This is a genomic window from Leifsonia sp. EB41 (assembly GCF_041262565.1).
Lineage (GTDB): Bacteria > Actinomycetota > Actinomycetes > Actinomycetales > Microbacteriaceae > Leifsonia.
Window position 1 is genome coordinate 224,050 of the sequence record NZ_JBGCCJ010000001.1, and the last position, 111,778, is coordinate 335,827.

Sequence of the window (111,778 nt, forward strand, 5' to 3'; positions counted from 1 at the left end):
ACGCCTGGATCATCTTCACCTCCGGCTCGACCGGGACGCCGAAGGGCGTGGCGGTGCGGCACCGCTCGGCAGCGGCGTTCGTGGACGCCGAGTCGCGGCTGTTCCTGCGGGAGGAGCCGATCGGCCCGGGCGACCGCGTGCTCGCAGGGCTCTCGGTGGCGTTCGACGCCTCCTGCGAGGAGATGTGGCTGGCCTGGGGGCACGGCGCCTGCCTGGTGCCCGCCCCGCGGTCGCTGGTGCGCACGGGAATGGACCTCGGCCCGTGGCTGGCGGCGCGCCGCATCACCGTCGTCTCGACCGTGCCGACGCTCGCGGCGCTCTGGCCGACCGACGCGCTCGACACCGTGCGGCTGCTGATCTTCGGCGGCGAGGCCTGCCCTCCCGAGCTGGTCAACCGGCTCGCCGTGGAGGGCCGCGAGGTCTGGAACACCTACGGGCCGACCGAGGCGACGGTCGTCGCCTGCGCGAGCCTGCTGACCGCGGGCGAGCCGGTGCGGATCGGCCTCCCGCTCGACGGCTGGGACCTCGCGGTCGTCGGCCCCGACGGCTCGCCGGTCGCGGTCGGCGAGTCCGGCGAACTGATCATCGGCGGCGTCGGCCTCGCCCGCTACCTCGACCCCGGGAAGGACGCCGAGAAGTACGCGCCGCTCCCCTCGCTCGGCTGGCAGCGCGCCTACCGCAGCGGCGACCTGGTGCGCTTCGACCCGGCCGGCCTGTTCTACCTCGGCCGCGCCGACGACCAGGTCAAGGTCGGCGGCCGCCGCATCGAGCTCGGCGAGGTGGAGGCCGCCCTCCAGCAGCTCCCCGGCGTGTCGGGGGCCGCCGCCGCTGTGCGCAGGAGCGCGGCGGGGAACGACGTGCTGGTGGGCTACCTCGCCGTCCCGGAGCGCGCGGCCTTCGACCGGCGTGCCGCGCTGGCAGAGCTGCGCGCCGAGCTCCCCGCCGCGCTCGTGCCGCTGCTGGCGGTGGTGGACGACCTCCCGGTGCGCACCTCCGGCAAGGTCGACCGCGCTGCACTGCCCTGGCCGCTGGAGGAGGCGGACGAGGACGCGCCGGACCTCGACCCGGTCTCCGAGCTGCTGGCCGCGGACTGGCGCAGCGTGCTCGGCCTGCCGGTGGGCGGCCTCGATGACAACTTCTTCGACCTCGGCGGCGGCTCGCTCGCGGCCGCACAGCTCGTCTCGCTGGTGCGCAGGCGGCATCCCGACATCACGGTCGCCGACATCTACGCGCACCCGCGCTTCGGCTCGCTCGCCTCCGCGCTCGCGGAGAGCTCGCCGTCGGCCTCCGCCGCCTCGACGCACGTCGTCCCGCGGACGCCGCGCCGGATGCAGGTGCTCCAGACCGTGCTCGGCGTTCCGCTGTTCATCCTGAACGGCATCCGCTGGCTGCTCTACCTGCTGACGGCGGCGGCCATCCTGCGGCCGTTCGGCGGGTTCGGGTTCCTGCCGGAGGTGAACCTGGTCTGGCTGATCCTCGGGCTGATCGTGTTCGTCACGCCGTGGGGCCGGATGGCGATCGCCGTGGTCGCAGCGCGGCTGCTGCTGCTCGGGGTCAGAGCCGGCGACTATCCGCGCGGCGGCGGCGTGCACCTGCGACTCTGGCTCGCCGAGCAGGTCGCCCACCAGATCGGCGCGGCCAGCCTCGCCGGAGCCCCCTGGATCAGCTACTACGCCAGGGCGCTCGGCGCGACGATCGACCGCGGCGTCGACCTGCACGCGCTGCCGCCGGTGACGGGCATGCTGCGGATCGGCGCCGGCGCCTCCATCGAGCCGGAGGTCGACCTCGCCGGATACTGGATCGACGGCGACCTCGTGCGCATCGGCGAGATCCGCATCGGCGCCGGGAGCTCGGTCGGCGCCCGCAGCTCGCTGATGCCCGGAGCGAAGATCGGCCGCGACGCGACCGTGGCGCCGGGCTCGGCCGTGTTCGGCCGGGTGCCTGCCGGTCAGAACTGGGCGGGTTCCCCCGCCGTCCGGGTGGGCAAGGCGCGCGACTGGTGGCCGGGCGAGCGGCCGCTGCGCCGCACCAGGTGGGTCGCCGCGTACGCCGCGGCCTCCCTCGTCGTCTCGCTGGTCCCGGTTGTCGCCTTGGCCGTCGGTGGTCTGGTCGTCGCCGCCTTCACCCGCGGGGCGACCAGCCTGGCGGCGGCCATCCCGGGCGCCGCGGCGGCGCTCGTCCCCGCCACGCTCGCCTCCGGCGTCGTGCTGGCTGGCGTGGTCGTGGTCCTGGTGCGCCTCCTCGGCCTCCGCCTGAGAGAGGGCGTCTACCCGGTGCGCAGCCGTGTCGGCTGGCAGGTGTGGTCGACGGAGCGGCTGCTCGACATGGCGCGGACGCTGCTCTTCCCGCTCTACGCCAGCCTGTTCACCCCGGTCTGGCTGCGGATGCTCGGCGCGCGCGTCGGGCGCGACGTGGAGGCCTCGACCGTGCTCCTGCTGCCGGCGATGACCAAGATCCGCGACGGCGCGTTCCTGGCCGACGACACGCTGGTGGCCTCCTACGAGCTCGGCGGCGGCTACGTGCGCGTCGCGGAGGCGGAGATCGGCGCCCGCGCCTTCCTCGGCAACTCGGGGATGGCCGGTGGCGGAAACCGGGTGCCGCGCGACGGTCTGGTCGCCGTGCTGTCCGTCGCCCCGCGCAAGGCCAAGGCGGGCTCGTCCTGGCTGGGCTCGCCGCCGGTGAAGCTCCGGCGGAGACCCCAGGACGCCGACCTCTCCCGCACCTTCGAGCCGAAGGCCTCACTGCGCGTCGCCCGCACCGCGTGGGAGCTGCTGCGCATCGTCCCGGTGTTCGTGACCTGCGCCATCGGCCTCGCCGTGCTGCTGACGCTCGCGGCGCTCTCCGAGGCCTGGGGCGTCGGCTGGGCCATCGTGCTCAGCGGCCCGGTGCTCCTGGTCGCCGGAGCGGGCAGCGCGGCCGTCAGCACCGCGGCGAAGTGGGCGCTGCTCGGGAGGCTGAAACCGGGCGAGCATCCGCTCTGGTCGTCGTTCATCTGGCGCAGCGAGGTGTCGGACACCTTCACCGAGATGGTCGCGGCGCCCTGGTTCGCCTGGGCCGCCGCCGGCACGCCCGCGCTGGTCTGGTGGCTGCGCAGCCTCGGCGCACGCATCGGGCACGGCGTCTGGATCGACAGCTACTGGCTCCCGGAGGCCGACCTGGTCGAGCTGGGCGACGCATCCACCGTCAACCGGGGCTGCGTCGTGCAGACGCACCTGTTCCATGATCGAATCATGAGCATGGACCAGGTGATCATCGAGCGCGGCGGGACCCTCGGCCCGCACAGCGTCATCCTGCCCGCGGCCGCGATCGGCTCCAACGCCACGGTCGGACCGGCCTCCCTGGTGATGCGCGGCGAGACGGTGCCGGACCGCAGCAGGTGGAGCGGGAACCCGATCGGCCCATGGCGGGATGTCGTGGTACGCGAGTACCGTGCGGTGCGATGACCGAGGCCACCTTCGACGCTGACGCCGCCGTCCCCGCCGCGTCCCACCTCTATCTCCCGCGCTCCGGCACCCACGACTTCTCTGTGCTCTCGTACGACCTGGAGCTGTCGTACAAGGTCGCCACGAACCGCCTCGACGGCACGGCAGTGATCCGCGGGCGCGCGAACGTGACTCTCCCGGCGGTCTCGCTCGACCTGGTCCACCTGCGCGCCAAGCGGGTCAAGCTGGACGGCGACAAGCGCACCCGGTTCACGCAATCCCCGACCCACCTGCGGGTGAAGCCGGCGAAGCCGATCCCGGCAGGGGCGGAGTTCACTGTCGAGATCGTCTACGACGGCTCCCCCGTTCCACGCCGGACCCGCTGGGGCACCCTCGGCTGGGAGGAGCTCACCGACGGCGTCATCGTCGCCTCGCAGCCCTCCGGAGCGCCGACCTGGTTCCCGTGCAACGACCGGCCGTCCGACAAGGCCGCGTACCGGATCACGATCACGACCGAACAGCCGTATACCGTGCTCGCGACCGGCGAACTCGCCGGCCACAGCGTCAGCGGAGGCCGCGGCACCTGGACGTTCGAGCGCCCTGAGCCGACGGCGACCTACCTCGCCGCGGTGCAGATCGGCCGCTACGTGCTGGAGCCCCGGCGTACAGGCGGCGTGGAGTGGGTCATCGCCTATCCGCCCGCGCTCGCCGCCCGCGTGCTGGCCGACTTCGCGCCGGTCGGGCGGATGATCGAGTGCTTCCAGGAGCGCTTCGGCCCGTACCCGTTCCCGTCGTACACGGTCGTGGTGACCGAGGACCCGTTGGAGATCCCGCTCGAGTCGCAGGGCATGGCCACGTTCGGCTCGTCGCACGTCGACGGCCGCGGCGGCTCGGAGCGCCTGATCGCGCACGAGCTCGCCCACCAGTGGTTCGGCAACAGCGTCGGCGTGGCCGGCTGGTCGGACATCTGGCTGAACGAGGGCTTCGCCTGCTACGCCGAGTGGATCTGGTCGGAGTACTCCGGGAGCCACTCCGCGAACACGCTCGCGCGCACCCACCACGCCGTCCTCCGTGTGAAGCCGAAGGACCTGGTGCTCGCCGACCCGGGCGTCGACAGCATGTTCGACGACCGGGTCTACAAGCGCGGCGCGTGCCTCCTCCATGCGCTGCGCCGGAGGCTCGGCGACGACACGTTCTTCGACCTGGTGCGCGGCTGGTCGGCCGCGCACCAGTTCGGGACGGCGTCGACCGCGGACTTCGAGGCGTTCGCGGCCGGGTTCTCGGACGAGCCGCTCGACGAGTTCTTCGACGCGTGGCTGCGCGAGACGCGGTTGCCGTCGCTCAGCGACTGATGCCGCAGCGTCTCGCGGTTACGGTCGGTCCTCCGGGCGGCGCTCCTCGCCGGTGATCCCGTCGATGCGGGGCGCGTCGTGCGCGGGCGCCGCGGTGGCCGGCGCCGGAGTGGCGGTCTCGGCGGCGGGCCGAGGCGGCGGGACGTCGTCGCGGCGGGTGTCGTCCACCGCGCCGTCGGCCACCACGCGGTTGCCGTGGCGGTCGGTCTCGACGTCCGGGTCGACATCGTCGGCGCGGCTCAGCTTGTCCTGCTGCTCGTCGCGCGCGGCCGCGGCGGCGCGCTCGCGCTCGTCGGCCTCCCGACGCAGCCGCTCCGCGTCGACCTCGGCCTGCTTGGCGTCAGCGGCGGCCCTGGCGGACTTCGCCTCGCGTTCGCGCGCGGCCAGTTCGTCACGGGAGGCGGCCTCCCGCAGCTCGGCCGCCCGCTGCCGGTCGGCCTCCACCTTGCGCCGGCGTGCCATCATGGAGACGACGATCACGATCCCCACGACGATGACCACGATGACGACGATCAGCACGATCCATCCGATAGCGTTCATGCCGCGCCACGGTACGCGCGGCACGGGGTGCCGGAAGGGCCTTGCGCGCAGGGGCGGGAGGTGCAGGGGCGCCTAGCCGTCGCCCTCCGCCGAACGCAGCCCCGCGAGCAGCAGGCCCACCATCCGCTCCGCACGCCCGGAGGCCGCCCCATCCGGCCGGACGCCGTGGCAGAGGTCGGCGACCGCGCCGAGGAACTCCCCCGCGTCGACGTCCTGGGCGATGTCGCCGGACTCCCGCGCCGCGGCGAGCAGCCCCGCGAGCGTCGGCGTGAGGTGGGTCGAGAAGTAGGCCGCGAGTGGCTCGTAGGCCGGGTCTCCGGAGTGCAGGGCGCCCGCCAGCCCGCGCTTGGCGGCCACGAAGCGGGTGTAGCGCATGATCCAGCGGTCGAGGGCCTCCCCCGGCGGGTAGGCCGCCGCGAGCGGGGCGGCAGCCGCAACACAGGCGTCCAGCTCGCGCCGGAACACGGCCGAGATCAGGTCGGAACGGAGCGGGAAGTGCCGGTAGAGCGTACCGACGCCGACACCGGCGCGGACGGCGATCACCCGCGCGGGCACGTCGACCCCGGCCTCCGCGAACAGGGCGGTGGCCGCCTCCACCAGCGCGTCGGCGTTCTGCCGGGCGTCGGCGCGGCGGGGCCGGGTCGCGGGCTCCACTGTGCTGAGGCTGCTCGTGTTCGCGGGCATGCGGTTGTCCCGGTGTCCTTCCTCTGGTGATTCGCCGGCGATCGGTGTACCGTCGAAGGAGTAAACGGAACAGCGTTCCGCTTAGAGATCCACCGATCCGGAATCAGGTTCCGATTGCTCGATCTTAGGCCTGCCGTCATCCCGGCGCCAGACCACGAACCCACGACTCAGGAGAGAAGTCATGCAGTACCGCACTCTCGGCCGCACCGGCATTAAAGTCACCCCGTACGCGCTCGGCGCGATGATGCTCGGCTCGCTGGGCAACCCCGACCGCGCGGAGGGCGTGCGCATCATCCACCGCGCGCTCGACGCCGGCATCAACTTCGTGGACACCGCCGACCGTTACGGCGACTCGGAGGAGGTCGTCGGCGAGGCCCTCAAGGGCCGCCGCGACGACGTCGTCTTGGCGACCAAGTTCTGGGGGCCGGTGGACGACGACATCAGCCACCGCGGCGCGTCCCGCCGCTGGATCATGCAGGCGGTCGAGCGCTCACTCCGGCGCCTGCAGACCGACCACATCGACCTGTACCAGCTTCACCGTCCGGACCCGGACACCGACATCGACGAGACGCTCTCCGCGCTCACCGACCTGGTCCGGCAGGGCAAGGTGCGCGCGATCGGCTCCTCCTCGATGCGCGGCTCCGAGATCGTGGAGGCGCAGTGGATGTCCGAGCGCCGCGGCTTCGAGCGGTTCCGCACCGAGCAGCCCAACTACTCCCTCCTCGACCGGGAGATCGAGCGCGAGATCCTGCCCGTCGCGCAGCGGTACGGCATGGGGACGCTCGTCTACAGCCCGCTCGCCGGCGGCACGCTCACCGGCCGCTACCGGGCCGGCGGCGAGAACGACAACTTCCGTTCCACCCGCACCGGGATGCGCCACTTCCGCGACGAGCGCAGGCTCGCCGCCGTCGAGGAGCTGATCGCGCTGGCCGACGAGGTCGGCGTCCCGCTCACCCACCTGGCGATGGCCTTCGTGATCGCGCACCCCGGGGTCACCTCCGCGATCGCCGGCCCGCGCACGATGGAGCAGCTCGAGGACACCCTCGCCGGCGTGGACGTGTCGCTGTCCGACGAGGTCCTCGACCGCATCGACGCGATCGTCCCGCCCGGCGAGAGCATCGGGGCGATGGACATGGTGTACCGCGGGCCGGAGGTCGGCGACCCGGCGACGCGACGGCGTCCGGCGGCGCAGCGTTCGGCGGGCTGAGACGGTGCCGCCCCGCCTGATCCTGATCAACGGCGTCCCCGCGAGCGGCAAGACCACCCTCGCCCGCGCCTGGTGCGCGCGGCACGCGTCCGGCCTCCCGCTCGCCCTCGACATCGACGCTCTGCGCGCCATGCTGGGCGGCTGGCAGGACGACCTGCTCTCCGCAGGGCTCGCCGCCCGCGACCTGGCGATCGCAGCGATCGCGGTGCACCTCGGCAGCGGTCGCGACGTCGTGGTGCCGCAGTACCTGCGGCGGGTCGAGTTCATCGAGCGGCTGGAGGCGACGGCGGAGGCGTGCGGGGCGGTGTTCGTGGAGACGGCGCTGCGGGTCGACGCGGGCGTCGCGGCTGAGCGGTTCGAACGGCGGGCGACGGAGCTGGGCTCCGCGGACATCTACTCGACGTTGCCCGGGGAGATGGGGGCCGTGGTGGCCGAGTTCGAGGGGTTTCTGGTGTCGCGGCCGGAGGCCGTGAGGATTCCGGCTGGGGAGGGGGCGCTGGCGGCGCTGGAGGCCGTTGTCGCAGGGCGCTGACGCGCCTGCGTTCACAGGAAGACCCGCCCACATCTCCTGCGCATGGGCTTTCCACAGGACTTTCGACGCGTGTCGCGGCCGCGGCTCCTGCCGTGGCGCGTTTGGTAGGGCGGACGGGACTTGAACCCGTGACCGAACGATTATGAGTCGCTTGCTCTAACCAGCTGAGCTACCGCCCCGTGCGTCCTCCCCCGGGTCACTCCGAGGTGGGCACGCTGGGGGCCGCCGCCGTCACCGGGTCGGCCACCGGCTCTCCACGATACAGGCTCTCGAAGGTGCTGATCGTGGTCTGGATGTCGTGCGTCGCCACGATCCGCAGCGACGCGTTCTTCAGGACGTCGAGCTCCTCCTGCGGGAGGGTGAGCACGTTCTCCAGCTTGTCCGCCAGGTCCTGCGCGTCGCCGGGGCGGAACAGGTGACCGTTCTCGCCGTCGTGCACCAGGTGCGGGAGCGCCATCGCGTCGGCCGCCACCACCGGGAGCGCGGAGGCCATCGCCTCCATCGTCGCGATGGACTGCAGTTCGGCGATCGACGGCATCGCGAAGACCGTGGCGCGGGTGTACGCCTGGCGGAGTTCCTCGTCCGTTACGTAGCCGAGGAAGTTCACCCGGCCGGCGATGCCCAGGCTCTCGGCGAGGGACTGGAGGTTCTTGAACTGGTCGCCGCCGCCCACGATCTCCAGCTGGGCGTCCAGCGACTCCGGCAGCAGCTTGATCGCGTTCAGCAGCACGTCGATCTGCTTCTCGCCGGTGATCCGGCCGACGAAGAGGATGCGGTTGCCGGTGCGCGGAGTGAAGTCGGGCGTGTAGTTGTGGGCGTCGATGCCGCAGGAGATGGCGTGGACGCCGCGGAGGCCGGTGGCCTTCTCCAGGAACTCGGCCGCACGGCGGGTCGGGGTCGTGATCGCCTCTGCGCGGTCGAAGCTCTTGCGCGCGTCCCGCCAGGCCATGGTCACGAAGGTGTGGTGCAGGAACTTGGGCAGCCGGGTGAACTCGATGATGTTCTCGGGCATCACGTGGTTGGTCGCGATGATCCGGATGCCGCGCTTCTGGGCTTCGTAGGCGAGACCACGCCCGACGACGATGTGCGACTGGAAATGCACGACGTCGGGCTTCACCTCGTCGAGGACGCGCCGGGCGTTCGCCTTGCTCATCCATGGCAGCGCGAACCGCAGCCAGTCGTGCGGGTACCAGCGCCAGCTGCGCAGGCGGTGCGCGGTGAGCTTCTCGCCCTCGTGCTCCTCGATCCACGTTCCGTGGCGGCGGCCGGCGGCCGGCGCGACGACATGCATGTCGTGGCCGCGCTCGACCAGTCCGGCGGCGAGGCGCTCGGCGAAGCGGGCGGCGCCGTTCACGTCCGGCGGGAAGGTGTCGCAGCCCATGAGGATCGTCATCGGCCTGTGCTCGGCCGGGGCGGGCGGGAGGTCGTGCGTTCCGCTCGTATCAGGCACGTGGTGAGTCCCTCACGGTCTTCGGCCGGGGCGGTTCGCCCGGCGACGGTCTGAGCGCGCCGGACGGGTCGGACCGGCGATTCATCGATTCAGTCTAGGCCGGATTCCCGGACGGAGCTCGCAACCTTGTCGGTGAGTGGCGCCTCGCCGTTGGTCTGCGGGTGGTGCTTGGCGAGCTGGAACACGCCGTAGATCGCGACCGCTCCGGTGATCGCGAAGCCCAGCATCGCCCACCACGGCGCTCCGGCGGCCTCGTTCAGGACGACGATGCCGATGGTCACGGCGACGAGCGGGTCGATCACGGTCAGACCGGCGATGACCAGGTCGGGAGGCCCGGACGAGTAGGCGTTCTGGACGAAGTACGCGCCGAGGATCGCGGCAGCGAGCAGCGCCAGGATGCACAGCACCAGCAGCCAGTCCCACTCCTGGTTGGAGATGCGGTCGATGACCACCTTGGCGAGCGTGGCGACGAAACCGTAGAGGACGCCCGCCCCGACGATGTACATGATCGCCTTGAACCGGTGCCGCAGGAACGCGAACAGCAGCCCGAACACGATGAGGACGACGGCGAGGATGATCAGGATGACGACGAGCGCCTGCGTGGTCACCGGTTGGTCGCGCGCGAAGATCGCGGCGATGATCACGAACGCGCCGACGCCGCCGACGCACAGCGAGATGGCGACGATCGACTGCCGGTTGAGCTTCACACCGCTCACCCGCGCGTTCAACACGCTCGTGATGACGAGCCCGACGACGCCGAGGGGCTGGACCAGGATGATCGGCGAGAGCTTCAGGCTGACGAGCTGGAACACGATCGCGAGCCCGAGCAGCAGCGTCCCGATCACCCAGGAGGGCCGCGCGAGCAGCAGCCCGAGCTGGCGGACGCTGAGGCCGCCCTTCGCATCCTGGGTCTGGGCCTCCACCTTGGCGACGCCGTGGTGCTGCAGCTGGGCGCCGATCGACAGGAACACCGCGCCGACCAGCGCGACCGGGATGCCCAGGAGCTGACTGGGCTGATAAGCCAGCTCGAGCGCGTCCATCAGTTCCGTAGCCACGCCACGACCCTACCCAACATGATCCCGATAGTCTTGCCGAATGGCCGTCCTTCCCATCCGGATCACCGGAGACTCCGTCCTGCACACCCGCGCGGCGGAGGTGACGGAGTTCGACGACGACCTCCGCACGCTCGTCGCCGACATGTTCGAGACGATGGACCAAGCCCCGGGCGTCGGCCTCGCCGGCCCGCAGGTCGGCGTGCCGCTGCGCCTGTTCGTCTACGGCTGGACGGACGACGACGACGTGCTGCACCGCGGCGTCGCGATCAACCCGGTGCTGTGGCTCAGCCCGCTGGCGGTCGGCGAGCCGGACGAGGACACCGAGTCGGAGGGCTGCCTGTCGTTCCCCGGCGAGCGCTTCCCGCTGCGACGCGCCGAGTACGTCATCCTGGAGGCCACCGACCTGGACGGCGAGCGGTTCACCGTCCGCGCCGGCGGCTGGCTCGCGCGCATCTTCCAGCACGAGTACGACCACCTGGACGGTGTGCTCTACGTCGACCGGCTGGAGCACCCGTACGGCAAGGCGGCGCTGAAGGCGCAGCGGAAGAACTCGTGGGGCGTGCCCGGGCTGAGCTGGCTGCCGGGGCGGGATCACCTGGAGGACTGACCTCCCCGACGCTGCGCTGGGACGGAATCAGCGCAGCGGCACCCCGTGGACGCCGTTGTGGTGCCGCAGCGCCGGGAACACGACGGAGAGCGAGAACCCGACGCCCGGCACGGTCTTGGCCTCCAGCACTCCCCCGAACAGCGCAGCGCGCTCGCGCAGCTCGTTGAGGTCGGGCCCCTCCACGTATGCCGTCATGGCCCGCAGATCGTCGTCGGCGCTGTAGGCGGTCGCCTGGTCGACGCCCGCGCGGTCGAGGCCGCGGCGGCGTGCGGCGGCGCGGATTCCGTCGTCGTCGACCATGACGTGGAGGCCGTCCTGCGTCCACGCCATCGACACGGCGGCGGTGGTGCCCGGGCCGCCGTGGTCGAGCGCATTCCCGAGGCTGGTCTGCAGGATCCTGAAGACGACCAGCTCCGCGCCCTGGCGCAGCTCGTACGGCTCACCCGTCTCGGAGAACGTCACCTCCAAGCCCGCCTCGCGCATCACCCGGAACAGGTCGCGGGCGGAGTGGAGGCCGGGCGCGGGCAGCACGTCGCGACTGCCGTCCGCGACGGCGTTCTGCAGGCGGCGCAGGTCGGCGAGGGCGTCGCGCGCCGAGGTCTCCATCGCGGCGGCCGACCGGGAGGCGGCCTCCGGGTCTGCGCCGGCGGCGTAGCGCATCCCCTCGGCCTGGTTGACGAGCCGGGAGACGGCGGCGACCGCCACATCCCCGAGCTCGCCGATGATCCGGAACCGGCCGGACTGCTCGGCCAGCTCCAGCTCGCGGTCGATGCGGTCCCACTCGCGCTCCTCGCGCGCGTTCTGCGCGCGTCGCCGGAGGGTGCGCTCCTGGAGCCAGAGCACCGCGAACACGACGACGGCCGCCACTGCGGCGGCCGTGACGGCGAGGGAGAGGGGGGTCATGCTGGTCCTTCCGGCCGGGTGCGCGGCCCGGACGATCATATCCGGGCCGCGCAACGGGGAGGACCGGCTCGGTCAGGCGCTGTCGCCGCGGTTGGCGCGCAGCACCTCCAGGCGGGCGCGGTACTCCTTCTCGTCGATGTCGCCGTTGGCGTAGCGCTCGGCGAGGGTCTGCTCGGCAGCGCGGGTGGCGCCGTGCGGGCCGTTCGGGCCCCAGCCGTAGCCTCCGCGCGCGACGGCGGCGCGACGCCAGCGGCGGCCGAAGACGCCGAAGATGAGGAAGAAGATCCCGATCCAGAAGAGCGGGATCAGGAACCACCACCAGCCGAACCAGGGGCCGCCACCCCAGGCGACGACGGCGCAGGGGGCGGCGGCTGCGAGCGAACTGAACATGGTGCATCCAATCGGTGAGCGGTCCGCGGCTTTCGCGGAACCACACTCAGCCTCGCGGTGCGGGCCTCGCGGCGAATCCGCCGGCGGGAGACACTTCCCCTACTCCTCCGGGAGCAGCTCCCCCGCGAGCAGGGCGCTCACCGTTGGCCCGGCTGCACCAGCCCGGTCTCGTAGGCGACCACGACCAGGTGCACGCGGTCGCGCGCGGCCAGTTTGGTCATGATCCGCGAGACGTGCGTCTTCGCCGTCAGCGGGCTGAGGAACAGCCGCTCCCCGATCTCCGTGTTGGTCAGCCCGTGACCCACCAGTGCCAGCACCTCCCGCTCGCGCTCGGTCAGATCGCGCAACGCCTCTGCATCCGGCGCCGGCCGGAGCCCGCCCGCGACGCGCTCGATCAGCCGCCGCGTCGCGCCGGGCGACAGCAGCGCGTTACCCGCGGCCACGACGCGCACGGCGCGCAGCAGCTCCACGGGCTCGGTGTCCTTGACCAGGAACCCGCTCGCGCCGGCGAGAATGGCCTGCGCGACGTAGTCGTCCAGCTCGAACGTGGTCACCATCACGATCCGCGTGCCGGCGAGTGCGGGGTCGGCGGTGAGCTCCCCCGTCGCCCACAGGCCGTCGCCGTCCGGCATCCGGATGTCCATCAGGACGACATCGGGATGCGTCCGCCGCGCGAGGTCGACGGCCTCCCGCCCGGTCGCGGCCTCGCCGACCACGTCCAGGTCGTCCTCGGCCTCCAGCAGCGCACGGAAGCCCGCGCGGACGAGATGCTGATCGTCCGCCAGCAGCACCCTGATCCTGCCGTCCTCGGTCATGCGTCCTCCGCCTTCCGCAGCGGGATGCGGGCCTCCACCGTCAGACCGCCGCCCTCCGTCGCGCGCGTCTCGAACCGGCCGCCGAGCAGCTCGGCGCGCTCGTGCATCCCGATCATGCCCTTGCCGTCGGTCTCGCCCTCGGGGAGCCCGCGGCCGTCGTCGGCGACCGTGAGGACGTATTCGCCGGCGTCCTCGCCGAGCCGGATGGCGACCGTGCGCGCCTGCGCGTGCCGGCCGATGTTGGTCAGGGACTCCTGAACGATCCGGTAGAGCGCGAGCTGGGATGCGGCGGACGGCACCGAGGCCAGCGCGTCGTCGTAGCGCACGTCCAGCCCGGCACGCCGGTAGGTCTCGACCAGCACGGGGATGCGAGCCAGGTCCGGCTCCGGCGCCCGCGCCGCCGGGTACCCTTCGGCGCGCAGGAAGCCGAGCACGCCGCGCACCTCCTCCAGCGCCTGACTGCTCACCGACTTGATCGCCTCCAGACTCTCCCGCGCCTTGTCGGGCCGGCTCTCGAACAGGTGGAGGCCGACCCCGGCCTGCACGCTGATCTGCGACAGCGAGTGCGCGAGCACGTCGTGCAGCTCGCGCGCGATCCGCAGCCGCTCGGCCTCCGCGGCGGACTCCCGGCGCGCGGCGACCTGGCGGGAGACCTCCCGGTAGCGCTCGCGCCGCCCGCGGATCGCCTCACCGACACCCACCAGGAGGGTGAGCACGAGTGCGATGACGAGCGGCCGGATGACGGCCTCCGGCCTCCCCACCAGCAGGTACGCGCCGAGCGGCCCGACGACGGCGACGCCCGCCACCGTCCACCAGGCCCACACCCGCGCCGAGCGCACCACCGCGCCGACAACGGCGAACGCCAGCGGGACGGCCGCGAGCGGCGGTCCCATCGTGAGGGCGATGGCCGGGGTGCAGAGCACCGCTATCGCGACCAGCACCGGGCCCGGGTACGACCGGGCGAGCAGCAGCAGGAACGAAGCCGCGAACGCGACGAGGACCGCCGCCAGCGTCAGCGGATCGGCGGCCGCCGTGTGCGCGGCGATGAGGACGCCAGGGAGCTGCAGCAGGACGGAGAGGACCACCGGGAACCAGATCGTCCCGCGCGGCCGCCGCCCCGGCCAGCCCCGGCCATCTGCCCAGCCCGGCCCATGCGGACGGGAGTCGGCGGACGGGTTCCAGGGCATCTCCTCATGCTAACGAGCGCACGGGGGCGTGGCTTGGCCCGAGGGGAGTCTTCCGGCTACTCCCCCGGGAGTACGCAGCGTGCGATCACGGGTTGTGCTCAGCGTCGAAGACCTCGCCGTCGTCGTCGCCTTTCGGGAACAGCGGCCCGAAGGCAGGCCCGCCGAAGCTGGTCAGTCCGGCCTCGCGCTCCAGTGACGCGCGCCGTTCGTCCGCGTCATTCTCGTACTCCTCGACCGCGTCGTCCGGCTGCTCGGTGTCGCGCTCGTTCCGGTCCCTGTGTTTCATGGCCGCATCGTAGCGATTCGCGGGTGCGTTGGGGCGTATTCCGTTCGGAGCATGTCATCCACAACGACGAAGGCCCGGAGGTCTTCACCTCCGGGCCTTCGCCTGTGTTTCCGCTCCCCGACTTGGACTCGAACCAAGAACCTGCCGGTTAACAGCCGGCTGCTCTGCCAATTGAGCTATCGAGGAATGCTTGATCAGCGAAGCTACTCTAGCAAGACTTCGAGCGTCGAGTGAAATCCGCCCCGCATCCCGCGCGCGTCGCCGTCAGTACCCCGCCTCCGGGTCCACGCGGCCCACGAAATCGCCGTCGCCGAGGAAGGCGCGCACGTTCGCACGGACCCGCTCGGCGAGCAGCGGAGCGACCATCTCGGAGGTGTCGGCCTGGTGGGGCGTGATCAGGCAGGCGTCCTCCGACCACAGCGGGTGGCCATCCGGGAGCGGCTCCGGGTCGGTGACGTCGATACCCGCCCCGGCGATCTCCCCGGCGCGGAGGGCGCGTAGCAGCGCCTCGCTGTCGACGAGGCCGCCGCGGGCGATGTTCACCAGGTACGCAGTGCTCTTCATGGCCGCGAACTCCGCGTCGCCGAACAGGTGCCGAGTACCGCCGGTGAGCGCGGCGGCGACGATCACCACGTCGGCGTCCGGGAGGACCTCCCGCAGCCGGTCGGAGCCGACGGTGCGCTCGGCGCCGGCCACCGCGTCCGGCGAGCGGCGCACGATGGTCACACGGGCGTCGAACGGCGCGAGCAGCACCATCAGCTCCAGCGCGATCCCGCCGGCACCGATGATCACGACGTTCCTGCCGTAGAGCGAACGGCCCTCCTCGACGGTCGACCAGGAGGTCGCCCGCACGCGCTTCGGGAGGACGCGCAGCAGCGCGAGGGTGAGCGCCAGCGCGTGCTCGGCCACGGGCTGCGCGTACGCGCCCTTCGCGCTGGTCCAGATCAGGCCGGGGCGGTCCTCCGACTGGATGATGCCGGAGAAGGCGTCGACGCCCGCGAACGGGAGCTGCACCCAGCCGATGCCGGGATGCGCCTCCAGGACCGGCGGGAAGGCGGCGGCGTCCTTGTTGGAGAGCCATACGACGCCGCGGGTGCGGTCCGAGAGCGGCTCGACGGTGCCGCCCGCGGCCTCCACTGCGGCGACGAACGACGGCTCGGCGGTCGGGAGCACGGCGATGGGCCCCGGCTCCGGACGCTCACCCGGCGCGAGCGGGACTCCGCCCGGGGCGAGGACGGCGCGGTGCTGCGGTGTGGATTCGGTCACAATTCCTCCTGTCGGGACGATCGGCTACTTCGCCGCGATCTGCGGCCGGCGCTCCCGCCGGCGCTGCGGCGGCTTCAGCGCGTCCGCCAGCCCGCGCACGAACGGATGCGACGGGTCGGCCAGCACGTCCTCGATCGGCCCGTAGGCGATGGGACGGCCGCCCTGCAGCACCAGCGAGTTGTCCGTCGCGCGGCGCAGCACGGCCAGGTCGTGGCTGACGATAACGGCCGTGAAGCCCTCGTGCGTCCGGAGCTGGGCCAGGAGGTCGATCACCGCGTCACGCACCGTCGCGTCGATGCCGGCGGTCGGCTCGTCCACGACCAGCACCTGCGGGCCGAGCACCAGCGCCTTGGCGAGAGCGACGCGCTGCCGCTGTCCGGCGCTGAGCTGGTAGGGGTACTTGGTGAGCACGCTGAGCGGGAGGTGGACGGTGTCCAGCATTAGCGCGGCCCGCTCCCCCGCCGCCCGGCGGTCGTAGTGCTCGTCGCGCTCGAATATCGGCAGCGAGACGTTGTCCTGAACCGACAGCGACGGCTCCAGCGTTGCCGCGGCCTCCTGCGGCAGGTAGCCGACGTGGAAGGTCACCTCGGCCAGGTCCCGCTTGCGCGCGTGCCGCAGCGAGTGCCCGAGCACGGTCGCGTCGCCGCCGCTGATCCGCGGGCCGGGCTCGCCGGAGCGGAGGGGAAGCCCCCGCCCGGCGAGCACCGCGGCCAGCGTGCTCTTGCCCGAACCCGTCTCGCCCAGGACCCCCAGCGACTGTCCGGCCTCCAGACGGAAGCTCACCCCGCGGAGTGCGACGCACGAAGGGCTGACGCCCCTGGCGGGATATTCGACGGACAGGTCGCTGACGAGGATGGCAGGTTCGGAACTCACATATTCGACCCTAGGCGCTGTCGGCTTGGAGTGCGCGCAGCGCCTCCCGCCGGTCGGCCTGTTCCACCGGGTCCGGCACCGGCAGGGAGGCCAGCAGCCGCTGCGTGTACGGCTCGCGCGGGTTGCCGAGCACCTCGGCGCCCGTGCCCTCCTCCACCAGCTTGCCGCGGTGCAGCACCGCGATCCGGTCGGCCAGGAGGTCGACGACCGCGAGGTCGTGGCTGATGAACAGCGCCGCGAAGCCGAACTCGCGCTGGAGGTCGGCGAACAACTCCAGCACCCGCGCCTGCACCGAGACGTCGAGGGCCGAAGTCGGCTCGTCGGCGATCAGCAAGGTCGGCTCCAGGGCGAGGGCGCGCGCGAGGCTCGCCCGCTGCCGCTGGCCGCCGGAGAGCTCGTGCGGGAACCGGTCGCCGTAGCTGCGCGGCAGCTGCACGGCCTCCAGCAGCTCGTCCACCCGGGCACGCGCGGCAGCGGGCGAGGACGCCCTGCCGTGCACGACGAGCGGCTCCGCCACGCAGTCCGCGATCGTCAGCAGCGGGTTGAAGCTCGACGCCGGGTCCTGGAACACGAAGCCGATGTCGCTGCGCACCTTGCGGAACTGCCGCTCCTTCACGCCGTTCATCTCGATCCCGAGCACCTCCAGCGAGCCGTCGGTGACCTTGCCGAGACCGGCGATCGCGCGGCCGATCGTCGTCTTGCCGGAACCGGACTCGCCCACCAGGCCGAGCACCTCGCCGGGGCGGATGTCGAAGCTCACACCGTCGACCGCCACGAACCCGGGGCGGCCGAGCCGGCCGGGGTACTGGATGCGCAGATCGCGCGCCGCGACCACCGGAGCCGCCTGCGGACGCTCTGCGCGGGCGATCGCCCGGTCCTGCGTTGCGACGGCGCCTTGGCCGATGTGCGGCACGGAGGCCAGGAGCTTCCGCGTGTACTCGTCCTTGGGCGACGCGAACAGTGTGCGCGCGTCGGCCTCCTCGACGACCTTGCCCTGGTACATGACCGCGACCCGGTCGGCCAGGTCGGCGACCACGCCCATGTTGTGCGTGATCAGCACGATGGCCGCACCGAACTCGTCGCGGCAGCGCCGCAGCAGGTCGAGGATCTCCGCCTGCACGGTCACGTCGAGCGCGGTGGTCGGCTCGTCGGCGACGATCAGGCCCGGGTTCAGCACGAGCGCCATCGCGATCACGATGCGCTGCTTCTGGCCGCCGGAGAACTGGTGCGGGTAGTACTTGACCCGCTTCTCCGGCTCGGGGATGCCGACCAGGCGGAGGACGTCGACCGCCTGCTTCTGCGCTTCCTTCTTGGACAGCTTGCCGTGGGCGCGCAGGCCCTCGGCGATCTGCCAGCCCACCTGGAAGACGGGGTTCAGTGCGGTGGACGGCTCCTGGAAGACCATGGCTACGTCGGTGCCGCGCACCTCCCTGAGCTCCTTCTTGTTCAGCGAGATGACGTCCGCCTCGCTGGTGCCGTCCTTGCTGCGCAGCACCACGGCGCCCGAGGCGGTCGCGGTCTCCGGCAGCAGGCCGAGGATGGTCTTGGCGGTGACGGTCTTGCCCGAACCGGACTCCCCCACGATCGCCAGCACTTCGCCGGGCGACACGCGCAGGGTGACATCGTCGACGGCCTTGACGGCGCCGGCGTCGGTGGAGAAGGTCACCGACAGGTTGTCGATGGTGACGACGTCGCTCATGGCTTGACCTCGATTCCGTGCTCGTCGAACGACTCTCCGCCTTCAAGACCGTCGATTCCGCCGGGGCCCGCCTCCAGCGGACCGCCGGGGACGACGGAGGTCTCGGCCACCTGGCCGGACGCCACAGCGGCGCGGCGGCGGCCGCGCAGGCGCGGGTCGGCGAGGTCGTTCAGGCTCTCGCCGACGAGCGTGATGCCGAGCACCACGAGCACGATCGCGAGACCGGGGTAGATGGACGTCCACCAGATGCCGCTCGTGACATCCGACAGCGCCTTGTTGAGGTCGTAGCCCCACTCCGCAGCCGCGGTCGGCTCGATGCCGAAGCCCAGGAAGCCCAGAGCGGCGAGCGTCAGGATGGCGTCCGACGAGTTCAGCGTGAAGATCAGCGGCAGCGTGCGGGTGGAGTTGCGCAGCACGTGGCGGAACATGATCCGCCCGTTGCTCGCGCCGACGACCTTGGCCGACTCGACGTAGGCCTCCGCCTTGATCCGGACGACCTCCGAGCGGATGACCCGGAAGTACTGCGGGATGTAGACCACGGTGATCGAGATCGCCGCCGCGAGGATGCCGCCCCAGAGGCTGGACTGGCCGCCCGAGATGACGATCGCCATCACGATCGCCAGCAGCAGCGACGGGAACGCGTAGATCGCGTCGGCGATCACCACGAGCACTCGGTCGACCCAGCCGCCGAAGTAGCCGGAGACCAGGCCGAGGATGACCCCGGCGAAGATCGACAGGACGACGGCGACGACGATCACCAGGATCGCGGTCTGCGCTCCCCAGATCACGCGCGAGTAGACGTCGTAGCCGCCCACCGTCGTGCCCCAGATGTGCGCGGGGCTCGGCGGCTGCTGCGAGCCGAACTGCCCGTGCGCGTCCTTGAGCTGCGAGAAGCCGTACGGTGCGATGACGGGCGCGAAGATCGCGACCAGGATGAACAGGCCGGTGAGCACGAGTCCCGTGATCAGCATGCCGCGCTGCAGTCCGACGGACTGGCGCAGCTGGTGCACGACGGGGAGCCGGCTCCAGATGGTGCCCTTGCGCGAGGCCATGTCAGTACCTCACTCTCGGGTCGATGAACGCCGCGATGATGTCGACGATGAAGTTCGTGACCGCGACGATGACGGCGAGCAGGACGACCATGCCCTGCACCGCGACGAAGTCGCGCGCCTGAAGGTAGTGGGAGAGCTGGAAGCCCAGACCCTTCCACTCGAAGGTGGTCTCGGTCAGGATCGCGCCGCCGAGCAGCAGAGCGATCTGGAGGCCCATGACCGTGACGATCGGGATGAGCGCAGGGCGGTACGCGTGCTTGCGCACCAGCCGGCTCTCGCTGACGCCGCGCGAGCGGGCCGCGTCCACATAGTCGGTGGAGAGCGTGCCGATCACATTCGTGCGCACCAGCCGGAGGAAGATTCCCGCGGTCAGCAGGCCGAGCGTCACGGCGGGCAGGACGGCGTGCAGGAGGACGTCGCCGACCACCGCCGGGTCACCGGTCATGAACGCGTCGATCAGGTAGATGCCCGTCTTGTTCGGCAGGGTCTGCATCTCGATCTCGGAACTGGTCGAGGCGCGCCCCGCGACGGGGAGCACGTTCAGCCAGATCGAGAAGATGAGCTTGAGCACCATGCCGACGAAGAACACCGGCGTCGCGTAGCAGAGGATCGCGAAGATGCGCAGCGACGCGTCGCCCCACTTGTCGCGGAAGTAGGCCGCGAGCAGGCCGAGCGGGATGCCGACGATGAACGCGACGATGAGGGCGTAGAACGCCAGCTCGAGGGTCGCCGCGCCGTACGTGATCAGCACCTGGGTCACGGGCTGGTGGTCGGTGAAGGTAGTGCCGAAGTCGCCGCGGAGGATCTGTCCGAGGTACTCGAAGTACTGCACGAGGAGCGGCCGGTCGTAGCCGGCCTCGTGGATGCGCTGCTGAAGCTGCGCGGGAGGGAGCTTGCCGCCGAGTGCCGCCGTGATGGGGTCACCGGTGGACCGCATCAGGAAGAAGACGACGGTGACGAGGATGAAGATCGTCGGGATGATGAGAAGCGCGCGGATGACGATGTAGCGGCCCAGGCCGCCTCCCGTCTGTCGACGCGCCTTGATACGTTCTGGCCCGGCAGTGGGGGCTGCCGGGGTACTGACGGTCGCTGTCATGGAAGCCAATCGTGGGTGGTTCGTGGGTGAGGGCGGCTCGCGTCAGACGCGAGCCGCCCCCGGTTCGGCCCTGTGGCGCGGCCTAGCCCTTCGAGAGGGCGGCGTAGCGGAACTTGAACGACGGGTCGAGCGTCTTGTCGGTGCCGTTCACGTTCTTGCCGACGACCGCCACCTGCGAACCCTGGAGCAGGGGCAGGGTGGACAGGTCGGCGCCCACCTTCGCCTGGATCTCCTCGATCAGCTTGGTGCGGGCGGCCTTGTCGGTGGTGCCGAGCTGCTGGGTGATCAGCGACTGCACCTCGGGGTTGTCGTAGTGGTTCGCGAGGAAGTTGTCCTTGCTGAAGAACGGCGACAGGTAGTTGTCCGCGTCGGAGTAGTCCGGGAACCAGCCGAGCTGGTAGGCCGGGTAAAGGTCCTTTACACGGTCCTTGGAGTACTGGACCCACTCGGTCGACTGCAGGTTGACCTTGAACAGGCCGCCGTTCTCGAGCTGCTCCTTCACGAGCGCGTACTCGTCACCGGAGGACGGGCCGTAGTGGTCCGGGTTGTACTGCAGGTTGAGCGCGACCGGGGTGGTCACGCCGGCGGCCTGCAGCGCAGCCTTCGCCTTGTCGAGGCTCGGCCCGCCGTTGCCGTCGCCGTAGAGGTCCTTCAGCACCGTGGTGGCGCCGGTCAGGCCCTGCGGGACGTACGAGTACGCCGGGGTGTAGGTGTCCTTGTAGACCTGCTTGGCGATGGTGGCGCGGTCGACGAGGTCGGCAGCGGCCTGGCGCACGGCGAGGGCCTTCTTGGCGTCGGCCTGCGGCGTGGTGGCGCCGTAGGGCTGCGTGTTGAAGTTCCAGACGATGTAGCGGAGCTCACCACCCGGTCCCTTGACGACCTTGACGTTCTTGTCCGTGCCGAGGCTCTGGATGTCCGTCGCCGACAGGCTGCGGTACGCGACGTCGATCGCGCCCTTCTGGATGTCGAGCTTCATGTTCGACGACTCGGCGTAGTACTTGACGTTGATCTTGTCCGTCGCCGGCTTGCCGAGCAGACCCTGGTAGTTCGGGTTCGCCTTGTACGCGATCAGGTTGTTGAAGTCGTAGCTCGTGATGTCGTACTGACCGGCGAACGCGTGACCCTTGACGATGGTGTTGTCCGGGGTGACCTTGTCGGCCGAGAAGACCTGGTGGTCGACGATCGGGCCGGCGGGGCTGGAGAGCACCTGCGGGAAGGTCTGGTCGTTCGGGACCTTGAGCTTGAAGACCGCGGTCGTCTTGTCCGGCGTGCTGACGCTGTCGAGGTTGCCGAGCAGCGACGCGGGACCGTTGGGGTCGTTGATCTTGAGCTGGCGGTCGAAGGTGAACTTGACGTCCTCGGAGGTCAGCGGGTGACCGTTCGCGAACTTCAGGTTCGGCTTCAGCTTGACTGTGTACTCCGTCGGCGACGTGAACGTCGCGCTCGTGGCGATGTCCGGCTTGACGTCCGGGCTGCCGTACGGGGAGTTCAGCAGGAACGGGTACACCTGGTTCATCACGGCAAAGGAGCCGTTGTCGTACGAGCCGGCCGGGTCGATCGACGTGATCTTGTCGGTCGTGCCGATGGTCAGCGTGCCGCCGCTGCCACCAGAGCCGTTATTGGCCCCGGAGCAGCCCGCGAGCACCAGCGCCGCGGCCGCGAATGCGGCCGACACGGCGAGCAGGCGCCGTCCGCCGATTGTTACGGATCTCATATCCGATTACCTCTTCCTTGGTGGGGTCACCGATCGGCGGAGCGCACACGCGTGCCACATCGCCGAATCGTGTAGCCACAGTCCTAGCACGAATGCCGCGCCCGATGCGCATGTTGCCGCGGATCGCGGCGCAATCTTTACATCGGCGCAACAATTCCGCGCGCATTTGCGCACAGTGCTATGGATTCCGTCGTCGGGACGTGACGATGATCTATTGTGCCGCGCTACTCGCCGCGCAGCCGCATCCGCTCGTGATCGATCGACGCCAGCGCCACCTGGAGCGAGCGCCGCAGCTCGGCGTTCTGCGGGTCGGTGCGCGCCAGGCGGGAGGTCAGCTCGGCCTTCTCGCGCAGCAGATCGCGGTCGATCAGGCCGTCCAGGATGGAGCGTGCGTAGCGGCCGACATCGGTCCCGGTCTGCGGCAGGGCGCCGACGGCGAGGGCGTTCACGGTCGGCGCGTAAACCTGCGGCACCTCGGCGAGGATGCGGTCCACCCAGCCGGGGTCGGCGATGGACGGGAGCTGGATCGCGATGGCGTCGCGGACGACCGCGTGGGTCGGGTTCACGAACGGAACCTGCACGACGCGGGCGGCACGCTCGGCGCCGACCTCCGCGGGGAACTGGAGCAGCACCATGAGGCTCTCGCGCTCGGTGCGCTGGGTGAGGTCCGTGAGGTCCGCCTCCCTGACCGGCGCGGGAGCGTCCGGCGGTACGGGAGCGGTGACCGGGCCGGCGTCGGGGCGCCTTCCCCGCGCACGAACCACCTTCCAGACATCGCGCTGCTCGGCGCCCGTCAGTTTCGCGAACAGCCGCACATAGCCGTCCCTAGACGCGTCGTCGCGGATGCTCGCGAGGACCGGCGCTCCTGCGCGAACGGCGTTCGCCCTCCCCTCGATCGTCTCCAGGTCGTGCTCGGAAGCGATGCGACGAAGCATGAACTCGAAGAGCGGGCGCTTCTGCTCCACCATCGCTACGACGGCCGAGTCGCCTCCCTTGAGCCGGAGATCACAGGGGTCGAGCCCATCCGGTGCGATCGCGACGTACGTCTGTGCGACGAAGTTCTGCTCTTCGGCGAAGGCCTTCGCGGCCGCGTTGAGACCGGCCGAGTCTCCGTCGAACGTGAAGACCACCGAACGCTGCGTGCTGTCGTAGTCCTTGTCGCCCAGGACCCTCCGCAGGACCCGGATGTGCTCGCTTCCGAAGGCCGTTCCACAGGTGGCGATCGCGGTCGTCACCCCGGAGAGATGACACGCCATGACGTCGGTGTATCCCTCCACGATCGTCGCCGTCCCGTTGCGGGAGATGTCCCGCTTGGCGAGGTCGAGGCCGTAGAGCACCTGCGCCTTCTTGTAGACCGCGGTCTCCGGCGTGTTCAGGTATTTCGGGCCGTTGTCGTCCTCCAGCAGGCGGCGGGCGCCGAAGCCGATCGTCTGCCCGGTCACGTCGCGGATCGGCCACACCAGCCGGCCGCGGAACCGGTCGTAGACGCCGCGGTCGCGCTGCGACACGAGGCCGGCGGCCAGCAGCTCGTCCGGGCTGAAGCCCTTGCCGCGCAGGTGCGTGGTCAGCTCGTCCCAGCTCTTCGGGGCGAAGCCGACGCCGAAGTGCGCGGCGGCCGCGGCGTCGAAGCCGCGCTCGCCCAGGAAGCGGCGGCCGGGGTCCGCGTCAGGAGCCGCCAGCCGCTCGCGGAAGAACTCCTCCGCGGCGTTGTTCGCGGCCAGCAGTCTGGCACGGTTGCCGCTCGACTCGCTCGGGCCTCCCCCGCCCTCCTCGTAGTGGAGCTGGTAGCCGATCCGGCCCGCCAACCGCTCGACGGCCTCCGTGAAGGAGACGTGGTCGAGCTTCACCAGGAACGCGTAGACGTCGCCGCCCTCGCCGCAGCCGAAGCAGTGGTAGCGGCCGACGCCCGGCCGGACGTTGAAGCTCGGGCTCTTCTCGTCGTGGAACGGGCAGAGGCCCTTGAGCGAGCCGACGCCGCCCGGCTTCAGGCTCACATAGTCGCCGATGATGTCGGCGATGTTGGTACGGGCCTTGACCTCTTCGATGTCGCTCTGTCGTATCCGGCCCGCCATAGGACGAGTCTAGTGAGCGGGGCCGACCTCAGTCGCGCGGCGGGCGCCTGCGCCGGGTGTTCTGGGCGATCTCGATGATCGCGCAGAAGACCTCGATGGTCACCCGGAGCAGCAGCACGCTCAGGATGGCGGCCACGAGCGTCACCAGGACGCCCAGCAGAAACACGAATGCGCCCCCTCCCGGAGACCGGGTCGCGATCGCGATGCCGAGGCTGTTGGCGAAGCCCACCACGATCCCGAGGCCGATCAGGACGAGCCCGACGACATAGACCGGGCCGGCGAGCTTGCGCGTCACGTAGCTGGTGAAAGTGAAGTCGAACAGCGACGAGAAGAACCGCGAGTCGTCGAGGCGGTCGGCGAGGTCGTTCATGGTCCGACCGGGCCGCGGGGCGTGCGGGCCGGCTGCGGGAGGCGGCGGGGCGTCCTCGCCGACGGGGGCCCCGTTCGCGTGCGCGGCACCGCTCGTGTGCGCAGCGGCCGGAGCGGCGGCCTCAGCCGTGGTCTCCGCGGAGGCGGCCGCCGTGGTGTCTTCGGAGACCGCCCCGACCGGCACCGGCTCGGCGGCGGGAGACGCCGGCAGCAGCTCGGTCTCGGCCTCGGCCGACTCCTCGCTCGCCGTCGCGGGATTCAGGATCTCCGTCTCGGCGGTCGGGACCCGGTAGAAGTCGTCCGCGGTCGGGAGGACCGCGGTCGCAGCCTCCTCCTCGTGCGGCTCGGCGGTGTCCGCCGCGACGACGGGCTCGGCCGGTGAGGTCGAAGTGTCGGGCGCCGACGCCGCCTTGCTGCGCGACGCGGCCGGGCGACGGCGCGGCTTCGCGGGCGTCGTGGCCTCCACCGTGTCCTCCGTGGCGGCCTTGCCCAGCATGGCGTCGAGGATCTCCGGGGCCTCGCCGTTCGGCGAGATGGACTCCGTCTTCGGGATGCGCTTGCGCGGCGAAGGTGCGCGCTTCGCAGCCGCGGGCCGGGTAGCGGGCGCCGGCTGATCGGGGGCGGGCGCGTGCTCCGCCGCCGCGCCGGGCTCGGCCTCTGTGGGCCGGTCGCCGCCCGTGGGGGGCTGTGGGCTGCTCATGCGTCTCTCCTCCGTCGCCGTCCCTCAAGCATTCTGCACCTGGGCTGTCTATTCAAGCCCAGGCCCGGCGCGCCGGATCAGTGCTGCACGAGACGCTCGAACCAGCTCAGCGCCGACTGGTCGGTCAGGCTCGCGACCTGGTCGACCACCACGCGCTTGCGCTCCGCGTCGCTGCCGGCGAGTCGCCAGTCCTCCTGGAATCCCGGGTCCAGCTCCTTCGGCCCGCGCGAGAAGAGCACATCGGCCAGCGCCATCAGCACCTGCCGCTGCTGCGCGTAGATCGGCTGACGCGTGTTGCGCGACATCACGAACGTGGCGACGATCCCCTTCAGCACGGCGATCTCCGCCCGGATGGCGTCGGGCACAACCACATCCGCACCGAACCGGCGAAGCTCCACCCGGCCCGCGCGGTGCTTTGTCTCGTGGACGGCGGCATGCGCGAACCGGCCGATGAGCTGGCTGGTGAGGTTCTTCAGGTGCGCCTGCGCGCGCCTGCTGCCGTCCCACCGGTCGAGCCAGATGTCCAGGGTGTCGAGACGGTCGAACGCCGCGATCAGCTCGTCATGGCTGAACTCGCCGCCCACCCACTCGTACATCGAGCTGACCAGATCGTCGTGGTCGACCCGGCTGCCGAGCGCCGCCACGTCGATGTAGCCGTTGACGACGGCGTCCTCGAAGTCGTGCACGGAGTAGGCGATGTCGTCGGAGAGGTCCATCACCTGCGCCTCGATGCAGCGCTGGCGTTCGGGGGCATCGGCGCGCATCCACTCGAAGACGCCGTGGTCGTCGGCGTAGAAGCCGAACTTCGCGCGCCCGCTCGGGTCTGCGACCGAGTGGGTCTCCGGCCACGGGTACTTGCAGCTCGCGTCGAGGCTCGCACGGGTCAGGTTGAGCCCGTAGGGTCGGCCGTCGCGGCCGAACACCTTGGGCTCCAGACGGGTGAGCAGGCGCAGCGTCTGAGCGTTGCCCTCGAAGCCGCCGATGTCCTCCGCCCAGGCGTTGAGCGCGCGCTCGCCGTTGTGGCCGAAGGGCGGGTGGCCGATGTCGTGGGCCAGGCACGCGGTGTCGACGATGTCGGGGTCGAGCCCGAGGCTCGCCGCGAGTTCGCGACCGACCTGGGCGACCTCCAGCGAGTGCGTCAGCCGGTTGCGTGCGAAGTCGAGGCCGGCCGTCGGGCTGAGCACCTGGGTCTTGGCGGCGAGGCGGCGCAGGGCGCTGGAGTGCAGCAGGCGGGCCCGGTCGCGGGCGAAGTCGCTGCGGCGGCTGGAATGGTGCTCGGGGAGCCAGCGCTCCCGGTCGCGCTCGGTGTAGCCGTCGGCCGGGACGCTGTCGACGGTCGCCGTCGCGCTATCCACCACTGTTGTGCACCTCCGCTTCGGCGACCTCCGCGCGGGCGCTGCCCGCGAGCTCGCGGCTGTCGAGCCAGCCTTCGGGGAGGGCGGGACGCTTGGGCGAGCCGGCGCGGCCGCGCTGGCCCTCCGCGGCCTCGCCCGGGTACTCCTGGCTCCAGTCGAGCGTCGCCAGCAGATCGTCGAGGTGCGCGAGCGTGTCGACCGTCGCGAGGCTGGCACGCAGGTCGCCGCCGACCGGGTAGCCCTTGAAGTACCAGGCGACATGCTTGCGGATGTCGCGGCAGCCGCGCTCCTCGCTGTCGAAGAACTCGACCAGCAGCTCGGCGTGCCGGCGGAACGTCGCCGCCACCTGCCCCAGCGTCGGGTGGGCCTGCGCGAGCGCGGCCTCCTCCGCGGTGATCTCGCCCGCGCGGGCGCGGAACGCTGCCGCCAGGTCGCCGAACAGCCACGGCCTCCCGAGGCAGCCGCGGCCGACCACGACGCCGTCGCAGCCGGTCTCGTCCACCATGCGAAGCGCGTCGGCCGCCGACCAGATGTCGCCGTTGCCGAGCACCGGGGTGCCGGTGATGGTCTCCTTGAGCTTCGCGATGGCGGACCAGTCGGCCTGGCCGGAGTAGAACTCGGCGGCCGTGCGGGCGTGCAGCGCGATCGAGGCGACGCCGGCGCCCTCCGCGGCCTTGCCGGCCTCCAGGTAGGTGAGGTGGTCGCCGTCGATGCCCTTGCGCATCTTGACGGTCAGCGGGATGTCGCCCGCTGCCGCGACAGCGCCCTCTACGATCTCGCGGAAGTGGTTCAGCTTCCACGGCAGCGCGGCGCCGCCGCCCTTGCGGGTGACCTTGGGTACCGGGCAGCCGAAGTTGAGGTCGATGTGGTCGGCGCGGTCCTCCGCGACGAGCATCGTGACCGCCTCGCGGACGGTCTTGGGGTCGACGCCGTAGAGCTGGATGCTGCGCGGCGTCTCCGACTCGTGGTGCGTGATGAGACGCAGCGACTCGGGGGTGCGCTCGACCAGCGCGCGGGACGTGATCATCTCGCTCACGTAGAGGCCGGCGCCGAACTCGCGGCAGAGCCGGCGGAAGGCGGTGTTCGTGATCCCCGCCATGGGCGCGAGGACGACCGGCACGTCGAGGGCGAGCGGGCCGATGGACAGGCGGGGGCTCGTCTCCGTGCGGGGAGCTAGGGTGGCGGTAGTAGACATCTGCATCGATTCTCCCAGAAAGCGTGCTGATACATGGCCGAGAGCCCCGAAGCTGTGGAAACCGGCGGCGGACGCCGACGTGTGGAGGACGATGCCCGGGCCCGCGGCATCCCGGTGCGGATCGTGGAGCGGCCCGCTGCGCGCAGCCTGGAGGAGGCCGCGTCACTGCTCGGGATCGAGCCGGGCGACATCGTCAAGACGCTCGTGGTCAAGCGCAGCGATGACACGTTCGTGTTCGCGCTGGTGCCAGGAGGCCGCAAGATCTCCTGGCCGAAGCTGCGCGCCGTCCTCCACGTCAACAAGCTGCAGCTCCCGGACGCGTCGGTTGCGTTCGCCGCGACCGGCTACGAGCGCGGGACCATCACGCCCTTCGGCAGCACGACCGCGTGGCCCGTGATCGCCGACACGACCGTCGCCGGCCGCACCGTCTCGATGGGCGCGGGCGAGCACGGCTACTCGCTGTTCGTCGACGCGGACGCCCTCCTGGCCGGCTTCGCCGCCACCCTCGCCGACATCACCGGCCCCGAGTAGCCATCGCGCGCATCGAGGGGACGCAACACGCCGCTCCCCGGAGGGCCGACGGCGTGTTGCGTCCCCTCGATGCAGAACGTTCTGTGGATAACCGCTGGGGCTGCGACATGGGCTGGCAACCTGTCGTGATGGGCCGTCTAGAACCACTTCCGCCGATCCTTCGATCTCCCGCCTTCTCCACGACGGCGGCGAAGGCGGCCGGCGTTTCGAGAGCGCGACTGCGCCGCTCCGATCTGGCGGCACCGTTCCACGGTGTCCGCGTGCCGAGTGCGGTCGTCGATGGAACTCTCAGATCGCGGTGTATCGCGTACCGAGCGGTTATGACACCAGGCTCGTGCTTCAGCCATTCGACCGCCGCAACGCTCTACGGGATGTCCCTGCCGCCACGCATCGCCGACTCCGAGGTGCTCCATGTCTCGGCCCTCGAAGGTGGAAGGGCGCCACGAGGACGGGGCGTCATAGGCCACAAGTCCAGATTGACCCCCGCGGAGATACGACTCGTGGGAGGACTGCGATTGCCGAACCCCGAGGAGGTGTTCTGTCAGTTGGCGGCGTCACTCACACCAGACGAACTGGTCGTGGCCGGCGATTCATGTCTCCGCCGAAAGCGCCCCATCTCCACGCTGCCGCAGCTCCACGCAGCGGTCCGCGCCGCTGTCGGGCGGCCTGGTGCGCGGACGCTCCGTGCGGTCATACCGCAGATACGCGCGGACACGGACTCGGCGATGGAGACGGTGATACGCCTGCACATCGTCCGGGCGGGGCTCCCCGAGCCTGTCGTAAATCGCCCCATCCGAGTGGGGTCGGGCATAGAACTGCACGGCGATCTCGTCTATCCCGTAGCGAAGGTGGTGATCGAGTATGACGGCGACCACCACCGGACGGATCCGGCGCAGTACTTCTCGGACGTCAATCGCCTGTGGGCGCTGGAGAACGCCGGCTGGCGGGTCGTGCGGATCAACCGCTCGCACCTACACGCCGGGGCAAGTGTTGCGCTGGCGCGTATCCGTGCCGCGCTCGCATCGAGGGGACGCAACACGCCGTTCTGACGCTGACGCGACGGCGTGTTGCGTCCCCTCGATCGCTACTTTCCCGCCGGGAGGGCGCAGGCGTCGCCGTCGCAGGCGGCGGCGGTCGGGTCGCCGAGGAGGGCGAGCGTCGGGCGCGGCGCAGGCGCGACCGGCGCAGGCGCCGGCGCGTCGGGCGCAGGCGTCGGCGCGTCGGGCGCGGCGCTCACGCGCGCGCCTCCGTCGGGGCCGCGGCGCGCTCGGACCAGACCTGTTCCAAGACCTGCGCGAACGTCGCGGCGTCCTGTGCGCCCGACACGCCGTACTTCCCCTCGATGACGAAGAAGGGGACGCCGTTGATGCCGTACTCGGCCGCCGTGCGCTGGTCCTCCCGCACCGCTTCCAGGTACTCGCCGGACTCCATCGCCGCTAGCGCGTCCTCCCGGGACAGCCCGACCGACGCCGCGAGGTCGGCGAGCGACTCGGCGCGGCCGACGTGGCCGCCCTCGATGAAGTAGGCCTGGAAGAGCCGCTCCGCCAGCTCGAGCTGCTTGCCCTGCGCCTTGGCGAAGTGCAGGAGCTCGTGGGCCTTCACGGTGTTGGTGTGCTGGAGGGCGTCGAAGTCGTAGTCGAGGCCGACGGAGGACGCGATCCCGGTCACCCGGTCGAGCATCTGGTGCACCTGCTCGGCGGGGATGCCCTTGTGGCCGGCGAGGAAGTCCACCTCGCTGCCGTCGAAGTCCACCGGGGTGTCCGGCGACAGCTCGAAGGAGTGGTACTCGACCTCCACCGCGCGGCCCTCGCCGGCGCCGGCGAACGTCGCACTGCCGTTCTCGAACTTGCGCTTGCCGATGTAGCACCACGGGCACGCGATGTCGGACCAGATGTCGATCTTGATGGGTTCGCTCACGTCAAGGGACAACGGTGTGCAGCGCTGCAGTTATTCCGCGGCTACAGCGCGACGTCGTCCGGGGTGTCCACCGCTCCCCCGAACCGCCGGTTGCGCCGCGCGAAGAGCTCGACGGCCTCCCACAGGTCGGTGCGTGAGAAGTCCGGCCACAGCGTGTCGAGGAACACCATCTCCGCGTACGCGCTCTGCCAGAGCAGGAAGTTGCTGGTCCGCTGCTCCCCCGAGCTGCGCACGAACAGGTCGACGTCCGGCATGTCCGGGAGGTAGAGGTGCCGCTGGATGGTCTTCTCGCCCACCGCGGACGGCTTCAGCCGGCCGGCGGCGACCTCCGCGGCGATCTCCCGCACGGCGTCCGCGATCTCGGTGCGCCCGCCGTAGTTGACGCACATCGTGAGCGTCAGGACGTCGTTGCCCGCCGTCAAGCGCTCGGCGTACTGCAGCTCCTTGATGACGGACGACCAGAGCCGCGGCGTACGGCCGGCCCAGCGCACCCGCACCCCCCACTCGTTGAGCTGGTCGCGCCTGCGGTGCAGCACCTCCCGGTTGAAGCCCATCAGGAAGCGGACCTCGTCGGGCGAACGCTTCCAGTTCTCGGTCGAGAACGCGTAGACGCTGAGGTGCTTGACACCGACCTGGATGGCCCCGGCCACCACGTCCAGCAGGGAGGCCTCCCCGGCGCGGTGCCCCTCGATACGGGTGAGGCCCTGGCGGTTCGCCCAGCGGCCGTTGCCGTCCATCACGATGGCGACGTGCTCCGGGACCGCCTTCGGCGGGAACGCGGGCGGGTAGAGCCCCGTCCAGTCGACCGGCCGGTAGGCGACCGCGTCCTTGTGCGTGTACGGCTTGGGCGTCATCCACTCGCCTTCTGATCGTGCTGGACGTGCTGCAGGGAGCGCAGGCCGCGCTCCAGATGCCATTGGGTGTACGCGGCCACGAGTCCGTTCGCCTTCGACCGGGTGGAGTCGTCGGCCGCCTCGGCCGCCTCCCAGTCGCCGGTGAGCAGCGAGCCGAGCAGCGCGATGGTGGCGGCGTCGATGCGGGGAGCCCCGGGTGGCGCGCAGTCGTCGCACACCACGCCGCCGAGCTGGACCACCACGTGCTCGTGGGGGCCAGGTGCTCCACAGCGCGAGCAGTCGAGGAAGCTCGGCGCCCAGCCCGCGAGCGACAACGCGCGCAGCAGGTAGGAGTCGAGGGTGAGCTGCGGTCCGTGCTCGCGACGAGACAGCGAGCGGAGGGCGCCGACGAGCAGGAGGTACTGCTGCAGGGAGGCCTCGGCCTCGGTCAGCCGGTCGGCGGCCTCCACCATCGCGTTGGCGGCGGTGTAGCTGGCGTAGTCGTCTGCGATCAGCGCGCCGTACGAGCCGATCGTCTCGGCCTGGGTCACCACGTCGAGCGTGCGCCCCTCGTAGAGCTGCACGTCGGCGACCATGAACGGCTCCAGGCGCGAGCCGAACTTGGAGGCCGTGCGCCGCACGCCCTTCGCCACCGCGCGGATCTTGCCGTGCTGCCGGCTGAGCATGGTGACGATGCGGTCGGCCTCACCCAGCTTGTGGGTGCGCAGCACGACGACTTCATCACGGTAGACAGGCACGACTCCAGTATCCCGCGTGATACAAGTGACTGGTGACATCCGCGACCTTCACGATCCCCCTCTGGGGCGACCTGGTCGCCGTCGGCGTCGGCAGCCTCCAGGGCGCCATGTTCGCCTCCGGGTTCCGCGACCGGCGGCTCGATCTGCTCGGCATCGCGATCATCGGCGTGGCGACGGGGCTGGGCGGCGGCCTGCTGCGCGACATCCTCCTCAACGTCACGCCGGTGGCGCTGCAGTCCAACTGGTACCTGCCCGCCACGGTCGTCTCGGCACTGCTCGGGATGCTGCTGGTGCGGCTGTTCCGGAGGCTGGACCCGATCATCACCTTCCTGGACGCGCTCACGATCGGGCTGTTCGGCGCGATCGGGGCGACCAAGGCGCTCGCGCTCGGCCTCCCGGAGGTGCCCGCGGTGTTCGTCGGCGTGGTCTCGGCGGTCGGCGGGTCGATCCTGCGCGACGTGCTGCTCAACCTCCCCATCGCGCTGATGCACGTCGGCTCGCTCTACGCGGTCGCCGCCGGGGCCGGCACGATCGTGCTCGTCGTGCTGGTCGACCTGAAGGTGCCCTTCACCGTGGCCGTACTGGTCTGCGTGATCGTGACACTGATCATCCGCCTCCTCGCCGTCCGCTTCGGCTGGAGCCTCCCGGAGCAGCGCGAGCTCGGCCGGCTCCGCGCCCCGAGCTGGATGGCGTTCGGCTTCGGCCGCCGCCCGAGCGTCGAACGGACGAACGAGCGGACCGATACCGGAGCCATTCCGCGGTACCGCATCGAGGATCGGCCCGCGGACAACGGAGGAGATCTGCGCGCGTGACCGCCTGAATAGCGGTTAACGGAGGAGATCCCGGTCGATCTGACCGGGATCTCCTCCGTTGTTGCGGGTCAGGCCCCGACCAGCTCGGCCTTCTCGCTGGTGTGGCCGGCGGATGCCCGAACAGCCCGATTCACAGCCGACACCACGGCCTTGAACGACGCCGTCGTGGTGTCGCCGTCGATCCCGACACCCCACAACCGCACGCCGTCCACATCCACCTCCACATACGCCGCGGCCTGCGCCGACTCGCTCGCCGACAGCGTGTGCTGCGAGTAGTCGTACAGGTGCACATTGATCCCGCGCGCGTTCAGGATGTCGAAGAACGCCGCGATCGGCCCGTTGCCCTCGCCGGTCGCCTTCGCCACCGTGTCGCCGTCGCGCAGCGCCACCGTGAGGGTGACATGCTCGCCGGTCTCGTTCGTGGTGCTCGTGCTGCCCAGCTCGAACCGTCCCCACTTGGCGTCGGGATGCGTGACCGGGGCAGGCAGGTACTCGTCCTGGAAGATGTCCCAGATCTGGGCGCTCGTGACCTCGCCGCCCTCGGCGTCGGTCTTGGCCTGCACGACGCCGGAGAACTCGATCTGCAGCTTGCGCGGCAGGTCGAGCGCGTGGTCGGTCTTCAGCAGGTAGGCGACGCCGCCCTTGCCGGACTGCGAGTTCACCCGGATGACCGCCTCATAGCTGCGGCCCAGGTCCTTAGGGTCGACGGGCAGGTACGGGACGGCCCACACCAGGTCGTCCACGGAGACGCCCTCGCGCTCGGCGCGCGCGGCCATCGCTTCGAAGCCCTTCTTGATCGCGTCCTGGTGCGAGCCGCTGAACGCGGTGAACACGAGGTCCCCGCCCCAGGGGCTGCGCTCGCCGACCGGCAGCTGGTTGCAGTGCTCGACGGTGCGCTTGATCTGGTCGATGTCGCTGAAGTCGATCTGCGGGTCGATGCCCTGCGTGAACAGGTTGACGCCCAGCGTCACCAGGTCGACGTTGCCGGTGCGCTCGCCGTTGCCGAACAGGCAGCCCTCGATGCGGTCGGCGCCGGCCATGTAGCCGAGCTCCGCCGCGGCTACGGCGGTGCCGCGGTCGTTGTGCGGGTGCAGCGACAGGATGACGTTCTCGCGGTGGTTCAGGTGGCGCGACATCCACTCGATGGAGTCGGCATAGACGTTCGGCGTCGCCATCTCGACGGTGGCGGGCAGGTTGACGATGACCTTGCGGTCCGGCGTCGGCTCGAAGACCTCCAGCACCTGGTTGCAGATGTCGACCGCGAACTCCAGCTCGGTGCCGGTGTACGACTCGGGCGAGTACTCGTAGTAGATCTCGGTGCCGGGGACCAGCGACTCGTACTGGCGGCACAGGCGCGCTCCGGCGAGGGCGATGTCGACGATGCCCTGCTGGTCGGTGCGGAAGACGACGTCGCGCTGCAGGATGCTCGTGGAGTTGTAGAGGTGGACGATCGCCTGCTTGGCGCCGACCAGCGACTCGTAGGTGCGCTTGATCAGGTGCTCGCGCGACTGCGTCAGCACCTGGATGGTGACGTCATCGGGGATCGCGCCCTCCTCGATGAGGCTGCGCACGAAGTCGAAGTCCGTCTGGCTGGCCGACGGGAAGCCGACCTCGATCTCCTTGTAGCCCAGCCGCACCAGCAGGTCGAACATGATGCGCTTGCGCTCGGGGCTCATCGGGTCGATGAGAGCCTGGTTGCCGTCGCGCAGATCGACGGCGCACCAGCGCGGCGCCTGCGTGATGCGCTTCGACGGCCAGGTGCGGTCGGGCAGGTCGACGGTGATCTGCTCGTGGAAGGGCCGGTACTTGTGGATCGGCATGGCGCTCGGCGCCTGGGTGTTCTTCATGGTCTGTCTTCTCCTCGCGGTGTGTTGTGGAGAGCCAACGACGAACTCCGCGACGAGGGGGGCCCAGAACTAGGACTCGTCGCGGCAGCTAAGAAGGAGCAGACCGTACACAGAAACCACGGTACCACGGCGCTGCATCAGCCGCGTCCCACCGCCAGCGCGGCAGCCTGGCGCACGGACAGGTCGGGCAGGTAGGCGCGCACGAGGCCCACGCCGATCGCCGGGAGGGCGACCGGATCCGGGTAGGCCATGATCAGCGGATGCAGCTCCGGCTGGAACTTCTGCTTGAACTTGAGCAGCGAGCGGAACCCGTACACCGGCTCCAGCGACGTGCTGAGGTAGCCGAGCACGCGGTCCATCCCGCTCTTCTCGTCGTCGGGCGTACCGGCGGTGTGCGCGAGCGGGGCGGCCGAGAGGCTCATGAACTCGACGCCGTCCTCCTTCATCCGGGTGGCGGCCTCCGCGATCAGGAACTCCATGACGCCGTTGATGCTGCCGGGGCGGCGGCGCATGAAGTCCAGCGTCCAGCCGACGACGTGGCCGTCGCGGTAGCTCGGCAGCCAGGACGTCACGCCCTCGATGCGGCCGGACTCGTCCACCGCGAGCATCAGCCGCACGGCCGGGTCGCGGAGCTCGTCCAGGCCGCCGAGAGTGAAGCCCATCTCGGGCAGGTCCTTCTCCGCGACCCACTGCTCGGAGATGTCCGAGAGCTGCACAGCGGCGCTCAGCGGCAGGGCGCCGAAGCTGGTCCACTCCGAGCGGATGCCCGCGCGCTGGGCGCGGTTGATCGAGCTGCGGACGTCCTGCCACTTCTTGCCGGTCGTCGCCCACTGCTGCGGCCGGATGACCGTCTCCTCCGCGACGGTCATCGTCGACCAGCCCATGCCGTCGAAGATCCCCTGGTACTGGGAGTCGACGCTGTAGAACACCGGGATCCAGCCGCTGTCGTCGCAGAACCGCGAGAAGCGCTCGATGACGCCGCCGTGCACGGACTCGTCCGCTCCGAACGGCGCGCCGGTCGTGAGCGCCACCCGCCCGACGACGCGATACGCCACGGCGGCTCCCGTCGCGGAGTCGAACCAGTAGCTGTTGCCCGGCCAGGTCGCCATGAACGAGATGGCGTCGCCGCCGCCGCGCTCCAGCAGCGTGCGGACGCGCCCGGCGTCGCCGATCGAGCGCCGCCACGCGCCGCGGCCGACCATGAACGGCACAGCGGCGAGGATGACGACCAGCCAGAACACGGTGCCGATGTTGTGGTAGACCACGGTCGCCAGCGGCGTCGTCGGCAGGTACTGCAGCGGCTCGCGCCGCAGGAAGCTCACCGGGATGAAGCGCTCCAGCACGTCGTTGAGGAGGTCGGTGATGTCGATCGGCCGGGTGAAGCCGGTGTCCTTCTGCAGCCAGCCGACCAGCACGTACAGCCCGATCAGGCCGAGGCCGGTCAGCGCCACCGTGAGCACGTACCGGCGCACCGACCGGGCGGTGGCGAGGACCGTGAAGTGCCGGCGGTACACGACCAGCAGGATCGCCATCGTGACCGGCACCAGCGCCGACAGCGCCAGGATGAAGGTGACCTCCCAGTACCGCGACGACACGGTGGGGCGCGGGTCGGCGAACGGGAGGATACCGAAGTAGAGGGCCGAGAGCACCGCGAGCAGCGCGTTGACCGACACGGCGAGCCAGACCGCGAAGCGGCGTCCGCGCAGGAGGCCGTAGGCCGCGACGAGCAGCGCGAGCAGCGGCAGCACCGAGATGAGGACGGGGCCGATGCCGTTGATCCGCTCCAGCGTGAGGTCGTGCACGCAGTCGCGGGTGACCGCGAACGCCTGGCAGCGCTCCAGCACGCTCCCCGTGGCCGGCACGTCGTTGGAGAACAGCAGGCCGATCGGCGACAGCATCCCGTACCGCGACTGGGACAGCAGGCCGATGACGGGGCCGAGCGCGCTGATCGTCACGGCGGACGCGAGCAGCACCCTGACCTCGTGATGGGATGAGCGGCGCCAGCCGAGGAGGCGCTCGTGCGGCCGCAGCAGGACGCCCAGCCCGAAACCGGCGAGGACCGCGAGCAACCGGTACAGGTCGGACGGGTCGCCCGAGTACAGCAGGTACATGATCGCGATGAGCATCGTGATGACGCGGATGCGGCGGCGCCAGAACGCTCCGGCGAACGCGCTCGCGGTCATGATCGTGCCGGCGATGCCCGTGAACACGTCGAGGATGACGAGGTGGTGGACGTTGCGCGACCACATCTCCCCCGTCTGCGAGCCGAGGAGCTGGAGGCCGACGCCCGCGGCGATCCCCGCTGCGGAGGTCGCGAAGAAGGCGAGCGCGGTGCGCCATGCGCCCATCAGCCGCTCGGAGACGCCGACGAGCAGCACCGTGAGCACGAGCACCACGATCAGCTCGGCGAGGTTGTTCGTGAACAGCACGGCGGTGACCGGCGCCCACCAATGGCCGTCGATGAGCTGGTCGGGGCCGACGCCGAGCCACACGCGCAACGGGCGGTGCGGACCGTGGATCGGGCCGGTGACCAGCGCGAGCACGAGGATCAGTGCCGTCAGGCCGGTGGTGAAGGGGTGCGTCGCGATCAGCCCGCCGAGCCGCCCCACCGCGCCGGCGAAGCCGCCGGCCCGCGCGGGAGGCTCCGGCGGGCGTGCGGGAGGCTCCTGCGTGCGCACGGCCGTGTCCTCCACGACCCGCGTGCCGTTGCCGGCCGCCTGTGTCTTCCCGTCAGCCTGGGTCGCGTCGTCCCCCGGTGCGCCGCCGTTCGTCGGCGCGCCGCCTCCCGTTGTCACGGCATCGGTCACGGAGCCAGCCCCATGTGAGCGGCGACCGCGGGGAAGCCGTTCGTCAGCGTGTAGCGCACCGTGTTCCAATCGTGTGCCGTCCCGGGCGAGATCAAGAGCTCGCTGCGGATCCCGGCGGAGACGGCGGCCGAGTGCAGCGTCTTCGCGAAAGCAGTGTACTTGGCGTCGTTCTGACCCGCACCGAAGACCATCAGCGTGTTCGCGTATGGGGCGTGCGCCTTCATCGTAGGCCCGAGCTGGGCATCCTCGAAGGCGGTGTGCGAGCCCGCGAAGCCGGTCGCGATGGTGAGCGTCACGTTGCCGAGCGTCGGGCCGAGCTCGCTGGAGGAGGCCAGGGCCGAGCCGAACAGGTCAGGCCGGCTCGCGGCGAACTGCGCGGCGCAGGTGGCGCCCTGCGAGTAGCCGAACACGCCCCACGCGGCCGGGTCGCTGCTCACCCGCAGGTGCGAGGTGATCCAGGAGCGGACATCCTTGAGCAGGTACGTGGCCGAGTCGCCGAAGGCCCGGGAGTCGATGCACATCGGGTTGCGACCGGGGCCGCCGAGCTGGTCGGGCGCCACGACGATCGGCGCGTAGCCGTTGTGCTTGGCCGCGTACGCGTCGAGGTAGGTGCCGATCCGGCCGGCCGTGAACATGTCGGCGGGAGCCCCTGGCTGACCGGAGAGCGCGTAGAGAACAGGGAGCGCCGGCGGGTTCGGGCCGAGCGCGACCGGCGGCAGATAGACGACGGCCTCCCGCGCCGGGAAGTTCGACACCGTCGCGGGGATCTTGACCTTGCCGATCTCGCCCTTCACCGGCGGGTCCGCCTGGGTGGTGGAGGCCGACCAGGCGGTGCCCGTGATGACGTCGCCGCGCTCGTGGTGCAGGTTCAGCGCCTTGTACGGCACGACGCCGATGGCGTCATTGAGGTTGCGGTACGCGCCGAAGTCGACGTTCACGCCCGCGAAGGCGGCGATCAGGAACACCGGGATGCTGACGCCCGCGATCACCTTTCGCCACCACCGCGACCGGAAGAAGTTGGCGATCGCGAGGGCGATGCCGGCGAACCCGAGGGCCACCCACATCGTCGTCACCGGCGTGAGCCCGACGCCGAACAGGTTGTAGACGTCGTCCGTCAGCCACACCAGGAACCAGCCGATCAGTGCGCCGCCGACGGCCGCGATCGCCCCGGCGAGCACGCGCTTCCACGTCGGACGCACGAGCAGGTACACCGCGAGGATGGCGGCGACGACGTCGATCGCGATGAGGAACGGCGGTTTGTCGATCCTCAAGGTCATGAGCCAGTTCAGGGTGGTTCCTCTCGAAAGTGCAGGAGGCGCTCCGGCACGGATGGTGGGCACGGTCACCGGTGTGCGCCAGTCCCCCAGTATCAGACACCCAGCCTGCGGATAGCTGAGGCTTGATGAGCGTCCAGGAAACCTGGAGGCTCGCTACTCGACCGCCAGGGCCTCCACCGGGGCGACGCGGGTGGCCCGGCGGGTCGGCGCCACCGAGGCGCCGACGGCGAGCACGGCCGCCGCCACGACGATCAGGCCGATGAACAGCCACGGGATCGCCGGCGGGACCAGGCCGCCGCCCGGCAGCTGCCCCAGCAGGGTCTGGGCGCCGATCCAGCCGTACAGCGTACCGAGCACCAGCCCGGAGAGCACTGCGGCGACGGTCAGCTGGGCGCTCTCGGCCAGGATCATCCTGCGCACCTGCGCGGCACTGAGCCCGAGCGCACGGAGCAGGCCGAGCTCCCGGCGGCGCTGCAGCACGCTCAGCGACAGGCTGTTGACGACGCCGACCGCCGCGATCACCGCCGAGAAGCCGACCAGCCCGCTGAACACCAGCATGATGACCGTGAGCACACTCTCAGCGCCCTGGTACAGCTCCGGGTTCCTCGCGGCGGCGCTGCGGATGATCGTGAGCCAGGTCTGCGTCGCGACGACGAACATCGTGATCAGTGTGACACCGATGACGAGGCCGATCGCGGTGCGCGAGCTGCGCTCCGGGTTCCGGACGGCGTTCGCCGCGGCGAGCCTGCCGGCCGCGCCTGCGCCGAAGAGCAGACCGACGCCGCGCAGCACGCCGGGGAGGAAGAGCGGCGCGGCGACGATGACACCGGTGAAGGAGAGCAGTCCGCCGAGCATCGCGATCAGCACCCCGTAGCGGCCGAACTCGACGAGGCCGGAGTTCGCCGACTTCGCGAAGGCGCCCAGGCCGAGCAGGAGGCCGAAGCCGAGCAGGGCCGCGCCGGGCAGGATGAGCAGCGCCGAGGCCACGATCTGTCCCGTGCTGCGCACGGCCGCGGAGGGACGCTCCTGCGCCGCGCCCAGCGCCTCCACGGGCGCGACGGTCAGCACCCGCCGGCTGCCGATCCACGACGCCGCCCAGGTGGTGAGCACCACGACGACCGGGGGCGCGATCAGCGACGGGGTGATGACCGGGTACAGCGCGTTCGGGAGGACGTCCCACAGCAGGAGGAGGCGCACGGCGACGAGCGCGAGCACTACGGCGATGACGCCGCCCGTGAGCGCGCCGACCAGGCCGACGGCCAGGCCCTCCCCCGCGACCGAGCGGCGCTGCGCCTTCGAGCTCGAGCCGAGCAGGCGCATCAGCGCGATGGTGCGGGTGCGGCCGGCGATGACGGTCGCGAACGTGTTCGTGGTGACGATGGCGCCGACGAACACGGCGATCACGAAGAAGATGCCGGCGACCAGCGCGAGCGCGAACCGGGCCGAGCCGTGCGCGCCCATCGGCGACGCCTCGATGTACGCGCCGAGGACGTTGGTGCAGGCCAGCAGCGCGACGCCGAAGGCGGAGCTGAGGGCCGAGACGAGGACGCTGGCGCGGTGGTCGCGCGCGTTCGCCCGGAACGCGCGGATCACGCGCGCGCCTCCATGCCGAGCATGAACGCGGAGATCTCCTCCGCCGTCGAGCCCTCCCGCTCGGCGACCACGCGGCCGTCGGCGAGGAACACGATCCGGTCGGCGTAGCTGGCCGCGATCGGGTCGTGGGTGACCATCGCGATGCTCTGGCCGTAGCTGCGGGAGGCCTCCTGAAGCACACCGAGGACCTCCCGGCCGGTGCGCGAGTCGAGGTTGCCCGTCGGCTCGTCCGCGAACACCAGGTCGGGGCGCGTGGCCAGCGCGCGCACGATCGCGACGCGCTGCTGCTGGCCGCCGGAGAGCTCGTGCGGACGGTGGGTGAGCCGGTCCGACAGTCCCAGGAGGTCGATCAGGCCGTCGATCCACTCCCGCTGCACCACCGTCGGCCGGCGGCCGTCGATCTCGAACGGGAGCAGGATGTTGGCCCGCACGTCGAGCGTCGGGACGAGGTTGAACGACTGGAAGACGAAGCCGACCCTGCGGCGGCGCAGGACGGTCAGCTCGCCGTCGCCCATCCCGCTGATCTCGGTGTCCCCGAGGAAGACGCGCCCGCCGGTGACCGTGTCGAGCCCGGCCATCACGTGCATGAGCGTCGACTTGCCCGAGCCGCTCGGCCCCATGATCGCGGTGAACCGTCCGGCCGGGATGCCGACGGTCACGTCGTCGAGGGCGATGACCCGGTTGGTGCCGGAGCCGTAGGTCTTCGTCGCGCCGTCGACGCGAGCCACCATGATGTCGGGGTTGTCCATGTCCCCAGGCTAGGAAGCCGGAGGCGCCGGCGGATCAGGCTGAGGATCCACAGAGGGTCAGTCCAGAGGATGATCTGCGGGTGAAATCCCGCGAAACGTCACTCCGCCCGTTCGGGCGCTCCCCCGGTCAGACCGTGCTCGAACGCGTAAACCACCATCTGCACGCGGTCGCGCAGCCCGAGCTTCGCCAGGATGCGGCTGATGTGGGTTTTGACCGTCGCCTCGCTGAGGAACTCGGAACCGGCGATCTCCGAGTTGCTGAGCCCGCGAGAGGCGAGTACGAAGATCTCCCGCTCGCGGCTGGTGAGCGTGGCGAACGCCGGCGGCGCCTGCGTGGCCCGCTGGGTGTCGGAGAAGTACTCGAACAGCTCGCGGGTCGCCCCGGCCGCGATGACCGCGCTGCCGGCGTGGACGGTGCGGATGGCGGCGAGCAGGAACTCCGGCTCGGCGTCCTTCAGCACGAAGCCGCTGGCGCCGCTGCGGATCGCGCGCGCTGCGGCCTCGTCCAGGTCGAAGGTGGTGAGCACGATGATGCGGGCAGGCGCGCGGCCCTCCCGCTCGGCCTCCTCCATGATCCGGGCGGTGGCGGCGATGCCGTCCATGACCGGCATCCGGATGTCCATGAGCACCACGTCGGGACGCTTCTCGCGCACCAGGGCCACGCCCTCCCGGCCGTCCGACGCCTCGCCCGCGAACTCCAGGTCGGCCTGCGAGCCGATCAGCATGCGGATGCCCGCGCGGAACAGTGCCTGGTCGTCGACGAGGGCGACCGTGATCGGGGCGGCAGTGTTCGCGCCGTTCATGCGCGCACCCCCGAGACCACCGGCAGGAACGCCGTGACCACGAAGCCGTCGTCGGCCGGTCCAGCGGACAGCGAGCCGCCCGCCAGGGTCGCGCGCTCACGCATCCCGGGCAGGCCGTGCCCGATGCGCGGGAGGCCGCCGGTGGCCAGGGGTTCCGGTGTCGGTGTCTTCATGCTGTTCCTCACGGTGATGACGATGCCCGGGCCTGCGTCGGCGCCGCCCGCCTGAGCGAGCAGGACGGAGACCGGGCGGGTGGTGTCCCCGTGCCGGAGGGCGTTGGTCAGCGCCTCCTGCACGATGCGGTACGCGGCGATCTGCTGCGCGGAGCCGAGCCCGTCGAGCTCGCCGCGACGCTCCATGACGACGGGGAGGCCGGCCGCGCGCACCTGCTCGACCGTCTGGTCGACGTCCGCGAGCGACGGCTGCGGGCCCTCCGGCTGGCTCTGCCGGAGCTCGGCCAGGAGCACCCGCACGTCGACCAGCGCGGAGCGCGCGGTGGCGGCGATGGTCTCCAGCGCCGTGTCGACCGTGTCCGGGTCGGCGTGCCGGGCGTAGCGGGCGCCGTCCGCCTGGGCGATGACGACGGCGAGCGAGTGGGCGACCACGTCGTGCATGTCGCGGGCGATGCGGGTGCGCTCCTGCTCGACGACCACGACCTCCTCGGCGCGGTTGCGGTCGAGCTCCGCCGCGATCTGGGCGTGCCGGGACGCCCGGGCGTTCTTCCAGGTGCGGACCAGCAGGCCGAGCACCCAGGACAGCCCGAGCACGGTCGCGCTCACGACGAAGAGGAAGGCGAACTGCAGCGCCATCCCGGTGAGCTGGGACGACAGCAGGTCGAAGTAGCCCTGCGCGAGCGCGGAGGTCAGCGTCAGATAGAGCGAGGCGACGAGCGCGCCGACCCCGGCCGAGATCAGCCCGGCGTAGCGCACCACCTTGTCCCCGTAGAGTGCCGTCGCGTAGAGCACGATGAGCACGGCGATGTCGCTGACCAGGATGTTGTGCCCGGTCGTCATCTGCACCGCGGCGGCGAGCCAGGCGATGGCGAGCGAGACCGCCGGCGACATCCGGCGCAGCGCGACGGCGACGGCGAACACGATCAGGACGAGGAACGTCGACCGCCCGCTCGCGTCCGGCACCAGGCTGGAGGTGAAGTCGGTCACCAGGCAGAAGAAGACGTAGGCGACGGCGCCCGCGATGTCGAAGGTGAGTTGCGGCCTGGTCAGCCGCCGCACGAGCCTCGGGCTGTCGCCCTCCTCGGCTCCCGCTTGCTCCGCGCCTCCGCCGGGCGACGCCAGCCAGACCAGCAGCGACGGGACGGGCCCGGAGGTCGCGGTCGCCCGCTGCCGTGCGACGAGGAAGCCGAGCAGCCAGGCGCTGACGAAGACGACGGCCAGCAGCAGGCTCATCATCAGCAGTCCGACGCCCTGGCTCGTGTAGTAGCCGCCGATCACCGGCCCGAACTGCGGGAACTTGAGGTCGCCGCGCACGGTGAAGAGGTACGCCATCGCCGGCGCCCACAGGATCGCGGAGGCGAACCCGAACCACCGGACGACCGTCCCGCCGTGCGACGCGATCCCGAACAGCGCGATCACGACGGCGACCGCGGAGATGATCCGGTGCGGCAACGGCAGCGAGGACCCCTCGCTCAGCTCGGCGATGACCGCGAGCCAGGCGATCTCCAGTGCCACCACCGGCAGCACCCGCGAGAGCGCGACGGCCGCGCAGTAGAGCAGCACGGCCAGCGCGCCGGCGAGGTCGAACGGGAGGCCGATGACCAGCCACACCCCGAACAGCACGACGGCCAGCGCGGGCTCCAGCACCCAACGGTGCGGCGCGAGTGCGCTCAGGACGCGGGTGCGATCTGGCATATCTCTACGTTACGGGGCCACGGGCCGCTCGCCCGCATCCTCGGCGCGGAATCATCCTGGGGATGTACGAAGCGAGTCCTCTAGAACCCCAACCGCCCGAGCTGCTTCGGGTCCCGCTGCCAGTCCTTCGCCACCTTCACCCGCAGCGACAGGAACACCTTGCGACCGAGGAGCGCCTCGATCGGCTTCCGGGCCTCGGCGCCGACGTCGCGGATGCGGGAGCCGCCCTTGCCGATGACGATGGCCTTCTGGCTGTCGCGCTCCACGAACAGATTGGCGTAGACCTCCACCAGGTCTTTGTCGTCGCGTTCGATGATGTCGTCGATGGTCACCGCGAGCGAGTGCGGCAGTTCGTCCTCCACGCCCTCCAGCACGGCCTCCCGGATGTACTCCGCGATGCGGTCCTCCAGGCCCTCGTCCGTGATGGCATCCGACGGGTAGAGCGGGCCGGGCGACTCCGGCAGCAGCTTCATCAACTCGGTCGTGAGGGTGTCGAGCTGGATGCTGCTCGTCGCCGATAACGGGATGATCGCCTCCCACTCGCGCAGCGCCGAGACGGCGAGGAGCTGCTCGGCGACCTGGGTCTTGCCCGCAGCGTCGATCTTGGTGACGATCGCGACCTTCTTCGCGTTCGGGTAGTCGTCGAGCTGGTCGTTGATGAACCGGTCCCCCGGGCCGATCTTCTCGTCGGCGGGGACGCAGAACCCGATCACGTCCACATCGCCCAGCGTGGACTGGACGAGGTTGTTGAGCCGCTCGCCGAGCAGCGTCCGCGGCCGGTGGATGCCCGGGGTGTCGACCAGGATGAGCTGGCCGTCACGCTGGTGCACGATGCCGCGGATGGCGCGGCGCGTGGTCTGCGGCTTGGAGCTGGTGATCGCCACCTTCTCGCCGACGAGCGCGTTGGTGAGGGTCGACTTGCCCACGTTGGGGCGGCCGACGAACGAGACGAATCCTGCGTGGTACTCGCTCATGCGCGGGCCTCCTTGTGCTGGCGATCGGACTTGGGGTGCTTCTGGGACTTGTGCTGTTTGTCGCGCTTCTCGGGCGCAACATCCTCGTGCGGCTCCGGCAGCAGCGCCGTGTCGCGCTCCACGAGCACCGTGCTCACGTGTTTGTGCCTGCCGTCCATCCGGTCGACGGTGAAGCGGAGGCCGTGCACGGCGACCGTCGAGCCGACCTCCGGCAGGCGGCCGAGCGCCTTGGCGACGAGGCCGCCGACGCTGTCGACGTCCTCGTCCTCGATCTCGATGTCGAACAGCTCGCCGAGGTCGTCGATCGGCAGACGGGTCGCGACGCGGAGCCGGCCGCCGCCGAGCTGCTGCACCAGCTCGACCTCGTGGTCGTACTCGTCGGAGATGTCGCCGATGAGCTCCTCGATGAGGTCCTCCAGTGTCACCAGGCCGGCGATGCCGCCGTACTCGTCCACCACCATCGCCAGGTGGTTGGACTCGAGCTGCATCTGCCGCAGCAGCGCGTCGGCCTTCTGCGACTCGGGCACGAACAGCGCGGGCCGGGCCAGCTCGCCCATCGTGATCGCGTCCGCGCCGAGCGCGCTCTCGTAGCTGAGCTTGGCGACGTCCTTCAGGTAGAGGATGCCGGCCACCTCGTCCGGGTCGCCGACGATCACGGGCATGCGCGAGACGCCGGTGGAGAAGAACATCCCCATCGCCGTTCCGAGCCCCGCCGAGCTGTCGATCGTGATCATGTCGGTGCGCGGCACCATCACCTCGCGCACGACCGTGTCGCTGAACTCGAAGATCGAGTGGATGAGCTCGCGGTCGTCCTCCTCCAGCACGTCGAACTCGGTCGCCTCGTCGACGATGCTGAGGAGCTGCTCCTCGCTCGTCACCGGGGCCGAGCGCGCGCGGGAGGGCGTCACCCGGTTGCCGAGCGCGACCAGGCCGTTCGGGATCGGGCCGAGCACCACGCGGATGCCGTGCACCAGCGGCGCGGTGAGCTGGAGCAGCACCCGTGAGTTGGCGCGCCCGACACTGCGCGGGCTTGCGCCGACCAGCACGAAGGAGACGCCCGTCATGATCGCCGCCGACAGGATCAGCGAGATCCACCACTCCTCGAAGATCTGCGTGAAGGCGAGCGTCACGAGCACGGCTGCGGTGGTCTCCGCGATGATGCGGCTGAAGTTGATCGCGTTGAAGTACGCGCCGGGGTCCTCCGCGATCGCCAGCAGCGATGTCTTCGCCCGGGAGGTCTCGGCCAGGTCCGCGATGTCGCCGCGCGACTGCACCGCCAGCGCCGAGTCGACGGCGGCCATGAGGCCGCCGAACGCGACCAGGAGGAACGCGACGATGAAGAACAGCGTTGCGAGCATCCGGTGCCTAGCGCTGTCGGTCGTAGCGGGCGAAGCCCACCAGGATGTCGCGCTGGATGCCGAACATCTCGCGCTCCTCCGCCGGCTCCGCATGGTCGAAGCCGAGCAGGTGGAGGATGCCGTGCGTGGTCAGCAGCAGCAGCTCCTCCTGGAGGGTGTGCCCGGCGGTCTCCGCCTGCACCTGCGCGACCTGGGGGCAGAGCACGACGTCGCCGAGCAGGCCGGCGGGAGCGGGCTCCTCCTCGGTCCCGGGGCGCAGCTCGTCCATCGGGAAGCTGAGGACGTCGGTCGGGCCGGGCTCGTCCATCCACTGCACGTGAAGCTGCTCCATCGCCGCCTCGTCCACCAGCACGATCGCCAGCTCGGCATCCGGGTGCACATGCATGATGTCGAGCGCGTAGCCCGCCAGCCGCTGCAGCGCGGACTCGTCGACCTCGATGGAGGACTCGTTGTTGATCTCGATGCTCATCGTGTCGGGCCCTGTCGTTTCGGGAGGTGGTCGCGCGGCCCGCCGGCACGGCGTTCGGCGCGGTTGGCGAACTCCCGGGCCTCCTCGCGCTCGTACTGCCGCGCCTGCTGCTTGGCGTCGAACTCGGTGTAGGCGTCCACGATCCGGCCGACGAGACTGTGCCGCACCACGTCGTCGCTGGTCAGCCGCGAGAAGTGGATGTCGTCGATGTCGTTGAGCACGCGCGTCACGAGGCGCAGGCCGCTGGCGGCGTTCGGGAGGTCGATCTGCGTGATGTCGCCGGTGACGACCATCTTGGAGTTGAAGCCGAGCCGGGTGAGGAACATCTTCATCTGCTCGGGCGTGGTGTTCTGCGCCTCGTCCAGGATGATGAAGGAGTCGTTGAGCGTGCGGCCGCGCATGTACGCCAGCGGCGCGACCTCGATGGTGCCGGCCGCGAGCAGCTTGGGCACGACCTCCGGGTCGAGCATCTCGTTGAGCGCGTCGTACAGCGGACGCAGGTACGGGTCGATCTTGTCGGTCAGCGTGCCGGGCAGGTAGCCGAGCCGCTCGCCGGCCTCCACCGCCGGGCGGGTCAGGATGATGCGGCTGACCTCCTTGCGCTGCAGCGCCTGGACGGCCTTCGCCATCGCCAGGTAGGTCTTGCCCGTTCCGGCGGGGCCGATGCCGAACACGATGGTGTTGTGGTCGATCGCCTCGACGTACTGGCTCTGGCCCAGCGTCTTGGGGCGGATGCTCTTGCCGCGCGCGGTGAGGATCGCCTGGCTCAGCACGTCGGACGGGCTGAGGTTCAGGTCGCTGCGCATCATCCGCGCCGAGCTGGCGACCTCGGCCGGGCCGAGGTCCTGGCCGTTGCGGACCATCTGCAGCAGCTCCTCCAGCAGCGCGCGCGCCGCAGCGACCTGCGCCGGGTCGCCGGTGAGGCTGATCTCGTTGCCGCGCACGTGGACGTCGACGAGGGGGTATTGCCGCTCCAGCGTGGTGAGCAGGCGGTCCTGGGGGCCGAGCAGCCGCACCATCTGGATCCCGTCGACGCTCAGGCGCGCCTCGGCCGAACCTCCCGGCGTGGTCGCTCCATCCGGGGTCGTCGGGTCACTCGCTGCCAAGGCTTCCTTCCTCGAGCCCGCCGGAAGGCGAGCCCAGAATGTGCGCGTGGACGTGGAACACGGTCTGTCCCGCGCCGGCGCCGGTGTTGAAGATCAGGCGGAAGTCGCCGTCCGCGTGCTCGTCGGCGAGCAGCTTGGAGGTCGCCACCAGCTCCGCGAGCAGCGCAGGGTCGCCCGCGGCCAGCTCCACGACGTCGCGGTACCGCTCGGTCTTGGGCACGACCAGCAGGTGCACCGGCGCCTTGGGCGCGATGTCGCGGAACGCGATGATGCGTTCGCTGTCGTACACGACGTCGGCCGGGATCTCCCCCGCGATGATGCGCGAGAAGATCGAGCGCTCCCCTGTCTCCATGTGGTCCATCCTATTCGCCAGGTGCGCGGCCGTCGTGGACTACCAGCGCCCCAGCGCCGCGTTCAGCACCGCCAGCGCCGCCGGCCCCGCCGTGGAGGTGCGCAGCACCGTGTCCCCGAGCCGCACCACCTCCGCCCCCGCGGCGCGGAACGCCTCCAGCTCCTGCGGTGAGATCCCGCCCTCGGGCCCGACCACCAGCGCCAGCGGCCGCCCGTCCGGGCGGATCGCCGTCAGCGCGTCCGCAGCGCCCGGCTCCAGCACCAGCACCCGGTGCGTCGCCGCCAGCGCCGCCACCTGCTTCGTCGTGGCCAGCTCGCCGACCTCCGGCGTCCACGCCCGGATCGACTGCTTGCTCGCCTCGCGCACGATCGCCGCCCAGCGGTCGCGCCCCTTCGCCACCTTGGCGCCCTCCCAGCGCGACACCGACCGGGAGGCCGACCACGGCACCACCGCGTCCACTCCGAGCTCCGTCGCCGCCTGGACGGCGAGCTCGTCGCGGTCGCCCTTCGCCAGCGCCTGCACGAGCGTGATCGCCGGCTCGGCGCGCGGGACGCGCTCCACGGCCTCCACGTCGATAGTCAGCTCCGCGCTGGTCGCGACCAGCACCTCGCCCGACGCGACCAGGCCCCGGCCGTTGCCGATGAGGACGCTCTCGCCCGGACGGGTGCGGTTGACCGTCGCGGCGTGCTTGGCCTCCGGGCCCGTCAGCGTGAGCCGGGCGCCCACCTCGACATCGGCGAGGTCTTCGCGCAGATAGAGGGAGCTCATCGTCGTCCCGTCAGAGGTTGAGGAACCGGTCGCGGAGCTTGGCGAAGAGGCCCTGCTGGAAGCGCGCGAGCGACGGATCCGGGTTGTGGTGCGTCTCGGCGAACTTCTTGATCAGCTCCTTCTCCTTGTGGTCGAGCTTCGTCGGCGTGACCACCTGGATGCCCACCCGCAGGTCGCCGCGGCCGCTGCCGCGCAGGTGCGTGATGCCGCGGTCCTTCACCGAGACGATGTCGGCGCTCTGGATGCCGGGCTTCAGCTCCAGGCGGATGTCGCCGTCCAGCGCCTTCACGGTCGCCGTGGTGCCGAGGATGGCGTCGGTCATCGAGACCTCCAGCGTGCAGAGCAGGTCGTCGCCGTCTCGGCTGAACACGTCGTGGTGCTTGACCTTGATCTCCAGGTACAGGTCGCCGTTCGGGCCGCCGGCGGGACCGGCCTCGCCCGATCCCGGCATCTGCAGCCGGAGTCCCGTGTCGACACCGGCGGGGATGTCCACCGGCACCGATCGGCGCGCGCGCACGCGGCCCTGGCCCTGGCAGGTGACGCACGGCGTGGCGATGACGGTGCCGTAGCCGCGGCAGCTCCCGCACGGGCTGGAGGTCATCACGTTGCCGAGCAGCGAGCGCACCGAGCGCTGGATGCTGCCGGTGCCGTGGCAGATGTCGCAGGTGACGGGCGCCGTGCCGGGCTGGCAGCAGGAGCCGCCGCAGGTCTCGCAGACGACGGCGGTGTCGACGTCCAGGTCGCGGTGCGTCCCGAACACGACCTCGTCGAGGTCGACCTCCACGCGCAGCAGGGCGTCCTGGCCGCGCTCGCGCCGGGAGCGGGGTCCGCGGGTGGCGCCGCCTCCCCCGCCGAAGAACGTCTCGAAGATGTCGCCGAAGCCGGCGAAGTCGCCCGCTCCTCCCCCGCCGCCGAAGCTGCCGGATCCGCCCAGGTCGTACTGCTGCCGCTGCTGCGGGTCGCTCAGCACGTCGTAGGCGTGGGTGACGAGCTTGAAACGCTCCTGCGCCTCGGAGCTCGGGTTGACGTCCGGGTGCAGCTCGCGCGCGAGCCGGCGGTACGCCTTCTTGATCTCGTCGGGGGTGGCGTTGCGGTCAACGCCGAGGACTTCGTAGTGGTCGGCCACGTAAGGCTGTTCCTTCTGTTCGGTGCGTCGGAGTTCGTGAGGTCTGGGTCAGTCGCCGAGAAGGCGGGAGAGGTAACGTGCAACGGCGCGGACCGCCGCCATGTTCCCCGAGTAGTCCATCCGGAGCGGGCCGAGCAGGCCCACGCGGGCCAGGTCGGAGCCCGAACTGTAGCCGCTCGACATGACCGAGGTCTCGGTCAGGCCGATGACGGCGTTCTCGCGGCCGATGCTGACCGCGACGCCGTGCTGGTCGAGCGCCATCTCGTCGAAGAGCCGCAGCAGGACGACCTGCTCCTCGATGGCCTCCAGCACCGGCGTGATGGACCCGGGGAAGTCGGTCTCGGTGCGCGCCAGGTTGGCGGCGCCCGCCATGACCAGCTTGTCCTGCCGGTTGGCGGCGATCTGGTCGAGGAGTGCCCCCGCGACCGGCGCCACGAGCGCGCGCGTGCGGTCGGTCAGGTGGCCGGGGAGGTCGCGCAGCCGCACCGCCGCGTCGGCGAGCGAGAGACCGGCGGCCGCGCCGTTGATCGCGCCGCGGATCTCGGCGATCTCGGCGTCGTCCAGCTCTTCCTGCAACTCGATGACGCGCTGCTCGACCGCGCCGGAGTCGGTGATGAGCACGCTCAGCAGCCGGCGGGAGCCGAGCGCCACCAGTTCGATGTGCCGGATGCGCGAGCGCGCCACCGACGGGTACTGCACGAGGGCGACCTGGTTGGTGAGCTGCGACAGCAGCCGGACCGTGCGCGAGAGCACGTCGTCCACGTCGACCGACTGGCCGAGGAACGCCTCGATCGCGGTGCGCTGCGCCGCCGACAGCGGACGGGCCTCCGCGAGGTGGTCCACGAACAGCCGGTAGCCCTTGTCGGTCGGCACCCGGCCGGAGGAGGTGTGCGGGGCGACGATCAGCTCCTCCTCCTCGAGGAGGGCCATGTCGTTGCGGATCGTCGCCGCCGAAACGCCGAACGCGTGCCGCTCCACGATGCTCTTGGAGCCCACCGGCTCCCGCGAGGCGACGTAGTCCTGCACGATGACGCGGAGCACTTCCAGACTGCGTTCCGAGACCACGCGAACCGCCTCCTGTCGTCTCTTCGGCGCCCGAGCATCGAGCACGGGACAACATCGAGCGCGCTGGCACTCGCTGAACCTGAGTGCTAATCATATCGCGTCGGCGTCGGAGGGCGGTCATGACGCGACACGGATCATTTACCGCGCGGCTCCCGAGCAGTACCCTTTGCGCACCGGCTCAGGAAAGCCCCCCGCAGCCGCCCACGAAAGGGTTCTCCTCATGTCAGACCCGAACCAGCCCCCGGCCGACGGCCAGGGCGAACAGCCTCCGCAACAGCCGTACGGGCAGCAGCCTCCTCCGCAGCAGCCCTACGGATCCGCACCCGGCCAGCCCGCCGGTGCGGTGCCTCCTCAGCAGCCCTACGCGGGCCAGCCCGCCGGCGCCGTCCCGCCGCCCCAGGAGTACGCGAGCGCCGCCGCCGCTCCTCTCGACCCGGCGCAGGACAAGCAGTGGGCGTCGTTCGCCCACCTCGGCGGGATCCTGTGGTTCCTGCCCTCCCTCATCATCTGGCTCGTCTTCAAGGACAGGGGCCAGCTGACCAACCAGGAGGCCAAGGAGGCGCTGAACTGGCAGATCACCTGGATCCTGGTCTGGGTCGTCTCCCAGATCCTCGGTGTGATCATCGGCACGTTCACCTTCGGCATCGGCTACCTGCTGTTCAGCCTCCTCATCCCGTGGGTGCTGTACATCGTCAACCTGGTGTTCTCGATCCTCGGTTTCGTGCGCGTGAACAGCGGTGGGACGTACCGGTACCCGCTGAACTTCCGCTTCATCAAGTAGCGCGCCGCAGCGACGGGACGGGCGGCGGATCCCGGGAAAGGGCTCTCGGCTCCTTCTCAGGATCACCCTCCGCCCCCTAGGCTGAGACCCGTCATTCCCACTCACCGGAGGAGAACACGACCATGTCCGCAACGCCCCCGCCCCCGCCGCCGCCCCCGCAGCAGCCGTACGGAGGTCAGCAGCCGCAGCTCAGCCCGGCCGACGAGAAGCTGTGGGCGACGCTCATCCACGTCGGCGGCATCCTGTTCAGCTTCATCCCCGCGCTCGTCGGCTACCTCGTGCTCAAGGACCGCGGCCCGTTCATCCGCTCGCACACCGCGACGGCGCTGAACTTCCAGATCACGCTCGCGATCGCCTACGTGGTCGGCATCATCCTGAGCATCGTCGGCATCGGCGTGCTGATCTTCCTCGCCGTCTGGGTGCTGAACATCGTCTTCAGCATCATCGCCGCCGTGAAGGCCAACCAGGGCGCGTTCTACACGTACCCGATCGCGATCCGGTTCCTCAGCTAGAGCGCTACTCCTCGGCGAGGAGCCGTCGCACGACGGCGTCCGCCAGCAGCCGCCCCCGCAGGGTCAGCACCACCGACCCGGCGAGGGCGGCTTTCGCGTCCACCAGGCCGTCGGCGATCAGCCCGGCGACGGCGCGGCGGCCTTCGCCGGTCAGCTCCTCGGTGCGCAGCCCCTCCCGGATGCGGGTGAGCAGCAGCACGCGCTCCACCCGCCGGGTCTCGGCGTCCAGCGTCTCGCGGCCGGCGGCGGGAGACTCCGCCGCCAGCACGCGCTGCGCGTACGCGGCGGGATGCTTCACGTTCCACCAGCGCACGCCGCCGACGTGGCTGTGCGCGCCGGGCCCGACACCCCACCAGTCGTGGCCGAGCCAGTAGGCCAGGTTGTGCCGGGAGCGGTGCGCGTCGTCGCTCGCCCAGTTGCTGACCTCATACCAGCCGTAGCCCGCCGCGCCGAGCCGCGCGTCGGCGAGCTCGTACATGTCGGCCTCCAGGTCGTCGTCCGGCTCCTGGACGGCGCCCGAGTGGATCTGCCGCGCCAGCTTCGTGCCGGGCTCCACGATCAGCGCGTACGCCGACACGTGGTCGGGCTCGCACGCCAGCGCGGCCTCCAGCGACCGCGACCAGTCGTCCAGAGTCTCGCCCGGAGTGCCGTAGATCAGGTCGAGGCTGACCTGGAGGCCGGCCTCCCGCGCCCACCGGACGACGAGCGGGACGCGCTCCGGGTCGTGCGTGCGCTCCAGCGTGGCGAGCACGCTCGGCACCGCGGACTGCATCCCGAACGACACGCGCGTGAAGCCGGCGTCGGCCAGCCGCCGGAGGTCGTCGGCGTCGACCGAGTCGGGGTTGGCCTCCGTGGTCACCTCCGCGCCGTCCGCGATCCCCCACGCGTCGCGCACCGCGCCGAGCATGGCGCCGAGGTCGGCGGGCGGCAGCAGCGTGGGCGTGCCGCCGCCGAAGAACACGGTGGACACCTCCCGGGCCGGGACGCCGCTGCGCTCCAGCGCCTCCCGCGCGAAGCCGACCTCCCGGATCGCGTGGCCGGCGTAGTCGGACTGGGCGACGCCGCGCAGCTCGGTCGCAGTGTAGGTGTTGAAGTCGCAGTAGCCGCAGCGCACCCGGCAGAACGGCACGTGCAGGTACACGCCGAAGTCGCGCTCGGCGGCGCCTGCGGCCGTGCTCGCGGGGAGGAGGCCGTCCGCGGGAGCCGGATCGCCGAGCGGGAGGGCGCCGGGCATCAGGCCGCCCGCGCAGGCAGCAGCGAGCGCAGGTACCGCTTGGTGAACCGCTTCTGCGTGGCGCGCAAGACGGGCGAGGTCAGCCGGTAGAACGCGTTGGAGGGCCGGGAGAACGCGCGCAGCACGAACCACACGGTCCCGTCGTCACGCATCTCGACCAGGAAGGCCTCCTCGCCGCTCTCGGGATGCCCCTTCAGCGTGCCGTACGCGAACCCGCGGCGGTGCGGCTCGTCGACCACGTAGACGACCCGGCAGGGCGCGGACACCTTGAACGGCCCGAACGGCACTTTGAGGACTGCGGTCATCCCGTTCTGGATGAATGGTGTGCCGTCGTCGGCGAACACGTCCTCCGCCGCCTTGTGCTCACGCATCCGCTTCGGGGTGCCGTCCTCATCGAACTCGATGCCCTCGTACTGGACGCCGGTGCCCTCGTTGACGTCGGTCACCCGGATGCCGCTGTTGCGCTGCACGCCCCACGTCATCAGCACGGCCGCAGCGGTCTCGAACCGCTCCTCGCCGCTGCCCAGCCGCACCTTCCGCTCCAGCGGCCGGTACCCCTTCGGCGGATAGTAGAGCAGGTCAGCGGCCTGCGTGCCGCCGATGAACCCGTACGTGACGGGCTGGTCGGTGAAGCTCGTTCGGCGCATGCCCTCTATCCTGCGTCAAACGCGGGTGGAGTGCGAACCCGACCCCGCCGTCGAGACGTGAGTAGGTGCGGGAAGCCGTGAGGGGATTCCCGCGATTTGTCGCGTCTCGGGGTTACTTCTTGTCCTTCTTCTCCGTGTCTCCGGAGAGCGCGGCGATGAAGGCCTCCTGGGGGACCTCGACGCGGCCGACCATCTTCATGCGCTTCTTGCCCTCCTTCTGCTTCTCGAGGAGCTTGCGCTTGCGGGTGATGTCGCCGCCGTAGCACTTGGCGAGGACGTCCTTGCGCATCGCCCTGATGCTCTCGCGGGCGATGATTCGCGCGCCGATCGCCGCCTGGATCGGGACCTCGAACTGCTGGCGCGGGATCAGCTCGCGCAGCCGGCCGGTCATCAGGACACCGTATGCGTACGCCTTGTCGCGGTGGACGATCGCGCTGAACGCGTCCACCTGCTCGCCCTGGAGCAGGATGTCGACCTTCACGAGGTCGGCCTCCTGCTGGCCGGTGGGCTCGTAGTCGAGGGAGGCGTAGCCTGCGGTGCGGCTCTTCAGCTGGTCGAAGAAGTCGAAGACGATCTCGCCGAGCGGCATGGTGTAGCGGATCTCGACACGGTCCTCGCCGAGGTACTCCATGCCGAGGAGCGCGCCGCGGCGGCTCTGGCAGAGCTCCATGATCACGCCGACGTAGTCCTTGGGCGCCAGGATTGCGGCCTTCACCATCGGCTCCTCGACCTTGGCGATCTTGCCGCCGGGGAACTCGCTCGGGTTGGTGACCGTGATGACCTTCTTGTCCTCGGTGGTCACCTCGTAGATCACGCTCGGGGCGGTGGTGATCAGGTCGAGGCCGAACTCGCGTTCGAGGCGTTCGGTGACGATCTCCAGGTGCAGGAGGCCGAGGAAGCCGCAGCGGAAGCCGAAGCCGAGCGCGACCGAGGTCTCCGGCTCGTAGACGAGGGCGGCGTCGGACAGCTTGAGCTTGTCGAGCGCCTCGCGGAGCTCCGGGTAGTCGCTGCCGTCGATCGGGTACAGGCCGGAGAACACCATCGGCTTCGGCTCGGTGTAGCCGGGGAGGGCGTCCGTCGCAGGCTTCGCCGCCGTGGTGATGGTGTCGCCGACCTTGGACTGGCGGACATCCTTCACGCCGGTGATCAGGTAGCCGACCTCGCCGACGCCGAGGCCCTTGGAGGGGGTCGGCTCGGGGGCGGAGACACCGATCTCCAGGATCTCGTGGGTCGCCTTGGTCGACATCATCTGGATACGCTCGCGCGGGCTCAGCTTGCCGTCGATCATGCGGACGTAGGTCACCACGCCGCGGTAGCTGTCGTAGACGGAGTCGAAGATCATGGCGCGGGCGGGGGCGTCGGCGGCGCCCGTCGGCGCGGGGATCTCCTGCACGACCCGGTCGAGCAGCGCCTCCACGCCCATGCCGGTCTTGCCGGAGACGCGCAGCACGTCCTCCGGGCGGCCGCCGATGAGGCTGGCCAGCTCCTGCGCGTACTTCTCGGGGTCCGCGGCGGGGAGGTCGATCTTGTTGAGCACGGGGATGATCGTGAGGTCGTTCTCCAGCGCGAGGTAGAGGTTCGCGAGCGTCTGGGCCTCGATGCCCTGCGCCGCGTCGACCAGCAGGATCGCGCCCTCGCACGCGGCGAGCGAGCGGGACACCTCGTAGGTGAAGTCCACGTGCCCCGGGGTGTCGATCATGTTGAGGGCGAACGTGCCGCCGTCGACGGCCCACGGCATCCGCACGGCCTGGCTCTTGATCGTGATGCCGCGCTCGCGCTCGATGTCCATGCGGTCGAGGTACTGTGCCCGCATATCGCGGTCGGAGACCACCCCGGTGATCTGCAGCATCCGGTCGGCCAGCGTCGACTTGCCGTGGTCGATGTGCGCGATGATGCAGAAGTTGCGGATGGAGGCCGGGTCGGTCGCGGCGGGCTCGAGGGGCTTCAGGGCTCGTGGTGACATTGTGGGCTCATTCTCCCACGAACCGCACCCCGGCCCCCAACCGTCGAGTACGCGCGAAATCGGCCGAAAATCGCCGAGTACGCGGATGATTCGCGCACTCGGCGGTTACTCGGCGGTCGGGATCAGGCGAAGCGCTCGGCGCGCTCGACCACGTGGCCGGCGCCGTCGGCCCAGCGGTAGACCTCGGCGCCGTCGATGACGACCAGCTCGGCACGGGAGTTGACGTCGAGCGGGTCGCCGGACCAGACGACGATGTCGCCGTCCAGGCCGGGCTTCAGCGCGCCGACCCGGTCGTCCAGGCCGAGGAACGACGCCGGGTTGACGGTCAGAGCCTCCAGCGCGGTCGTGGGCGGCAGTCCCTCCTTGACGGCGAGCGACGCCTGGTGGACGAGGAAGTTGATCGGCACGACCGGGTGGTCCGTGGTGATCGCGACGCGGACTCCCGCGGCGGCGATGAGGGCGAGATTGCCGATGGCGCGGTCACGCAGCTCGACCTTGGAGCGGGAGGTGAACATCGGGCCGAAGATGACCGGGATGTCGCGCTCGGCGAGGACGTCGGCGATCTTGTGCGCCTCGGTGCCGTGGTTGACGACGAGCTTGTAGCCGAACTCGTCGGCGAGCCGGATCGCTGTCGCGATGTCGTCGTGGCGGTGGGTGTGCTGGTCCCAGACCAGCTCGCCGTCCAGGACGCGCGCCAGGGTCTCCTTGGTCAGGTCGCGCGCGAACGGCTTGCCGTCGCGCTCGGCCTCGGCCCGGGACGCGGCGTAGTTCTGCGCGTCCACGAACGCCTCGCGGATGATCATGGCGACGCCGAGACGCGTGCTCGGGGTCTGGTTCTTGCCGCCGTAGACCCGCTTCGGGTTCTCGCCGAGCGCGGACTTGACGCTGACAGCCTCCTTGATCACCTGCTCGTCGATCGTCCGGCCGCCCCAGCTCTTGATCGCGACGGTCTGGCCGCCGATCGGGTTGCCGGAGCCGGGCTTCACGACGATCGCGGTCACCCCGCCCGCGAGCGCGTCGCGGAAGCCCTCGTCGTCGATGTTGACCGCGTCGATCGCGCGCACGGCCGCCGTGTTCGGCGTGGTCATCTCGTTGGTGTCGTCACCGGCCGGGCCATTGGCCTCCTCGTGGATGCCGACGTGCCCGTGCGCCTCCACGAAACCGGGGAGGACCCACTTGCCGTTCGCGTCTACCACCCGGACGCCGTCGGGCACGGCGACCTCCGCCGACGGGCCGACAGCGGTGATGGTGCCGTCCTCGACGAGCACCGTGCCGTCCTCGATCGGGTCTCCGGCGACCGGGACGACGTAGGCGTTGACGATGGCGATGCTGGCACGAGTCATGGGTTCGAGCCTACGCTCCGCGGGAGCGGCGGCGCGGAGGCGGGAATGGGCGCGCGCCTGCTGCGTTGACCCCTGGCATGACCATTCTCCTGACCGGCTCGACCGGCTACATCGGTTCCTCCGTCCTCCCCCGCCTCCTCGAAGAGGGCCACAGCGTCACCGCGCTCGTCCGCGACGAGGCGAAGGCCGACGCCGCGCGGGCCGCCGGCGCCACCGCCGTGGTGGGCGACGCGACCGACGTGGAGCTCGTGACCCGGCTGGCGCGGGAGAGCGACGGGGTCATCCACCTGGCCTCCGCCCCGGACGTCGACCCCGTGCTCATCCCGGCCGTGCTGGAGGGGCTCGCCGGCTCGGGCAAGCCGTTCGTGCACACCGGCGGCGTCTGGACCTACGGCTCGAACGCCGACATCGTCGAGGACTCCCCCGTTGCGCCGCCCGCGATCAGCGCCTGGCGTGGCGCGACCCAGGCACTCGTGCTCGCTGCGGAGGGCGTCCGCGGGACGGTGGTCGTCCCGTCCGTCGTCTACGGTCACGGGAAGGGCCTGGCCCGGGTCATCGTGGACGCGCCGCGCGGCGCTGGTGACGACGCTCCCCTGCGGCTGATCGGCGACGGCACGCAGCACTGGCCGACCGTGCACGCCGACGACCTCGCCGCCTTGTACGTGCTCGCCCTCGAGCACGGCACCGCCGGCTCCGTCTACATCGCGGCGAGCGGCGCCAACCCGACGGTGCGGGAGCTCGCTGAGCTGGCTGCGGCCGCTGCCGGCGCGTCCGGGGTGGAGGCGGAGACCGTCGCGCAGACCGAGGAGCGGCTCGGCGCGGGCTTCGCGGAGGCCGTGCTGCTCGACCAGCAGGCGCGCGGCACCACGGCGCGGATCGACCTCGGCTGGGAGCCGAACGGCCCGTCGCTCGCCGACGAGATCGCCACCGGAAGCTACGCGCGGGAGTTCGCGCGCGCCTGAGCGGGCGGGCCTCCGCTCTCCAGCGTTTGGCGGAACTGTCCGCCGCTGGTAAAGTTGTTTGTTGGCTTGCGTGTGGGTATACCGCACGAACGCCGCAAGGCGCCCTCTCTCGCTGAGCGGCATCATCCGATTACTCACTTCGAACGAAAGTAACCATTCGTGGCAAACATCAAGTCGCAGATCAAGCGCAACAAGACCAACAAGAAGGCGCTGGAGCGCAACAAGGCGGTCAAGAGCCAGCTGAAGACCGCCATCCGCGCCACGCGCGAGGCCGTCGTCGCCGGCGACAAGGAGAAGGCGACCGCGGCGCTGCGTCTCGCCGCCAAGCGGATCGACAAGGCCGCCAGCAAGGGCGTCATCCACAAGAACCAGGCGGCGAACCGCAAGTCGGCCATCGCCAAGCAGGTCGCCGCGCTCTGACGCAGTGACCGCTCGCGGGACCTGTCCCGCGCCGCGACGAGCCCCCGCCCCGTACCCACGGGAGCGGGGGCTCGCTGCATGTGCGGGGCGCGCGTCCCCGGCGCTCAGGCGCGGCCGCGGGCGCTGACGATGCGGATCATCCGCTCCAGCGCGAACACCGGATCGCGGCCGCCACCCTTCACGTTGGCGTCGGTCTCGGCCAGCACCTCGATGCAGCGGCCGAGCCCGTCCTCGGTCCAGCCGGACAGGTCGCGCCTGGCGCGATCGACCTGCCACGGCGCGAGCCCGAACTGCTGCGCGAGCTGGCCGGACCCGCCCCGCGCGCCCGAGATCTTGGCCATCGTCCGGATCTTGCTCGCGAACGCGGCGACCATCGGCACCGGATCGGCGCCGGACGCCAGCGCGTGCCGCATCGTCACGAGCGCTTCGCCGTAGCGGCCGGCGATCGCCTGGTCCGCGACCTGGAACGCGTTGGTCTCGACCCGCCCGCCGTAGTACTTGTCGACCGTGGCCTCAGTGATCTGCTCCGCCGCGTCGGAGATGAGCTGCTGGCAGGCCGCGGCGAGCTCCGCCAGATCGTCCGTGAACGCGGAGGTCAGCGCCCGGAGCGCGCCAGGGGCGATCTTGCGACCCGCAGCGGCGAACTCCGCCTGGGCGAAGTCGTACTTCTCGGTGTCCCGCTTGAGCTCGGCGCAGACGACCTCCACACCCCCGCCGCCGCCCGCGCGGATCGCGTCGAGCAGCTTCTTGCCGCGCACCCCGCCCGCGTGCCGCAGGACGACGACCGTGCCGTCGGCCGGAGCAGCGAGGTAGTCGAGCATGTCGGAGAGGAACCCATCCCCCGTCTTCTCCACCGCGTCCACCCGGATGAGCCGCGGCTCGCCGAACAGGGAGGGGCTCGCGAGCGTGAGCAGCTCTCCCGGCGCATAGTCCGCCGCCGAGAGGTCGCTGACCTCCAGGCTCGGGTCCTCCTGCTTGAGGTGGTCGCGCAGCAGCCGCGTGGCCCGGTCGGCGAGGAAGCCCTCCGTGCCGGAGACGAGGACCACTGGAGCCGGGCGGATCTGGTTCCAGGCGAGCTGCGGGATCGCGCTCTTGGCGGCGGTGCCGCCCGCCCGCCCTCGCGAGCCGCCCGAGCCGCCCCTGCTGTTGCTTCGTGTCGCCACGTTCCTCCTCGTCCGTATAAAGGATAGAGGGGACCACCGGCAGCGGCCGCCGCGGGTGGGGCGTCCTCCCGCTCGCCCCAGAGCCGCGGACCGCCCACGCCGGCGGACACCAGCAGGAGGCCCGACCGGTCGGTGCGCGCGGTGGCGGTGCCGGAGTGGGCGAGCAGCTCGAACGCCCGGCGCGTCGGGTGCCCGTAGCCGTTGTCCTCCCCGACCGAGAGCAGACCGAGGCGCGCGTGGATGGTGTCGTAGAGCGCCGGGCTCTGGTCGGCCGATCCGTGGTGGGCGACCTTCACCACATCGATCGTGCCGAGCACACCCGACTCCTGGAGTCGTTCCTGCTCGCGTTCGCCGAGGTCGCCGAGGAACAGCCCGCTGAGGCCGGTCCCCTCCGCGCGGACGACGAGGCTCCCGGGGTTCCCACTCAGCACGGTCTCGCCCGGCCCGACCGGCGGAGGCCAGACGATCCGCCAGCGCAGCGCTCCGAGAGCGCCTTCGGTGCCCGCGTGGCCCTGCTCCACCGCGATCCCGGCGGCCGCCAACCGGTCCACGAGACAGTGATCGGACGGCCGGCCGGCCTGGCCGACGATCGCGCGGTCGGTCCGGCCGAGCACCGCGTCGGCCCCGCCCACGTGATCGATGTCGAAGTGCGTCAGGAGCACCCAGTCGAGCCGGGCGATCCCGAGCGTGTCCAGGCAGTCCGTCAGCGGCTGGGTATGCCGTCCCACGTCGATGAGGCCGACGTGGTCGCCGTCGCGCAGCAGGACGGCGTCGCCCTGGCCGACGTCGCAGGCGGCGTACACCCAGTCCGCCGGCCGTCCCCAGGAGCGCCCCGCGCCGATCCCGCCGAGCGCTCCCGCGTAGACGGTGGCGCCGCCGAGGAGTCCCACTGCGGCCGCGGCGGCGATGACCCGCGGAAGCCGCGCACGGGCGGCGAGGAGCGCGATCGCGACGAGGGTCAGCGCGCACAGTGTCACGCCCACGATCCCGTCGGGCCACGGCAGCGCCGCTCCCGGCAGGCCGGCACTGAACCGGGCGACGGCCGCGATCAGGGCGGAGGGCAGCCAGGCCAGCCACACGACCACCTGGCCGAGAGCCGGCGCCCAGGTCAGCACCAGGCAGGCGACGCAGCCCAGCACCGTCGCGACGGGAGCGGCCGGCTCGGCTACCAGGTTGGCGAGGACCCCGAACAGCGGCAGCGTCGGCGTCAGCAGAATCAGCACCGGCTGGCAGGCGAGCTGTGCGGCCAGCGGCACCGCGAGCGCGAACGCCGCACCCCGCGGCAGCCACCTCCCGAGGATGCCCGCGAGCGGCCGGGCGAGGACCAGGAGGCCCGCGGTGGCGAGCACCGAGAGCGCGAAGCCGTAGTCGCGCGCGAGCCAGGGGTCGCGGACGAGCAGCACGACGACCGCGAGGGCGAGCGCGGGGAGGCCGTCGGCGACCCGGCCGCGAGCGAGGCCGACGAGCACCACGGCGGCCATCGTCGCGGCACGGATCACGCTCGCCCCCGGCCCGACGAGCACGACGAACGCCGCGAGCGACGCTCCCGCCACCAGGATGCGCCCGCGACGGCCGAGGCCGGCCAGGCGTGCGAGGAGGAAGACGAGCCCGGTCACCAGCGCGCAGTTGGCCCCGGATATAGTTAGCGAAGGGGGTGCGTATGACGACGATGATCGTTCGCGAGTACTTGAGAGTATCGAAAGACAGGTCGCAGACCGGGAAAAGCCCAGATCAGCAGCATGAGGAAAACGTCAGCTCGGTTCAACGCCAAGGGTGGCAGTTGCACACCGACGCTCCCTACCGCGACACGGATCGCAGCGCGAGCCGCTATGCAACGAGGGCTCGCGAGGACTTCAAGAGGCTGATCGCGGATCTCGAGGCCGACACCTTTGATGCGGACATCCTTGCGATTTGGGAATCGAGCCGCGGCTCACGGCGGGTCGGCGAATGGGTGGACCTGGTCGACTTGTGCAAGGAGCGCGGCGTTCGTATTTGGGTGACCACCCATAGCCGTCTCTACGATCCAGCGAACGCGCGCGACCGTCGAAGCCTTCTCGAGGATGCCGTTGATGCCGAATATGAGTCGGACAAGACCTCGGAGCGTATTCGCCGCGACGTGCGCGCGGCTGCCGAGAAGGGCAAGCCTCACGGCAAGAACGTGTACGGGTATCTCCGCGTATACGACGCTCGAACTCGCGAATTGATCCGGGTGGAAGAACACCCCGAGCAAGGACCGATTGTGAAGGAAGCCGCGGAGAGGGTCCTAGCCGGTGAGAGCTTTTATGGCATAGCCAAAGACTTCAACGAACGCGGGATTCCTTCGCGCCGACCGACGCGAATTGAGCATCGCGCCGGGTACGGTTGGACTCCCCCGGCAGTGAAGCAGATGTTGAGCATGGCGGCATACGCGGGAAAGCGAGAGTATCGCGGAGAGATCGTCGGCGACGCGATCTGGCCGGCGCTAATCCCGTACGAAAGCTGGCAGAAGCTGCAGTCGGTGATGTCACCGCCCGAGCGTCGACGAACTAACGACTGGCCGGCCAAGCACTTGCTCGCAGGGATTGCTGTTTGCGGAGTCTGCGGTGGACCGATGCGCGTTGGCAAGCAGAATGCGGGCTCCCGCAAGCTGGACGCGGATGGCAATCCGATCCCACGCCAGAGCTACTCCACGTATGTCTGCGTCGGCGTTCCCGGGCGGCCCGGTCCGGATGGCAAGCGGGGCTTTCACGTTGCGATGCGCGAGGAGCATCTGGATCGCGTTGTGACGGAACTATTGCTGAAGCGGGTTCAGCGGCCGGACTTCCTCGCGACAGTCGGCGACCGCGACGACGATCGCGACGCCGAGCGACGCGCATTGCTCGAGGAGATCAACGGTTACCAGGCTTACCTCGATAAGGTGCGTGCGGACGCTGCCGAGAAGCTCCACTTCGAGCTCCTGCTTGATCAGGAGGCGAGAATCGAGCCGAAGATCCGGACCGCGCAAACAAAGCTGGAGAAGTTGTCGGCCGTGGACCCTCTTGTGTTGTCGATACTTGCGGGCGGTGCTGTTCGTCAGAAGTGGGAGACGCTTGATCTCGCCGCTCGGCGCCGGGTTGTGCGCGGAGTCATGCTGCCTCGAGTCAATCGCATTGGCACAGGGTGGCAAGGCAAAAAGGGACCAAACTACGACCGTGTTGAGCCTGTGTGGCTGTAGCGGTGTGTAGCAGTCCAAGAAAGGTCTCAGCTACGCCCTTGCGGCGAGATATCAACGATGTTCAGCCGCTGTAGCGCTGTAGCGCTGTAATCGAAAAACTGTGCAAAGGAACACCAACCCTCGCAAGTGGCCTCGAGGATCCAACAAGTACCTGGCTACAGCGCTACGCCGCTACGTTGTCGGGGAATCCGCAAATTGTCGGTGATTGCCCGTAGCCGTCGCATGTCATCTTCGGCTACCGGGCCGCTACCGGCCAAACCTGACGCGCATCTTCTTCCGTCTCTAGCGGATGGTGAAAAGTTGAAGGCTTGATCCCGCTCGCTTATCGCCAGCTTTTGTCACAGTTGCCTCATACCGTGAATGAGCGCGGCAACCGCCGTGTGCACAACTCAACATCTATATCTCGACTTCGGCAGTTGTCGGGACGAACAAATCATGCGACCTTCCACGGAAGGTGCGGACCGCAGCACTTGGCTGGTGCGCGATCCAGGTAAATAGAGCCCCGATTTCGAAGGACCCTCCTATGTGGGTGCGGACCACACATTTGGCTGGTGGGTGGCCCAGAGCAGAAGAGCCCCGATAACGAAGCGATCAGAAGTTGTGCTCCTCACTCCCAAGGAGCATCAGATGCAAGACCTGTCAGACTTTATCGATCTCCCCACCGCCGTCGAACGCTCCGGCTATGGAGAGTCAACCCTGCGACGCCACATCAAGTCCGGCAAGATCCCCGCCGTCAAGATCAAGGGACGCGTTCACATCAGGCCCCAGGACTTGGAGACGTTCACTGCTCCTGAACCGATGCGCCCGACAGATGCCACCTTGGAAGACTGGGCATCGCGAATGGCAGCGAAGGCGCCAGCATTCCGCCCCGAGCAGCGCAAGCTGATTCTCTCAGCATTCTCCACCGCGCTGGGTGGTGAGTGATCCGAATGCCGGCAACAGAAAACCGCCCCGGCAATCACGAGGCGGCATCTGAAGAGTTTCGCGGCTCTGACCTCAATTTTAGTGCCCACCCAGCGACAGCGGCGACGGACGACAGCGCGACCCTGACGTCCGCCTCGCCCGATCGCTTCGCGCCTACCTCGGCAGAAACACTCACCGAGCGGGCGGTGATTAGATACCTCAGCGAGATTGTTGACAACCCGAGGGTCTCGCTTGGCACGATCCGCGACGCGCTTCTTCGGCGCATCAACGCAGAGTTCTCCCTGGAAAACACTGGACGCCGCGAATCGCACTCCAGCTCCGGACCGATCCAGAAGATCCAGTCGCTCGACGAGCGCACTGTTACACGTGTGCTTCTGGCGCGTCAAAGGATCGTCTCAATCGATCTCTCAGGGGGGCAGGCCGAGGACATGACGTTACTCGGCATCTACGTCGACTTCGGAGAAGACGAGGGTACATACTCGACCTCCGACCGCCGAATCAAGTCACTTGCGAGCGAGCTGAAGCCCTCCCTGACATCAAGAGGCCTCGAATCGGTCTGCTCGAGCCTTCGAATCCATGCACCGGTGGTGCAGAGGACCGTAGAGGCTCACCTAATCCCTGTGGGCAACGGCGTGTTCGATCACCAGCGCCAGACCCTACGACCGTTCTCGGCGGACTGGATCTTTCTATCGAAGATCCCGACAGACTACGACCCCAACGCGGAGAGCCCGATCTTCACGATGCCGGACGGGGTCGAGTGGACGTTCGACGGATGGCTCATGAGCTTGAGCGACGATCCTGGCGTGCCAGAGTTGCTTTGGGAGGTAATCAGCGCGGCCGCGCGATCCTACGAGCCCTGGAACAAGGCACTGTGGCTTGTCTCCGAGCGTGGCAATAACGGCAAGGGAACATTCGTCCACTTCATTCGAAACTTGTTGGGCACGAAGCTCTGCTCTGCTGTGCAGTTCGCTGACTTCGGGCACGAGTTCAAGATGGAACCTCTCCTTCGCTCGCGCGTCAACCTCGTCGACGAGAACGGCGTGGGGACCTTCGCAGACCGAATCGACGCATGGAAGGCGTTCATCACCGGAGACACCATCACCCTAAACAGGAAGCACAAGACTCCCATTGCAGTCAGCTGGCGGGGCATCGACATCCAGTGCCTCAACTCGTTCAGCCAAAGAACTAAGGACCGCTCAGAATCGTTCTACCGCAGACTTCTTATCATCCCGTTCCGCAAATGGTTCGGGGACACAGAACGCAAATACATCAAGCTCGAGTACCTGAAGGACCCCCAGGTGCTCCGGTACGCCTTGAAGCGCGCTCTCGAGATGCAGCACACCGAGTTCTCGAATCCCGCGGTCTGCCGCGAAGCGCTCGATGAGTATAAGGGTACGAACAACGGTCTGCTGAGCTTCTGGCTTGAGTTCGAGAACCAGTATCTGTGGGACCTCTTGCCGTTCCGCTTCCTGTACGCGCTCTACTGCGAATGGTTCCGAACGGTGAATCCCAGCGGACAGGTGGAAAGCATGAACGCGCTGATCTCTTTCCTGAAAGAACACCTCGCAGGCTCAAACGAATGGGAGCACAAGGGCTCCGTTGCCGTTCGCCCAAAGCAAATGATGAGCCAACCGGAGCCGCTTATCGTCGACTACAACCTCACGGACTGGATGAACAACGCCTATTCAGGAACCGACCCGCGCAAGAAGTCCCTGCCGTTTCCCTTGAAGACGAACTACAAGGGCTTGGTGCGCCGCCAGCCAATTGGCCCCTCGACTCGCGCAGCTGTTTCGACGGTCGCCGAACGACCGTAGCAATCGAGTCACAGGGGCTCCCGACTGGTCCTGGTCGGTCGCCCCGCGCCCTGCAAGGAGTCGTTGACAACCGTGCCCAAGGGAAGATCAGCAGAAGCTGCTCGCGCCGCTCATTACATTGTGAACCGAGCTGGGCCGGTGGCGAACAAAGTTCGCGCCGGCCCAGCCGACCGGTTCTCCGGATTCTCGCTACCAGGGATCCGCTCGACCAACCCACCAGACCGAAGCGGAGACCTCGGTGATCTCGAGGCCGCTCATCCGATGAACGCGAACGCCTTCGCCGCCGCCATCACCTCAGGGCCGACCTCGTCCGGGCTGCCAGTCTGCAGAACCCGGGCTGGCGAGACGTCGTTGAGTGCCGGGTTCATCCCCTTGAACCACGACTGGACGGTCACCGCCTCGTTGCGCTCACGCAGAAGCGCGGCGATTTGGTAGGCGACGAACAAGCGGTCGCGATCGGTTGCCCCCGGCGCTCGGGTGCCAGCGGCCCACTCTGCCACAGGCTTGGTGGACTTGACGTTCCCGATGTAGGCGACGAGGCGCACGCCGACGATGTCCCGGAGCTTGGTGACCAGCTCGGGGAAAGTCGACCGGATCGCGTCGTCGTATGCGCGCATCCCCGCCTTCTGAGTCGTTGTCGTCGCCATGTCGTTGACGATACTCCGACAACCCTCGAAACGGCCATGAAAGTTCGTTTCGAATCGGCATCGAAATCGCCATCAAAATCGCCCTAGAAAAGTAGAAGAATGGGGTCAAGGGATGATGAACCCCACCTCCCGGAGGAGAAGAATTCGTTCGTCGTGCACACGCCGCAGTGAAGGAGCCCGCTAGGAGACTTGTTCGCCGGGCTGGGCGACGTTATCCGTGGGCCGCTCGTGGACGAGGAGTCGAGACGGCGGTACCCGTGTCGAATGACTATCGGGACGCAGAGCGGTGGAAACGGCGTGAGAGCCGTCGAGTTCGTTCTGCGGTCCAGTCCATCGGCTCGACGTACCAGGCTGCACAGCAGGCCGGCGATGACGTCGCCCGGCAGGCTGCGCTAGATGCCGCCGAGAAGTGGATCAAGACCTACAAAAGCGGTGGCACGACTTCGTTCTCGTTCGACGAACTCAGTGGCGGAAAGCCGGGCATCTCCTACACGAACATGTGGAACGACAACCGCTGGCTGCTCTGATCACCGGAAAAGGATGCTCACGAATCGTTCTGAGGCCCGGAGATCAGCGATCTAACGAAGAACGGTCACCGGCAGCTGTGTCTGCGCATCATCACCGTTCACGTGGCTGAATGCGGAGATCTGACCGATCCCTGGTAGTCCGAGGCTCGCGTCCCGATAGCTGACCACGATCCCCTCCTCTAGCACCCGGACGCTTTCGCCGACGTAGTTGGACTGGTTGGCGTCGGTGAAGTCGAAGATGAATGCCTCAACCTTGCTTCCGAACCGGATGCCCAGCCGCTTCCCTCCGTTGCCGTCAGGGCCGTAGTAGTCCACGCCGTATCCGAAGTATTCCGGAGGCGCCGGCGTCTCGATCCGCTCGCCAAGCTCCCACGTCACAACGATGCTGTTGGGGTGCTCCTCGACGAGGACGGAGATCACGAGTCGCGGGATCAGGGGCTCAGCCATGCGCCCAGACTAGGGCTCACGGCCATCGTCCGTGCCAGGCTCGGTCGCCGCAGCCTCGTCGTACGTTCCATCGACCAGTTGCTTCATCTCGTCGTCGATCTCCTCGTCGAGCTTGCGCGATTCTCTAATCGCGGAGAACAGACTTCTCTCAAACGTCGTCAGCTCGTCATCGCTTACGAGCGCTTCGTCATCGACCTCGTCGTCGTCCCCCATGCCGACATGCTGCTCGGGTTTCCGCTCCCCCGTCAACTGTTGACGGTTTCGTGTCCTCCATCTTGAGGACATCGTTCCACGAGCGTTACCGTGGTGCCCACCCGGGGATGCTGGGCCGGCGCGGATACGAAATCCCCAGCGAGGACGTCTCAACCCGACGTGACCTGGCCGGCATCCCCAGGAACCATCCTCTTAGGCCTCGACGACCCACTCCTCATACCATTGGCCCTCGCTCTGGAGGCTGCCGGCTCCACGGACTGCGTAGTCGGGCAACTCCGAACGCGGCCTGAGCTCGCTGTCGTAGTACTCGGTATCTCCCTCGGGGTACGGGCCGACGCTCAGATAGACGAGGTCGCTGCTCGGGTCAGTCATGCGTCGAGGATACCGATGCTGTCGGCCCCACCCAGTAGCCTTTCCGCGTGCAGCACGGGGCAGAAGTGTTGGCGGCATTCCAGGACGGGGAGACGCGCCTCGTCTACGCACGCCCGCGGACGGGCGGATCGCTGTGGATGCTGCCCAACGGAGAAGCCAAGAAGCATCGCGCCTTCACCAAGGCAGAGCTCGTATGCCCCGTTCATGACTGCGCCGAGCCTAAGCTCACCACCGTGGCGCGGGCGCCGAGGAAGCGCGACGGGTTCAGCCACCTGGCCGGCGGCGGCCACGCCCCAGAGTCTCTCTTCCACCTGCAGGCGAAGCAGCGTATAGCCGACTGGTTGACCGAGCACTACCCGCGATCGAGCGTCCACATCGAGGAACAGTCAGACACCAACCGCACCCGGATCGCAGATGTAATGATCACCGGTCCCACGGGCCAGCGGATCGCCTTCGAGGTCCAGTACTCCCCCATCACGCCCGAGAAATGGCGGGAGCGTCACGACTCCTACCTCGAGCAGGGCATCACCGACATCTGGCTCTGGGGTCACCACGGCGCCAACCTCAAGGAGGATCGCCAACTCCCGGGGACTGTCAAACTCACGCCGGCCCAGCAGCTCGTCGCCGAGCTCGGCCAACCGCTGCTGTGGTTCAACCCGGTGCTCGGGGGCATCGGTACCGCCAGCCAGATCCGCTATGGGGCGCCCTGGTCGATCCGGACACTCCCCGTAGGTAGCGGGGATTTCCTGGTCGAGCCGCTGGACCAGTTCTCTCTGGCGAATGACGGCTTCGGGAGCGAGCTCACCCGCCGCCTCCTCGCCGACACCGTGCGCTTTAGCGAGTGGCGCGAAAAGCGCGACGCTGAGGTTCGCGCGCAACAGAAAGCCGCCGATGAGATGAAAGCCGCTGAGGCCGCCAGAGAGGCCGCGGAAGCGTCTCGACGACAGCAGCAGCTCGAACGCGCGACCAGGGTCTGGCTCGGATCCGAGCAGCGGGCTTCGCTGCTCAGGCAGATGGGTGGCACGTGGCCGGAGTGGCTGAACGTCACGCTTGAGGAACCGCTGCCGGTTCCGGCCGAGCAGTGGCAGTCGGCCGTCTACATCCGCTTCATCATCGACCTCGCGCACAACAACACGATCAGGCGCGAGCCCATCATCACTTGGCTGAAGGGCGAGTACCGGCTCGGTCCGCGCCCCCGCGAGCGGGCGATGGTAGCTCTGTACCGATGGCTCATGGCGATCTCCAAGCGAGGCATTGTTCGTCGGCAGGAGCACAAGTGGAGCGGACGATCCACCTTCTACGCGGTCGACCCGGCGTACCTGCCGGCGGGCGGATGGTTCCCAGGCGTGAATCCGCCCGTCAGTCGGCGCCTGGAGCTAGAACGCTCCCTGGAGCGGCGAAGGCAGGAGCGTATCGCCGAGCTCGCAGCGAGGCCGCCCGTACCGCCGCCACTGCCCGTTCCCGAGCAGCTGCCGGAGTGGCACGCGCGCATCCGCGCCGCGCGTGAGGCTGGGCTCAAGCCGCGCTCAGAGTCGGGGCTCCGCAAGTGCGTCCTCTGTGGAATCGCACTGGACCCGATCTACATGGATCTCGGGTATCACCCGTACTGCTCGAGGACGCGGAGGTGACGAGGCCCCCTGCGTCGCATGCGGCACCCAGCGTGGGTCATCTCGGAGTTCACGGGGTTCGAGGCGTTTGGGATGCACTGTCGGGGCGCAGATACGCGTCTTCGAAAGGCGACTAGGCGTGGGGATTCTCGGTGAGACGATTCGCCGCGACCGGACATGATGAAGGTGAGGGACCAATTCACCAGAGGGAGATCCGTGCAGGCGCTTACCCCCGAATCGACGGGCGAGTCGGTCTCCGACGACCGCCCGGAGGTCGAGCGTCTGCGCCGCGGGGATCGTGACGCTCTCGGCGAGCTCTACGGCCGTCACGCCGGAACCGTCTACTGGAACGCGTACGGCGTCCTGAAGTCTCGGCCCGACGCCGAGGAGATGACCGCCGACGCGTTCCTCACCCTCTGGACCCGTCGCCACGAGGTCGAGATCTACGGCATCTCGGCGCTGCCTTGGCTCGTGGTCACGGTCAAGAACCTCAGCCGCAACCGCCTGCGCTCCAACGAGCGCCGCAGCGCCGACCACCTGGACGACGTCGACCCGGCATCGGCCGGCCCGTCCGCCGAAGACCTCGCCGCACTCGATGAGGCGATGCGTCTCGTCCGCGAGGTCATCAGCCAGTTGCCCGCGGTCGACCAGGAGATCTTCCGTCTCTGCATGGTCGACGGGCTCACCTACAAGGAGGCCGCAGCCAAGCTCGGCCTCAAGCACGGCTCCGTGCGCAACCGTCTCTCTCGCATGCGCCTTCGCCTGCAGAGCGAACTGGGACCGAGGAGCTGAGGACACCATGATGAACGCAGCACCCACACTTCCCCCGGGCTCCGACGCCCGAATCACGGGGCTTCTCGATGCCCGGCTGACCAGCTACACGCGCAGGCAGAAGAAGCGCGGCCGCGTGGTCGCCGCTGCGGCCGGCGCCGCGGTCGTGCTCGCGGCAGGCAGCCTGGCCTGGGTCACGTTGGCGCCTCACACCCTCCAGACGCGCTCGGCGTATTGCTACAGCGCGGACAGCACGTCCTCTCGGTGGACGCAGGTTGGGTTGCCGGACGAGCAGACGGGTCCCGACGGGACGTCCCAACCACCTACGCCGGCCGACCGGAAAGCCAGCGCCGTGGACATGTGCGGTGCCGCCTGGCGCGCAGGCATCCTCGGCAGCAACACCACGGTGCCGCCGCTCGTCGTGTGCGTGCGCACCGACAACGTCCCGGCGGTCTTCCCCAAGGAGGACTCCGACAGCCGCAGCGACGCGAAGTTCTGCTCCGACCTCGACCTGGCACTGGAAAGGTGACCCCGATGGATGACTCGATCCGCCCAGAAGCCACCGAGCTTCCACCCACACTGTCCGTCGACGTGAGCTGGGCACTGGACCTGAAGAGCCCAGACACCGAAGCCCTGAGCGTCTAAGACGTAGGGGAGCACGGCCAGCGCCGCCGTCGGGGGAACGGGCGGCGCTGGCCGGTTCGACGCCGCTGACAGTGCCGAGTGCTCGCATACGTGGATTCGACAGCGCGCGAGCCGCTCTTCTTCCGATCGCTCGACGCTGGTGACGACCAGGACTGAGCCATGCATGGCTTCGGCTCTGTCGGACACGCTGGTCACAAGGTGTTGATCGCCCGAGAAGGACTTGCCAAGAGGCGGGCCGCTCTTTGGTTCAGTCCTTGCGGTTGATCGCCTTCTTCACGCGCTCGTACCAACCGGCCGTGCTGATGGCGTCCCCCACCGTCCCGTCGGCCATGTAGCCGACCGTCAGCCCCGCGAACTGCGTGTAGCAGTCATCGCACAGCACTCGCGTGGCCGTGTGATGACCTTCCCCCGTCAGTCGCTTCCGACACTGGTCGCATCGTCCGCTCATGCGCGCAGTGTTTCACCATTCACGGGATGAAACAACCGCCTCATGTGTCACGGCCGGATTTGGACGAAGGAGCCATTCGTGGCCACGGACTTCCTCGCCTTTTCGTGATCTCGTGAGAACCTCAGCCGCTGCTTCGGTCTCACCCAACCAGGTTTCGGGAGGCGCGCAGGCGCACCCCTCAATCGAGCCTCTCCCGCAGCGATGCAAGGCGAGCGTACGGTCACCCTCGGGAGGTGATCATGGCCGCGGCACCGCTCGTCGACGTCGACGGGCGACGTCTGCGCCTGACGAACCTCGATAAGGTGCTCTACCCGGTGACAGGCACCACCAAGGGCGACGTCATCCGGTACTACGCGGCCATCGCCCGGCGCTCCTTCCCCATCTCGCCGAGCGGCCCATCACGCGCAAGCGTTGGCCGGACGGCGTCGGTACGGCGACCGCGCCGGTCGAGTCCTTCTTCGAGAAGGACCTCGGCAACGGCGTGCCCGACTGGGTGCTGCGCCAGAGCATCCTTCACTCCGGCGGCGAGAAGCGCTACCCGGTCGTTACCGACCGCGCGACCCTTGTCTGGCTCGCCCAGAGCCTGCAGTGAGTTGAGCGATCGCACCTTCTACCCCGAAGCGTCGCACGTCACGGGAACCCTGTTTCCACCACCGCCGAAGCCCGCGCGGTAAGTGTCCAATTTGATGTCTCGGCGCTGAACCCGGCGCGAGAGGGCCTTGACGGTAGGCTTCGGCCTGTTCAGGCGAAGCCTGTCCTAGACGTGGCGCACTTGCAAACCAGCTCGCCCTCAGACCGACCACGATCGCCACGAGAACGACAAGGATGACAAGCCAGCCGACCAGTCCTCCCGGGTTGAAGATAAGTCGAAGTACCCACCAGATCCTCCGTCCGCTGCAGAAGCCTCGGCTTATCGGCGAAGTCTCAGAACCCTCGCTGAGCCATCGCTATCCCTTAAGGGCAGTCCGAACAGACTCGGGATCCAGATTGTTGCGGCGCACCCATTCATCAAAGGCTCCCGCCGATCGTATCGGCGGGTTCCCTGAGAATCTCAGGCCGACGGCAGCGAGTTTGGCGGCAATAAGACGAGTAAGACGCGTCCTGGTAGTGAACGCGAGCGGAGTCGCGTACGCCACGACGAGGACCAGCACCAGGGCAACCCAGTTGAGCCATGTCACATTTGATGCCGCTCCGACGGCAACAACGGCGAGCAGGGCGGCGAATCCGGCGACGAGCCCGCAGATAATCCAAGTCGACTTGACTAGGACCGAAGACCGGGTGAGTCGGGACCGGAGTGGATCGTCGGCATAGTCGGCCCAGGCTACTTCTTTCACTGACACTCCCATGGTCAACAGTCAACAGCCCACGGAACCCAGCCCACAATAGGCCCGGCTCCGACCCACGAAACGGCGAGGCACTGGTTGTGAGCGTGTGCCCAGCGCTTACTCCCGCGGCCATGAGCGGGGCCGAGTATCCCGGCGCCGCGGCTGCTTGAGCGACCAAGAGGACTGGGCTGCCGATCAACGCGGTCGCAGCCTTGTTGAAATTGATGGTTGCGCCGAACGGCCCACCCCATCCGTCCCAGGTGGCTGCCGGGAGTTGGTTTTGCGACTTGGGGCTCGACGCCGGCTTCGCCCGCGAGATGGCGGTGACGGTTTGATTGGCACCAGGCGAGAGGGACCAGGTGCGCGCTGGCGCCGCTGCCCGTCCCACCGATCCCATGATCGGGGTTGTTGTGCCGTAGTCGTTGAGGCGGAAACTCCAGTTACCGGTGAGATCGCTTCCATTAATGGGATCGTTCGGGTAGTTGTATGCGCTCGTATTTCCGCCCGCTACCGGGTCGGTCGACAAGAACCGTCCGAGCATTGCGACGAATTGTCGGGCACCCATTTCGATGGTGGCGATCGCCCCTTCGTGCTCGTAGAGCTTCTGGCTGGCCCCCTCCCACCCGTTGGTCGCCGACTGAGTTGTGTTCGCAAGTACGGCGGCGTCGGCGGCCGTCGTTCCAATTAGGCGCGTCGTGGGATCGATTGGGTTGCCGAATGGATCGTACTGGGCAACGGTCCCGCTGCGCGTGCCGGTGCCGCCGGTCTTCACGATCAAGTCGCCGTGAAGGTTTGGGTACGGAGACGCAGCAGGAAGGCGGTGCTAACCGTAGGTCGATGACGAGACCCCAGTTGAGCGGAAGCACCGGCCACTTGCTCGCAGCCGACGAAGTGGAGACAGACAGACCTAACGTCCGACGCAACAATCGTTTTGAGAATGATTTCCCTAATGATTCGCTGAGTCGCGCTCGACGCGGAAGCACGTCGGATGAGTCTCAATGCCGAGGCAAACCATGTGGGTTCCTACCTGATCGTCGTCCACCCGGACTTCTGCGACGCTGCCCTCCTCTCAAACGGCATCTCCCCTATCCAAACCTTGATACTGGCAAGGCATCGACGGAAGGCACCCGAGAACGCCACCGACGTGGCGTTGGAGGGCAAGGAGCGAAGCGACGCAGTAAGGGCCCAAGGAGCGCCAGCGACGAGGGTGAGGGAAGCCCGTCGACCGAGCGCAGCGAGAGCCGAAAGGGGTGACCGAAGAGGTGTCGGCTATGCCGACCACCGAGCAAGTTTCGACCGAGCGAAGCGACGTTGAAACGCAGCGAGGTGCCACCTCCCCTTATGCCCTTTTCCTTTCTCCCTCGCATCGGGAGCTTCAGCGAGCGATCGAGGTCACGTTTTGCTGTTTCATCAGGGGAAACGGATGGATCAACACCTTCTTGATCAACACCGCATCCGAAGGATCATTGACGGTGGTGTGGATCAAGGGCCATCCGTTTGCCCTGGAAAGTCGGGGTTTGGCTTGATCCACGGTTTGGAACGAAGTGGCACCGTGGATCAAGACGTCGAGCGAAGCGAGGTCGGGCGTTGAGGAGCCTGCGGATCAACGACCGTTTCAACCCCGACGCGGCCGTGGGCACACGGGCGCCTCTACCTCGAAACGGCGCAGGTCGCGGCGTAGCTGCGACCTCTGGGTGTAGCGCTCTGACACCGTTCCGATGGGCGCGACAACGGAGCGCGCAGCGGGCTTCGCGACAGCCGCGACAGCGGCGACTGGGATGCTCTTCTTTCGCCTCATCGGCCACGACTGTGGAGTGGCCAGGACCGTCACGAGAGTCGCCTCGAGAGACGCCACAGCAAACGCCACGAAGGCGTAGCAGACGTCAGGCGCGCGCGGAGCGCCGTTGCCTCATGCGCCTCGTAATGGGGGCTCGTCACGAGATCCGCCACAGGATCAGCACGACCCTCGTCCCAGCTCCGCCCCGGTGGCGCCGTCGGCCTCACGGGGCCCACCATCACCGGCGACGACTTGAGTCATGAAAGCAGAACTCGTCGCCCTTGCATCCTCAGCGCGAGTTCTGTTTCGGGGGTCAAGTCGACGACCCTTGAGCGATCGGTACGGCGCCGCAGGCGACGGCCTGATGGTCACGCGGACCATGCCGACGGGGCGAAGCCCCCGAGGACGGCTGTTGCCCGATCAGCACAGCTCCGCCGGCTGCTGCCTCGAGCACGATGCAGCGCAGCTGCAGCCAGCCCTTCAGTGCTCCACTCCGCCGGACGATGCAGGAGAGACCCACGTCCCGCCGGAGATCCCATCGAAGGGGGCGGGGAGCGGCCCGTCAGTCAGGCGAGCAGTTGCCTGAAGGACCGAAGTGCCCTTGCGAAACGAACCAGGTCCAGGTGACGCAGCTGGGGCGGAGGAGGAGGGCGCAGTGAGGCACGAACGCAGCCCCCGACGGAGCCCGCTGGGGCACCTGGGATCTGATTCGTATTGAGGTCCAGGTCGCTGATCATCGCTCCACGCTCCCGCCCATCGCAGCCTCTTGGGAGCGCCATCCGGTGCGTTCAGCACCGGGAATCTGTGCCCGTTTCGCGGACGCGTCGCGTCCACTCGCTGCCCCCTTGTGACCAGTCAGCGGCCTCCCGCTGACCGCGAGACGGTCACTACTGCCTATCCGAGGCTCCGTCCGAGGATTTCGAACGCGTTCAGCGCGCTGCGACCGTGCTGTGGCCTGTTCATGGTCATTCTGTGGCCTATCGCCGGTCACACGTGCCGTATCGGCGGTGTTCAGCCTGTCGTCGCGCCCCTCCGTGGGCGAGACGCGACCGCTGCGTGACCGTTGGGTGGTCACGTCGCGGCCGATTGGTTCTCGGCGGCATCGCGCGGAGCACGGGCGCCTACGAGAGAGCCGCGACGTCATCCGAGCGACCGACGAAGTGAGCGCGGTCCGATCGATACGTTGGGCCCATGACCGAGAGGATTGCGCCGCTGCGCTATCGCCGACCGGTCGCCACCGTGGTGATGCTCCTTGCACTCCACGGCGTGATCGTGTTCGCGCTGGTCATGCTCGCGGTCTCCGTCGCACTCAGCATCGGCGGTCCCACGATCGGTCACGACGAGCTGTACCGGATGGGTCCCGCGCTGCAGCTGTCGGTCGCCGGCGCGGTCGCGCCGTTCATTCTGGCGACGGCACTGACCTTGCCGATCGGGCTCGCAGCACCCAGCCGCCTCTGGCTCGTGCCAACCGTCGCGACCTGCGCAAGTGTCGTGTTCTGCGTCATCGCGATGCTCCTCTTTCATGCACCTGCTCCGATCCCAGGAGGATGAACGGCCGTCGATACGCTGAGCCCATGGTCGTTGCCTGAGTTCGCGCGTAGTCTCGCGGCGTGACTGACCCGTCTTCCAGAAAGCCAAAGCTCTGGCTCACTTTCGGGTGGCTCGTCGCGGCCTTCAGCGTCGCAGCCATTGCGGTCGGGACCTGGGCCGTCGCACAGGGCTCACCAGTGGGCTGGATCAATATCATCCTGGGGCTCATCTTCATCCCGCAGAGCGTCCTTTACTTCCGCCTGTACCGACGTCTTCGCAAGAGCGACCGGCCACACGAGAAGTAGCCGATCCGGCTTAGCCGCCTTGTCGCTTAGGAGTTTGGCGAGTCAAGCTGCTGGTTAGACCGCCGCTTCCGCCACACCCCCTCGCGCATCAGAGATCCGCGGAGTGCTTGCGTCGTCGTTTGCGCTCGAAGCGTGACTCTACGACGAACCCTGCGGCGATGAGCAGAATCACGATTGCCCAAAGCAGCCAGAGGCCAGCGTCATGCGGGGCCCGTATTGCAGCCACGAGGAAGATGCCTTGGACTGCCAACGCAACCAGCGCGGCGACGTAGACGAGCAATCCGCGGCGAGTTCTTCGTCGTCCTTCGGGTGTTCCTGGATCGACAGTCATGGCATGACCCTAGTCAGAAGATTCCGCCTATGCCTCCTGTGAGCGCCCCGTCGATAGATCGATCGCTGATCTCGCTCGGGCTGTCACCTTCGAGGCTCGCAGTCACCCCAGAGCCGATTGCGCCCCCAATCGCGCCATAAAGTATGCCGATTGGAAGGGCCGCGGCCCCACCGGTGGCGGCGATCAGGCCGAAGCCAACAAGATCGAACGCTGCTTCCGTCGCTGCACCGATCAGCATGGAGCTAGCGTCATCGAGCAGGCCACCCGGGTCATTGTTGTTGACCGGGTCGCCGCCGGCGAACGCGTATCGGTTGGCGTTGGCGGGGTCGAGGGGCGCGTCGAGCGTGTCCTGTTGCGTCCATGCGCCGGTGGTGGGGTTGTACCAGCGGAGTCCGAACTTCACCAGGCCGGTGGCTCGGTCCTGGATACCGCTCTTGAAAAGGTAGGGGTTCTGCGAGGTTCCGTTGCCTGTTCCGCCGCCGGTGAGCCTGGGCACGCCATAGGGGTCGTAACTGTAGCTGAACGCGTTGGTTGAGAAGTCGGTAAGGAGACCGACGGGGCTCCCGAGCCCGTCCATGACGTAGAGGCAGTCCTGGTCGGCGCTGGTAGTGAGCATGATCGGTTGCCCGGTCTTCGGGTCGCTGTACATGTAGGCCTGGTTGGTGTTGACGTTGTACTGGGCGATCTCGGGCAGCCCGTTGCTGTCGGTGCGGCCGTAGGCGAGCTTGTAGGTTCTGCCGGAGAATGTCTCGGAGAGAACCTGGGTTTGGCTGGCACCGGCGTAGGTGTAGGTCGAGGTGACACCGCTGGTGACGGCTTGGGTCATCTGCTCGGCACCGTTGTAGGTGTACGTCGCGCCAGGAGCGGCCGTGAGATTGCCTGCCCCGTCGTAGCTGTAGCCGGTGCTGGTGATCTGGTTGGCAGCGTTGTAGGTGAGGGTCTGGCTGGCGGGATTGGCGCCGGTGACAGTGGCACTGGTGCGGTTGCCGCGGGCGTCGTAGGCGTAGATGTAGGTGTTGGCGCTGCTGCCGCCGGATTGGGTGACGCTGGTCAGCCTTCCGGTGGCGGGGTCGTAGCCGTAAACACTCGTCAGTCCCCCGGTGAGGTTGTCTTTGGACCACTGCAGCTGCGAGTGATCCGTCGCCTTCGCGGTGGAGCAAGTCGGGGCTGCGGATCCGGCGTTGTAGCAGTAGCTGGTGTCGAAGACGACCTGCGGTGTGGTGGGCGGGTACGTCTGGGTTGTGGCGATGACCTCGCTGACGCGGCCGGATGTGGCGTCGTACTTCACCTGCACGTGGCCGGAGTATCCCGACGTTCCCGGATCCCATTGGAGGTAAGTGTCGGTGCGGCGGCCATGGTCGTCCGTGACAAAGTGCAGGTTCGCTGGCGCCGACGGATCGCTGGTGTGCGGGTAGTGGGCGTCGGTGAGCACGTTGGAGGCGTCGTAGACGTTGGTGGTGGTGCCAAGCGAATCGCTGGTGCTGACCAGATTGGACGCCTTGTCGTAGCCATAGGACTCGGTGCCCCCGAACGCTGTATTGACTGTGGAGATCAGCCGCTCGAGCTGGTCGTACGTGTTGGTGGTCGTGCCGTTGGCGTCGACCGAAGTCTTGAGCTTGCCCGCGGTGTCGTAGGTGTTGACCACCGAATGCGTTCCGTCAGAGAACGTCGTGGAAGTGAGTCGGTCGTCATTGTCGTAGCCGTAGGTGGTGGTGTTGCCGCGGCCGTCGGTTTCGGTCTTGACCCGACCGAAGTCGTCATAGGTCAGGTTCCGCACCGTGAGCGATGTCCCTGTGACCGGCGTGATCTTCGTCAGCTGGTGGCTGGTGTACGTGTACAGCGTCGAGCTGCTGTTTCCCGGCGCCGTAGCCGAAGAGACCGTCCCGTCGCTGTTGTGCGCCAACGTGGCCGTCGTCATCGTAGCCCCGGAGCCCTGCGAGCTGGTTTGCGGGTTGCCCGGGCCGTCATAGCTCAGGGTGGTCGTGCGCCCGGCGTCATCCGTGGTCGTCGACGGCAGGTACTGCGTGGCCGGACTGGTGTTCCCGTAGGCGGCCTGCCCTGCTGCCCCGCCAGGCGAGGTGGTGGTGGTGAGGGATTGCTGGTTGTTCGCGTTGTAGGCGAACGCGGTCGAGTTGGCGCCGGTGCCGCTGCCGGTCGACGACGTTGTCACATCGTAGTTAGGAGTGTTGTAGGCGGCGTCCCTCTCTCTGTTCGCCTCGTCGATAGCCCTGGTGACGCGCTGGGTGGCATCGATCGTGTAGGTGATGTGTGGGACAGCTGAGACACCGCTGCTGGTCGACGTGTTCGGCTGGGCAACCAGGGTCTGCGTCGCCGACGTGTATGCAAATCGGGTCGTAGAGGTGCCCGGCGAGCCCGAGGTGGTGTTGAGCTGGTCGACTTCGGAGAGCTTGCCGTTGCTGTCATAGGAGAAGTTCGTCACCGCGCCGGTGGGCGAGGTGATCTTGTTCAGCTTGCCAGAGGCGTAGCCGAAGGTGGTGGTCTTGCCGTTCGCGTCCACGAACGTGGTCAGGTTCGAACTGGAGTCCTTGATGTACTGAACTGTGCGCGTGGACGATCCATTGGACTGGGTGATCCCGAAGGTCAGCAGCGACGAGTTGTAGGACAGCGACGCCGTCGGTGCCGACCCCGCCCCAGCAGGCGAGATGACCGCCAACGGCGACGACGTGTACGGAGCGCCGGAATAGTTGCACGACGGACTCACCACGTAGCAGATCGAGGTCGCCGACGCGTTGCGATCTGCGACCGACAGGGCGTTGCCGTTCAGGTCGAATGTGACCACGTGGCGGGTATCCCGCTGCGTCAGCGTGTAGTTGCTGGCGCTCTTGACCAGGTCAGCCTTCAACCCGGCCGGGGACGTGAATGCCGTCGTCGACCCGGTCACCGGAGTGAACAACCAGGTGCCGCCGTCGCCGGCGGTGTAGACCACACCGCCGCTGACTGAGCTCAAGGATCCGGCGCCGCCGAACCCGTAGGCCCAGCCGTTGGCATAGATGGTGGATGTCGACCCGGTGTTCAACGCCATCGAGTTGTACGTCGCCCCGATGGGCACCGCCCCACTGATCCCTGGAAGATCCAGACCGTTCGTAGACACCAACAGGTTCCCGGTCCCTACGTCTACTGACGCGAACACCCGGTCCGTCACCGCGAAGTACCACCGGGTAGCGGTGGGGCGAGCGCCCGTTTGTCCGGTCGTCGCTGGACCAGACGGCATTGCCGCTTCGGCAGGTGAGACGGTGAGGAGTGTCAGCACGACCGCGGCTACTGCCCCAATCGGAAGAGCCTTGCGGAGAAGAGACGAGCGGACAGCGGATGAAGCTTTCATGCGAAGTGACCTCGAAAAAACGCGCAGAGAAACACCAACGGGAAGGGTGCGGATTGTCGCGGGATGACACACGTCACGAGGGCAATCGAGCGGGTACGCCGCCGTGTGAAGAAACTACGGCCGCGTAAACGACGAACTGGTGAAGCGTCGGAGGAAGTGAGAGCACCTCAGCCGTCGCCCAGCATGGACCTACTTGTCTACCCGACGGAAGCTGTCAGAGATAAATGACCCCCGAATTGGGGTCAAACCGGGCGGTTCGTTTGTTCCGCCCGATTTTGCGACATGGACATGCGACTCATCGAACGGACCTGCACCAAGGCTGCCCACCGGTGCTCATTCATCGGCCGCGGCCTCACGATCCTCATCGCGCGCCGTATTGAGCAAATCGCGGAGGGTTTCGAAGCCGTCGCGGTCGTACTCCTCGAACGACGCGCCCAGCGGAAGACGGAAGACGGAAGCGATTGGGGATGGCGGTCATGAGTTCCTCACGGTGTCGCGGTGGGGCATCCGCCGGATGCGATTGCCCTCTCGCCTCTAGATGGGCCGAGCCGCGCAGTCGCACAGATTTGGCTCGTCACTACCTAGAGGGCGGAAGCGCGCAGTGAGTCTCCCGTCACTACCCAGATGAGCGAGGCGCGCAGTGAGGACTTCTGCACTGCCGCAGTTACCACCCGCTACGCTTCGGTCGCAGGGGGAAGACATGAGAGAACAGATCCGACCGCGCCGCGTGCGCGCGCTTCTACTCGCCGCGGCCGCGGCAACGACGGTCCTGACGGCGCTCAGCGGTTGCACGCCGAGCACCGTTCCGGATCTCGAACGCACAGCAGAGCCCACCGATGCGCTGCCAGCCGGCGTCCAAGGCTTCAGCGGGTTCGATCCGGACACCACGCGGCACATCGCATCGCACCGTGGAATCGAGTTCTATCTGGCCAAGCAGACTGGTGATCTTGCGACCGGGCTCTGCCTCGTCGTCGTCAAGCCGGTCGAACCAGTGCAGTGGGCATCGTCGTGCAGTGCCGCCGAGTACTTCGGCCTCCAATGGGATGCCGGTGACGTCAACGCCGAGTTCTACCGTCACGGGGTCACCGACGACATCGTGAAGTCTGGGTGGTCGCAGATCTCGGAGAACGTGATCGTCGAAGACTGACCGGCGCCGGGTCTTGCGAGCCGAGCCGCCGGTGTGGTCGGGTGACCATCGTGAGCTTCTTCCCACCAGACCCGCCCGAAGACGAGACCGACAACGACGAGCTCGTTCCAGCGCCGTGGTGGAAACCATCGGACGACGAGGTCTCGGCGATCTTTCCGATCCGCGAGACGATCGCCATCCACGACACGGTGGCGCTCATTCTTACGATGGCCCGCGTGTACAGCAACGGCATCGAGTTCGTGATCGAGCGACGAGTCCGCCGGGGAAACGCGACCCGTCGCGAGTGGGCGGAGCTGCAGTCGGATATGCACGGCCACTTCGTGCGCTTCGACCCGGACCGCCTGCGCTACGGCGTCGTGCTGGGCGACGGACAGCGCTTGACCTCCGACCACGCTCCGGGCATGTACGGTGTGACGCCCGAGAAGCACAGCCTGAACCCGTCCGGCGGAGGCGGTCGCGGCAGCGAGGACAACTACCTCTTCGACGACGGTGTGTGGCTCTGGCCCCTGCCACCGGACGGACCGATCGAGATCGTGGTCCAATGGCCGGCGTTCGGCATCCCCGAGTCGCACGTCGTGCTCGACAGTGCGCCGCTCAGGGAGTTGGCTTCTCAGGCACGGCCGGTGTGGGAGGCGTAGTCAGCGGTGGATGGACGTCAACGCCAGCAGGTTCATCCCGCCACACGCGCGCGAGTCGACCCTGCCGATGCGCGCCTCGTGCCGTTCGCGGTAGCGGCAGAGCGCCAGATGCTGGGCTACCTGCTGGAGCACTCGGGCGCTACCAGGCAAGCCGTCCACTATCGTGCGCTACGCCGTAGATAGAGGTTGGAAGCTCCCGCGATGAGGCCCACCGCGGCGGCGACAAGGGCGCACAGCCACACGGGCCACCCGAACGAGACATAGAGGGCGAACAGCCCGACGCCTACAACTACGAATAGCAGGACGCTGGTGGTGATTCTTCTTCGGCGATCGCGCATCGTGCTGGCCAAACCGTGAACTCCTCGCTGTCAACCGAACAGTCGCCTCAAGAGCTCGGGCGTGTAGGTCTCCGGTCCGGCGTTGTTCCAGTTCGACGCCAGCCAGATCCCGTGACCGAAGTACTGGGATTCACCGATCGACCGGCCCGTGTGGGAGTCGTTCGTGACGCACCACCTGCCGTCGTAAGCCTGGCCGCAGCCCCAGTCGAGCTCGTTCATCCGCGAGAACGCTGCCAGCTGGGTGGCGACATCGACGTGACGGATCTGGGTCGTGAGGAACGTGTCGCTCGGCCCTGCAGCCGGCGCCCAGTCGCAGATCAGACCCGGACTCTGAGACAGAGACGCGGCAAGAACCGGATCGTAAGTCCCGTAACCGCTCGACTCCGCGCGGGTCACACCCGGGCCCGACTTCCACGCGGGATTGAGAACCAGCGACCCGTCGTCGGAGACGAACTTCTCCAGCCCGGCGTAGAGCGCATCGCAGCTGGTGGGCAGCCCGTCGACGAACGCGGGCGTTGCTGAAGGAGTCGGGGTTGAGGTTCCGGTCGTCGACCGGATGGGCTGCGTCGTGGCAGGAGAAGTGCAGCTCGTGAGCGCGATGGCGACGATGCACAGGAGCGGCAGCTTGGCGAGCCTCACACGTGCCATGGCAGCGCGAGCGCCGTTGATCGTCGTTGCACGGGTGGCGCGGGTGTGGTTGCTCATTCGTTCCCCGTGGACCAGGTGAGAGGTGCGACCGCGAGGACGGGCTCGGTGCACCCCGTCTCGCCTTCCGCCGCCTGACGCACCAGCACCGCGGCACGGAACTTCGGGACCACCCCCGCGTCGAAGTCGGCTGCAGACGCGAAGCGGAAGACCGACTTCGGTTCGGCGGGCGTGCCGCCTACGCTGGCCGTCTTCGCGTCCCCCGGAATGCAGTCCGCCAGTTGCTCGGGCTCGGCATCCACGAACACCAACCGCGCGTTCGGACCTCCGTTATGGAACGAGTTCAGCGTCACGGTGAGTGCGTCGTCAGCGCGCTCGATCGAGGCGTTCCCACCCACCCCATTGGACGGCGTGAACGTTCCGTAGGCGAGCGGCTGCGACACCGATTCTGTGCTTGCAGAGGTCCCGGTGGTCGCGTAAGCCGCCGTACTCGTCTCAGCCGGCTGCCCACTCGGGGCCGCCGTGCAGCCAGTTACGGCAAGTACCGCAACCACCACGATCAACGTAGCGCGCAATTCGCGAAAAGAACGCATTCCTGGGACCCCCATTACCCGGTATGTGTCCTGCGATCCTAGCGGCGAGGATCTCGCGACGGAGCCTATCCGCGCCGCTTACACCACGCCGTGGGTGACGCTGGCCCGCTAGCATCATCAGCAACCGCGACGAAGGGGGACGTTCGTGAACGAATCGAAGCTGCGACCGAAGGTCGTGCTGTGGTGGGGCATCGCGCTCACCGTGGCCGGCGTGGTGTTCACCTTGCTGCTTCCGCAGCTCGCTTACACCGCCGCCCAGCAACCGAGCGCTGCAACGGGCGTCGACCAGGCCCTTATCGCGCTCCTCGACCTGGTCGTCCGGGTCATCGGGCAGGTGTTGGCGCCTCTGGGTGTCGTGCTGATCGGCGCGGCCATCGTGATGACCTATGTCGGCCGGCTCATTGGGACGCAGGCACGCGCCGCCGCGGACGACTCGTCGATACTCTGAGCGTCATGACCACCACGCCGAACGAGCTCGCCGACGAGCTGGACGTGTCCGCGAAGGCCATCCGTGCGTTCCTGCGCGAGGAGTACCTGGAGCACGAGCACGGCGCGCGGTGGGAATTGGACGACGACCAGTCGTCCGTCGTGCGCGCACGGTTCTCGGATTGAGCACGTGACGCAGATTCGACGCTGGGCAGCCGCGACTATCGGCCTACTGGCTGTGGCGTTCCTCGCCGGTTGCGCTCCCTTGATCGCGGTGTGTGCCATGCCCGCCATCCGGCCGCCCCACGTCACCATAGACGCCTCGATCTGGCTTCGTCTGCACCCCGGGGGCACGGTTCACGCCTGCTACGCCGGCGCGTGCGACCGCGAGGACGGAACCAGCCCCTCGTTCGAAGTCGTGGCTCTGGGCAAGGAGGATCCCGCGAAGAAGCGCGACCTCGTGGTCACGCTGAAGGACCAGTCGGGCACGGCGACCGAGACTACGTCGTTCGCACTCAAGCTCGTACCGGGACAGACAGGCGGCCCGTGTCCGATGCCCGATCAATGGAGCCGCCAGGTCCTGATCGGAAAAGACGGTCAGATACAGGTGGGCGGCGCGGATGACGGGCGCATCATCGTCCCCACTCCGCCGGACACGAGCGGGCCGTAGCGGGCGAGCGGCTGCACATCACCGAGCGATGCGTCGTGTTGGGAGCGAAGCGCTAGACGGGGCATCGCGGCGCAGCCTTTGGGATCAGCGCAGCGGCCCCGTCCGCCGGCGACCACGACCCGCCGCGGCCCGCTACGGTCGCGCCCGACAGGTACGACACGGACTGATCGACAACCATGCTGCGATCGATGGGTGACCTCAATCGAGGCGTCGGAGATCACGGAGTCTCGTGCCCGGAACTGGGGCTGAATCGGCAGCGGTGTCCGCGGGTACCTTCGTCGGAGGCAAGCAGGGAGGGGCGCGATGGCGAGCGACACGGATTCGACGGAGAAGACGATGCGCCTGCGATACGCGGGCAGATGCTCCGACTGCCATCGAGATCTCGCAGCGGGAACCGTCGCAGTCTACGACCGGGCTACGCGCACCGTCCACTGCGTCACGTGCACGGGGACGGACAGCACGCCTCCCGAGCAGATCGTGAGCGGACCCGCCGGCGAGTCCGCCGCGAAGAAGTTCCAGCAGCTCCACGACGCTCGGGAGAAGCGGATCCGAGATGCACACCCCAAACTGGGCGGTCTCATTCTGGCGTTGACCGATGACCCGCAGTCGACGAAGGCCTGGGCGACCGGGTCACGTGGCGAACAGCAACTCGGTCGGTGGTTGGACGACGCCGCGACCGAGCACGTTCATCCCCTGCACGACCGTCGCATTCCGGGCACCCGAGCAAACATCGACCACCTCGTGATCACGCCGCAGGGCGTCTTCGTAATCGACGCGAAGAAGTATCAGGGGCGCGTGGAACATCGCGTTGACGGAGGTTTCCTCAGCCCGCGCATCGACAAACTCATCGTCGGCCGCCGCGACTGCACCAAGCTCGTGCCCGGTGTCGTGAAGCAGGTCGAGCGCGTTCGGGTCGCGCTCGACGCTGCTGGTCTCACTGACGTGCCAGCGTACGGGATGCTGTGCTTTGTGGACGCTGAATGGGGCTTGTTCAGCCGTCCCTTCACCATCGGCGCGGTCACTGTGCTGTGGCCGCGGCGTGCCGCCGACTACGTGGCCCGCTCTGGCGCGCTCACGGCCGAGACGACGCAGCGCACTCTGCGAGTCCTGGCGAAGGCGTTCCCGGCGTACGGCTGAGAACCAGACCTGACCACGAGCGTCGGGGACCGACCTCACCCGACCGAGAGCCGCGATCGAGGTCGCCCGCGGAAATTGTCTAGGGCGTCGCGCTCCCGCTCACGCTCGCGACGACCGTGACTGTCCAGTTTCGGCGATCCTGGTTCCAGTACATCTGCCAGGCGCAGGTTCCGGGTTTGGTGGGCTGATCTGTCAACGCGCCGAGGAGGGTGACGCGGACAGCTTGCGGCCCGTTGTCTGACTCGAACTGGACGGAGCGGGACTGGGGGTTGATCGGGCGGCAAGCGTCGATGATCGCCGCGGCCGCCTCATTCGACGACCCGGGGGCCACATCGACGAATGCCTTCGAGTCTCCGGAGTCGATCGCCGTGAGCAGTTGCTCGACGACTGTCTTTGCGCTGTCCGTCGGCGGCGCCCCTCCAGTGTCCTGGACGGTGGAAGAGCACCCCGCCAAAGCCGTGGCCAGCGCCGCGGCGGCGACGAACAACAGGCGGCAAGCTTTGGCGGGGTGCTGGGCTTTCATGGTCAGATACTGGTCCGAAGGTGCATGTCCGCGACGTAGGCGTTCGGGTTACCCACCAACATTGCAGCGTATGTCTGGTTGTAGTGATTGTTGCTGTGCTGCGTGAAGTACGGGTTTCCCGACGAGTCTACGTACGTGACGATAGTGGTGTGATCGTACTTCTTTGGTCGTATCACCGCTCCAAATCCAGAAGGCGATGTCGCTGGCCTTCCAATACGGGGGTGAACACGTCAGCGTAGAAGCGCGAAGTGTAGTGGCCCCCCGAAATCGGAGAGCATCTGGGCGTTGATCCACGGCCAGCTCTGATTCTGCGGGGCCACCCCGCCGCCGCTGTTGTACCACCACTGGTCGGGCTGTTGATAGTTACCCGTCTGGTTCATCGTCCAGCCGCCGGCGAAGAGCGCCTGCGAAGCGAAGTTGGTACAGTCGTCACCCGATTGCGCGACGTATGCCGGGTTGTACTGCTGCCAGTAGGTGGACGCATACTGCACCACTCCGCTCAGATTGACAGTGGTCGCTGCCGAACTCATCGCAGCCGGCACCTGCGATGCAGATAGAACCATCGAGTCAGGGACCTTTGCCTTGTCGCGAGGCACTCCGTGTCTGATCGCCTGGTCCATCCGCTTCGACTTCACCGGGTCGGCCCACGCTGACATCGTGGAGCTGTCACGCGCAAAGATCGTTGAGCCAAACCCCGAATGAGCACGTCTCCTCGCCGCGGTTCCTCCATAAGGTTCGCCCGGCGCTGGAAGTCGTCTGCGCCATGCCATGGTTGCGAATGACGCTATGGCGATCCCAGGGGGCTAGACCCGAAGAGTCTTGACAGAGCCTCCGCCAGGCAATGAGGGGAACTGTACCTCTCAGCAGTAGGAGGTGTCGCCGTTCAGCTGACGTGACGTCAAACACAGGGGTAGCTCAGAAACCATTTGGTCGTCGAGGTAGAACAGAACGTGCTTGAAGGATATGCCGCCACCGACGAGGAAGCCGAAGGTCCCAGTTGCCGAGACGCCTGGGTTCATTGTGAAATCGTAGGATCCCCGATCGTCGAACTCGGGGACATCTGCGGAGTCGTTGATGGAGCCGTCCGCTGCAATTAACTTGGCTGTCAGCGTGCCCGAGACCGGTGCGCTTCCAGGGTTCGAGACGTTCACGAATACTTCGCAGGACCAGCTGCCGCTGTCGTAACAATCCGAGTTGGTCGTTGTGATGTAAAGAGCCGGAGTCTGACTGGCAGGGGTTCCATCGGATGAATCGGAAGTGGCTGCAGCTGTCGAAGTTCCGTCCCCGGCGTGGGCAGAACCAGATGCTGAACAACCCGCTAAGCCGGCTGTCAGTAGCAATGCCACAAGTAGTGATGCCAGGTGTCTCTGACGACCCAATGCCGCTCCGCTCTCTTTACAACCCTTCGATAGTTTGGCCTAAGCGACCAGGGCCAGCATTCCCCTCTTTGAGGGGTTGAGTAATTATCGTGGCCTGTAGCCCAACATCCGGTAGACGACGGCCCGCGGTCAGCCGCTGATGCCAAAGGCGCGCATCCGCGCGTGATGGTACTGCGCGCTCGAGTAGGCGAAGCCGCGCGCCGCAGCGACGGCGACAATCTGGGGGTACGCGCCGATGAGGCCATCCCATCGAGGATCAGCGCTGGTAGCCAGGGTGTTCATCTGGTGCGCCTCGAGCAGCGCGTTCCCGCGCTGCGTGTTGCAGAAGGCGTGGATCGTGCGCAGGTTCGCGGGCTCGCTGCTGCCGCCGCTGCTGCTCGGCACCACGTGGTCCGCCTCGGCGGCGAGGGCCCAGTAGACCGGGTGGATCTCGCCGCGCTTGTAGTGCTGCTGATACGGCAGTTCCTCTGGGAGCACGTCGCTGAGAGCGACGAGCACGCCGCGCGGCACAGCGCGGCCGCCGCAGGCTCCGCAGCGAAAGCCCTCTCGGACGAGAGTCTGCGCTCGGTCGCGCTCCTTGATCGGGACCCGCTTGTGCACGCCGTCCGGCTGCTGCGCGCCGGCGAGGCTGACCTTGCCGAGCCAGCGCTCACCCGCGATCGGCGAGACGCGCAGGCGCGCCAGGGCAAGGTCGTCGTCGACGAGTGCGGCGGCGACAACTGCCAGTACATCTGCGTAGCGGTCGACGGCTGCGCCGTCCAGGGTGAGTACGTCGGGCACAGTGTTAGAGCGTATATGGAGACCTCGCGCGCGCTCGCTTAGTGCCCAGCGAGCACGGCTGCTTTCGCGTCGGCGAACTCTTGGTCGCTCAGCACTCCCTGCTGATGGAGCTGGGCGAGGGAGCTGAGCTGCTCGGCGATCCCCCGAGACGGCGCGGCAGCCGCGGGTGCAGGCGCTTCGAGCGCCCCTACAACGGCTGCGGCCGCGGTCTTCGCCGCCGTATTGAACAGCGCCGCGAAGCGAGTGGCGTCGCTGTACTGGTCAGGCTTGGCCGGAACGGCCCATGCCGCGAGCGGACCGTCGATCAGGAGGAACACCTGCCGGCTGTCGACCTTCTTCTGCATAAGCCCCCCGCCGACAGCTCCAAGCGCACCGAACAGCACGCCGCCCATAGCGACTCGGGAGAGGGTCGGGCGTCGATCGAGCTCGCCCGCCGTGTCGACCACGGCGTTCGAGCCGGCGATCGGCTGCGTGACGCCCTGGTACGTGACGCTCTCACCATCGAACGACAGCCCCGGGAAGAGCGCCGCGATCCGCTGGTCGTCCATCGCCGCCTGGAGCGCGCGGAACTCAGCGAGTGCGCCCTTGATCGTCGCGCCCTCGACGCCCTCCTTGTTCGTGAGGCCGCGACCGGCTGTCTTGTCGCCTGCGTGCGGCGTCCGCTCCACGATCAGGGCGAAGGCATCGGCGGCCGCGCGCGCAGTCTTCCCGGTCATGAAGCGGAAGATCGACTTGCCGTTCTTGGTGACGATCTCGATGTGCCCGTTCGTCGCGAGGTTGGCGGCCCTGAATGAGCGGTCGGTGATCTCCTCGAAGTGGATTCGTCGCTCCGACGCGCCCAGCGCGCCCTGTGAAACTCGACCTGTCGCCTGGATCGTGACGCCCTCGTCGTCCACGATGAGCGCGTAACCGTAGACACCTTTGAACTCGGGCATCCAAACTCCTCTGTGAGTGCCGGTCGTGACAATCCAGACGGTAACAGGTATCTCGGCCTGGACGCTCTCGCTCCCGAATTGGGGTACCCACGATGAAAGGCCTGTGCCGGGCCACGCCAATAAGCTGCTCGGACCGCACTCATAATCAGGGGGAATCCGGCCGTGAGTTCACACCCAGGGTGGTTCACCCATCCGTCCAACACGAACCTGCAGATCTATTGGAACGGACAGCAATGGTCGGGCTCGCGACTCAAGTCGCAGGCGAAGCCTCATGACCCAATCTACCCCGAGGGTGCTCAGCTTCCCGCTGCCCCTCCTGGATGGAACGCGATGCCGAAGCCGGCGAAGAGGCCGATGGGCTGCTTCGGCTTCATCCTCATCACTGCCGGCGTCGTGGTGGCCATTGTGATCGCGCTCAACGTGTACGGGTCGTTTCGCAACGCGAACCCGACCGACGAGGACAAGCAGGCAGAGTCGCAGGTGGCGTGCGAGAACGTCGTGAAGAACAACCTCAAGTCGCCGAGCACGGCGAGCTTCTCAAACGAGGGTGCGACGGGGACGAATGGTCAGTACACGGTCACAGGTGACGTCGACTCGCAGAACAGCTTCGGGGCGATGGTGCGCAACCACTTCACCTGCGAGTCCGACGGCGAGACAGTACACCTGACGTCGCTCGGCTGATCGGACCGGCTAAGGACCTGGAGGATCGGATGTGGGAACGAAGGATCGCAGCCGTGATTGTCGTGTTCTTCTTCGTCTGACGCCTACGGGCAGACCAACGATAGAAGAAGCCCCGACGAGCACGAGGCTGGCCGGGGCGTTTCGGGGGTGAAGGACTGCTCGGGGAGGATCAGCTCTTCTGGAGCTTGATCGTCGTGGTCGTGCCGAGGGCACTGGCCGAGTAGCTGATGGTGTCGTCCTGGAAGGTGAACTGCTTCGTGTCGTCCTGCGACGCGAGCATGGCCGACTCCGTCGCGGCCTGATCGCGCGTAGACGTCCACGTGTACGGCGTCGCGGCATCGGTCGGCGCCGCGAAGCTGCCGACCCAGTAGATCGACTTCGTGTCGCCGTTATCGCCGACCCAGTTGATGGTGATGACGTCGCCGGAGATCTCCGCCTCCTGGTAGGAGTTGGCCGCCGCGGAGTTCGTCTGCTTCCAGATGCCGCTGAGGTCGGCCGGCTTGGCGGCCTCCTTCGTCGGCTTGGCGGCCGCGCTGCTCTTGGACTCCGATGAGGAGGCCGGCGCTGTGGTTGGGGAGGTGCTGCACCCGGTGAGGGCGATTGCCGCGGAGATGGTGACTGCAAGTGCGAAAGGTGTGAGTTTCTTCATGATCGCCTCTCATGGTGGCAGCCAGGTGAATGCTCGTCTGCACCCCAGTCCTGGGGCGGTGTGGTGCGAGCGTGAAAACGAAGGCTCCGCCGCCCAAGAAAGTGCAGACGTTCCGGTAGGCGAATGATCCGTGGCTGTCACTAAGCGGCCGCCTGGTGGCGCATTCCCATGCACTCGCCGTGGGTGGTAACCAATCTCCGGTAGCCCGAGACGCGGCGCCTGGTGTACCCCTCGGAAAGTGAAGGCAGGAACGGACAAGCGCCGTCTTCCGCCGCCAGATCGCCAAGAGCTCTGCGTTCGTAGACCCATTCGCCCGATTCACGAACTAGGGCTGCCATCTGCTTGCCGAAGAGTCCCTCCTGCAGCCGGCTGCGGTGGCATCCCTCCCTCTTCTCTGCCTTCCGCCATGTCTCGTAGCGGTCATAAACGAGCGAGAACGGGACGAACGGCCATCCGAATAGCGCAGAGACCATCGTCCAGAACTCACGGACGTCGTCGTGGACCGGGTAGCCATCCACAGACAGCGAGGTCGCCGTGGCCGTCCCGATAACCTCGCCGCTCCCCTGCGCCGCGCCGTGAACCCCCTCCAGCTCGACCGAAGACGCGGGCGGGGCTGGGTTGATGTCTTTGGCTCTCCCCTGCGACACGACGTCGCCTTCTCCTATTTCATCTAAGGCGATGGATTCGCCGGTCACCCGGTACCGAAACCCGACAGCAGGATAGGGACCGTCATTGAGCACCTCGAGCGAGCGGTAAGTCCGCAAGTCCAGACCCGCTGCGACGATGATGATCCGGACGCTTCTTTTCTCCCCTGCTGGCAGAGGATGTCCGAAACGTTGCTCGAAGGCCGCCAACAGATCCAGACGCACGTGACGGCGAGCAGCGACAGCGTTGAGCTGGTCGAGAGTTGCAGCCCTGGCCCAGTGCACGTAGTCGAGAACCTGGGCGATGACCCTGTCACTCGGGACCTTCCGCTTCACCTCGATGACATAGAGGCCTCCTGCCGCGTCGATGCCAAGCAGGTCGATCCGGCGCATGAGTCCGGCCTTGACTTGCCATCCGAAGATGAGCAGCCCCAATAGCTCGGGGTGCTCGACCAGATGACGCTCGAGATCCCGCTCCCACCTGACAAGCGGCATACCGGCCCAGCTCTTCACATCCACTCCCAGGACTCGATAATTTGTTGCACGTCTTTGATCGCTCCGCCACGGCGAAGCCACTCCGCCGGCGTCTGCTGGCCTTCGAGCACCAGGCCTTCCTGAGGGGTGGACATGAACGCAGTGAGACCAGACCAGTCCCAGCGTTGCGAAGCCGCCTGCAGAAGAGGTTGAAGGCCTGGCAGGAGTTTCTCGGGATCTGGGAGGCTTAGTTGCCACACGGGGAATCGCAGTCGTCCCCCGATTTCCGCGGCGCATAGTCGGCCCTCGGCGACGGCCCGTCTGACCTCTGCCTCGTCCCAGCGCAGGTAGGCGGCCATGTCTTCCAGCGAAATGGTCTGGTAGAAGTGCGAGAGAAATGCCTCGATGGCGCTTACTTTGAGCGAGCCACGATTCACTTCACGCCGCGCATGATCAAGTTCCTCGATAGTGAATTCCCCCATCTCCACGAGTACCCGCTGTTGCTCCGGGCTCATTCCGTTCTTCTCGATGGGTTTCATGGCCGCGATGGTCTCCGCCAGGCAGTCGAGGATCCAGGTCGTATCGCCACCTAGCCGTCTAATGGCCGCGTGGAGGCGCGCCAACGCAGCAGATTCGGCTGCCAAATCATCCACCCTCGGGCCTGATTCTTCTTCGTCCATGTGAGCAACGCTAGAGATGCCATACGGCAGATCCGCGCAAGCTAGAGAGACCGACCGGCTCATATCGAATTGACATTGTGCATATTGCTCGTAAATGAGAAGACGCTCCGACGTGCGCGAACAAGATTTGGCAACAGGCGACACGCCGGCGCGTCACAGTGGGGGTCAGGGCCTTCGCCCAGGCGCGGGCTACCCGGGCAAGAGGTCGACCGGATGATCTGGCGCTGGTGGCGCGCGGAGTTCGAGCGGATGACCACTCCCCCCGTGGAACCGTCCGAAACGCCGACACGTCACGGACAGGTCGCTTCACGCCGTCGGCGATACCCGTCGATTCGGTGTGATCGAGTGGCCCATTCTTCCACGTCGACGCGATGATCCAAGAGCTCTGGCCGACCACCGTCGCGCCCGTGAGGACGTCGAGGCCGGGCTGCTCGATCCCGGAGCTAGGTGGACGCTTGGTGATTACCGCCAGGCGACGTGCCGTTAGCTGGCGCGGCTGAGCTCTCCCGAATTCGCTTCTGTTCCTCTCGGAACTTCTTGTCACCACGTCTTGCCGCCAGCGGCAAGAACACGACGAGAAGTGCACCGACTCCGAAAATCGAGAGGAAGAACCATCCCGACTCAACGAAGCCATTCGGTTCGGGATTCGAATCCTTGAGGTCGGCCCTGAATTGGTCGATCTGTGCCTGATAAAGGATCTTCCCGAAGTCGACGCTTCCCGGCTGCGATCCATCCACCGGCGGCGGAGTCGGCCAGGATGTCGGCGTGACGGCCGCTGTCGGTGTCTGGCTGAAGGAGGTGCTCGTGATGAACGGGAGGGGCATGCAGACCAGACCCACGCCCAGGGCGACAACCGCCGATCGAATCGCCCACGCTCTTCGTCCTGCGACCTTGTCCACTCGGTCCCCCACGTCATTCACACGGGCCCAAACGTTCTTCGAGACCGTCGCCTGACCACCCGGGGGCGAGGTGAAATACTTCGTGGCCGGCGTGAGGAACGCGAGGTAGAAGGTGGAGAGGACCACCGCGAGACCCAAGAACAGCGGAGTGAGGAGCCCTCTCAACGGAAACGACGAGCTCGTGGTGGAGAAGACGAACCCGAGCGCACCGGTGTACAGCGTGGCGATCGCTGCGGAGGCGGCTTGAACGGTCGTAGCACCTGTTCTGGAGCGATCGAGCCCGCCGAATGCGATGTCGTAGGCCCGTTCTTCCCACGCGGCCATGCTCGCCCAGTCAGCTTTCGACTCCTCGCTGTCGTCAGGCGCTGGTGCCACGCCGGCGCCGGACTGGACCGGCTGTGGATTCGCCGGCGGCTTCTTCCGACTCCAGGTCATAGGTTCACACTTCGCCTGGACCCTCGAGGTGCACGATATCTATCGTCGGCGACGGCTCGATCGGCTCAACGGCCACTTCACATACGGGTGGATTCGTTCCAGGCACAACCTGCCAGAGACCATCCGCACCACGCGTCACCTGTAGATCGATGACGTCGAAGCCGTCGATTCGATGGCCCGCGCTCGATGATGTTGCACCCTTCGGTGCGATGACGTGGACGACGCCGTCTGGGATCTCCACCCAGTCGGTGGCGGCGAGCTGTTGGCCGTCGAGATGACACTGGACCATGCTGCTCCTCTCCCCCGTCGGCGCGACCCCACCGCTGGCGGATTACGAGCGCAAGCTACCGCACCGCCGCCGCGGACGGCAACGGGCGTATGCGTGCAGCAGACTCCTCGTGGGCAGACCAGGGCGCATCGGACACGCCTGAGTATTCTGTGGCCATGACCGACGCCGACGTCTTCCCTACGGGCACCATCCAGGTTTTCATCGTGGAAGACGGGTTAATCCCCCTCCGCGAGCTCGAGTACGACGTCCGTTCGGCGGCTCGCCTTGTAGGCCTCGGAGTCTGGCTGGGGGCAACCCGTGATTTCGACGAGTCGGGATCGAACGACGCTTTCCTCGCTACCGAGGCGATCGACTTCATGCGCGTCGCAGCTGTCAACTACGGCAGCCCGCTCACGCTCGACCTGCAGTTGTGGGAGGAAGCCGTCGCGTTCGCGATCGCGGCGACGCCGACCATCACCGCACTAATGAAGGGCATCGGGAGAGTCCGTCGTGATTTCGCCCAGGCCAGCGAGGCGAACGCCCGCAGAGATCTGGCGAATGAACAAGCCGAGTCGTTGCGATCCAACCGAAGATCACGCGAACATCAGGATCAGCTTCGGGCGCTCCGTCAGGTAGCTGGAGAAGTCCGCGCAAATGTCCCACCGGAAACGTTCCAGCGAATCGACTACCTCTTGCGCGAGGCCACCTTGTATCCGGAGAAGATGCAGGACTCGATCGATGCCCTCTTCGCACTCGCGAACAAGACGGTCCGCATCCAGGCAGTCCCTGTTGGTCCCGACGATGATCTCTCGACTGAGACGGACGTGGCCTGAGCGTCGGCTCATCTCTCCTACGCCTCAGCCTGACGAGTCGTGCCCGGCGCCGGCCTCTTCGGTGTACCGCTGCCATGACCGGATCAGCTCGATGGGCGTCTGCTTCCCCGACAACACGACGCGCGCGATATCGTTCGCGTAGATGTTCCGCATTTCCTCTGCCGCGCGCTTCAGCGGCCCGTCTTGCTCCCCGATGGTGAGTTGAGTGTATGCGTGACCACCGTCAGTTCGCAGTCCCACAACGAGTCAGTCTGCCGTACCACCCTCGCCGCAGATCACCCTCTCTGCGGCCGTGTCCGCCAGCCTGAGGCACTGACCCCGATTTCGAGGCATCCGTACCCCTCTTTCAGCGGTTCGTTCAATAGAGAAGAAGTCTCGCTAGCCATACGTGCCAGAAATGCCAGATAGGCCTATCGGGCACGTCTTGCATTGGTGGAGACTCCAGAAATGCCACGTGACCAGAACAGCCAGACGGACCGGATCCGATAAGGATGCCGATTTCTTGATCGCGACTGCGCGGGAGGAGTACGCCTCAAGGTATGACTTCGACGCGCAGAGTAGAGCCGACCATGGCGAGTACAACGGCATCGCTGAAGATCTCCTTGTCCCCGATCTGCGCCAGTGGGCCAGCGTCGCTCGCGATCTGCTCGCGGACATCGAGCTTCAGCTCGACGAGATCCGAGCCGGCTCGGCCGACGAGTACACGTCTCGGACGACCTGGCTTCATCGGGCGGCGGCAGGCATTGACGGAGAGCGGCGGCCACACGGGCCACACGGGCGCGCGCAACATTGACGCCCGGCGCCGCCTACTCCGAGCTCCCTGTTTCCTTCACCGAATCACCGGCGGCGCCTGCCTCTAACGCCATTTGCTCAGTGGCCGCGTGCAGCTCCTCAAAACGCTGGCAGCGTCTCGCGCGCCCAGTCACCGGTCGGGTTTGTCATGCAACGCATTTGAATTACTCATCGCAGGGTCCGCCCGAAGCGGCGCGAGCGAAGGCGGCCTATGCCTCGCCCCGCGGCCACCTGTACTTCGGTGACATCAGCGGTGCAGTATCCTGTTTTGCGCCAGTATGAGCATGTGAAGGATGAACGGCCCAATCGCGGAATCGGCGAGGACCTCGCGCTGATCCGTGCGCACGATGGTCACATCATGTCCATGGCCAACAGATTGGATGAGCGCCTCATTCACCCAGGCGAGTGGTTCACTGATGGCGATATGTCCGACCGCTCGCGTCCGGCGTGGATTGCTATGAAGCCGGGCGAAAAGCTTAGGGCGCTCGCGAGGGTAATGCCGAAGGATTGGCGAGACGGCGAGATGCTCCGAGATCGCACCAAGAGGTGCATGGATTATCGAAACGTCCTTGGTCATGGAACACCCGAATTTCGGTTTGCCGGCGACGGATCGACGACCTGGGAGCGGAAGTCGATGCGCGGGGCGGAACCAATCGATATCTCCAGCTTTCACCTTTGGGAAACGCGGTTCGCCGTGGTCGAGGCCAGTTGGAAACTCCTGATCTATCCAGGGTCTCTCTGGATGGCAGACAGCGGGTTGAAGCCTGACCAAATTGGCTTGCCAGAGCTTGTCAGATCCGATGCACCACCGCCGGCCGACCCCGAGAGCACGAAGGAATGGCTACGAGTGGTCCGCTGGGTATTCCCGCCAGCGAAGTAGCGTAATCCTTTCAAGATGGCGATCATCGCGGTGCAAGCATTACCCCAAGCTCACCACCTCGACCTGCCCGCAAACGCGCGGATTGCGCCCGGGCTCCTGCTTCCCGCCAGTTGGATCGTCTCCGATCCGGAAACGGACAGTGTTTGTGGCGGAGAGACACCTTATGGTGGCGGTCGACAGCAAACGGACAGCCCTGCTGGCGGAAAGGCAATCTGTTTTGGCGGTCGACAGCAGCTGTCGGTGCCCCCAGCAGATTGTCCCTATCAGCAACCCTCAAGTGCTCTCGCCAGCAAATTGTCCGCGATCTCCGCCAAATCGATCGTCCGTTGCGCCGCAACGTGCAAGGCGGACCCGCTAGAGGATCGTCAACCGCGATTGAGATGCTCGTGTCGTCACAAGCCTCTGCTACGCCGGTCCGAGGACCTCCCTACTTCCCAGAGGCCAGCAGATAAATGCCCGTAGCGATCGCGATGACCATCAGCCCGCTGACGACCGCAACAGTTGCCGGTCCGCCCCGATTGATCGTTCCGGTCGTTGCTCGCTGTCGACGGCCTGGGCCGCCGGTGATGAACCATCCGCCTGCGCCGGCGAGAACGATGAAGACAAGAACAAGTAGAGCGATCCCCAATCCGTTCACCTGTTCATCCTTGTATCAATCGCCTTCGAAGACAGCGCGTATCGCCCATGTGTCTAGCCCACTACACGCGCAAAGGGACAAACTCCGCGACAGAAAGACAATCTATCGCGACCGTCGACAGCTGTCGGCCGGGCGAACAGATTGTCCTGCTTCGCCGCCTTCGGACCGTGTCCGCCTGAGAGATTGTCCTCGCTGACCGCCAAACAGATTGTCCGCGACCCGGATGGCATGACGACTCCACCACCCGAGGCGGCGACGTCGCGTCGTTTGTCTGCAGGCCCGCTAGAGTGACGCAGATGAGTCAAGCCGACAGCGCGAGCCCCCTCTTCCTCGCAGCGCCGCACCGCAGCGTGGTGGCAAGTATCGCCGGTGGGGTCTTTATCGGCATCGTTGGTCTTCTCGCCGTCGTGGGCATCTTCGTCCCGTACACGCCAGCAGAGAGCACCGTCCGGCTGCCGCTGATCATCGGTGCGATCCTGCTGCTCACCTTCGCTGTGTTCTGCGTCGCGCGCGCTCCCAGACTCGGGGTGACGCTCTACGCCGACCGCGCGGTCGTCACCGGCCAGCTCTGGTCACGCACGGTGCCCCGCGATTCGATTGAGGACATCGCACCGTTGCCCGCGCTCATCTGGCGCGACGCCCAAGGTCGGAAGCACCACACCCAGATCAACGCGCTAGCCATCTGGCGCGACGCTGATGATGCGCCTGCAGAAGTGCGCGACGAAATAGCCGAGAAGACCAAAGCCCTCATCGAGTGGGCTCGCGCTGGCGACAACGCTTTCGCCCGGGTGCCAGCTCAGACTGCGGGCGTCGCCGACGACACCGAGGACCCATTCACGACTCTGGGCTTGTAAGCACTAAGCGCATCAGGGCGCACCAGTGCGACTGCGCGGCGCTACGGCTGAACCGCGTAACCCGCGCTCTCCAGAGCACGCTGAACCTGGGCGATCCGGAACCAACTGGCGATGGTCGCCGATCCGTTTCCTTCGCCCGTCTCCCACTTCACCCGAACATACCCAGGGCCACGGCGCACAGAGGCGATGGAAGTTCGCGGGATCCACGCGGAGGACCCCATTCCGCTCACCAGCAGCCCGTTCTCGTAGATCTCGAGCTTCCGCGGGAACGGCCAGCCGACGTTCACTGGGGCGATCCCCGTCCGAAAGCCGATACTCTGCGGGGCCAACTTCGCCACGAGGCGTCCCCGAGATTCGGCAGCCGTCGAGTCAGCGTTCATGAGTTCCGTCCTCGCTCTACCTGAAGTGCGACGCGATGAACACGACGGCCCAGAACACGAACCCGGCCGCGCCGATGATCATGCCCGCGATCGCTAGGCCCTTGCCGCGTGCACGACCCTGTGCTGCCGCCCGGAACCCGCGACCGGAGAGCGCAGCTCCGAGGACCCCGATGAACCCGAACACGAACAGGCTCACGCAGGAGATCACGAACCCCCAGATCGCCAACTGACTGAACGGCAATCGCTGAACCGGCTGGGCCGCTGGGACCTCGCCGTTCGACGGTTCGGCTGCAACGAACTCGGACTCATCCATCGTTTCTCCCCCAATGCGACGCGGCGCGTCGGCTGGCATGACTTTAGCGGGAGATGACGCGCAAGCGTGAGGAAAGCCGTCGTGTCGCGGCCGAGGAAAGCACCCAACGTCGAGCTCGGCTCCGCGGAATGGCGCTGGGCCAGCTATTCCCCGCACGGCCCCTTCGATGCTTAGATGACAGCCAGAAGAGGATCGAGAATGAACCCATGCTGAGAATGACCCACACGGCCGCTATCGCCGCGACCGCCACGTTCGCGGTCATGCTCGCCCTGACGGGATGCACCGCCCCCGACCTGGGTGGCGACCCTTCGGCCGCGCAGGCCCTCAAAGCGCGTTCAGTGCCGCCGCCAGCGTCGGCCTCCTGGCCCAAGATCACCGCTGCTGGCTCGTCTAGCACGACCATTGCGTTGCATGTTCCCGCCGGCGCGACACACTTCATGGAAAGCTTCGACTGCCGCAACGGCAGCACCGACGGGGAGAATCCGTTCGGCGTCGTACTCCGCGAGGACCCGCAGGGACTGCAGCGGAAGCCCTGCGTAAACGGCCCCTTCACTTACCTGATCTTCGTCAAGCCGGGCACGGTCGAGCACTTGGACGTGACCATACCGGCAGGCGCGCATTTCACCCTGACTGGAAAGTACCTGGGCTGACGCGGGCCCCCAATCGGTCCGCCCACAGGCCGAAGAGTTGAAGACTGACAGCCAGCCGCCGGCCTCTGGTGGCCACCCCGTAATACCGGAAGCCGCGTAGCGCGTTGTTGCGCTCCTTCCGTCAGCCGCCGATGCCAAGCATGGTGCCGGGCGGCGCGGTGGCGCAGACCGAATTGTCAGCCTTGGCGAAAGCGTCAGCGCGGATTCCTGATCCCGAGCCCACACTCGTCACGGTGAAGATAAGGGCCTCAAGCGACGTCGGCGCGGGCTCATCCACGACGGTCCCGCCCGTCGCTCGGGAGTCGCCCGCCTGCGGTGTCTCGTTCCCGCCGGTGACCTGCATGCCCTGACTTGGATGCGACCGGAGCCACGCCAGCGCGGCGTCGGCGGACACGTTCGGCAGCGTCCAGTACCCCACGGCATCGGCCATCGGCTGGCACCACATGCCCGTGCTCGAGCCACTCGCGACGCCGACAGGTCGGGTGCTGGATCTCACCGCGACGGCCGGCACGACCGCTCCGGCCAACCAGAGATCGGCTTTGTGCTGAGCAGCTGCGTCAACGGTTCCGCCGGGGTTTGTCACTGGAAATGTGGGGTTCGCCTGCTCCGCCATAGGCGCGCTCGACGCCACCCCCGTCGGCGTATCGTGCACGCCTGCCGCCGAGCCAGCGCAGGCTGTCAGCATCGACCCGATGGCTAGTAACAGGACCGCCCCGGCGAAACAGACAGTTCGTGCACGTCGTCGTCTCATCGAGCCGAACTCTACCCGGCAGCGATCCTCCCCATTCACCATCGGAACTGTGGCGATCGCGCTCATTCGTCCCCGAACTTTGTGGCCCACCGGTCATAGAGCGCCGGCTTATGAAGCATCGCGAGGGCCATCGGTAGCGTCGTACGAGGATTCCGTTTCTGTAGCCGCGTCAGAAGTTCACTGGCAACCGCATAGCGACCGAGCCGTCGGGCGCACAGCAATCCGACGAACCCGATCAAGATGCCGAGAACGAAAGCCAGCATGGCCACATTGAAGCCAGCCTGGTTGCCGTTCGCGTGGAAGACGACTGCAAGGATGCCGCACACAACCGCGAGCTCGAATACAGCGAAACTCGACCATCCGAGTACCTGCCACCGCCGCCAACGCACGGCTGTCGGTTTGCCGAATCGGGACGCCCGATCTTCGAATGTACCCCGTGGCGCCGGGACGAGCGTTGCGACAGAACTGCGTCGGCGACGGGCACCCGAAAGAACAAGGATGATGCCGCCTATGGCGAGCAGACCTGCACAGATTACGACGGCGTCCCAGGCACCCCACGGGTCCTCCGAACTGGGGTCGGAGGACGCTCCGGCAGAGAACCTCCAGAGTCCGAAGCCCGCGATCAACGCCATCGCCAGTACCGCGTACGGTCGCCAGCTCTTCATGATCCCCCGTCGAGCAGGCGCAGCCGGACGACTTTCCGCACGGCGTCGATTCGCGAGGTGGCTTGGAGTTTCGCGTAGATGTTGGTTGTGTGCCTTTTGACGGTGCCTTCGGTGATGTTGAGGCGTTTGCTGATCTCGCGGTTGGTGTAAGCCTGCGCGATCATCCTGATGACTTCCAATTCCCGTTCCGTGAGAACGCGATCCGGTGGGCTCTTCTGTAGCCCCTCGTCCGGCGGGGAGGCCGCGTGAGGTCGTGCGGCCGCGATGAGGCGGTGGAGCGCGTCCTCGCTGATGCTCTTGTCCGCGAAGGCCGAAGCGCCCGCGCGGGTGAGCTGGCGCTGAAGGACGGCGTCGGTGTGCATGGTGAGGATGATGACAGCCGTCGTCGGCGACCGTCGTCGGACTGTGGTGATGGTCTGCTCGGGCGGCGGCCCGGGCATCTCGACATCCAGCAGCAGGACGTCGGGTGCGGTGTCCACTGCGAGTCTGATCGCGGCGTCCCCGTCGCTTGCTTCACCGACGACGTCGAAGTAGCGTTCGATGAGGGCGCGCACTCCCTTGCGGAAGAGGGCGTGGTCATCGGCGAGCACCACTGTCCGGGTCATGTGCTGGACTCCCGGCGTGCGATCGTCAAAGCCACAGTGGTCCCGGCTCCCGGGCGGGAGTGGATCGACAAGTCCGCGCCGATGAGTTCTGCGCGTTCCTGGGCGGCGATCAGGCCGAGAGCGCCCGGCCGGATCGTGTCGCGCTCGAAGCCGACTCCGTCGTCCGCGACGCTGATCCGCAACCGGTCGGGGTGCCAGGTGGAGACCACGCTGATGCGGCCGGCGCGGGAGTGGCGGCGTGCGTTGTGGATGGCTTCGCGGACGATGATGAACGCTTCCTCCTGGACACCGGCCGGCAGGGAGCGCGGGGTGCCCTTGCTCGTGGCGTCAACGTGCGGCGGGTCCGAGACGAGATCGGCGACGTAGTCGAGGATCGCCTGATCGAGGAGTTTGTCGCCGACGGAGTGCCGGAGGTCGAGCGCCAGAGAGCGTGTCTCCTCCAAAGCCGACTCCAGCAGGTCGAGCGCTTCGGCGATGCGTCCCGCTGTGGAGCTCGTCGGTTGCCGGCTGAGGCGGACGCGCTGGATCCCGGCGGCGATCCCGTGTGCGACTCGATCGTGGAGTTCGCGTGAGATCCCGAGTCGTTCCTCAGTGTGGGCGACCGCCAGACGTTCCAGCAGCGCATCGACATAGGCGAGTGATGCCGGCACGACTTCATCCATGATCGCCGCGTTGAGTGCGCGGGCCACCGCCGACCCATCCTGATGGTCGATCGTGAGTTCGGTCAGAGCGATGTCGAACAGGAGGGTCGCCGCAGTGAGGCTGTCGCTGGGATGGATGTTCTGCTCAGCTCGTGTCCTCCCGACGCCGGTGGGCGGTGCGGGCGGGGGCGCATCCTCGACGGAGATACAGAGGAATTCGAACGTGCGCCGCAGAATCCGGTGGACCTGCGCGGCCACCTGTTCGCTGACCACCGGATCAGCGGTGAGCGCACTCCCTCGCGCGCTCAGCCGGCGAACCAGTTCGTCGGTGATGCGGGCATCGAGACGGGCGGCCTCCTCCGCAGAGAGCTGGGCGGGGTTTCCGGGGACCACAGGACAATCATGGACGCTCGCGAGCCCGGCTCGCGCCAACCGGGATGTGACTTTCGCTACATTCCCTCGCGCCCGAGAGCGCCGATAGCGTGAAGAAGAGCGTCGTGCCACGGGGGATCGCGACGCTGGGTGGCAGGTGGTGGGGGACCTGCCACCCGAGCATCACGCCGGTCGAACCCACTGGGATCACGAAAACGGAAAGCTGGTTCACACATGAGTCGGACGCGGGGTCGCGGGTGGCTACTCGCCGCCGCTCTCGGTGTTGCGCTGACACTGGCGGCAGCGGTGACCGGTTGCAGCACTGCCTCGGATGCGAAGGCGCCGATCCCGAGCACCTCTGCACGACCGACAGCGTCCTCGGACCGTCCGGACGTGTCGATCCGCCGCGTCTTTCAACTCAGCGATGGCTCGACCGGACAAGGCTGCCTCACTCTCTCTGTGAAGCGCGACCCATCAGCCGCCGACCCCGCAACGGAGGAGGCGGTCGCGACAGCGCGTGCGATCGTCACAGAGCCTCGCTGGCAAACAGAGCGCGTCTCGCTGAGCGAAGTTTCGGCCGCAGACCTCAAGACAATGAAGGACCGAGGGGAGACCGAAACGGTCATCCTCGCAGGCCTCCTCCAGGACCACATCCAAGCTGCCATCGAACAAGCGGGCGCGAGCAGGGGAATCGTCACCTCCGGGTTCGTCGGTTGCCGATGACAGAACAGAAACCCCGGGGGCTGATAGGCGGGCGACTGATCGCGTCGGCGCTGATGACGATGCTGGTCGGTGCGGCGCTGGCCGGCTGCACCGCGTCGCAACCCGGACACCCTGTCAGCCCGACGATCTCGACTGCCGCCTGGCCGACCGCGCAGATTTATCACACCGGTCGCACCTCACTGATGCTGACCGTCCCGGCAGGAGCCCGCTCACTCCAGCTCGATTTCAGTTGCACGTCCGGTCTCTACTCGATCGGGCCCGAGGTCGATCTGCCTCGTGACGGCATGTGCGGTGGCGCGCAGACCTTCGACTTCGACATCCACCGCATCGCGACGGACACCCGCCTCACCATCGACCTGGTCGTCCCCGACACCACCCGGCTCGCTGCGACGATGAACTCTTCGACAGAACCCGCCACTTAGATTGTCCCGACCTCTCAGAAAGACAATCTGCGTGGCGGAAAGACAATCTATGTTGGCGGTCGACAACAGCAGCCAATCTCTCTTCAAGGGGTGGGTATCTAGCCACCGACAATTGCAGTTATCCGGACTATTCGGCGCGAGCCCCTTTTGAACGGCCAGACCGCGTGCTCCGCCGTCGGCTGTCGGAGCCCTGTGCCATGCTCGTCATTAGGAGGTCGCAATTGGTTCACGATCCGCAGCTTGGAGCTATCCGCGAGGCATACGGGCGGTTGGTGTACACGCACAAGGTGCACGAGAAGGAGCGTGAGCGCCTCAGCGGATTCAGCATCATCGCAAGGTGGGTGAACATCGTACTGAGCGCGTTAACCTTCGGCGGCATCATCTTGATTCTCGGCACGGACGACCTTGCGTGGAAGATCGCAAGCGCCGCACTCGCGGTGCTGACTGCCGGTTTCGCGATCTTCCAGCTCAGCTTCGATCCTGCCAAATCAGCAGAAGCGCACCGCACCGCCGCCAAACGTTTCCTGGAGCTGCGAAATCTCTACGAGCTGCTAATCGCCGACATGGTAAGCAAGGACACGTCCTCGCAAGAGCTCCGCCACCGGCGCGATCGGTTATCCGCCACCGCCAGCGAAGTATACCGGTCGGCGCCCGACACAAGTTCAACCGCCTATAAGAGGGCGAAGAAGGCACTCGGCGTCGGCGAGGAGATGACCTTCGCCGAGAAGGAGATCGACCAATTCCTTCCCGAAGCGCTGCGACAGAAGCCTCCGCGGAACTCCGCCGAGTAGCTGCCTTAGTCAGCGGCGGGGCCGCGCCGCCCGCGGTGAATACGGGTGAAGGATGCCCTGCTGGCCTTCGAGGTCGTTCTCGTCCAGCCCGTCTCCGCGCCAGATGCGATCGACGAGCCAGAGCTCGTAGAAGAACAGCCACTCAATGGCCCACGGGATGGTTGTGTTGATGAAGAGCTGGTCGGCTCGCCAATCCTTCGCGCGGTTCAAACATAGCGACCCGTTCTTGTAGACATGCGGCAGGCGGCCCTGGGTGTCAGGCCGCAGCGCCGGCGAGGTGACGAATATCTCAGCCTGCATGCAGGGACGCGCTTCGAGCCGGACCCCGTAGGTGTCGCTCGCGGCCGCGGGTTGCAGCACGTGTTCCCAGATCAGCCGACCGTTACGAAGGACCGGCTTCGTAGATGGAAAAGCGCTTCGCAACGCTAGCGCCTGCGCGGCGAGGGTCAGCCGCGAGCTAGCCGCCATAGAAACCATGGGGCTTCACCTGCCGTGCGGTGACCTGTGACGAGCTGGTTCCGGCCACCAGGGTGCCGTTCGTCCGCGCGACATAGACCTCGGCCCCCGCCGCGCGAGCGGCACTCTGCTCCGCCCGCTCGCCGAAGGTCTGCCTCAGTCGTGGGAGCACGTTGTGGAGACCCTTCTGGATTCCGATGGCGTCGAAATCGACGATCGCCGCATCGAGCCACTGTTCGAAGTTCCTCCGCAGGCGATGATCCACGTTCCAGTAGTCAGCGAAGTTCTCCTCCGGCTGCACGGGGTTCGCCAGCTGCCAGCCTGCCGTGTCGAAGGTAATGTAGTCGGGCATCGCCTTGGTGATATTCCGAAGCGAATCGTAGAGGTCCGCCCTTCCCGTTGCAGCGTAGGCGCGAGCAGCGAGGGTCGTGATGATGATCGAGGAGGGGCGGTCATCGAGCCTGTCCTTGAAGTAGATGTCCCGGTGGCGCTTGAGCGCCTGCACCACCCGCTGAAGGTCCGATTTCAGGGCGAAATCCGGCACATCCTCGATGTCGGTGTTCTTCGCGAGCACCTCCTGACGACGCTCGTTCAGCTCGGCCGCGACCTGCGAGTGGAACCACTCGGCATACCCGCGGGGGTGCGAGCGCTGCCACGCGCGCACTGCCCGGTCGGTGATCAGGATGCCGCCCAAACCGTCCGGCTCGTCGAGCGCGGGCAGCACATCCATGTGCATTCCGGCGAAGTTGAGCGTCCAGCAGCGGTCGCTCTCGTGGACCTCTGGCCGTGGCGCGTAGCCACCCGCAAAAGACCGCACAGGGTGGCCGGCGTCCATCTTGAGCTCCTGCTGCGAGATGCTGTCCTTGGAGAGGTCGCGGGTGGCGACCAGGTCGATGTCGACGTCATCGTTGTGATGGATGCGACGGGTGACAGTTCCGAGGCGGAAAGAGCCCTGTGGGAACACGGTGTTGGTCGAGCGAGTCTGCTCCCAGTGCTCCTCGAACGCCGCACCGAGTGACTGGTAGCGACTCTCGACAGCCTGGTGCTCCGCGGCCGTGATGTCGAGCGAAGCGATGCCGCTCTCCAGAAGCTGGCCCACGGAGCCCACCGGAGCGGTGGTTCCAGTTGTCTCCACCTGCATGAGGCTCATCTCGAGCTCCCTTCTCCAAGGTCGAGTGGTTCTCCTCGACGAGACCGCCTCGCCGCTGGTGGAGCGGACTTGTACCCCACGTGTCCACCATAAGGGGGACCTCTGACATTCCTGGCGCAGTCGTTCCGTGTTCGCTGTCAGCACATCTGTCGACGCGCGGATACGCCCCACGGAAGGAATCGTGAGCGGAGCAGATTCTCCCCGCCTGCCATCGCATCCTTGGTTGGGCGGGCGCGGAGCGCTCCTACTTACCGGTTGTCGTCCACGGGCAGGGACATCACGTCCATTCCCGGAACCCGCAGAAATCCGCTGAGCTCTCAGCGGCGGCGCAGCCCTTGCTGTTTGACCTGGTCGTCGTGCACGCCCATGTCCGCAGCTTTTCTATTGCGAACTTCAACAGCTCGTCTCGCTCGTGAATCACCTCCATCCATCTAGAGATCGTCGGAATCTGAGGCGACGATGCGATAAGGCCGACCGGCATTCCAGGATCTATGCCGATTGCGCAGCCTGTTCGACCGCCGCCGGATGCCTAAGATCGAGTGGCGACATTGACCTAGGGCCAATCTGTTACCTGGTCTTTGCGGCGCGATAGCCTTCGACCGTGCAACCACTGCCGATACCGAGGTTCTCTCTTTCACAGTTAGAGACACCACAACGATTCTTGGCCAGCGCGTATGCGACAGTGGAGTCGATGTTCACGACGTTGCGAACAGTTCGAGTCGCCCGCGGGGCTGGATCCGGGCGACCTACTGACAACGAAATGGACTTGCTTCGCGCTGCGTACGTATTCGCCGGCGCTGGCCTCGACTCCACACTGAAGCAACTGATCCGCGAGACGTTGCCGCATTTGGTCGATCGAAAAGAAGGCGCGCGGGGTGCTTTCCTGAAGTTCACGCAGCGTTGGATTCTCGATGAAGCGCACCAGGCCGAAGCTCTAATTGCGACCGACTCGCGGCAGCACCTCATCGAGCGATACATCTATCAGTTGACGGGCTCCTCGCTCCAGTCGCGTGATGAGGTGAAGAAGGTTGGCGGCGCACTCGGACTTTCGTCACGCCCACTCATCGCCGCTATTGATCAGCTACAGCCACTTTTCGACGCTCGGAACGACATCGTTCATGAGCTCGACCTTCGGGACCCGAAGCGCCACGGGGATCGCCGTCGAACTATGCGCGCAATCACGCGCACCGAAGACGAGGTGTACCCCGCATTCGTCGTGGGCCAAGCGTTTCTAGATGAGGTCGGGCAGGCCTTGTCCGACTGAGTGCGCTACGCAAAGTGGGGCAACGAGGGCGGCTGACGATGGGTCAACCATCCGACTGTTGCGATTCGCGCCTGAGACACCACGGGTCGTCTACGAGACGCTGTCCCGTCTCCCCATACGCTGGTCACATGCTGCACACTCCCCTGCACCAACTGCTTGGCGTCCCACCTGGGCAGGCTGGTAGCGGCGACTCGCGCTGGACCGGTCGTGAGTGTTGGCTTCCGTGGCGCGAAGTGGGGTGGGCGGCGATTCCACACCATCTGTATTCTGGCGAGGTGTCCAGGATCAAGAGCGCGCACTCATCGCCCTCCGCGCCAAACTGCGAGAACAAGTGGCTTGGTTGAAACGCAATCGGGAGGTGCGTGCCCCCGAATACCTGCGGCTCGCCAAACTAATCGCGGAGGGTGACTACACAGCCGACCAGTTGCCATACCTAGAGGCCCTCATGGCGGAGTCCTACGGTCCTGCATTCGCTCTAAGAGGAGCCCTCGCAATTCGGCATCGGGGCGTCAACGCCAATGGGTTGGACCGCTCAATAGCTGCAGGTTACTGGCTGACCGGAGCTGCAGAGTATGACGACGGCGCCTCAAGAGTGCTCCTCGACGAGTTCGAAATGGAAAATTTGGGCAAGCTTATCGACTTCGATCTTTCCTTCGTTGTCGACGCGTTCTTGCGTTCCGAGACCACATCGAAAGATGAAGATCCAGACGCGCGGTACTTCATGATCGGCCTCGCTTCGAACCTTGGCCACGAAAAGTATGCATGGGAACTGCACCGCCGAAAATGACGCTCGGCGTAGCCGCCGACGCACCTATTCGCGTCTCAGAGTCCCAGCGAGCGCCCGACCAATTCGTGGCAGCTCCTGGCGGGGACCGCCAGGTGTCTTCGGATGACCGGGGCCCAAACTATTCGCTCGGGTTTGCTCACCTTAGAACAGACACCCGTATTGCTGGCCATGTCTCCGGAGACGGCGGTCAGGTGGCTGAGAGCGCTCACCTTCATGGCGTCGTCCAGCTCGGCGCCGACGTTCGTCTCGTCCCCGATCGCGAGCCCGGGAAGGAGGGTGCCCCCGTCGCCAGGGGTCGTTGCGGCTGCGTCGGCGAAGGCCGCCCGGACCGGCGACGGCCAGGCGAGCCACCAGGGCGGAGGCTCGCGTACCTCCGGCGCCGCGGTGCCGCGGAGGGTGAACGTGGTGGCCTCCCCTGGCTCGTTCGGGCGGACGCTCATGCTGCCGGCGATGACCGTCCCGAGGGTGTACGCGCGGACGGAGTGGGCGGTGCCGGGCACGAGGACGGACACCGGCACACCCGCGTGGATGGGAGGGAGGGCACGGCCCGGCGGGGCTGTGGACGCGGCGACGGTGGTGCCGCGCAGGCGCCAGCGCTCTGCACCGTCCAGCCCGGGGGCCGACCGCTTCGGGGCGCTCTCGACACGCAGAGCGACCTCGACCGTCGCGTGGTGGGTGGAGGCGGCCTGGAGCGCCGCGTCCGTGCGGCCTGGCGCGAGCGCAGCGATGGAGGCGGCGCCGAGCGCGACCGCCGCCAGGGAGATCGCGACGGACGGCCAGGGGCGGCGGGATGCCCGTAAGCGTTGGCCCCAGGCGGCGTGATGGCGCACAGGACGACCTCGCCGCTCACCCCGGCGACCGGCCACGATCGCCGCAGCCAGCGCCACCACCCCACCCATCGCCGCGGCCACCGCCACTCCCACCATCGCCTCCGCGAGGCCCACACCCACCCCACAACACGCCCACAGCGCAGCCGCCGGGATCGCCAGCCGAAGGTCGGGCATCAGACCGTCACCCTGTCCTTGAGGCCGTCGAAGAGCTTCTGGCCGATGCCGGTGACCTTGAGGAGGTCGGTCACTGCGCCGAAGCGGCCGTTCGACGTGCGCCAGTCGACGATGCGCTGGGCCATCGCGGGACCGATCCGTGGGAGGGACTCGAGCTGGGTGGCGGAGGCCGAGTTGAGGTCGACCAGTGCACCATCGGTCACAGGCCCGCCGGCCGTCTCAGACCCGACGTCCGCGAGCACCGCCTCCCCGACCAGCGGAGCCCGCAACTGCTCGCCGTCGCGGAGGCGGCGTGCGAGGTTCAGCCCGGCGGGGTCGGCCCCGTCCGCGAAGCCGCCGGCCGCCTCCACCGCATCGACCACGCGCGCGCCCGGGGCGAGCCGGATCAGCCCCGGCCTGTTCACCGCACCGGAGACGTGCACGAAGAGCTCGGCCTCGGAGCCGTCCGCGGCGATTCCCGGCGTCGGCACGGCGGTGGATGACCCCAGCGGCGTCCCCGCCGCCACCGGCAGCTCCCGCCCGCCGCTCAGTCCCGAGATGATCGCCGCCACCACGAACGCGGCGACCAGCAGCACCGTCGCCGCCCCGATGCCGACCTTCAGCCGGCGCGACGGCGCCCGTTCCGTGTCCTCGTCCCGATGTCGCATCCCCTCACGCTACGAACGCCGCACGCGCACGAACGGGAGACGAACGAATCAGTGGATAACCGACAGCGGCGGCCCTCCTGTGGAGGACCGCCGCTACGCAACGAACAGAATGGAGTCGTCAGCCCCGCGTCGCGATGTTCACCAGTCGCGGCGCCCGGACGATCACGTTCACGATCTCGCGCTCGCCGATCGAGCGGACCACCGCCTCCGACCCGCGGGCCAGCGCCTCCAGGTCGTCGGTCGCGATCTTCGGCGAGACCTCCGCGCGGTCGCGGACCTTGCCGTCGACCTGGAAGACGGCGGTCACCGACTCCTCGATCAGCAGCGTCGGGTCGGGCTTGCGCCACTGCACCAGCGCGACGGAGGGCTCATAGCCCAGGATCGCCCACATGTCCTCCGCGGTGTACGGCGCGAACAGGTTCAGCGCCATCGCGGTGACCTCGGCGGCCTCGCGGACCGCGGCGTCGGCCGGCCCGGCGGCGCCGTCGATCGCCTTGCGGGTCGCGTTGACCAGCTCCATCAGGCGCGCGACGACGACGTTGAACTTGAACGCCTCGATCAGCCCGGGGGCGTCGGCCAGGAACCGGTGCGTCACGCGGCGCAGCGCCGAGTCGCCGGACTTCCAGACCACGTCGGGCGCGCTCGTGACGTCGTGCGCCACGCGCCAGGCCCGCGCCAGAAACTTCGCGCTCCCGGACGGCGAGACGTCCGCCCAGTCGATGTCGTCCTCCGGAGGGCCGGCGAACGACATGGTCAGGCGCACCGCGTCGACGCCGTGCTCGTCCAGCTGCTCGGACAGCTTCACCAGGTTGCCGCGCGACTTGCTCATCGCGGAGCCGTCCATCTGGACCATGCCCTGGTTCAGCAGGGCCGTGAAGGGCTCGGTGAAGCTGATGGAGCCCTGGTCGAACAGCACCTTCGTGATGAACCGCGCGTACAGCAGGTGCAGGATGGCGTGCGTCACGCCTCCGACATACTGGTCGACCGGCGCCCACTTCTCCGCCTCGCGGGGGTCGAACGCCTGGGTGGCGTCGTTCGGGTTCAGGAAGCGCAGGAAGTACCACGAGCTGTCCACGAAGGTGTCCATCGTGTCGGTGTCGCGCTTGGCCGGGCCGCCGCAGTTCGGGCAGGCCACGTTGACCCAGTCGGTCGCGCCGCCCAGCGGGCTGGTGCCCTTGGGCTGCAGGTCCAGGCCCTCAGCGGGCGGCAGCAGCACCGGCAGGTCCGACTCGGGCACGCGGACCTCACCGCACTCCTCGCAGTGGATGATCGGGATGGGGGTGCCCCAGTACCGCTGACGCGAGATCAGCCAGTCCCGCAGGCGGAAGTTCTTCGCCGGCGCGCCCAGGCCGGAGCCCTGCAGCGCCTCGGTGATCCGGCGGATCGCGTTCGACTTGCTCAGCCCGTCGAACGGGCCGGAGTTGATCAGGCGCCCCTCACCGGTCAGCGCGACGCCGGTCTCCGCCGGGCTCTCCAGCGGGGCGTCCTCCGGCAGGATCGGCTCGCCGGTCTCGGGGTCGGTGTGGATGATCGGGATGGCGCCGGTGACCGGCTGCGTGGTGTCCACCACGATGCGCACGGGCAGGTCGAAGGCGCGCGCGAAGTCCAGGTCGCGCTGGTCGTGCGCGGGCACGGCCATGATCGCGCCGTGGCCGTAGTCGCTCAGCACGTAGTCGGCCGCCCAGATCGGGATGCGCTCCCCGGTCAGCGGGTTGACCGCATGCCGCTCCAGGAAGACGCCGGTCTTCTCGCGGTCGGTGCTCAGGCGGTCCATCTCGGTGGTGCCGCGCACGGCCTCCAGGTACTCGTCGAAGCGCGCCTTGACCTCCGGGCGCACGTCGGCGACCAGCTCTGCGGCCAGGTCGGAGTCGGGGGCGACGACCATGAAGGTCACGCCGTACAGCGTGTCGGGACGGGTCGTGTAGACCGTCACCGGCTCCTCGCGGCCCTCGATCGCGAACTGCACATCGGCTCCGGTGGAGCGGCCGATCCAGTTGCGCTGCATCGACAGCACCTTGGACGGCCAGGCGCCCTCCAGCTGGTTCAGGTCGTCCAGCAGGCGGTCCGCGTAGTCGGTGATGCGGAAGTACCACTGCGTCAGCTTCTTCTTCGTGACCAGGTTGTCGCAGCGCTCGCAGCGGC

Annotated in this window: 112 protein-coding genes, 2 tRNA genes and 2 pseudogenes (2 of these 116 running past the window's edge); 40 read left to right on the forward strand and 76 right to left on the reverse strand. The window is 68.0% G+C overall.

Features of this window, described 5'->3' with window-relative positions:
• A protein-coding gene (locus ABH923_RS01125) for a Pls/PosA family non-ribosomal peptide synthetase (RefSeq protein ID WP_370053244.1) crosses the window boundary here: on the forward strand, positions 1-3,443 show its 3' portion. 517 nt of this gene lie to the left of the window's left edge; only the last 3,443 of its 3,960 coding nucleotides appear in the window; its start codon lies beyond the left edge, outside the window; its stop codon occupies positions 3,441-3,443.
• Complete coding sequence (locus tag ABH923_RS01130; protein WP_370053246.1) at positions 3,440-4,774, forward strand: M1 family metallopeptidase; 1,335 nt, start codon at positions 3,440-3,442, stop codon at positions 4,772-4,774. The genes ABH923_RS01125 and ABH923_RS01130 overlap by 4 nt, the downstream gene beginning before the upstream one ends.
• An 18-nt stretch (positions 4,775-4,792) precedes the next feature.
• On the opposite strand, the gene ABH923_RS01135 is transcribed toward ABH923_RS01130, so the two are convergent.
• A complete protein-coding gene (locus ABH923_RS01135) occupies positions 4,793-5,314 on the reverse strand; it encodes a hypothetical protein (protein WP_370053248.1) in 522 nt (173 codons plus the stop codon).
• Positions 5,315-5,386: 72 nt separating this feature from the next.
• Positions 5,387-5,998 carry a TetR/AcrR family transcriptional regulator gene (locus tag ABH923_RS01140; protein WP_370053249.1) on the reverse strand — a complete coding sequence of 204 codons (612 nt, stop codon included), beginning with the start codon at positions 5,996-5,998 and terminating at the stop codon, positions 5,387-5,389.
• A gap of 181 nt (positions 5,999-6,179) precedes the next feature.
• On the opposite strand from ABH923_RS01140, the gene ABH923_RS01145 reads away from it, so the two are divergent.
• Positions 6,180-7,205: an aldo/keto reductase gene (locus tag ABH923_RS01145; RefSeq protein WP_370053251.1), complete on the forward strand. Its 1,026-nt coding sequence runs from the start codon at positions 6,180-6,182 to the stop codon at positions 7,203-7,205.
• Between the two features lie 4 nt (positions 7,206-7,209).
• Complete coding sequence (locus tag ABH923_RS01150; protein WP_370053252.1) at positions 7,210-7,737, forward strand: AAA family ATPase; 528 nt, start codon at positions 7,210-7,212, stop codon at positions 7,735-7,737.
• A 102-nt stretch (positions 7,738-7,839) separates the two neighbouring features.
• On the opposite strand, the gene ABH923_RS01155 is transcribed toward ABH923_RS01150, so the two are convergent.
• The 3 genes from ABH923_RS01155 to ABH923_RS01165 all read right to left on the reverse strand — a co-directional run bounded on the left by ABH923_RS01155 (position 7,840) and on the right by ABH923_RS01165 (position 10,242).
• Positions 7,840-7,916 (reverse strand) — tRNA-Ile (locus ABH923_RS01155).
• 17 nt (positions 7,917-7,933) lie between these two features.
• Positions 7,934-9,130: a glycosyltransferase gene (locus tag ABH923_RS01160; RefSeq protein WP_370053254.1), complete on the reverse strand. Its 1,197-nt coding sequence runs from the start codon at positions 9,128-9,130 to the stop codon at positions 7,934-7,936.
• Positions 9,131-9,276: 146 nt separating this feature from the next.
• Positions 9,277-10,242 (reverse strand): DMT family transporter, encoded by a 966-nt coding sequence (locus ABH923_RS01165; protein ID WP_370053256.1) that lies wholly within the window; start codon positions 10,240-10,242, stop codon positions 9,277-9,279.
• A gap of 40 nt (positions 10,243-10,282) precedes the next feature.
• Here ABH923_RS01165 and def point away from each other — a divergent pair, with 40 nt between their 5' ends.
• The gene (def, locus tag ABH923_RS01170) at positions 10,283-10,849 is read left to right on the forward strand and encodes a peptide deformylase (RefSeq protein ID WP_370053258.1); all 567 of its coding nucleotides are present in this window, start codon (positions 10,283-10,285) and stop codon (positions 10,847-10,849) included.
• Positions 10,850-10,876: 27 nt separating this feature from the next.
• Here the strand turns inward: def and ABH923_RS01175 are convergent, their stop codons facing one another.
• The 16 genes from ABH923_RS01175 to dusB all read right to left on the reverse strand — a co-directional run bounded on the left by ABH923_RS01175 (position 10,877) and on the right by dusB (position 27,821).
• Entirely contained in the window at positions 10,877-11,752 is an 876-nt protein-coding gene (locus ABH923_RS01175) for a sensor histidine kinase (RefSeq protein ID WP_370053260.1), read from the reverse strand.
• Positions 11,753-11,824: 72 nt separating this feature from the next.
• Positions 11,825-12,142 (reverse strand): SHOCT domain-containing protein, encoded by a 318-nt coding sequence (locus ABH923_RS01180; protein WP_370053262.1) that lies wholly within the window; start codon positions 12,140-12,142, stop codon positions 11,825-11,827.
• Between the two features lie 137 nt (positions 12,143-12,279).
• Positions 12,280-12,957 carry a response regulator gene (locus ABH923_RS01185; protein WP_370053264.1) on the reverse strand — a complete coding sequence of 226 codons (678 nt, stop codon included), beginning with the start codon at positions 12,955-12,957 and terminating at the stop codon, positions 12,280-12,282.
• The gene (locus ABH923_RS01190; RefSeq protein WP_370053266.1) at positions 12,954-14,144 is read right to left on the reverse strand and encodes a histidine kinase; all 1,191 of its coding nucleotides are present in this window, start codon (positions 14,142-14,144) and stop codon (positions 12,954-12,956) included. Before ABH923_RS01190 ends, ABH923_RS01185 begins: the two co-directional genes overlap by 4 nt.
• An 85-nt stretch (positions 14,145-14,229) precedes the next feature.
• Complete coding sequence (locus ABH923_RS01195; protein ID WP_370053268.1) at positions 14,230-14,430, reverse strand: hypothetical protein; 201 nt, start codon at positions 14,428-14,430, stop codon at positions 14,230-14,232.
• 113 nt (positions 14,431-14,543) lie between these two features.
• A tRNA-Asn gene (locus ABH923_RS01200) sits at positions 14,544-14,616 on the reverse strand.
• Between the two features lie 78 nt (positions 14,617-14,694).
• On the reverse strand, positions 14,695-15,696 hold the full coding sequence (locus ABH923_RS01205) for a D-isomer specific 2-hydroxyacid dehydrogenase family protein (RefSeq protein WP_370053270.1): 1,002 nt from the start codon (positions 15,694-15,696) through the stop codon (positions 14,695-14,697).
• A gap of 24 nt (positions 15,697-15,720) precedes the next feature.
• Positions 15,721-16,569, reverse strand: coding sequence for an ATP-binding cassette domain-containing protein (locus ABH923_RS01210; RefSeq protein WP_370053272.1), 849 nt, complete (start codon positions 16,567-16,569; stop codon positions 15,721-15,723).
• A gap of 10 nt (positions 16,570-16,579) precedes the next feature.
• Entirely contained in the window at positions 16,580-18,268 is a 1,689-nt protein-coding gene (locus ABH923_RS01215; RefSeq protein WP_370053274.1) for a dipeptide ABC transporter ATP-binding protein, read from the reverse strand.
• Complete coding sequence (locus ABH923_RS01220) at positions 18,265-19,320, reverse strand: ABC transporter permease (RefSeq protein ID WP_370053276.1); 1,056 nt, start codon at positions 19,318-19,320, stop codon at positions 18,265-18,267. The genes ABH923_RS01215 and ABH923_RS01220 overlap by 4 nt, the downstream gene beginning before the upstream one ends.
• A gap of 1 nt (position 19,321) precedes the next feature.
• Positions 19,322-20,416 (reverse strand): ABC transporter permease, encoded by a 1,095-nt coding sequence (locus tag ABH923_RS01225; protein ID WP_370053278.1) that lies wholly within the window; start codon positions 20,414-20,416, stop codon positions 19,322-19,324.
• A gap of 82 nt (positions 20,417-20,498) precedes the next feature.
• The gene (locus ABH923_RS01230) at positions 20,499-22,130 is read right to left on the reverse strand and encodes an ABC transporter substrate-binding protein (protein WP_370053280.1); all 1,632 of its coding nucleotides are present in this window, start codon (positions 22,128-22,130) and stop codon (positions 20,499-20,501) included.
• Positions 22,131-22,354: 224 nt separating this feature from the next.
• On the reverse strand, positions 22,355-24,202 hold the full coding sequence (dnaG, locus tag ABH923_RS01235; RefSeq protein ID WP_370053282.1) for a DNA primase: 1,848 nt from the start codon (positions 24,200-24,202) through the stop codon (positions 22,355-22,357).
• 28 nt (positions 24,203-24,230) lie between these two features.
• A complete protein-coding gene (locus ABH923_RS01240; protein ID WP_370053283.1) occupies positions 24,231-25,271 on the reverse strand; it encodes a DUF4282 domain-containing protein in 1,041 nt (346 codons plus the stop codon).
• A 77-nt stretch (positions 25,272-25,348) separates the two neighbouring features.
• Positions 25,349-26,629 carry a deoxyguanosinetriphosphate triphosphohydrolase gene (locus ABH923_RS01245; protein WP_370053285.1) on the reverse strand — a complete coding sequence of 427 codons (1,281 nt, stop codon included), beginning with the start codon at positions 26,627-26,629 and terminating at the stop codon, positions 25,349-25,351.
• A complete protein-coding gene (gene dusB, locus ABH923_RS01250; RefSeq protein WP_370053287.1) occupies positions 26,619-27,821 on the reverse strand; it encodes a tRNA dihydrouridine synthase DusB in 1,203 nt (400 codons plus the stop codon). The genes ABH923_RS01245 and dusB overlap by 11 nt, the downstream gene beginning before the upstream one ends.
• A gap of 33 nt (positions 27,822-27,854) precedes the next feature.
• On the opposite strand from dusB, the gene ABH923_RS01255 reads away from it, so the two are divergent.
• Positions 27,855-28,352, forward strand: a complete 498-nt coding sequence (locus ABH923_RS01255; protein ID WP_370053289.1) for an aminoacyl-tRNA deacylase — start codon at positions 27,855-27,857, stop codon at positions 28,350-28,352.
• Between the two features lie 260 nt (positions 28,353-28,612).
• Positions 28,613-29,401: a DUF559 domain-containing protein gene (locus tag ABH923_RS01260; protein WP_370053291.1), complete on the forward strand. Its 789-nt coding sequence runs from the start codon at positions 28,613-28,615 to the stop codon at positions 29,399-29,401.
• A 35-nt stretch (positions 29,402-29,436) separates the two neighbouring features.
• Here the strand turns inward: ABH923_RS01260 and ABH923_RS01265 are convergent, their stop codons facing one another.
• From ABH923_RS01265 to recO, 4 genes are read right to left on the reverse strand one after another with little or no spacing between them, the layout of a single operon-like run.
• Positions 29,437-29,589 carry a hypothetical protein gene (locus tag ABH923_RS01265; RefSeq protein WP_370053292.1) on the reverse strand — a complete coding sequence of 51 codons (153 nt, stop codon included), beginning with the start codon at positions 29,587-29,589 and terminating at the stop codon, positions 29,437-29,439.
• A complete protein-coding gene (locus ABH923_RS01270; protein ID WP_370053294.1) occupies positions 29,586-30,269 on the reverse strand; it encodes a DsbA family protein in 684 nt (227 codons plus the stop codon). The genes ABH923_RS01265 and ABH923_RS01270 overlap by 4 nt, the downstream gene beginning before the upstream one ends.
• A gap of 41 nt (positions 30,270-30,310) precedes the next feature.
• Positions 30,311-31,123 carry an isoprenyl transferase gene (locus ABH923_RS01275; RefSeq protein ID WP_370053296.1) on the reverse strand — a complete coding sequence of 271 codons (813 nt, stop codon included), beginning with the start codon at positions 31,121-31,123 and terminating at the stop codon, positions 30,311-30,313.
• Complete coding sequence (gene recO / locus ABH923_RS01280; protein ID WP_370053298.1) at positions 31,120-31,860, reverse strand: DNA repair protein RecO; 741 nt, start codon at positions 31,858-31,860, stop codon at positions 31,120-31,122. Before recO ends, ABH923_RS01275 begins: the two co-directional genes overlap by 4 nt.
• Positions 31,861-31,892: 32 nt before the next feature.
• Here recO and ABH923_RS01285 point away from each other — a divergent pair, with 32 nt between their 5' ends.
• Complete coding sequence (locus ABH923_RS01285) at positions 31,893-32,672, forward strand: trimeric intracellular cation channel family protein (protein WP_370053299.1); 780 nt, start codon at positions 31,893-31,895, stop codon at positions 32,670-32,672.
• A gap of 68 nt (positions 32,673-32,740) precedes the next feature.
• Here ABH923_RS01285 and leuA read toward each other — a convergent pair whose 3' ends face one another.
• From leuA to hrcA, 15 genes are all read right to left on the reverse strand, one after another.
• Entirely contained in the window at positions 32,741-34,519 is a 1,779-nt protein-coding gene (gene leuA / locus ABH923_RS01290; RefSeq protein WP_370053301.1) for a 2-isopropylmalate synthase, read from the reverse strand.
• A gap of 137 nt (positions 34,520-34,656) precedes the next feature.
• Complete coding sequence (locus ABH923_RS01295) at positions 34,657-37,326, reverse strand: bifunctional lysylphosphatidylglycerol flippase/synthetase MprF (RefSeq protein WP_370053303.1); 2,670 nt, start codon at positions 37,324-37,326, stop codon at positions 34,657-34,659.
• Positions 37,323-38,603 carry an alpha/beta hydrolase gene (locus tag ABH923_RS01300; protein ID WP_370053305.1) on the reverse strand — a complete coding sequence of 427 codons (1,281 nt, stop codon included), beginning with the start codon at positions 38,601-38,603 and terminating at the stop codon, positions 37,323-37,325. Before ABH923_RS01300 ends, ABH923_RS01295 begins: the two co-directional genes overlap by 4 nt.
• Positions 38,604-38,756: 153 nt before the next feature.
• Positions 38,757-40,196 (reverse strand): FtsX-like permease family protein, encoded by a 1,440-nt coding sequence (locus ABH923_RS01305; RefSeq protein ID WP_370053307.1) that lies wholly within the window; start codon positions 40,194-40,196, stop codon positions 38,757-38,759.
• Positions 40,193-40,945 carry an ABC transporter ATP-binding protein gene (locus ABH923_RS01310; protein WP_370053309.1) on the reverse strand — a complete coding sequence of 251 codons (753 nt, stop codon included), beginning with the start codon at positions 40,943-40,945 and terminating at the stop codon, positions 40,193-40,195. Before ABH923_RS01310 ends, ABH923_RS01305 begins: the two co-directional genes overlap by 4 nt.
• Positions 40,946-41,043: 98 nt before the next feature.
• A complete protein-coding gene (locus ABH923_RS01315; RefSeq protein WP_370053310.1) occupies positions 41,044-41,748 on the reverse strand; it encodes a response regulator in 705 nt (234 codons plus the stop codon).
• Positions 41,745-43,616 (reverse strand): sensor histidine kinase, encoded by a 1,872-nt coding sequence (locus ABH923_RS01320; RefSeq protein WP_370053312.1) that lies wholly within the window; start codon positions 43,614-43,616, stop codon positions 41,745-41,747. The genes ABH923_RS01315 and ABH923_RS01320 overlap by 4 nt, the downstream gene beginning before the upstream one ends.
• A gap of 80 nt (positions 43,617-43,696) precedes the next feature.
• Positions 43,697-44,590 (reverse strand): GTPase Era, encoded by an 894-nt coding sequence (gene era, locus ABH923_RS01325; protein ID WP_370053314.1) that lies wholly within the window; start codon positions 44,588-44,590, stop codon positions 43,697-43,699.
• Positions 44,587-45,948: a hemolysin family protein gene (locus ABH923_RS01330; protein ID WP_370053316.1), complete on the reverse strand. Its 1,362-nt coding sequence runs from the start codon at positions 45,946-45,948 to the stop codon at positions 44,587-44,589. The genes era and ABH923_RS01330 overlap by 4 nt, the downstream gene beginning before the upstream one ends.
• Positions 45,949-45,955: 7 nt before the next feature.
• The gene (ybeY, locus tag ABH923_RS01335; protein WP_345835035.1) at positions 45,956-46,417 is read right to left on the reverse strand and encodes an rRNA maturation RNase YbeY; all 462 of its coding nucleotides are present in this window, start codon (positions 46,415-46,417) and stop codon (positions 45,956-45,958) included.
• Complete coding sequence (locus ABH923_RS01340) at positions 46,414-47,523, reverse strand: PhoH family protein (protein ID WP_370053318.1); 1,110 nt, start codon at positions 47,521-47,523, stop codon at positions 46,414-46,416. Before ABH923_RS01340 ends, ybeY begins: the two co-directional genes overlap by 4 nt.
• Positions 47,510-47,875, reverse strand: coding sequence for a histidine triad nucleotide-binding protein (locus tag ABH923_RS01345; protein ID WP_370053320.1), 366 nt, complete (start codon positions 47,873-47,875; stop codon positions 47,510-47,512). Before ABH923_RS01345 ends, ABH923_RS01340 begins: the two co-directional genes overlap by 14 nt.
• A 39-nt stretch (positions 47,876-47,914) precedes the next feature.
• Entirely contained in the window at positions 47,915-48,643 is a 729-nt protein-coding gene (locus ABH923_RS01350; RefSeq protein WP_370053322.1) for a 16S rRNA (uracil(1498)-N(3))-methyltransferase, read from the reverse strand.
• A 10-nt stretch (positions 48,644-48,653) separates the two neighbouring features.
• Positions 48,654-49,769, reverse strand: a complete 1,116-nt coding sequence (dnaJ, locus tag ABH923_RS01355) for a molecular chaperone DnaJ (protein WP_370053323.1) — start codon at positions 49,767-49,769, stop codon at positions 48,654-48,656.
• 48 nt (positions 49,770-49,817) lie between these two features.
• Entirely contained in the window at positions 49,818-50,834 is a 1,017-nt protein-coding gene (hrcA, locus tag ABH923_RS01360) for a heat-inducible transcriptional repressor HrcA (protein WP_370053325.1), read from the reverse strand.
• A 220-nt stretch (positions 50,835-51,054) separates the two neighbouring features.
• Here hrcA and ABH923_RS01365 point away from each other — a divergent pair, with 220 nt between their 5' ends.
• Entirely contained in the window at positions 51,055-51,615 is a 561-nt protein-coding gene (locus tag ABH923_RS01365; RefSeq protein WP_370053327.1) for a DUF4870 domain-containing protein, read from the forward strand.
• Between the two features lie 122 nt (positions 51,616-51,737).
• Positions 51,738-52,127: a DUF4870 domain-containing protein gene (locus ABH923_RS01370; RefSeq protein ID WP_370053329.1), complete on the forward strand. Its 390-nt coding sequence runs from the start codon at positions 51,738-51,740 to the stop codon at positions 52,125-52,127.
• A gap of 4 nt (positions 52,128-52,131) precedes the next feature.
• On the opposite strand, the gene hemW is transcribed toward ABH923_RS01370, so the two are convergent.
• The 4 genes from hemW to ABH923_RS01390 form a co-directional block, all read right to left on the reverse strand.
• The gene (hemW, locus tag ABH923_RS01375; protein ID WP_370053331.1) at positions 52,132-53,361 is read right to left on the reverse strand and encodes a radical SAM family heme chaperone HemW; all 1,230 of its coding nucleotides are present in this window, start codon (positions 53,359-53,361) and stop codon (positions 52,132-52,134) included.
• Positions 53,361-54,008 carry a DUF1990 family protein gene (locus tag ABH923_RS01380; protein ID WP_370053333.1) on the reverse strand — a complete coding sequence of 216 codons (648 nt, stop codon included), beginning with the start codon at positions 54,006-54,008 and terminating at the stop codon, positions 53,361-53,363. The genes hemW and ABH923_RS01380 overlap by 1 nt, the downstream gene beginning before the upstream one ends.
• Before the next feature lie 112 nt (positions 54,009-54,120).
• Complete coding sequence (gene lepA / locus ABH923_RS01385) at positions 54,121-55,971, reverse strand: translation elongation factor 4 (RefSeq protein WP_370053335.1); 1,851 nt, start codon at positions 55,969-55,971, stop codon at positions 54,121-54,123.
• 122 nt (positions 55,972-56,093) lie between these two features.
• Positions 56,094-57,314 carry an amidohydrolase gene (locus tag ABH923_RS01390; RefSeq protein WP_370053336.1) on the reverse strand — a complete coding sequence of 407 codons (1,221 nt, stop codon included), beginning with the start codon at positions 57,312-57,314 and terminating at the stop codon, positions 56,094-56,096.
• A gap of 77 nt (positions 57,315-57,391) precedes the next feature.
• On the opposite strand from ABH923_RS01390, the gene ABH923_RS01395 reads away from it, so the two are divergent.
• Together ABH923_RS01395 and rpsT are read left to right on the forward strand one after the other, a co-directional pair.
• Complete coding sequence (locus tag ABH923_RS01395) at positions 57,392-58,276, forward strand: NAD-dependent epimerase/dehydratase family protein (RefSeq protein WP_370053338.1); 885 nt, start codon at positions 57,392-57,394, stop codon at positions 58,274-58,276.
• A gap of 159 nt (positions 58,277-58,435) precedes the next feature.
• A complete protein-coding gene (gene rpsT / locus ABH923_RS01400; RefSeq protein WP_370053339.1) occupies positions 58,436-58,696 on the forward strand; it encodes a 30S ribosomal protein S20 in 261 nt (86 codons plus the stop codon).
• 104 nt (positions 58,697-58,800) lie between these two features.
• Here rpsT and holA read toward each other — a convergent pair whose 3' ends face one another.
• Entirely contained in the window at positions 58,801-59,859 is a 1,059-nt protein-coding gene (gene holA / locus ABH923_RS01405; RefSeq protein ID WP_370053341.1) for a DNA polymerase III subunit delta, read from the reverse strand.
• Positions 59,860-60,467: 608 nt separating this feature from the next.
• Positions 60,468-61,589, reverse strand: a pseudogene (locus tag ABH923_RS01410) (ComEC/Rec2 family competence protein); the annotation flags it as partial.
• On the opposite strand from ABH923_RS01410, the gene ABH923_RS01415 reads away from it, so the two are divergent.
• The 3 genes from ABH923_RS01415 to ABH923_RS01425 all read left to right on the forward strand — a co-directional run bounded on the left by ABH923_RS01415 (position 61,520) and on the right by ABH923_RS01425 (position 65,790).
• Positions 61,520-63,052 carry a recombinase family protein gene (locus ABH923_RS01415; RefSeq protein WP_370053342.1) on the forward strand — a complete coding sequence of 511 codons (1,533 nt, stop codon included), beginning with the start codon at positions 61,520-61,522 and terminating at the stop codon, positions 63,050-63,052. The pseudogene ABH923_RS01410 and the gene ABH923_RS01415 overlap by 70 nt on opposite strands.
• Before the next feature lie 627 nt (positions 63,053-63,679).
• Positions 63,680-63,976 (forward strand): helix-turn-helix domain-containing protein, encoded by a 297-nt coding sequence (locus tag ABH923_RS01420; RefSeq protein ID WP_370053344.1) that lies wholly within the window; start codon positions 63,680-63,682, stop codon positions 63,974-63,976.
• 5 nt (positions 63,977-63,981) lie between these two features.
• A complete protein-coding gene (locus ABH923_RS01425) occupies positions 63,982-65,790 on the forward strand; it encodes a phage/plasmid primase, P4 family (RefSeq protein WP_370053346.1) in 1,809 nt (602 codons plus the stop codon).
• 254 nt (positions 65,791-66,044) lie between these two features.
• On the opposite strand, the gene ABH923_RS01430 is transcribed toward ABH923_RS01425, so the two are convergent.
• Positions 66,045-66,437: a hypothetical protein gene (locus ABH923_RS01430; protein WP_370053347.1), complete on the reverse strand. Its 393-nt coding sequence runs from the start codon at positions 66,435-66,437 to the stop codon at positions 66,045-66,047.
• Positions 66,438-66,694: 257 nt separating this feature from the next.
• On the opposite strand from ABH923_RS01430, the gene ABH923_RS01435 reads away from it, so the two are divergent.
• A complete protein-coding gene (locus ABH923_RS01435; RefSeq protein ID WP_370053349.1) occupies positions 66,695-66,964 on the forward strand; it encodes a hypothetical protein in 270 nt (89 codons plus the stop codon).
• A 51-nt stretch (positions 66,965-67,015) separates the two neighbouring features.
• Here the strand turns inward: ABH923_RS01435 and ABH923_RS01440 are convergent, their stop codons facing one another.
• The 3 genes from ABH923_RS01440 to ABH923_RS01450 all read right to left on the reverse strand — a co-directional run bounded on the left by ABH923_RS01440 (position 67,016) and on the right by ABH923_RS01450 (position 67,996).
• Positions 67,016-67,411, reverse strand: coding sequence for a hypothetical protein (locus tag ABH923_RS01440; RefSeq protein ID WP_370053351.1), 396 nt, complete (start codon positions 67,409-67,411; stop codon positions 67,016-67,018).
• 9 nt (positions 67,412-67,420) lie between these two features.
• Positions 67,421-67,624, reverse strand: coding sequence for a hypothetical protein (locus ABH923_RS01445; RefSeq protein WP_370053352.1), 204 nt, complete (start codon positions 67,622-67,624; stop codon positions 67,421-67,423).
• Between the two features lie 192 nt (positions 67,625-67,816).
• A complete protein-coding gene (locus tag ABH923_RS01450; protein WP_370053354.1) occupies positions 67,817-67,996 on the reverse strand; it encodes a hypothetical protein in 180 nt (59 codons plus the stop codon).
• Positions 67,997-68,043: 47 nt separating this feature from the next.
• On the opposite strand from ABH923_RS01450, the gene ABH923_RS01455 reads away from it, so the two are divergent.
• The 3 genes from ABH923_RS01455 to ABH923_RS01465 all read left to right on the forward strand — a co-directional run bounded on the left by ABH923_RS01455 (position 68,044) and on the right by ABH923_RS01465 (position 70,903).
• Positions 68,044-69,624: a competence protein CoiA family protein gene (locus tag ABH923_RS01455; protein WP_370053356.1), complete on the forward strand. Its 1,581-nt coding sequence runs from the start codon at positions 68,044-68,046 to the stop codon at positions 69,622-69,624.
• A 195-nt stretch (positions 69,625-69,819) separates the two neighbouring features.
• Positions 69,820-70,395: an RNA polymerase sigma factor gene (locus tag ABH923_RS01460; protein WP_370053358.1), complete on the forward strand. Its 576-nt coding sequence runs from the start codon at positions 69,820-69,822 to the stop codon at positions 70,393-70,395.
• Positions 70,396-70,405: 10 nt separating this feature from the next.
• Complete coding sequence (locus ABH923_RS01465; protein WP_370053360.1) at positions 70,406-70,903, forward strand: hypothetical protein; 498 nt, start codon at positions 70,406-70,408, stop codon at positions 70,901-70,903.
• A gap of 363 nt (positions 70,904-71,266) precedes the next feature.
• On the opposite strand, the gene ABH923_RS01470 is transcribed toward ABH923_RS01465, so the two are convergent.
• Positions 71,267-71,401 (reverse strand): hypothetical protein, encoded by a 135-nt coding sequence (locus ABH923_RS01470; protein ID WP_370053362.1) that lies wholly within the window; start codon positions 71,399-71,401, stop codon positions 71,267-71,269.
• A 463-nt stretch (positions 71,402-71,864) separates the two neighbouring features.
• Here ABH923_RS01470 and ABH923_RS01475 point away from each other — a divergent pair, with 463 nt between their 5' ends.
• The 4 genes from ABH923_RS01475 (at position 71,865) to ABH923_RS01490 (ending at position 76,404) form a co-directional block, all read left to right on the forward strand.
• Complete coding sequence (locus ABH923_RS01475) at positions 71,865-72,059, forward strand: hypothetical protein (RefSeq protein WP_370057257.1); 195 nt, start codon at positions 71,865-71,867, stop codon at positions 72,057-72,059.
• A 2,004-nt stretch (positions 72,060-74,063) separates the two neighbouring features.
• Positions 74,064-74,318 carry a hypothetical protein gene (locus ABH923_RS01480; RefSeq protein ID WP_370053364.1) on the forward strand — a complete coding sequence of 85 codons (255 nt, stop codon included), beginning with the start codon at positions 74,064-74,066 and terminating at the stop codon, positions 74,316-74,318.
• Positions 74,319-75,760: 1,442 nt separating this feature from the next.
• Positions 75,761-76,120, forward strand: coding sequence for a hypothetical protein (locus ABH923_RS01485; RefSeq protein WP_370053366.1), 360 nt, complete (start codon positions 75,761-75,763; stop codon positions 76,118-76,120).
• 59 nt (positions 76,121-76,179) lie between these two features.
• Positions 76,180-76,404 carry a hypothetical protein gene (locus tag ABH923_RS01490; protein WP_370053367.1) on the forward strand — a complete coding sequence of 75 codons (225 nt, stop codon included), beginning with the start codon at positions 76,180-76,182 and terminating at the stop codon, positions 76,402-76,404.
• Between the two features lie 88 nt (positions 76,405-76,492).
• Here the strand turns inward: ABH923_RS01490 and ABH923_RS01495 are convergent, their stop codons facing one another.
• Both ABH923_RS01495 and ABH923_RS01500 read right to left on the reverse strand, forming a co-directional pair.
• Positions 76,493-76,735 carry a hypothetical protein gene (locus tag ABH923_RS01495; protein ID WP_370053369.1) on the reverse strand — a complete coding sequence of 81 codons (243 nt, stop codon included), beginning with the start codon at positions 76,733-76,735 and terminating at the stop codon, positions 76,493-76,495.
• A gap of 13 nt (positions 76,736-76,748) precedes the next feature.
• Complete coding sequence (locus tag ABH923_RS01500; protein ID WP_370053371.1) at positions 76,749-79,778, reverse strand: RHS repeat domain-containing protein; 3,030 nt, start codon at positions 79,776-79,778, stop codon at positions 76,749-76,751.
• A gap of 1,000 nt (positions 79,779-80,778) precedes the next feature.
• Here ABH923_RS01500 and ABH923_RS01505 point away from each other — a divergent pair.
• Both ABH923_RS01505 and ABH923_RS01510 read left to right on the forward strand, forming a co-directional pair.
• Positions 80,779-81,225 (forward strand): hypothetical protein, encoded by a 447-nt coding sequence (locus ABH923_RS01505; RefSeq protein ID WP_370053373.1) that lies wholly within the window; start codon positions 80,779-80,781, stop codon positions 81,223-81,225.
• Between the two features lie 41 nt (positions 81,226-81,266).
• On the forward strand, positions 81,267-81,863 hold the full coding sequence (locus ABH923_RS01510) for a hypothetical protein (protein WP_370053375.1): 597 nt from the start codon (positions 81,267-81,269) through the stop codon (positions 81,861-81,863).
• A gap of 368 nt (positions 81,864-82,231) precedes the next feature.
• On the opposite strand, the gene ABH923_RS01515 is transcribed toward ABH923_RS01510, so the two are convergent.
• Positions 82,232-82,906 (reverse strand): hypothetical protein, encoded by a 675-nt coding sequence (locus ABH923_RS01515; RefSeq protein ID WP_370053377.1) that lies wholly within the window; start codon positions 82,904-82,906, stop codon positions 82,232-82,234.
• Positions 82,903-83,289 (reverse strand): hypothetical protein, encoded by a 387-nt coding sequence (locus tag ABH923_RS01520; protein WP_370053379.1) that lies wholly within the window; start codon positions 83,287-83,289, stop codon positions 82,903-82,905. Before ABH923_RS01520 ends, ABH923_RS01515 begins: the two co-directional genes overlap by 4 nt.
• A 295-nt stretch (positions 83,290-83,584) precedes the next feature.
• Here ABH923_RS01520 and ABH923_RS01525 point away from each other — a divergent pair, with 295 nt between their 5' ends.
• From ABH923_RS01525 to ABH923_RS01540, 4 genes are all read left to right on the forward strand, one after another.
• Entirely contained in the window at positions 83,585-83,887 is a 303-nt protein-coding gene (locus tag ABH923_RS01525) for a hypothetical protein (protein WP_370053381.1), read from the forward strand.
• 5 nt (positions 83,888-83,892) lie between these two features.
• Positions 83,893-84,051, forward strand: coding sequence for a hypothetical protein (locus ABH923_RS01530; RefSeq protein WP_370053383.1), 159 nt, complete (start codon positions 83,893-83,895; stop codon positions 84,049-84,051).
• A 4-nt stretch (positions 84,052-84,055) separates the two neighbouring features.
• Positions 84,056-84,535, forward strand: coding sequence for a hypothetical protein (locus ABH923_RS01535; RefSeq protein WP_370053385.1), 480 nt, complete (start codon positions 84,056-84,058; stop codon positions 84,533-84,535).
• A gap of 303 nt (positions 84,536-84,838) precedes the next feature.
• The gene (locus ABH923_RS01540; RefSeq protein WP_370053387.1) at positions 84,839-85,672 is read left to right on the forward strand and encodes a nuclease-related domain-containing protein; all 834 of its coding nucleotides are present in this window, start codon (positions 84,839-84,841) and stop codon (positions 85,670-85,672) included.
• Between the two features lie 79 nt (positions 85,673-85,751).
• Here ABH923_RS01540 and ABH923_RS01545 read toward each other — a convergent pair whose 3' ends face one another.
• The 5 genes and pseudogenes from ABH923_RS01545 to ABH923_RS01565 all read right to left on the reverse strand — a co-directional run bounded on the left by ABH923_RS01545 (position 85,752) and on the right by ABH923_RS01565 (position 89,289).
• Positions 85,752-86,195 (reverse strand): hypothetical protein, encoded by a 444-nt coding sequence (locus ABH923_RS01545; RefSeq protein ID WP_370053389.1) that lies wholly within the window; start codon positions 86,193-86,195, stop codon positions 85,752-85,754.
• Between the two features lie 2 nt (positions 86,196-86,197).
• Positions 86,198-86,965, reverse strand: a pseudogene (locus ABH923_RS01550) (amidase domain-containing protein).
• 90 nt (positions 86,966-87,055) lie between these two features.
• Complete coding sequence (locus ABH923_RS01555) at positions 87,056-87,346, reverse strand: hypothetical protein (RefSeq protein ID WP_370053391.1); 291 nt, start codon at positions 87,344-87,346, stop codon at positions 87,056-87,058.
• 357 nt (positions 87,347-87,703) lie between these two features.
• Complete coding sequence (locus ABH923_RS01560; protein WP_370053393.1) at positions 87,704-88,354, reverse strand: HNH endonuclease; 651 nt, start codon at positions 88,352-88,354, stop codon at positions 87,704-87,706.
• 38 nt (positions 88,355-88,392) lie between these two features.
• Positions 88,393-89,289, reverse strand: a complete 897-nt coding sequence (locus ABH923_RS01565; protein WP_370053395.1) for a DUF4429 domain-containing protein — start codon at positions 89,287-89,289, stop codon at positions 88,393-88,395.
• Between the two features lie 162 nt (positions 89,290-89,451).
• On the opposite strand from ABH923_RS01565, the gene ABH923_RS01570 reads away from it, so the two are divergent.
• On the forward strand, positions 89,452-89,970 hold the full coding sequence (locus ABH923_RS01570) for a hypothetical protein (RefSeq protein WP_370053397.1): 519 nt from the start codon (positions 89,452-89,454) through the stop codon (positions 89,968-89,970).
• 169 nt (positions 89,971-90,139) lie between these two features.
• On the opposite strand, the gene ABH923_RS01575 is transcribed toward ABH923_RS01570, so the two are convergent.
• The 5 genes from ABH923_RS01575 to ABH923_RS01595 form a co-directional block, all read right to left on the reverse strand.
• The gene (locus ABH923_RS01575; RefSeq protein ID WP_370053399.1) at positions 90,140-90,619 is read right to left on the reverse strand and encodes a hypothetical protein; all 480 of its coding nucleotides are present in this window, start codon (positions 90,617-90,619) and stop codon (positions 90,140-90,142) included.
• A 140-nt stretch (positions 90,620-90,759) separates the two neighbouring features.
• Entirely contained in the window at positions 90,760-91,782 is a 1,023-nt protein-coding gene (locus ABH923_RS01580; RefSeq protein WP_370053401.1) for a hypothetical protein, read from the reverse strand.
• The gene (locus ABH923_RS01585; RefSeq protein WP_370053402.1) at positions 91,773-92,417 is read right to left on the reverse strand and encodes a hypothetical protein; all 645 of its coding nucleotides are present in this window, start codon (positions 92,415-92,417) and stop codon (positions 91,773-91,775) included. The genes ABH923_RS01580 and ABH923_RS01585 overlap by 10 nt, the downstream gene beginning before the upstream one ends.
• A gap of 443 nt (positions 92,418-92,860) precedes the next feature.
• Entirely contained in the window at positions 92,861-93,751 is an 891-nt protein-coding gene (locus tag ABH923_RS01590; RefSeq protein ID WP_370053404.1) for a hypothetical protein, read from the reverse strand.
• Positions 93,752-93,755: 4 nt separating this feature from the next.
• Positions 93,756-94,040, reverse strand: coding sequence for a hypothetical protein (locus tag ABH923_RS01595; protein WP_370053406.1), 285 nt, complete (start codon positions 94,038-94,040; stop codon positions 93,756-93,758).
• Between the two features lie 155 nt (positions 94,041-94,195).
• Between ABH923_RS01595 and ABH923_RS01600 the strand changes: the two genes are divergently transcribed.
• The 3 genes from ABH923_RS01600 to ABH923_RS01610 all read left to right on the forward strand — a co-directional run bounded on the left by ABH923_RS01600 (position 94,196) and on the right by ABH923_RS01610 (position 96,524).
• A complete protein-coding gene (locus ABH923_RS01600) occupies positions 94,196-94,852 on the forward strand; it encodes a hypothetical protein (protein ID WP_370053408.1) in 657 nt (218 codons plus the stop codon).
• Positions 94,853-95,306: 454 nt separating this feature from the next.
• Positions 95,307-95,645 carry a hypothetical protein gene (locus ABH923_RS01605; RefSeq protein ID WP_370053410.1) on the forward strand — a complete coding sequence of 113 codons (339 nt, stop codon included), beginning with the start codon at positions 95,307-95,309 and terminating at the stop codon, positions 95,643-95,645.
• A 285-nt stretch (positions 95,646-95,930) separates the two neighbouring features.
• Entirely contained in the window at positions 95,931-96,524 is a 594-nt protein-coding gene (locus ABH923_RS01610) for a hypothetical protein (protein ID WP_370053412.1), read from the forward strand.
• A 427-nt stretch (positions 96,525-96,951) separates the two neighbouring features.
• Here ABH923_RS01610 and ABH923_RS01615 read toward each other — a convergent pair whose 3' ends face one another.
• A complete protein-coding gene (locus tag ABH923_RS01615) occupies positions 96,952-97,161 on the reverse strand; it encodes a hypothetical protein (protein WP_370053414.1) in 210 nt (69 codons plus the stop codon).
• Positions 97,162-97,457: 296 nt separating this feature from the next.
• Here ABH923_RS01615 and ABH923_RS01620 point away from each other — a divergent pair, with 296 nt between their 5' ends.
• The gene (locus ABH923_RS01620; protein ID WP_370053416.1) at positions 97,458-98,015 is read left to right on the forward strand and encodes a hypothetical protein; all 558 of its coding nucleotides are present in this window, start codon (positions 97,458-97,460) and stop codon (positions 98,013-98,015) included.
• Between the two features lie 396 nt (positions 98,016-98,411).
• On the opposite strand, the gene ABH923_RS01625 is transcribed toward ABH923_RS01620, so the two are convergent.
• The gene (locus tag ABH923_RS01625) at positions 98,412-98,747 is read right to left on the reverse strand and encodes a DUF4190 domain-containing protein (protein ID WP_370053418.1); all 336 of its coding nucleotides are present in this window, start codon (positions 98,745-98,747) and stop codon (positions 98,412-98,414) included.
• A 167-nt stretch (positions 98,748-98,914) separates the two neighbouring features.
• Here ABH923_RS01625 and ABH923_RS01630 point away from each other — a divergent pair, with 167 nt between their 5' ends.
• Positions 98,915-99,358 carry a hypothetical protein gene (locus ABH923_RS01630; protein WP_370053420.1) on the forward strand — a complete coding sequence of 148 codons (444 nt, stop codon included), beginning with the start codon at positions 98,915-98,917 and terminating at the stop codon, positions 99,356-99,358.
• A gap of 121 nt (positions 99,359-99,479) precedes the next feature.
• Here ABH923_RS01630 and ABH923_RS01635 read toward each other — a convergent pair whose 3' ends face one another.
• From ABH923_RS01635 to ABH923_RS01650, 4 genes are all read right to left on the reverse strand, one after another.
• Entirely contained in the window at positions 99,480-99,788 is a 309-nt protein-coding gene (locus ABH923_RS01635; RefSeq protein WP_370053421.1) for a hypothetical protein, read from the reverse strand.
• A gap of 383 nt (positions 99,789-100,171) precedes the next feature.
• Positions 100,172-100,774 carry a hypothetical protein gene (locus ABH923_RS01640; RefSeq protein WP_370053422.1) on the reverse strand — a complete coding sequence of 201 codons (603 nt, stop codon included), beginning with the start codon at positions 100,772-100,774 and terminating at the stop codon, positions 100,172-100,174.
• Entirely contained in the window at positions 100,771-101,367 is a 597-nt protein-coding gene (locus tag ABH923_RS01645) for a response regulator (protein ID WP_370053423.1), read from the reverse strand. Before ABH923_RS01645 ends, ABH923_RS01640 begins: the two co-directional genes overlap by 4 nt.
• Positions 101,368-101,375: 8 nt before the next feature.
• Positions 101,376-102,524, reverse strand: coding sequence for a sensor histidine kinase (locus ABH923_RS01650; protein ID WP_370053425.1), 1,149 nt, complete (start codon positions 102,522-102,524; stop codon positions 101,376-101,378).
• Positions 102,525-102,785: 261 nt separating this feature from the next.
• Here ABH923_RS01650 and ABH923_RS01655 point away from each other — a divergent pair, with 261 nt between their 5' ends.
• From ABH923_RS01655 to ABH923_RS01665, 3 genes are all read left to right on the forward strand, one after another.
• A complete protein-coding gene (locus ABH923_RS01655) occupies positions 102,786-103,115 on the forward strand; it encodes a hypothetical protein (protein WP_370053427.1) in 330 nt (109 codons plus the stop codon).
• Positions 103,112-103,537 carry a hypothetical protein gene (locus ABH923_RS01660; RefSeq protein ID WP_370053429.1) on the forward strand — a complete coding sequence of 142 codons (426 nt, stop codon included), beginning with the start codon at positions 103,112-103,114 and terminating at the stop codon, positions 103,535-103,537. Before ABH923_RS01655 ends, ABH923_RS01660 begins: the two co-directional genes overlap by 4 nt.
• 221 nt (positions 103,538-103,758) lie before the next feature.
• Complete coding sequence (locus ABH923_RS01665; RefSeq protein ID WP_370053431.1) at positions 103,759-104,328, forward strand: SLATT domain-containing protein; 570 nt, start codon at positions 103,759-103,761, stop codon at positions 104,326-104,328.
• A 9-nt stretch (positions 104,329-104,337) separates the two neighbouring features.
• Here ABH923_RS01665 and ABH923_RS01670 read toward each other — a convergent pair whose 3' ends face one another.
• Together ABH923_RS01670 and ABH923_RS01675 are read right to left on the reverse strand one after the other, a co-directional pair.
• Positions 104,338-104,796, reverse strand: coding sequence for a hypothetical protein (locus tag ABH923_RS01670; RefSeq protein WP_370053432.1), 459 nt, complete (start codon positions 104,794-104,796; stop codon positions 104,338-104,340).
• On the reverse strand, positions 104,786-105,934 hold the full coding sequence (locus ABH923_RS01675) for a nucleotidyltransferase (RefSeq protein ID WP_370053434.1): 1,149 nt from the start codon (positions 105,932-105,934) through the stop codon (positions 104,786-104,788). The genes ABH923_RS01670 and ABH923_RS01675 overlap by 11 nt, the downstream gene beginning before the upstream one ends.
• A 760-nt stretch (positions 105,935-106,694) precedes the next feature.
• On the opposite strand from ABH923_RS01675, the gene ABH923_RS01680 reads away from it, so the two are divergent.
• Positions 106,695-107,198 carry a hypothetical protein gene (locus ABH923_RS01680; protein ID WP_370053436.1) on the forward strand — a complete coding sequence of 168 codons (504 nt, stop codon included), beginning with the start codon at positions 106,695-106,697 and terminating at the stop codon, positions 107,196-107,198.
• Between the two features lie 238 nt (positions 107,199-107,436).
• Positions 107,437-107,985, forward strand: a complete 549-nt coding sequence (locus ABH923_RS01685) for a hypothetical protein (protein WP_370053437.1) — start codon at positions 107,437-107,439, stop codon at positions 107,983-107,985.
• A 35-nt stretch (positions 107,986-108,020) separates the two neighbouring features.
• On the opposite strand, the gene ABH923_RS01690 is transcribed toward ABH923_RS01685, so the two are convergent.
• The 3 genes from ABH923_RS01690 to leuS form a co-directional block, all read right to left on the reverse strand.
• Positions 108,021-108,989, reverse strand: coding sequence for a hypothetical protein (locus tag ABH923_RS01690; RefSeq protein ID WP_370053439.1), 969 nt, complete (start codon positions 108,987-108,989; stop codon positions 108,021-108,023).
• The gene (locus ABH923_RS01695; RefSeq protein WP_370053441.1) at positions 108,989-109,636 is read right to left on the reverse strand and encodes a helix-hairpin-helix domain-containing protein; all 648 of its coding nucleotides are present in this window, start codon (positions 109,634-109,636) and stop codon (positions 108,989-108,991) included. Before ABH923_RS01695 ends, ABH923_RS01690 begins: the two co-directional genes overlap by 1 nt.
• Positions 109,637-109,754: 118 nt before the next feature.
• A protein-coding gene (leuS, locus tag ABH923_RS01700; RefSeq protein ID WP_370053443.1) for a leucine--tRNA ligase crosses the window boundary here: on the reverse strand, positions 109,755-111,778 show its 3' portion. Its footprint extends 565 nt past the window's final position; only the last 2,024 of its 2,589 coding nucleotides appear in the window; its start codon lies beyond the right edge, outside the window — the gene reads right to left on this strand; its stop codon occupies positions 109,755-109,757.

Bases quoted from the DNA above. Each gene is read 5' to 3' on its own strand.
- ABH923_RS01195 (WP_370053268.1), bottom strand. From the start codon at position 14,430: ATGAAACACAGGGACCGGAACGAGCGCGACACCGAGCAGCCGGACGAC.
- ABH923_RS01620 (WP_370053416.1), top strand. From the start codon at position 97,458: ATGAGTCAAGCCGACAGCGCGAGCCCCCTCTTCCTCGCAGCGCCGCAC.
- hemW (WP_370053331.1), bottom strand. From the start codon at position 53,361: ATGCCCGGCGCCCTCCCGCTCGGCGATCCGGCTCCCGCGGACGGCCTC.
- ABH923_RS01675 (WP_370053434.1), bottom strand. From the start codon at position 105,934: ATGAGCCTCATGCAGGTGGAGACAACTGGAACCACCGCTCCGGTGGGC.
- ABH923_RS01585 (WP_370053402.1), bottom strand. From the start codon at position 92,417: ATGGACGAAGAAGAATCAGGCCCGAGGGTGGATGATTTGGCAGCCGAA.
- ABH923_RS01565 (WP_370053395.1), bottom strand. From the start codon at position 89,289: ATGCCCGAGTTCAAAGGTGTCTACGGTTACGCGCTCATCGTGGACGAC.
- ABH923_RS01600 (WP_370053408.1), top strand. From the start codon at position 94,196: ATGACCGACGCCGACGTCTTCCCTACGGGCACCATCCAGGTTTTCATC.
- ABH923_RS01230 (WP_370053280.1), bottom strand. From the start codon at position 22,130: ATGAGATCCGTAACAATCGGCGGACGGCGCCTGCTCGCCGTGTCGGCC.
- ABH923_RS01420 (WP_370053344.1), top strand. From the start codon at position 63,680: ATGCAAGACCTGTCAGACTTTATCGATCTCCCCACCGCCGTCGAACGC.
- ABH923_RS01430 (WP_370053347.1), bottom strand. From the start codon at position 66,437: ATGGCGACGACAACGACTCAGAAGGCGGGGATGCGCGCATACGACGAC.
- ABH923_RS01530 (WP_370053383.1), top strand. From the start codon at position 83,893: ATGACCACCACGCCGAACGAGCTCGCCGACGAGCTGGACGTGTCCGCG.
- ABH923_RS01225 (WP_370053278.1), bottom strand. From the start codon at position 20,416: ATGACAGCGACCGTCAGTACCCCGGCAGCCCCCACTGCCGGGCCAGAA.
- ABH923_RS01370 (WP_370053329.1), top strand. From the start codon at position 51,738: ATGTCCGCAACGCCCCCGCCCCCGCCGCCGCCCCCGCAGCAGCCGTAC.
- ABH923_RS01480 (WP_370053364.1), top strand. From the start codon at position 74,064: ATGCCGACCACCGAGCAAGTTTCGACCGAGCGAAGCGACGTTGAAACG.
- ABH923_RS01515 (WP_370053377.1), bottom strand. From the start codon at position 82,906: ATGAGCAACCACACCCGCGCCACCCGTGCAACGACGATCAACGGCGCT.
- ABH923_RS01215 (WP_370053274.1), bottom strand. From the start codon at position 18,268: ATGAGCGACGTCGTCACCATCGACAACCTGTCGGTGACCTTCTCCACC.
- ABH923_RS01445 (WP_370053352.1), bottom strand. From the start codon at position 67,624: ATGGGGGACGACGACGAGGTCGATGACGAAGCGCTCGTAAGCGATGAC.
- ABH923_RS01330 (WP_370053316.1), bottom strand. From the start codon at position 45,948: ATGCTCGCAACGCTGTTCTTCATCGTCGCGTTCCTCCTGGTCGCGTTC.
- ABH923_RS01390 (WP_370053336.1), bottom strand. From the start codon at position 57,314: ATGACTCGTGCCAGCATCGCCATCGTCAACGCCTACGTCGTCCCGGTC.
- def (WP_370053258.1), top strand. From the start codon at position 10,283: ATGGCCGTCCTTCCCATCCGGATCACCGGAGACTCCGTCCTGCACACC.
- ABH923_RS01630 (WP_370053420.1), top strand. From the start codon at position 98,915: ATGCTGAGAATGACCCACACGGCCGCTATCGCCGCGACCGCCACGTTC.
- ABH923_RS01640 (WP_370053422.1), bottom strand. From the start codon at position 100,774: ATGAAGAGCTGGCGACCGTACGCGGTACTGGCGATGGCGTTGATCGCG.
- ABH923_RS01345 (WP_370053320.1), bottom strand. From the start codon at position 47,875: ATGGAGACAGGGGAGCGCTCGATCTTCTCGCGCATCATCGCGGGGGAG.
- ABH923_RS01680 (WP_370053436.1), top strand. From the start codon at position 106,695: ATGGACTTGCTTCGCGCTGCGTACGTATTCGCCGGCGCTGGCCTCGAC.
- ABH923_RS01160 (WP_370053254.1), bottom strand. From the start codon at position 9,130: ATGACGATCCTCATGGGCTGCGACACCTTCCCGCCGGACGTGAACGGC.
- ABH923_RS01625 (WP_370053418.1), bottom strand. From the start codon at position 98,747: ATGCCAGCCGACGCGCCGCGTCGCATTGGGGGAGAAACGATGGATGAG.
- ABH923_RS01145 (WP_370053251.1), top strand. From the start codon at position 6,180: ATGCAGTACCGCACTCTCGGCCGCACCGGCATTAAAGTCACCCCGTAC.
- ABH923_RS01240 (WP_370053283.1), bottom strand. From the start codon at position 25,271: ATGAGCAGCCCACAGCCCCCCACGGGCGGCGACCGGCCCACAGAGGCC.
- ABH923_RS01575 (WP_370053399.1), bottom strand. From the start codon at position 90,619: ATGAAGAAACTCACACCTTTCGCACTTGCAGTCACCATCTCCGCGGCA.
- ABH923_RS01310 (WP_370053309.1), bottom strand. From the start codon at position 40,945: ATGGACAACCCCGACATCATGGTGGCTCGCGTCGACGGCGCGACGAAG.
- ABH923_RS01300 (WP_370053305.1), bottom strand. From the start codon at position 38,603: ATGACCTTGAGGATCGACAAACCGCCGTTCCTCATCGCGATCGACGTC.
- ABH923_RS01140 (WP_370053249.1), bottom strand. From the start codon at position 5,998: ATGCCCGCGAACACGAGCAGCCTCAGCACAGTGGAGCCCGCGACCCGG.
- ABH923_RS01135 (WP_370053248.1), bottom strand. From the start codon at position 5,314: ATGAACGCTATCGGATGGATCGTGCTGATCGTCGTCATCGTGGTCATC.
- ABH923_RS01220 (WP_370053276.1), bottom strand. From the start codon at position 19,320: ATGGCCTCGCGCAAGGGCACCATCTGGAGCCGGCTCCCCGTCGTGCAC.
- ABH923_RS01320 (WP_370053312.1), bottom strand. From the start codon at position 43,616: ATGCCAGATCGCACCCGCGTCCTGAGCGCACTCGCGCCGCACCGTTGG.
- ABH923_RS01670 (WP_370053432.1), bottom strand. From the start codon at position 104,796: ATGGCGGCTAGCTCGCGGCTGACCCTCGCCGCGCAGGCGCTAGCGTTG.
- ABH923_RS01500 (WP_370053371.1), bottom strand. From the start codon at position 79,778: ATGGCGTTGAACACCGGGTCGACATCCACCATCTATGCCAACGGCTGG.
- ABH923_RS01395 (WP_370053338.1), top strand. From the start codon at position 57,392: ATGACCATTCTCCTGACCGGCTCGACCGGCTACATCGGTTCCTCCGTC.
- ABH923_RS01425 (WP_370053346.1), top strand. From the start codon at position 63,982: ATGCCGGCAACAGAAAACCGCCCCGGCAATCACGAGGCGGCATCTGAA.
- ABH923_RS01540 (WP_370053387.1), top strand. From the start codon at position 84,839: ATGGCGAGCGACACGGATTCGACGGAGAAGACGATGCGCCTGCGATAC.
- ABH923_RS01275 (WP_370053296.1), bottom strand. From the start codon at position 31,123: ATGACGCCCAAGCCGTACACGCACAAGGACGCGGTCGCCTACCGGCCG.
- ABH923_RS01495 (WP_370053369.1), bottom strand. From the start codon at position 76,735: ATGACTGTCGATCCAGGAACACCCGAAGGACGACGAAGAACTCGCCGC.
- ABH923_RS01505 (WP_370053373.1), top strand. From the start codon at position 80,779: ATGAGAGAACAGATCCGACCGCGCCGCGTGCGCGCGCTTCTACTCGCC.
- ABH923_RS01465 (WP_370053360.1), top strand. From the start codon at position 70,406: ATGAACGCAGCACCCACACTTCCCCCGGGCTCCGACGCCCGAATCACG.
- ABH923_RS01545 (WP_370053389.1), bottom strand. From the start codon at position 86,195: ATGAAAGCCCAGCACCCCGCCAAAGCTTGCCGCCTGTTGTTCGTCGCC.
- ABH923_RS01450 (WP_370053354.1), bottom strand. From the start codon at position 67,996: ATGACTGACCCGAGCAGCGACCTCGTCTATCTGAGCGTCGGCCCGTAC.
- dnaG (WP_370053282.1), bottom strand. From the start codon at position 24,202: ATGGCGGGCCGGATACGACAGAGCGACATCGAAGAGGTCAAGGCCCGT.
- era (WP_370053314.1), bottom strand. From the start codon at position 44,590: ATGAGCGAGTACCACGCAGGATTCGTCTCGTTCGTCGGCCGCCCCAAC.
- ABH923_RS01350 (WP_370053322.1), bottom strand. From the start codon at position 48,643: ATGAGCTCCCTCTATCTGCGCGAAGACCTCGCCGATGTCGAGGTGGGC.
- dusB (WP_370053287.1), bottom strand. From the start codon at position 27,821: ATGTCTACTACCGCCACCCTAGCTCCCCGCACGGAGACGAGCCCCCGC.
- ABH923_RS01365 (WP_370053327.1), top strand. From the start codon at position 51,055: ATGTCAGACCCGAACCAGCCCCCGGCCGACGGCCAGGGCGAACAGCCT.
- leuA (WP_370053301.1), bottom strand. From the start codon at position 34,519: ATGAAGAACACCCAGGCGCCGAGCGCCATGCCGATCCACAAGTACCGG.
- ABH923_RS01440 (WP_370053351.1), bottom strand. From the start codon at position 67,411: ATGGCTGAGCCCCTGATCCCGCGACTCGTGATCTCCGTCCTCGTCGAG.
- ABH923_RS01695 (WP_370053441.1), bottom strand. From the start codon at position 109,636: ATGCGACATCGGGACGAGGACACGGAACGGGCGCCGTCGCGCCGGCTG.
- ABH923_RS01175 (WP_370053260.1), bottom strand. From the start codon at position 11,752: ATGACCCCCCTCTCCCTCGCCGTCACGGCCGCCGCAGTGGCGGCCGTC.
- ABH923_RS01415 (WP_370053342.1), top strand. From the start codon at position 61,520: ATGACGACGATGATCGTTCGCGAGTACTTGAGAGTATCGAAAGACAGG.
- ABH923_RS01255 (WP_370053289.1), top strand. From the start codon at position 27,855: ATGGCCGAGAGCCCCGAAGCTGTGGAAACCGGCGGCGGACGCCGACGT.
- lepA (WP_370053335.1), bottom strand. From the start codon at position 55,971: ATGTCACCACGAGCCCTGAAGCCCCTCGAGCCCGCCGCGACCGACCCG.
- ABH923_RS01180 (WP_370053262.1), bottom strand. From the start codon at position 12,142: ATGTTCAGTTCGCTCGCAGCCGCCGCCCCCTGCGCCGTCGTCGCCTGG.
- ybeY (WP_345835035.1), bottom strand. From the start codon at position 46,417: ATGAGCATCGAGATCAACAACGAGTCCTCCATCGAGGTCGACGAGTCC.
- ABH923_RS01595 (WP_370053406.1), bottom strand. From the start codon at position 94,040: ATGGTCCAGTGTCATCTCGACGGCCAACAGCTCGCCGCCACCGACTGG.
- ABH923_RS01690 (WP_370053439.1), bottom strand. From the start codon at position 108,989: ATGCCCGACCTTCGGCTGGCGATCCCGGCGGCTGCGCTGTGGGCGTGT.
- ABH923_RS01380 (WP_370053333.1), bottom strand. From the start codon at position 54,008: ATGCGCCGAACGAGCTTCACCGACCAGCCCGTCACGTACGGGTTCATC.
- ABH923_RS01485 (WP_370053366.1), top strand. From the start codon at position 75,761: ATGACCGAGAGGATTGCGCCGCTGCGCTATCGCCGACCGGTCGCCACC.
- ABH923_RS01190 (WP_370053266.1), bottom strand. From the start codon at position 14,144: ATGCCCTGGAACCCGTCCGCCGACTCCCGTCCGCATGGGCCGGGCTGG.
- ABH923_RS01130 (WP_370053246.1), top strand. From the start codon at position 3,440: ATGACCGAGGCCACCTTCGACGCTGACGCCGCCGTCCCCGCCGCGTCC.
- ABH923_RS01660 (WP_370053429.1), top strand. From the start codon at position 103,112: ATGACAGAACAGAAACCCCGGGGGCTGATAGGCGGGCGACTGATCGCG.
- ABH923_RS01185 (WP_370053264.1), bottom strand. From the start codon at position 12,957: ATGACCGAGGACGGCAGGATCAGGGTGCTGCTGGCGGACGATCAGCAT.
- ABH923_RS01635 (WP_370053421.1), bottom strand. From the start codon at position 99,788: ATGGCCGATGCCGTGGGGTACTGGACGCTGCCGAACGTGTCCGCCGAC.
- ABH923_RS01590 (WP_370053404.1), bottom strand. From the start codon at position 93,751: ATGACCTGGAGTCGGAAGAAGCCGCCGGCGAATCCACAGCCGGTCCAG.
- ABH923_RS01315 (WP_370053310.1), bottom strand. From the start codon at position 41,748: ATGAACGGCGCGAACACTGCCGCCCCGATCACGGTCGCCCTCGTCGAC.